Raw genomic sequence first — 115,343 nt, forward strand, 5'->3', positions numbered from 1 at the left:
AAGTGCTCTGATGACAGGCCAAACTCGCGCGCAAGATCCATCGCTGTCTCACCAGAAAGGTGGCGTTGGACAACTTCGGTCTTGATTTCGAACGAATACTGCTGCTTAGTCGGTTTTTCCACAAGACATAGTCTGCCATGCAGCTTAAACCGACGACAGAGCATACGGGCGGCGTATGTGGAGACACCAAGAGCAGTAGCAGCGGCACGATAGCCCACGCCTTGCTCAAATAGTTCAACCAACTGCTCCCGCTGATGCTCACTCACCAAACTTCGAGCTCTCAATGAAAACTACTCCCCACTAATCGGAAACTGATTTCTCAGTCCAACTAATGGGGAGCAGTTCACGGCGATGGGGGCGGGTTAGTTAGATATCGTCACCTAAGTCGCCCTCGCCCGAAGCAGAATCAGGGCCATTTTTCCCGTCATCGGACTGCGGGCCTTCCTCCTCGGCGGAATCTTCGCGGTCATCGATCTCGGTATTGATGATCTGCTGGCTTTCTTCTTCATCCAAGGAAGCCAAAAATGCCTGGAACTCCTCGCTGATTTCCTCACCGGTAGGCATGGGCTCCTCGCCAGGCATGATCGCCTGCGGATGCTCCTTGCGGTAGCGCTCCATATAAGCGTCATACTGCTGCTCGAGTTGTTGGACTACGCTTTCAATCTCATCCGAGCCACCAACTTGCTCCTCCAGCTGGTTTTCCACGCGAGAAATATCGGCCTCAATGCTGCCCAAAGGAATATTGAGGCGCGCCGCCCGCGCCACCGAATCCAGCAACTGGTACGTGGCCTGCGGATAGGGCGAAGCTGCCAGATAATGCGGCACGTGGACGGTATATCCAGCCACGGTGCGGTGCTTATCCGCCAGAGCCTTTTCCAGATACAGCGCGGCGGAGCCTGGCACCATCATGGTGGAATCCATCGAGAGCATGTGCTCAGTCAAGCGGGAGGAGGTGCCATGGGCCGTAACCACCGTGGGGCGGGTATGCGGCACCGGCATCGGCGCGGCATAGAGCATGATGGTGTCTTCAATATTGAATTTTTCCACCAGCTTCACTACGGCCGTGGTGAACGCCTCCCAGCGCATGTCTGGTTCAGGGCCAGACAGCAGTAGGAAGGTCTTGCCGGAATTATCGCGCAGGACCTTAATACCAAGATCCATGGACTCGATTTCCAGCGCCCGATCCTTATCGATCGTGATAGCCGGGCGGCGCGAGCGGTAATCAATCAGCTCATCAGAGTTAAACGACGCCAGCTGGCGGCCTTCCAAAGCGGCTTTCAGGTGGTCAGCACTCGCCTCAATGGCCTGGCCAGCGTCAGCATAACCGTGCATGGCAACAATCATGGTGGGGCCTTGTCCGTCACCGGAATCATCCCTAATCACCGGAGCCGGATATTCCAGCTCATACATGCGGCGATCTTCTTCGTGCATGTTGTGTTACCTCCTTGCTTTCTTACCTACCCCAACGCCGCGCGCGTGCTTACTATTCCCGCGCGCACTGCGAGGCTAAATAAACAATTGTGCCCCAAACCGCTGCGCATTGCCAGCGCAATCCCGGGCGGGGTGTGGAAAGCCGCTTGCCGACGCCCCCTTCACCCCACCTATCCACAGATCCTCACCACCTAGCCCCTGGTGGCCTATGCAGAGTTGCGCGCATGGTTGACGCTGGGGCCATGGACATCACAACACCAACTCAGCCCATCCGTACGCCCGGCGATATCCTCGCCAATGTCCCAGGAATCCTCGGATTCTTTCCCGCCGAATCAGTCATCCTCATCTCCATCCAACCCAGCCAACGCGGACACAGCATCGGACCAGTAGCCCGCCTCGATCTGCACGATGTGCCTGGTGCCCTGCACGAGGTGATGGATGCGTTTCACTGCGGAAACCCCGAAATCATCTTCTGCTTCGTGCTCTCCCAGCGCGAGGAAGGAGAGCTCTGGGACATTCTGCAGTCTCTTTACCATTTCCAAGACCGGACAGGTATGGGCATCGATGCCTGCTGGCTGGCCGAAGAACTATCCACCGATACCGCCTATGACCTCATCTTTGGCCACGCCACAGAAAGCGGCGAGGGCCCGCTGCAGAAATGGATGGAAGGAACCATACCCGCCATCTCGACGAGCCACACGATGCGCGCCTGCGTGAATAATGGCATGCTTCCGGAACTGAACCGTCATGACTTAGTCCAGCGCTTCAAGGACCCGAACCCATACTTTGGGGAAGAAGAGATTAGGGCCATGGAGCGATGCGCCGAAGAGATTGCCCGCCAGTTGCGCGCCGGGCACGGATACGGCACCACAAATCCAGTGCAGGTGGTCAAACACCTCATCGCCGATGTGCGCTATGTGCTCAGCGAGGTCGAATCGCTGGAGGAAACCCTAGAAAATGAAGAATTGTTGTGCGTGGCAGCCATGTGGATGTCTACCACCTGGACCCGTGACCTAGTCATTGCGGAGCTCGTCTCCGCGCCGCAGAAAGCAGGTGACCTGTTATTGGCGGTAGCCCGTACATTCCAGGGGTCAATTCGCTATAACGCCCTAGCTTTGTACGCTGCTAGCCAGGTGTCCCACGAATTCGGAATTTATGCCGGTCCGGCGCTTTCCGTAGTAGTAGAAGAGGCGCCCCATCACAATTTGGGGCGCCTCATAGCGCAGGGGTACCGCAGCGGCATGGGAAAGCGGTTGGTCTCCAGCCTATGCCATGGTTGCGAGCTAGCCCGCGAAGCAGCGGGGCTCCGCGTCGATAGCCCCGCCTAACACGCGCGGCGTCTAGGAACGCTTCGCCGAATGTGCCTTATCGCCGAGCTGTCGGGTGAAGTTCCACGCGTCGGTGACGATGGTTTCCAGGTCCGTACGGGTGGGATTCCACCCGAGTTCCCGCTGAATCTTCTCTGAGGAAGCGATGAGCGTAGCTGGGTCGCCCGCGCGGCGCGGGGCCACCTCAGCCGGAATATCGTGGCCGGTGACCTTGCGACACATCTCGATGACCTGCTTGACGGAGTACCCATCGCCAGAACCCAAGTTGTAAATGCGGTGGGTGCCAGGTTCATTGGACTCGAGGGCAAGCACGTGGGCGTCGGCTAGATCGCGGATATGGATGTAGTCACGCACTGGGGTGCCGTCTGCGGTATCCCAGTCATCGCCGAACATGAAGATCTTATCGCGGTGGCCCAAAGCAACCTGCAACACGATGGGGATGAGGTGGGTTTCTACCTCGCGGTTCTCGCCAATATTTCCGTAGGCGCCAGCCACATTGAAATAGCGCAGCGAGGTAGCGCCTAGGCCGTAGGCGTGGGCAAAGGACGTGATCATGTAGTCGATGGCCAGTTTGGTTGCACCATACGGATTGGTGGGCTGGGTTGGCATGTCTTCCGTAATCGGGACTTGGTCGGGCTCACCGTAGGTTGCAGCGGTGGAGGAAAAGACGAGGTTTTTGACGTCGTTATCCCGCATGGCATTAAGCAGTGTCAGGGTAGTAACGACGTTGTGCTGCCAGTACTCATCTGGCTTTTCCACGGATTCGCCCACCAAGGAGCGCGCAGCGAAGTGAATGACGCCTTCGAAGCCACCTTCGCCCAGGACATCGGCAGCCTTGTCCGCGACGTCGCCCTCGATGACGCGGGCGGCTTCCGGAACGGCCTCACGGTTGCCGGTGGAGAAATTATCGATGATGGTTACGTCATGGCCTTGTTCGACTAATACTGCGGCGCAGACGCTGCCCACGTAGCCGGCGCCACCGGTGACAAGAAGTTTCATGGCTATACCTCCACGCGCACAGCGTGCGCCAAATCGTCGGAAAGCACGACGCTGCCGCCCTCAGGGGTCGACAGTGTAATCGTGCCGCTGTTATTGACCACGGACACCTTCGCGCCCACTCGGATTCCAGCATCGGTGAGTTCTTGGAAGGTGCCATCATCAACCTGCAGGATTTCATTGACCTGGATGACGGTAGCGGAGACCTGCTCGCCATTGGGTAGGTCGACCGCGCGGGTGCCCTGGTCCGGCTGCGGAACATCGAAGCCAAGTGCAGACAGTGCCGGAATAGGATTGCCAAAGGGGGACCGCGTCGGGTCATCGAGAACGGCGACCATGCGCTTTTCCACCTCTTCACTCATGACGTGCTCCCACCGGCAGGCCTCGTCGTGGACCTTGGCAATGTCGAGCCCCAGGACGTCGGTAAGCAAACGCTCTGCCAACCGGTGCTTGCGCATGACTGCGGTTGCTAGGTCGCGGCCCTTGTCCGTGAGATCCAAACTGCGGTCGGTGCGCACGTGCAAAAGGCCATCGCGCTCCATGCGGGCCACAGTCTGAGAAACCGTTGGCCCGGACTGCTCCAAACGCTCCGCAATGCGGGCGCGCAGGGGAGTAATGCCTTCTTCCTCTAGCTCGTAGATGGTCCGCAGATACATCTCCGTTGTATCAACTAGGTCCCTCACGTGGGCATACCTTTCTGTGTGAATACAGTTACGCGGCTATAGTCCCGCCCAAGAACGGGAAAGCGCTTTCTAGACTCTGCAGTCCAGATTAGCCTACCTAAGGCTTGGCTCGCCGCTAGGAACCAAGCCGATGCCTTATCAACGCCAAACCCCGAGCCCATGGCGGTACGTTGCCAAATGGGCCCGGGGAGAGGGTGTGCTGCCGAATGCAGTAGGTGAGGATTACAAAGCGTACTCGCGCAGGCGATCGGCGCGGTTGCCATCGCGCAGCTTAGCCATGACTTCGCGCTCAATCTGGCGTACACGCTCGCGCGAGAGGCCGAAGCGGCGACCAATCTGATCCAAGGTGCGCGGAACACCATCATCGAGGCCGTAGCGCAGGCGGATGACGTCCTGCTCGCGCTTTTCCAAGGTGTCAATCACACCGCGGATATCGGAGTGGCGCATAGAAGCGACGACCGCAGTTTCAGCATCGGTAGCTTCCGCGTCTTCGATGAAATCACCCAAAGGAGCTTCTTCATCGGTACCTACCGGCATATCGAGAGAGACCGGATCGCGCGACTGGCGCAGCAGCATCTCAATCTTGTTCTCATCAATACCGGATTCTTCCGAAAGCTCCTCGTTGGTAGCTTCGCGACCCAAGGATTGATACATCTCGCGCTTAATGCGGGAAAGCTTGTTTACCTGCTCCACCAAGTGGACGGGGAGGCGAATGGTGCGGGACTGGTCAGCCATGCCGCGGGTAATTGCCTGGCGGATCCACCACGTGGCATAAGTGGAGAACTTAAATCCCTTGGCGTAATCGAACTTCTCCATTGCGCGGATAAGGCCCAAGTTGCCCTCCTGGATGAGATCCAGCAGTGGCATACCGCGGCCGGTGTAGCGCTTTGCCAGCGAGACAACGAGGCGCAGGTTGGCTTCGAGCAGGTGGGAGCGTGCCTTCTTGCCTTCGCGAGCGAGGATCTTAAGGTCGCGCTTTTCTGCGCGGGTGAGCTTTTCTGCGTTATTGAGCTTGTACTCCGCGTACAGACCAACCTCAATGGCCTGAGCGAGTTCTACCTCATCTTCCGCGCTGAGTAGTGCGGTCTTGCCGATGCCGTTGAGATAAACGCGGACGAGGTCGGCAGAAGGGTTATCGTTGGTTTGGTTGCGGCGAGATCCGCGGTCTACTTCCTGTTCTTCATCAGTAGTGGCACTTGAAGTGCCCTTGGCGGTGGTGGCAGATGTCTTCGTCATGGTGAAGCCTCCTGAATTTGTCGCCGGTTTCACAAAGTACAACGGAGTCTGTAGCGATTTAGTTCCCGGTGCGGAGAGAATCATTAAAAACAGTTGTTCCCCGTGGTACAACTCCACCTTTTCGGGGGAGAGGTACCACGGGGAACGGTTACGAGCTGCGAATAGCTAGGAATGTGGAACTACTATCCACGCACCTGGACGAGGTAGCGGTAGATAGTCGGCTCAGATACGCCGAGACGCTCTGCAGCTGCGGCAATTCCGCCTTTAAGAAGGAAGAATCCTGCATCCTCAAGGTCAGAGACCACTTCGAGTCGCTCCTCGCGCTGCATGCGAGGTACTGGCGTGCTCTGGTTAGAAATTGCGGAATTCAACATGGAATCGAGAAGGTGCTCCACGTTAGAACGCAAAGACTCGCTGACTTCTTCCTTCTCTGGCTCCTCTTCCGTAGCCTCGTCTTCTGGAACCGGGTCTGGTACCGCAACGGGCCGCTGCGGCTGCTCTTCTGTGCCGGGGTAGCCGCCGAAGGCCTTTGACTTATCAAATGCGGGATCATCGGCGTTGCCGATAAGTGCAGCGGCAGCATCGCGAATATGTACCAACTCGGAGACATCAACATTGATGCACAGCATGCCGCGCATATGGCCGGAGTCATCTCGGATGAAGTAGCTTGAAGAGCGGCAAATCTTGCCTTCCGCATTGACGGCGCGGTAGCCGGTCATCATGGGTATTGCTGCGGCATCGCCTTGTTTCATAAACCACAAAGCGAAATCGGTCACCGGGCCGCCTAGCTGCCGGCCGGAGATGTGGCCGTTGGCGATGGCCATGATGGATTTATCGGGGACGTCGAGATCGTGAAGTACGATTTCGGTGTTGGGGCCCATTGCCTTACCGAGGAATTCGACGAGGGGAATGTACTGCTCGAGGAAGTTTTCTTCGGAGGCACTGCCGCTAGGGAAGTTCATTAGCTGAAGCATGTCCTTTAATTCCTGTCAGGTTATAGAGAAGATATCACACGGAAGCGAATAGGCGAAAGGGGGAGTAGCGCCAAGAAAGCCGGATGAACACAAGCGGCTTAGCGCTGTGCTCACCCGGCTCATCGCTTCTTTATAGGGTGGTCTCTATCCGCACACCGGAACTGGTGGGTGAACTGCTAGGGCCAGGCCACCTTGTGAGGTTTCCCTGTACTTGGCGTTCATATCCTTACCAGTCTTATACATGGTCCAGATGACTTCGTCCAAAGAAACGCATGGCTTGCTCTCGCGCTCCAGCGCCATGCGGGCGCTAGTGATGGAGTCAACGGCGGCAACAGCGTTGCGCTCAATGCAGGGTACCTGAACCTGTCCAAGGACTGGGTCACAGGTCAGGCCTAGCTTGTGCTCCATGCCAATCTCGGCAGCGATGCAAACCTGCTCTGGGGTAGCGCCCATGAGCTGGGCGAGACCGCCAGCAGCCATGGAGCACGCAACACCAACTTCTCCCTGGCAGCCGACCTCAGCGCCAGAGATGGAAGCGTTCATCTTGTACAGGGAAGCAATCTGGTTGCAGGCGAAGATGTAATCAGCAAACATCTCGGTGGTAACAGGCTCAACGAACTTGTCGTAGTAGGCCAGCACTGCCGGAACAACGCCGCAGGCGCCGTTCGTAGGAGCGGTAACAACGCGGCCGCAGGATGCATTCTCTTCAGAGATAGCCAGAGCGAACATATTGACCCAGCTGAGGATGTTCAGACCATCATGCGGTTCGGACTGCTCAAGCCGGCGCCTGAGGGCAGCGGCGCGGCGGGGGACAAGCAGAGAGCCTGGGAGCGGGCCGTCGGTAGCGGAGCCGCGCTTGATGCCGGTGTACATGACATCGCGAACCTTGCGCAGGTGCTCGTTGACCTCATCTTCGGAGCGCAGTGCCAGCTCGTTGGCAAGTCCAAGCTCCGGGAGGGTCATGTTGTTCTTCTCGCACAGCTCGAGCATCTCTGTGGCGCTGGCGTATGGGAAGGGGATATCAACCTTGGCGTCGGTGCGCTTGGCAAAGTCTTCCTGCTTGACAATGAAACCGCCGCCGACTGAGTAGTAGGTCTTGTGCAGGATGTCTTCCTCGCCGGCGAAGGCGATAAGACACATGCCGTTCTCGTGCATTGGGAGATATTCATCGTGGAAGTAGAAGCCGCCGTCCTTGGGGAATTCTACCTCGTGGGAGCCGCCCAGCATGAGCTTCTCGCTGCTGCGGACGTTCTTCATGAATTCGGAGATGCCGTCGATATCAACCGTCTCTGGCTCTTCACCAGCGAGGCCGAGGAGGATGGCCTTGTCGGTGGAGTGGCCGATGCCCGTGAGGGAGAGGGAACCGTAGACATTTGCCTGAACTCGCGTGACCTTGTCAAAGAGGTCCTTTTCCTTGAGCTCGTCCACGAAAGCCTTGCCGGCTTTCATTGGCCCAAGAGTGTGTGAGCTTGAGGGGCCGATGCCAATCTTGAACATATCGAAGATGCTGATGAACATTGTTCTTTCCTTGAATCCTCTGCGATTTTCTCGTCTGCGGCGGTGCTTAGAAAGCCTGGACGATGGAGTAGATGATGGTTGCCAGGGCGACGAGGCCCATGAAGAAGACGAAGTAGTTGGAAGCCTTGCCCTTGTAGCGCTTCAGCGCAGGAACCTTGTGAATGGCGACCATTGGGATGATGAAGAGCATGATGGCAATCGTCGGGCCACACAGGGTTTCAATCATGCCCAGGATGGATGGGTCAGCCCAGGCGACGAGCCAAGCGGTGACCAGCATGAAGATGAGGGTGATGGTATCGAGCTTGTGGGCGGACTCTGCGTCGTCCTTGCTTGCGTTCTTGCTGCCCTTGATGACGAGGCCTTCGAAGCCTTCGGCTGCGCCGAGGTAGTGGCCGAGGAAGGACTTAGCAACTGCAATCATGGCGATGATTGGTGCAATCCACTGGATAAGTGGGGTATCGAAGTGATTGGCCAGGTAAGACAGGATGGTGATGTTTTGTGCCTTAGCTTCTGCCATGTCAGCCGGGGAGAGGCTCAGAGCGCAGGAGAAGACGAAGAACATAACCACGGCGACCATGAGGATTTCTGCGCGGAGCAAGGTCTTGCGGGACTTGGCCTCAGCGAACTTGCCGTAGGTCTGGCGGCGGTCAACGGCGAAGGAGGAAATCATCGGGGAGTGGTTGAAGGAGAAGACCATAACCGGAACCAGCAGCATCAGGGTAACGCCCATGCTGTGGCCAGAAGCCTCGCGAGCAACGTTGAGGTCGAAGGAATCGAAGAGTGCGGTATTCCACTTCGGGATGAGGTAGAGGGAAAGCAGAACCAGGATGCCGATGAATGGGTAGACCAGGTAGGACATGACGTGAACTACGACGTCCTTGCCCATGCGGACGACCAGGATGAGACCGCCTACTAGCAGGAGGGAGGTAAGCCAGCGCTCCGGCGGGGTGATTCCGAGCTGGTGCTCCAAGAAGGAGTTGACCGTGTTGGTGATGGTTACCGAGTAAACCAGCAGGATGGGGTAGACCGACAGGAAGTACAGGATGTTCATCAGAACGCCAGCCTTCTTGCCAAAGTGTTCCTCGACGACGTCCGTGAGGTCACCGTCTGGCTTGGAGCTGGAAAGCACCAAGCGGGTCAATCCGCGGTGGGCCCAGAAGGTCATTGGCAGTGCTACCACCGTCATGATGATCAGTGGGATGATGCCGCCGATACCGGCGTTGATGGGGAGGAAGAGGACGCCGGCGCCGATTGCGGTGCCGAACAGGGAGAGCATCCATACGGTGTCTTCCTTATTCCACTTCGGTGCACCCTTCTGGCCATCGAACGGGGTGTCAACGCCAGGGGCTGGTGCGGATTCCTTGGAGGAGGGAGCTGCCTTGGAGGTCTTGAGATCCTCGGGCATCTCAGCCTGGTTTTCTGGGTGCTGGGCTTTGTTGCGCCGCGTGATTGAGTGGGACATTTTCTTTCCTGCATCTAGTTGGTCGGCCGAAGCGTTTGGGCTTCTGCAACCATGATTGAGAAAAATTTTCTCACTCAATTTTGCGTTTGTAGGATTTTGAGAAATTATCTCGCATCCTGCATATCCAGCCCTTTTGCTTCGCTGTGCCTTCAGTATAGGACAAAATCTTGCAGGGTGATAATAAATTATTGCACTGCGAGTAGGGCATTTATCACCCTCTGAGAATTTGCATTCCGCAGTGCTTTATGGCTTGCTCTACACAAAATCCGGAAAAGTGGTTTGGGTCACGGAATCGTTTGTAAAAGGGCCTGCTTAACACGATTTTCAGATATCGTGGGGTGGAAATGAAGGGTGCGGGCTAGGTCTCTACCAAGACGGTGAACGGTCCTTCGTTCACAGAGGAAACGCGCATTTTAGCCCCGAATTGGCCTGTTTCTACTGACACGCCGCGGTCCCTGAGGTGCGCAATAATCGCCGCGATGACCGGTTCGGCCTCGGGTCCTGGAGCGGCATCCGCCCACGAAGGGCGCCGCCCTTTGGCAGTGCGGCCGTACAAAGTAAATTGGCTCACCACAAGCACGGGCGCTCCGGCGTCAATGACTGAGACTTCGCCATCAAGAATGCGCAGTTCTGCAATCTTGCGTGCCATTTTCTCAGCGCGGGGCTGCCAATCATCCATATCCTCGCGCGAGACACCAACTAGAGCGAGAAGACCACCGGTTTCGGGGCAATCGATGGCTCCTACGGTTTCTCCATCGACGGTCACTGTGGCCTCTGATACCCGAGTCAAAACTGCGCGCATGGTTTACTTCTCCTTATATAACGAGTGGGGGACAGTGTGGATTTAGCTAAGGTCCGGCGAATCCGTATCCAAGAGGAGATCAGCTGGGATAAGCAGGCCATGTCGGACCATATCGATCACGGCAGGTAGGGCAGCAGTAGTAAGTTCTGCTTCGTCGAATCCATGTGCCGCCGCATACAGGCCGATGGTTTCTTCCAGGTTCAAGCCCTGTGGGTTGAGCCCTGCGACGATTGCAGCAATGTGTTCATCTACTTCGTGGCTCCAGCGCGGACCGTCGGTGCGAGTAAGACGTAGAGCGGCCCGGGTAAAGCCCTGTCCCAATTCCGCATCTGGGGTGCTGATATCTTCGCGTGCCAGCCCCGGGCGTACCTGGAAGTGCTTTCCCTGTAGCTCACCGGGTACTAGGTCGCGCAACCACGCTACACGGGCAAAGTATTCTTCTACTTCAGGGCCAAGTGGGTCGCTAAAGGCCTGCGGCATTTCTTCGGCCAAGATATCGGCAGGTTCATCGTCGCCGATGCGTTGGATAGCCACAAAACCAAAGCCAATGCCATTGACCTCGTGCTGCTTGAAATGCTCCAGCCAGGCGCGAGAGCGCTCTTGGCCTTCAGGGGAGCGTACATCCAGGGATTCGTCCTCGAGCCAAGTGGACACATAGAGGGCGGGATCGGCTACGTCGCGTTGGATGATCCAGGCGGCAATTCCTTTGTCCGGCAGCCAGGAAGCAACGCGTTGCTGCCAGGTCTCGCCGCTGGTGTGTACCCAAGCTGCCAGAAGGTGAGCCGTGCCGCCAGGGGTTAGGTGTTCGGTGGCTCGAGAGACAACCAGCTCGCTGGCACCGTCCAGATTTAACCCGGAATCGCGGTAGACGTGGCCAACTTCGGGAAGGCCAACAACAAAAGGTGGGTTAGCTACGAGGCGGTCAAAGCGGCGGCCGGCTACGGGGTCGAACCACGAACCTTGCAGCAATTCCACTTTCTCGCTATCGCCAGTAGCGGCAATGGTAGCCTCGGCCAATTCCAACGCACGCTCATGCACGTCGGTGGCAGTAATCTTTTCAGCGCAATCGAGCTGCCCCAGCAATTGGACGCCCGAGCCAGTGCCTAGATCTAAGACGCTGCCCACTGGGCTTACTGGCGTGGATTGCAGCAGCGAAAGGCTTGCCGCACCAACGCCAAGCACATGGTCTGGGCCAGGTACGTGGTCGACCAAGGAGGCGTCGACGTCGGAGAAGATGAGACGGTTGGCGCCAACGATGGTGTGGGGGCGGATATCGAGGGCAATGTAGGCCTTGCCATGGGCGTCGGCAAGCGCAACATTGGCATCGAGCAACTGGGTAGCCAGGCGCGCGCCTACCGCCTCGCCCAAAAGCGTGGCCGGCAGGTGCTCATGAAGGAGGAAGAAGCGGATCAAAAGATCCAATTGAGATTCGCTATGCGCGGCGAGCGCAACTGGTGCGGGTTCGCCGCGGAAGAGGGCCTCGGTAACTTCCGGACCTAGGTGCCCGGCTACGCCATCGGTAGTAAAATCGGCGGCGGTAAAGACGTCGGAAAGCTCTGCGGCCAGCGTGGCTAGCGCGGTGGCATCAAAGTCGGGGCCAAAAGCGGTCGTCATATAAGCAGGAATCCTTTACTCTTCTTCGTGATCAATGATGTCGTGGTGTGCCTCAATAGGCCGGGCGGTGCCGCCGGATACCTGTGGGGCGTGGGCCTGGCTATAAAGCTGCCGGTTCATGGCTGGCTTGTACACGTTTTTCTCGCGCTTATCCTTCTTTTCTCCCCGGCCGTTGCCAATCACCACGGCTATCCAGGGGAGGGGAAATGTCACGCCCACAATGATGGCGGCTAAAAGCCACCAATGCATATAAAGGAAGAAGCCGGCGATGAGCAGGGAAGGAACGCGCAAGAACTGGAAGATTCCGTACCGGATTTCGCGGCGCTTGCGGTCCTGGCCAGGCGAGAGCTTGGCATCTGTGATGAGGTAGCGCTCTTTTTTGCCAAACAACCTAGACTCGGCTCCCCTCGTGCGTGTCGGCGTTCCCTCGATAAGGGGAGAGGGGCGCAGTGGCTGGCGTGCATGACGTGTACATGTTCTCCAAGGGTAGCCGCCTGACTCGCAAAGTTCGATGCCGATGCGGCAAAATGGAGTGCGTGACTACGACTACGAAGACAATTGAACGGCCAGATATTCGTGAAGACACTTCGACGACGGATAATGACACGCCGAAGTTCTTCCACTACGTCAAAAAGGATCACATCCTCGATTCCGCAGTGAACGGCAAGTACGTCGTTGCGCTGTGCGGCGAAACTTTCCCGGTGACCAAGCAGGCAAAGCCGGGTTCTCCGGTGTGCCCCGATTGTGAGCGTGTGTATAAGGGTCTGCGCCGCAAGTGAGGACTTTTAAAAAGACTAACCTTCGCGCCTGGCAGCAGTCCGCCCTCGATAAATTCCTCGCCACTAAGCCGCAGGACTTCATGGCGGTGGCGACCCCGGGCGCCGGAAAGACTACTTTCGCCCTGCGCATTGCCACCGAGCTCATGGAAGACCGTACGGTCGAGCGCGTAATCGTGGTGGTGCCTACCGAACACCTCAAGACCCAGTGGTCGAGCGCTGCCGCGCGCGTAGGTCTGGCTCTAGATCCGGCGTTTAGCAATTCCTCCGCCGTTAATCCCTCCATGGACGGCATTGTGGTGACTTATGCGCAGGTGGGTATGCACCCCTTTAAGCACCGCGCGGTGGCCTCTGCACGGCGCACTTTGGTGATCCTTGATGAGATTCACCATGCAGGCGACGCCAAGAGCTGGGGCGATGGCGTCAAGGAAGCCTACGACGATGTCAATCACCGCCTGGCCTTGACCGGTACGCCTTTCCGCTCCGATGACTCACCCATTCCATTCGTCCAGTACGTGGACGATGGGGAGGGGCACAAGGTATCCCGCTCGGACCATACCTATGGCTATGGCGATGCGCTTGCCGACGGCGTCGTGCGCCCCGTTGTCTTTCTTTCTTACTCTGGCGAAGCCCGCTGGCGCGACTCGGCCGGCGAGGAACATGCAGCCCGTTTGGGCGACATTATGAATGCGGAGCAAACCGCCCGAGCGTGGCGCACCGCCTTGGACCCCAAGGGTGAGTGGATCCCTGCTGTGCTGCAGGCGGCGCATACCCGCCTGATGCAAATGCGGCGCAATATGCCGGATGCCGGCGGCCTTGTGCTGGCTTCGGATACGACGACCGCGCGCGCGTATGCCAAGATCCTCAAACAGCTTTCTAATACGCCAGTGTCGGTGATTTTGTCTGATGATCCCGGTTCCTCGGACCGTATTCAGGAGTTTTCTGAGTCCACCGATGAGTGGATGGTGGCAGTCCGCATGGTGTCCGAGGGCGTCGACGTCCCGCGCCTTGCGGTGGGCGTTTATGCTACCTCGGCGTCGACTCCTCTCTTTTTCGCCCAGGCCATCGGCCGCTTCGTGCGCTCGCGCATGCCGGGCGAGACGGCATCGGTTTTCCTTCCATCGGTTCCTGTGCTGCTGGGCTTGGCGGAAAATATGGAAAAGTCCCGCGACCACGTCTTGGGTGAAGAAAAGCCCGACAAGGAAGGCTGGGACGACGAACTGCTAGAGCAGGCGAATCAGAAAAAGACCGAACCAGACATGCTGGAGAAGTCTTATGAGTCGCTTGGTGCCGAAGCAGAGTTTTCGGGACTGCTCTACAACGGTTCTCAGTTCAATACCGGGGATATGACCACGGATGAGGAAGCGGACTTCCTTGGCATTCCCGGGCTACTGGATGCGGACCAAGTAAAAGACTTGCTGCGCAAGAAGCAATTCGAAGAAATGGACCGCCGCGAAGCGGAGGAAAAGGCGCGACGCGCCGCTGAGGCGGAGGAGGCTCACCGGCGCAAGCTCTACGGCATGGATTATGCACCGGCCTCGCGGAAAAAGACTGTGGAGTCTGAGTCCAGCGACACCGGAGTCGTCGATGAGCTAGGCCAGTTGCGCAAGGAACTCAATACGGTTGTCTCCATCGCTGCCCAGCGCTCGGGCCGCCCGCACGGTGCTATCCATACCGAGGTGCGCAAGGCCTGTGGCGGCCCGCCCACCGCGCTCTGCAATGCCGAGCAGCTGCGCGAGCGCATCGAATACCTGCGCAAGTGGTAGAACGGCCATGGTGGCTAGAGAGTAGTTACACGAAAAGCCCGCACCGAAATTGGTGCGGGCTTTCTACGTTCCTGCAGCTGCAGCGACTAGTCGAGGTAGTCGCGCAGAACCTGCGAACGAGATGGGTGGCGCAGCTTCGACATCGTCTTGGACTCGATCTGGCGAATGCGCTCGCGGGTAACTCCGTAGACCTGGCCAATCTCGTCTAAAGTTCGCGGCATGCCGTCGGTCAAGCCAAAGCGGAGGCGAACCACGCCGGCTTCACGCTCGGACAGGGTAGTCAGCACGTCTTGCAGCTGATCCTGCAGCAAGGTGAAGGAGACTGCGTCGACCGCAATGACGGCCTCGGAGTCCTCGATGAAGTCACCCAACTGGGAATCGCCTTCGTCACCGATGGTCTGATCCAAGGAAATGGGCTCGCGGGCGTACTGCTGGATTTCGAGCACCTTTTCCTCGGTGATATCCATCTCCTTCGCCAGCTCCTGCGGGGTAGGCTCGCGGCCCAAGTCCTGCAAGAGCTCGCGCTGGATGCGGCCCAGCTTGTTGATGACCTCCACCATGTGAACCGGGATGCGGATGGTACGAGCCTGGTCAGCCATGGCGCGGGTAATGGCCTGGCGGATCCACCACGTGGCGTAGGTGGAGAACTTATAGCCCTTGGTGTAATCGAACTTCTCCACCGCGCGGATAAGACCCAAGTTGCCTTCCTGAATGAGGTCCAAGAAAGCCATGCCACGGCCGGTGTAGCGCTTCGCCAAGGAAACCACCAGACGCAGGTTGGCCTCCAGTAGGTGGTTCTTGGCCTTGCGGCCATCGCGGGCGATGCTGCGCAGGTCGCGCTTTTCCATGGGGGAGAGCTTGGCGGCCTTATCGCCTTCGGCGCGGGCCTTTTCCATCTCGTCCATGCGGTGCTGTGCGTACAGACCGGCCTCGATGCGCTTAGCTAGGGAAACCTCTTGCTCGGCGTTGAGCAGGGCAACCTTACCGATCTGCTTGAGGTAGGCGCGGACGGAGTCAGCAGAGGCGGTTAACTGCGCATCCTTGCGTGCCTGACGCAGCGCAGCGGACTCTTCCTCGTCCCAGACGGAAGAGGAGTCTTCCTCTTCTTCCTCATCGTCGTCGTCCAAATCCTCTTCGAGGTCATCGTCCTCGAGGTCTTCGCCGGCGTCGAAGTCATCATCGTCTTCGATGTCCGCATTGGTGGGATCGAAGTCGACGTCTTCGTCGTGCTCGTCCTCGTCGAGCTCCTCTTCTGCTTCCGGCTGTGCCTGCTTTTCGGACTCGGCTGGGGATTCCTGCTTCTTTGCCGCGGATTTGCGGACCGTCTTCTTAGTGGCCTTTTTGGCCGACTTCTTAGTGGTCTTCTTGGCCGACTTTTTGGCGGTCTTCTTCGCAGTCTTCTTGGCTGTTTTCTTAGCGGTCTTTTTGGCCGTCTTCTTAGCCGTCTTTTTCGCGGTTTTCTTTGCCGTCTTCTTGGCGGTCTTCTTTGCAGGAGTAGATGCCTCAGCGGCGTTTTCGCCCTCGCCGAGTGCCTGGTCTGAAGATTCAGTGGCTGCCACGTACGCCCTTTCGACTAACTTCTTGATTGAAACAGCTCAGTGCGCCCTAGTGGGGCGCTCGTGCATCAGTGTGATGTTAACGCGTTGTGGCCTTATGCAGGCCAGACACGCCCTAGAGCTATTTAACTTAGGATCGACCGCCCAGTATAGAGGATCTTTCCGATCTGCCGGTGGATAGGGTCACCTGTAGTGCGTAAATACTACGGTTTCAAACCGTCTACCGCCGCCATCGCAGCTCCGACAATTCCTGCGCGATTGCGCAGTTGTGCAGGCATTACGGGGGTTTCAATATCAAGGTGTGGGCCCCACTTTTCAAACTTGCGGGAAATCCCACCCCCGATGAGGAAGGCCTGCGGGTTAAAGAGCTTTTCGTATTCCGCGAGGACCTTGTTGAGTCGCTTAGTCCACTGCTTGTATTTGAGTTCCTCGCGGTCCTTTACGGCCGAGGACGCAATTTTCTCAGCCTCGTCATCGCCCACCGTGAGGTGCCCCAGTTCGGTATTAGGGAACAACTGGCCGTCCAGGAAGAAGGCTGAGCCGATACCGGTGCCGAGGGTTAGGAAGATAACGGAGCCCTGCTTGGCGATGTCCTCTCCGTAGGCCACCTCGGCTAGTCCCGCCGCGTCGGCGTCGTTAAGCACGGCAAAATCCGCATCCAGGTAGTCCGCAAAGAGTTCTGTGGCGTTGACCCCAATCCAGTCCTTGGAAATATTTGCCGCAGTCTCGACTTCTTGGTTGCGAACCACGGAAGGCAGGGTGATGCCAACGGGGCCGTCCCACTGCTTTTCCTGCACGATGTGGGCTACCACCTTGGCAACATCATGCGGCGTAGACGGCTGTGGGGTGGCGATCTTCATACGCTCGCCCACGAATTCGCCGGTGGCAAGGTCCACCTCAGCGCCTTTAATGCCGGAGCCGCCGATATCGATGCCAAAGGAATGGCCAGAAAGAGTAGTCATGCCCGACAGTCTAGAAGAAGGCACAATAGTTGGCATGACTGAGCAGATCGATTTTCTCCAATTGCGGGATTTTGCCGTTTCTACCGCCACTCGCGCTGCGGAATTAATTACTACGCGGCGTGCAGAACTAGTCGCAGGTGACGGCATCGCGGCGCATACCCACACCAAGTCCAGCGACGTAGATCCCGTAACGGAGGTCGATACCGCGACAGAGGAGTTCATTGCCACCACCATCCGCACCCAACGCCCTGGGGATGGAATCTTTGGCGAAGAAGGCGCCAATGTGGAATCGACTAGTGGCGTTACCTGGATTGTCGATCCTATTGATGGCACCGTGAACTTCTTGTACGGGGTGCCGGATTACGCCGTATCCATTGGCGCGGAATACCAAGGTCACCTCGTCGCTGGCGCGGTGGTCAACGTGGCGCGCGGGCGCACCTATGCGGCCTCAGCCGGGCAGGGCGCCACGGTCACCGGACCGGACGGAATTGAGCACGCACTGCGGTGTGGCCAGGCACAAGATCCTGCCTTGGCCTTGGTGGCTACCGGCTTTGGATACGGAGCCGACCGGCGTGCAGCCCAAGCCGAGCTTCTCACCAAGCTCCTGCCTAATGTGCGTGATATTCGCCGCATCGGCGCTGCCGCGCTCGACCTATGCAGGGTGGCAGAGGGAACCGTTGATGCCTACTTTGAGCACGGCATCAATGCCTGGGACTTTGCCGCTGGGGCAATCGTTGCTCGCGAAGCAGGTGCAGTAGTGCGCCATCCAGGCTTTGATAAGGGCTCTGCTGACGGTGAACTTACCTGGGCCGCGGGGGCAGATTTGGCCCCCGCATTCGAAAAGCTTTTAGCAGCGCACAGGGCCACGGACGCGCTGCGGGGGTAATAGTTTCCCACGCCGGCAAGCGGTGAGATGACATCTAGCCATTTGTGCTTTACTATGCGCGATCGATAAATACCCATTCCTTAAAGCAACTTGACCATTAGGGGCGTGCATTATGGCCACCGATTATGACGCACCGCGCCGGCGCGCGGAAGATGAACTCGAAACTGACTCCCTAGAAGGACTCAAAGCCGCTGAGAGCGATAACAACGGCATGGACGATGACGGAGAAATCGTCGAGGCCTTCCAGCCGCCATCAGTAGACCTTACGGGCGAGGAGCTAAATGTTGAGGTAGTTCCACGTCAGGAAAATGAGTTTACCTGCGGTTCGTGTTTCCTAGTGCAGTCCAATAAGCGTTACTCCCACGAAGAGGACGGCCAGCCAATCTGCAAGGATTGCGCCTAAAGGAATACGAAGCAGAAACGAAACCCCGCACTTGGCAACTTTCTACGAGCCGAGTGCGGGGTTTGCTTTTGCAGCCACCAAAATTTCGGTGGTGTGCAAAGACATTAAAGTTTAGTGCTGTTCCGGAACAAAGGCGTGGAGCAAAGCCTCCGGATCCTTCGAGGCGATGAGCCAATATGGAGTATCGTCCTCTGGATCGTTAAGCACCATCATGGCGTGCTCATCCACCCAAGCGTGGGAAACCAAAAACGCCGCGGGATCGAACTGCGGGCCCAGGGCATTGCGCCGCGCAGATTTGGGAACGGTGATAGACCGCGACACGACGTCGTTGGGCAACTGGGCATCTTTGACCGTGAGCCAACGCGTTCCATCCGGGTCACGCTCTACCTTGATGACTGTATTGGACCAGGTAATAAGTACCCACACGGCGATAGCGCCAAGGAGGATCGCGGGAATGATGGTCCACCACATGTTGCGGTTAAGGCCGGCAGTAGCGGAAGTAAGTGCCACGATGGCGGCGGCAAATAGCCAAAAGTACCAAGGGACCCACTGGCGTTCGCGGTAGAGCACTTGAGAGTCCACCGTGCCCTGTGCCGAAGCGGCGCTTGACGGTGCCGGAGTTGCGGAAGTAGCAGATGTATCAGACACGTCTAGTCAGTCTAGTCCACACGCGCCGCAGAATGAACCTCCCAAGGCAGGTAGGATTGGCCAGGTGACTGACTCGATTCCGCATTCTCAATCAGAAAGCCCCTTTGGGGACATTAAGGTCAAGCGCCTGGATAAGGAGCTTCCGTTGCCGCACCGTGCCCACCGTGGTGACGCCGGTGCGGACCTCTATGCAGCAGAATCTCTTACCCTGCAACCCGGCGAGCGCGCCCTCGTCGGCACCGGGATTGCCATTGCGCTGCCGCTAGGAACGGTTGGTTTAATTCACCCGCGCTCCGGACTAGCCGCCAAGCAAGGGCTTTCCGTTGTCAATACCCCGGGCACGGTGGATGCCGATTACCGCGGGGAGATCAAGGTCTGCCTCATCAACCATGACCGGCACGCTCCCATTGAGATCGAACGCGGAATGCGCATCGCTCAGCTCGTGGTCCAGCGCGTAGAGCTGGTGGGGTTTGCTGAGGTTGAAGAGTTGGATGACACCGTCCGCGGAGCCGGCGGCTATGGCTCTACCGGTGTGTAGTTAAAGCAGTAGAGACTCAACGAGACTTTTAGAAAGGACGTAGCACCCATGGGAATCTGGCCCTTTGGCAAGAAGAAAGACGAAGAAAAGAAGGCTCAGGAAAAGCCTGCAGCACAAAGCGAAAAGCCGGCGGACCCCACGTCCGCGGATGCAGAGGCGCAGGAGACCTATGCTCCAGTAGGCGACACCGCAGCAGATGCCGCGGCGGCTTCTGGCAATGAACCCCGCGAGTTTGCACATGATGCCATCAATGGCCAGACCGGCCCCTTTGATGGAGACTCTGTCGATATCGAGACCTTTGATTTCAGCGACTTTTCCATTGGCGTATTAGATCTGGGGTCCCTGCGCATCCCACTGCCAAAGGAATCCCAGGTACAGGTGGAAATGGGCGAACAAGGCCCACGAATGCTGCACATCGTGACCAAGGTAGGCCGAATTACTCCAGTAGCCTTTGCCGCCCCACGTAAGCCAGGCCAGTGGGCAGAATCCGTGGAGGAAATTAAGGAGGGCATGAGCCGCGACGGTCTTACCGTTACTACCGAGCCAGGCCCTTGGGGTGCTGAGGTCGTGGGCAAGAACGACAACGGTCAGGTCCGCGTTATCGGCGCAGATGGTCCGCGCTGGATGCTGCGCATGACCCTGGCCGCGCCGGCCGGCATGGAAGCAGACCTCGCAGACATGGCTCGCGAGGTGGCCGCCCGTACCTTCGTCTACCGCGGGGAAGACCCCATCCTGGCAGGAAATGCTTTGCCGGTCATCATGCCCGAGCAGCTCGTAGAGCAGGTCAAGCAGGCCATGGACCAGCGCCAGCAAGAACAGCAGGCAGCCGCTAATGCTCAAGACCACCCAGAAAACGGCGTGGGCGGCCCCGACCCTGCGGCAGAAACAGAGGCGGAGCAACACCTGCGCGATTTGGGCGGTACCCCACACCAGGGTGAGAATGGATCGTCCCCGCAGAATCCCGATGAGGGCTCTGCACCTAATTCCAAGAACTAGGCAAAGCAGTAAACCACGTGACACATTCTTCCTCGCCGCAACCTTCCCCGGACGCTAAGAACCAGGACTCTGAGGAGTCTGCTGCCGAGCCCACCCTGCTGGAGCAGATGGGTGGCTTATCAGGGCTCGTGTCGGCGACCTTGCCAGTCATTGTGCTGATTCCTGTCAATAACTTCTTTGGGCTGGGGCCAGCCCTGGCGGCGGCGCTCGGCGTGGCCGTTGTTATTGCACTCTGGAGGGTAATCCGTAAAGAGACCCTACAGCCGGCCATATCGGGTCTGCTGGGAGTCGCACTATGCGCTGCCATCGCCTGGTTTACCGGTGACGCCAAAGGATATTTCTTGTACGGCATCTGGATGTCGTTGGCACTGTGCATTGCCGCGGTACTATCAATCCTCTTCCGGTGGCCCGCTGTGGGTGTCATCTGGAAAGGGATTAACGGCGAGGAAATGCAGTGGCAAAAGGTTGCTCAGGCGCGCCGGGCTTATGCCATCGCTACCGGCGGGTGGGCGGTCATCTTCCTGGCCCGCTTTGTTATTCAGCGCGCCATTTATGATGCGGATGCCACTACCGCCTTAGGGGTGACCCGAATCCTGATGGGGTGGCCATTGACGCTTCTGGTTACGGCGCTGACCGTGTGGATGGTGCGCCGCGCGGATGCAGCCGTTGAGGCAGCAGCGGGCACAGGTGAGCACACTAACGCAGAACGAGAACAAAAGTCTGAGGCAGAAAATGACTGAATCAACCATGAGCCGCGGCGATAGTCTTGAGGTCACCATTGACCGCATGGCGCACGGCGGGGAAGGAATTGGCCAGGCGCCGGATGGGCGAGTGGTATTTGTTCCTCGCGCTTTTCCCGGCGACGTCGTCAAAGCTACGGCCGGCCGTGTAAAGAAGTCGTTCATTAAAGCGGAACTGGAAAGCATACTAAGCCCAGGGCCGCTGCGCGTGCCATCGTCTTGTCCTGCTGCCGCGCAGGGAGCAGGATGCTGCGATTTCGCCGAGCTGGATCCCGCGGCCGAAACCGGAATCAAGGCAGAGATCTTGTCGGAGCAGCTGCGCCGCACCGGCGTTGTCACCAGCGAGGAACTGAACATTGAGCAGCACACCCTAGAGCCGGTTCGGGGATGGCGCACGCGGGTGAGGTGGGGCGTCGACAAGCAAGGGCGCGCCGGAACCCGTCAGCGTCGGTCCAATGAGCTTATTACGGGCGCTGCCTGTACGCAGCTGGCTCCGGGATTGGCAGAGGGGCTCGTTGGAGAGGGCGCGCGCCGGTTTACCCCAGGTGCTGAGGTCATCGCCGTTCTCGATGGCGAGGGCAACCGCCACGTGGTAGAAACCCGCAAGGCCCCGCGCGGGCGCCGCGTGGAGACCATTCGTGAGGTGGTAGAAGGCAGCGGCAAGGTGCACGAGCATGTCGACGGGCGGACATTTAGCTTTCCTGCTACCGCCTTTTGGCAGGCCCACAGCCACGCACCGGCCGCGTATACCGATCTGATAGCGGAGTGGCTCGGGGGCCGCGAGTACCAAGAGCACACCGCCTGGGATCTCTACGGCGGCGTAGGCCTATTCGTTCCCTCACTGGCCCATGCCGTGCAGGGCAAGGTTATCTCCGTGGATTACTCACCGGCGGCTACGGCCGGGGAACAGGCCGCCCTTGCGGACTGCGAGGTGGAAGTAAAGTCCGCGAAGGTGGAGCAGGTCGCCGCCCAGCTTCCCAAGCCCGGCGCTGTAGTCCTTGATCCGCCGCGCACCGGAGCAGGGGAGGACGTGATTCGTTCCGTGGCGGCCGCTGCACCCCAGGCGGTCGTTCACGTGGGATGCGACCCCGCCACCTTCGCGCGCGACTTGGGATACTGGAACCAGCACGGATACGGAATAGAAAAGATGGCACTCATTAACGCGTTCCCCGGAACGCACCACTTTGAAACGATTGCGCTCATTACCCCTGCCTAATGAGCTTTTATGGCTCCGAGGCGGGGTGCGGCACGTTGCCGCGCCGTTCTCGGAACATTGACCGATATAATATTCACCGCCCGCCGCGGGTACGGTAGAAAAGAAGAACTAAGCACAGAAGGAGTTGAAGGCCGCTCCATGACTATCTTGGATACCATTAACTCGCCGCAGGACCTCAAGGTGCTGTCTGCAGACAAGCTTGAGGAGCTGGCGGCAGAGATTAGGCAGCGTCTCATTGACAAGGTCTCCGTCACGGGCGGACATCTGGGGCCTAACTTGGGCGTGGTGGAATTGACCATTGCGTTGCACCGTGTATTTGATTCTCCGCGTGAGCCCATTATTTTTGACACTTCGCACCAGTCCTATGTGCATAAGATGCTGACTGGGCGCACGGATCAGTTCGATACCTTGCGGCAAAAGGACGGCCTTTCGGGGTATACGGACCGCGGCGAGTCTGAACATGACTGGACCGAGTCCTCCCACGCTTCGGCGTCGCTGTCTACGGTTGATGGCTTGTCTAAGGCCTTCAAGATTCGCGGCGACGGCCACCGCAATGTCATCGGTGTTGTCGGTGATGGCGCCCTCACCGGCGGCATGTGCTGGGAGGCGTTAAATAATATCTCGGAGGACAAGGGCCGCAATGCGGTCATCGTGGTCAATGACAACGGCCGTAGCTATTCGCCCACCATCGGTGGCATTTCCGAAAACCTTGGCCGCATCCGTTCCCAGCACGGTTATGACGAGCTCATGGAACAGGGCAAGCGCCGCTTGAAGCAAATGGGATGGGTAGGCGAGCGCGCCTTTGATGCCTTGCATGCCATGAAAGAGGGCGTCAAGTCCACCGTCTTGCCTACCGAGATGTTCCCGGAACTGGGCATGAAGTACATCGGCCCCATCAATGGCCACGATATCGATAGCTTGGTGCATGCCCTGACTTATGCCCGCGATTATGACGGGCCCATCATCGTGCACGTGGTTACCGAAAAGGGCCACGGATTTGCCCCGGCCGTCAATGAACCGAAGGACCAGATGCACTCTACCGGTGCTATCGATCCGGTCACCGGTGTGGCTAAGGGCACCAAGCAGCCTGGCTGGACGGCCGCCTTCTCAGAGGAACTGGTAGCCGCTGCCGAGAAGCGCGATGACATCGTAGCCATTACCGCCGCAATGGCAGGTCCTACTGGGCTCGCTCCCTTCCAAGAGCGCTTCCCAGAGCGGTTCTTCGATGTGGGAATTGCCGAGCAACACGCAATGACCTCTGCCTCCGGTCTGGCGCTTGGCGGGATGCACCCCGTCGTGGCGGTATATTCCACCTTCTTAAACCGCGCCGTGGATCAGGTCATTATGGATATTGCGCTGCTAAAGCTGCCGGTAACCATCGTGCTTGACCGCTCCGGAGTTACCGGTTCCGATGGCGCTTCGCACAATGGCGTGTGGGATATGGCGCTCATGAGCATCGTGCCGGGAATGCATATTGCCGCCCCGCGCGATGGCGCGCGCCTGCGGGAACTCTTCCGTGAGTCGTTAGAGATTGAATCTGGCCCGTCCGTGGTCCGCTTCCCTAAGGGCAACCTGCTGCCGGATATGGAAGCGGTGGATACGTTGGGCGATGGCGTAGACATCCTGCACTATGGCGAAGCCGATGCGGGCGAGGACACCCCCGAGGTGCTCATCGTTTCCATCGGTGCTATGTCCGCGCGCAGCATCGAGGCTGCGAAGCTGCTGGGCGAACAGGGCGTGAACGTTACCGTTGTTGACCCGCGTTGGGTAGCGCCGGTGGCAAGCTCTGTGGTGGCTCTCGCCGCTGACCACGACTTGGTGGTTACGGCAGAAGACGGCCTTGTCCGCGGCGGTATTGGCTCCATGATTTCGGAGGCCCTCAGCGCAGCCGAGGTCGATACTCCTGTGCGCCGACTCGGCGTCCCAGGTTACTTCCCTAAGCACGGCTCCCGCGGCGAGGTTTTGGAAGAGTTCGGGTTGACGCCGGAGCTTATGGCGGCGTCGATAAGCGAGTGGCTAGAAAACCTCACCGCTGATGTTAATGCGCGAGGAGAAGAGGACTAAACCTAGCCTGCTAAATATTCCTAGAAAAGACCGTCCACGATAATCGGGGCGGTCATTTCTATTTGCCATTCGCGCGTGCCCTCCGCGCGGAGGAAGGCAGCGACGTCGCCTGGCTGCCGGATGGCGCCGGCGACAGAGTCAGGTCCGCGGTGGCGCTTATTGGCGCGCACACCTACCTTCGCCCATACCGCTGCACGCACAGCGGCAGGGCGGATAAGAAGTTCGGATGGCATCCCGAGTTCGGTCGCGACATCGGCGATGTCCGCGCGGATAGTTTGGTATATCTCCCATAGGTCCGGGTAGTCCTTGGCCCAGATGGTTTTGGAAGGAATCGGTTGTGGGGCGCGATGGACGCGAGGCCGTTGCTGCGGGGGAACGGTGCGCGCCTGGTGAAGCACAGCCATCCATTGGGCGGTCGCGCCCTTGCGCCGGCGAGGAAATCCCTTGACGCGGGTAAGTTCGCCGGCGGTGGTGGGAAGGGTGCGCGCGATTTCTACCAGCGTCTTATTCGCTAATACCCGGCCGGGCGCAGTGTCCGTGCGCCGAGCGATAGCATCGCGCTTGGCCCACAGCGCTCGAGCAGCAGCGAGCTGACGGCCGCTGCGCAAACTGGAGATGCCCTTCAGATCGCGCCACGTGTGCGGCTGGGGAGCGAAGTCTCCGGAATGTTCCTGGACTATGGCGGAAAATTCCTCTAAAGCCCAGTCCATTTTGTCTTGTTCGGCCAAAATATCGCGCAGGGCGTCGGCAAGTTCGAGGAGCAGTTCCACATCGAGCGCGGCGTAAGCCTTGAGTTCTTCGCTGAGCTGTGGGGTGGACCAGTCGGCGTCGCCGTAGCCCTTTTCCAATTCGACGTCAAAAAGCTCTGCGATCATAGTGCCCAGATTGGGCCGTTCAAATCCCGCGAGCCGTGCCGCCAGTTCCGTATCAAAGATGGAGCCGGGAAAGAGACCGAGCCACCCGAGACAAGGCAAATCCGAATGGGCGGCGTGAATAATCCATTCCGCGCCGTTGAGCACTGGGGCAAGGGCGGCCGTGAGCTCCTCGCGGTGGCCCTCAGGGGCAAAAAGCATCGTGCCCGCGCCGCGGCGGCGAATTTGCACTACGAAGGCGCGATCATCGTAGCGATAGCCGGAGGCGCGCTCGGTATCGATGGCAAAGGGGCCCGTACCCGCGGCGAGGCGGGCTGCGGCAGCGGTGAATTCCTCCGGGGTGGAAAGAACCGGCGGGATGCCCTCGAGCGGCCGGCTGCGCAATTCTGGCATATTAGCGGCCGAGCTCGGTGACGCCCTCAGGGGGTAGTCCGGCAACGTTGGCCAATACCTGGGCAAAGGCCTGCACGTGGGGTGCGAGATCGAGGCCTTCGGCAGTCCACGAAGCGCGCATTTCGATCTGGTAGGCGCGCGGTGGCCCGCCAATCTCGCCAAAACGCACGGACGCGGTGGAGGTGACGGTGCCGCCCAAATTGGTGTGGTCGGCTCCTTCCTTTTCCAGGCCTTCATTGAGCCATTGCCACGCCACATCAGGCAAGAGCGGGTCGCCTGCTACGGCATCGTCCATATCCGCCTGGATATAGGCCACAAGGCGCATGGCGCCCTCCCAAGCTTCCTCAGCGCCCGGATCGTGGAGCAGGATGAGGCGGCCAAAGGCGTCGCCCTCTGCATCGGTGGGCACGATATCTGGGTCGTCTTCGTTTCCCACTTCGAGGCCGATTGCGTGGCTAAACGGCGCAAGGCGTTGCGGTGGGCGAATGGAGCCTAGGGTGATCTCAGGGCGCAGGTCGGCCGCGTGCATGGACTCCACTGCTTGGGTGAAAGCGGCGGGGGTAGCTGGCTCGTGGCTTTCCGCCTGCCCGTGCAAAGGGGTGGGGGCGGAGGCCTCGGCGCTGCGTGGGGTGGTCGATTCGGAATTGCTCACGACGTTCAAGCTATAGTTTCGCGTCCTCTAGCTGGGGGAGGCGCGCCGATGCGGAGGCGTGTCGTCCTCCTTATGGTCGAGAAGTGACAAGGTTTCATATCCAACTTATGATGGATGTGTTCGTTAACCCAAAGGCTTCTGCAAAGGAGAACGCAATGGCGAAGCTTGATTACAAGGAACTCAACGCGGTTCAGCAATATTCCCAGCACGCAGTTTTTAAGGTGATTCCGGGCGCGCTCGGCACCGAGCGAGCGGAGATCATCGCCCAAGCGCAGGAGTTCTTTGCCGGCGTGGAAAAGGCCGGAAAGGTAACCGTGCGCGGCATTTACGACCTCACGGCTATGCGCGATTCCGCCGACTTCATGATCTGGTGGCACGCCGAGGAATTCTCTGACCTACAAAAGGTCTTCGGGGACTTCCGCCGCGAGACCACCCTGGGCCAAGTCAGCGAAGTGACCTGGGTGGGCAATTCCTTGCACCGTCCAGCAGAGTTCAATAAGTCCCACCTGCCCTCCTTCATCATGGGTGAGGAGCCGAAGGAGTGGATCTCGGTATACCCCTTCGTGCGCTCTTATGACTGGTACACCATGGATGATGAAAAGCGCCGCCGCATCCTCATGGAGCACGGTATGCAGGCCCGCGACTACCCCGATGTCCGCGCAAATACCGTCCCAGCCTTTGCCCTGGGTGACTACGAGTGGATTTTGGCCTTTGAGGCGGATGAGCTCCACCGCATCGTCGACCTGATGTACCTGATGCGCTACACCGAGGCCCGCCACCACGTGCGCGAGGAGATTCCTTTCCACACCGGCCGCCGCGTCAAGGACGTAGCAGAGCTCATCGCAGTACTGCCCTAAAAGAAACGTCGCCCAGCAGTAGCCCTGCTTGGCGACGTCCCCACTTAGCCGCGCCCCGTCACTAGCCTGCACGTTAGGCTGCTGACGGGGCGCCCTTTCTTCTGCATGCCTCCTTAGGCGGTGCCATCTTCTACCGGCTTTTCCTCCAAGTCCAGGCAGATGGAGTTGATGCAATAGCGCAAGTCGGTGGGGGTATCGTAGCCCTCACCCTCAAAGACGTGCCCCAGGTGAGATTCGCAGTTGGCACACAGAACCTCTACGCGGCGCATGCCTAGCGAATTGTCTTCGCGCTCAATGATTTTGTCCCCTGCGAGTGGGGAGAAAAAGGAAGGCCAGCCGCAGTGGGACTCAAACTTTTCGGTGGAGCGGAAAAGCTCCGTTCCACACGCGCGGCAAGAATAGACCCCTTCGGTGGTGGTATTGGTGTACTCGCCTACGTGGGGCGGCTCGGTGCCGGCTTCGCGCAGGACGTAGTATTCCTCGGGGCTTAAGCGCTGGCGCCATTCGGTATCGGCAATGAGCTTGAAATCGGTCATGGGCCGAGTCTAAACCGTGCTGCGCGCGGCACGCCACCAGCCGGCAACCGTAGCGAAAATTGCGACGATAAGCAGCGCCCATCCCGCCGTGGCCGTGAAAAAATTCATCCACCGACCAGCATCCGGGTGCGCTGTAGACACCCAGGAAACGGGAGCCAAATAGAGAAAGGCTGCAAACCACGCGCCCGCGGAATGGAAAACCGAACGCTTGAGCACCACGGTAAACATCAATGGGAATAGCCACATGGAGTAATACTGCTGGCCAAGGGAAGACAGGAAGAAGATACCCACCATGATCGCCCCGCTCGTCGTCAGTGCCCACAAGGTCGGGTCGGAGTTGCGCCAGCGCAAAAGGCCGAGAATCGCTGCGGCCGAAAGCGCGGCAAAAATCAACCACACGGTCCAATACAGTCCCGCGCCAAAGTCAACGTAGGCGTGGAAGCCTGCCCAGGAAGAATTGGCATAGTCACGGGTTTCTGAGAGGTAGGGCAGGAGCTTATCCACAAAGCCGCTAGCGCCTGGAACGAACGGCCACGCTAGAAGGTTGAGAACTACCGGTACGCCGATGCCGGTAGCAAGACTGCGCCATTGCAGCTCGACCAAGGGCAGGAAGAGCAATGGCGCAAATTGCGGCTTAATGACGATGGCCAAGCCAATGACTACGCCTGCCACCCAGCCCAGCCATGGGGTGCGCTCGGCGCGCACGAAAGCCCACAAGAACACGGCCATGCATAGCAAGAGAATGCCGTTGATATTGGTAAAAGCGAGCGTATTGGTCACCGATTCCGTGACAAAGGCCAAAGCGATAGATACTGGCCACACTGCCGAAGTAAGTTTACGGCCCACCGCAAGGGTGAGCACCGCTAGCGCTGCCACAATTGCAGCCGCGTTGGCGACGATGAATAGTCCTCGTGCCAGCGAAAAATCGATGTGCGCTAGCGGTGCGAGCAGCAGCGTGGCCCCCGGGGTATACAGGTACAGCGGGTCAACGTGGTTATAAGCCTGCTCATAGACCGGCTGGCCAGTGGACATGCGTGCCACAGCGTTATACACGGTGGTGAAATCATCCGTCGGCGTGCCATTGCGCGCGATGATGAAAACGCGATGCACAACAAGCAGGATGGCCACGGGCCAGGCGGCGGCATTGATTCGGGAATTCACGGCCCCTTAGTCTACGGCCTAGCGGGCGCGGGAATACCGCAGAAACACCGTGCCATCCTGATCGGCCGCGACATTTTCTAACTGCATGCGGCGATGGGAATGCTCGCCCTTAAAGGTCGCCATGGGAGTTTCCACGCCGGTAGATAGATGTGGGTCCAGGGTCAAATACATCTGGTCGATGGCATCGACATCTACCAACTGCCCGATCATTCCTGGCCCGCCCTCGCAGAGCACGCGCTTAAACCCGCGGTCCTTTAAGACGGAAATGTAGTCCTGCACGGTTCCTTCGCCAGCATCGCAGACTTCCGCGCCCGTGGATTCGATGGTCGCGATGCGCTTTGCGAGCTCTTGATTGTCCCGGCTGCTATGGGGGATCAGGATGATGGGCGGGGTAGTAAAATCCGTGAAGAAGTCCGAGGTGATATCGAAATCAAGGCCGCGGGAAGGCACGGCAATAGGAGCCGGCCGCGAACCATCCCCGTTAGGTTTTACTCCGGAGTAGTCCTCCGCGCGCACCGTTTGCGCACCCACCAACACGACGTCTGCCCAGTTACGTAGAGCAGTAAAAAGCTGCCCATCAGTGTCATTTCCCATGTCTTCGGATACATGGTTCATGGTCGCCGATCCTGTTAGTGTGCTGACCATATTCGTGCGGACGGTGAATACATCACCGGAATCGGGGCCCAATAGCGAAGAGATATCCATGCCTTCCCAGCCTAGTCAAGGCACCAGATACCCAGCACGGCAAAGTACCGGGCATAGCCACAGGAGAGGAGCTTACACCAGGCGGATGAGTATTACGCCAACCAAGATCACTGCAATGCCGGCTACCTGGCGCATGGCGACGCGGGCACCCCGCATCCGATCAATGAGCACGGAGCCCAACATGGAACCAAGAAGGGTTGCCACCACAGTAAGCCCAGTGCCAATCTGCGGTACTAAGGCCGCGTTGCCAAAGACAAACAAGGCTCCCAAGGCGCCGCCTGCCCACATCCACCACGGGTTAGCCTTTCCCTCGGGACGCTCAATGCGAGGGCGCCAGCGCAAAACAATATTGAGCATTACGAGCGCGGAAACGCCAATGCTAAAAGACACCAAAGCCGCACTAACGGGCGACCCGGTAATCTGGCCCAGGTGGCCGTTAATGGCGGATTGGCTTGCGGTAAAGCAACCAAAGACAAAGCCTGCGAGGCGCCACAGCCACAACGCCATAGCGCTGTCTTCTTGCTTCGTTGGCGCGCCGGGGCTGGCGACAATAGAAATCACTCCACCGAGAACAACTAGTGCCCCTAGAGTGCGAATCAGGGACAGTGGGGAAGTGGGGGAGTCAAACAGTCCAAAGTGGTCGATGACAAGGCCCATCATGATTTGGCCCGCGATGGGAAGGACTGCGGTCTGGACCGCGCCCAGATGAGGAAACAACAGGATATTTCCAGTAAGCGCAACCACGCCGAGCAGGCCACCGAACCAAACCCACAGCGGTTCCCCAAAGGCACGGGAAATGCCAAACTCGCCGCCGGTGACGGCTGTTGCAATGACAAGCAACGTCAACGTGCCCACGGCAAACGAGATGAGCGACGAGGAAAACGGCGTGCCAGTAGATGCGCGAAGGCGCGTATTAACCAGGGTCTGAACGGGCAGAACGAGTCCGGCGATAATACCTAAGAGAATCCACAACACGTTGGGACACTTTACAGGCATATAAAGAAACCCGCCCAAGCCCCTTTGGAGTGGAGCGGTGGGCGGGAAATTGTGGTCCTAACTGGGATTGAACCAGTGACCTTTCCGGTGTGAACGGAACGCTCTCCCACTGAGCTATAGGACCTTGCGGTGGCTAAATCTACACCGCACTAAATTCAAACACCTAATTGGCTGGGCAGGAGTGCGCATCAAGGGGAGGCGGCCTGCGGTCCACTATCTTGGGAGAATCACACCAGTGTGTTTTGAGATGGCCCGAATGTGAAAAATCGGTGCCAGAAAGAATGCCGCTGGGCTGGGGATTTGGAAACTGGCGCGGAGCACGATAATGTTTCTTCTCGCACCGCAACGGTACAAAGTTTGCGGGGCAATGCGGATGTAGCGCAGTTGGTAGCGCATCACCTTGCCAAGGTGAGGGTCGCGAGTTCGAGTCTCGTCATCCGCTCCACGCTTTTCTAGGGTTTCGCCCGTGAAGAGTGATTCTAAATGAATAGCGCGCGATTAGCTCAGTGGGAGAGCGCTTCCCTGACACGGAAGAGGTCACTGGTTCAATCCCAGTATCGCGCACAAGGACTTTGTCCTAGAAACCGGGCCTGGTTTCGCATGCGGATGTAGCGCAGTTGGTAGCGCATCACCTTGCCAAGGTGAGGGTCGCGAGTTCGAGTCTCGTCATCCGCTCCAGCACTGTATTGTGTGAGGCGGTATCGCCACGGTGGAATGGCCGAGTGGTGAGGCAACGGTCTGCAAAACCGTGCACACGGGTTCGATTCCCGTTTCCACCTCAACTTCTTAATGCCTTCGGGCATTAAGCGCGATTAGCTCAGTGGGAGAGCGCTTCCCTGACACGGAAGAGGTCACTGGTTCAATCCCAGTATCGCGCACGAGAGTCCTCTTTGGGACTCTGCAACAAACTCCGGTTTGTTATGCGGATGTAGCGCAGTTGGTAGCGCATCACCTTGCCAAGGTGAGGGTCGCGAGTTCGAGTCTCGTCATCCGCTCCACATAGCCGCTCCAGAAATGGAGCGGCTTTTTCTATGTCTGCATGTGGCTGTTTACCGGTTTGCTCTTCTGTGACCCCACTTCGAGGCATCTAGGGGTGCGAAAATTCACCATTGAATAACCTTGCCTTAAATAGTGATAAATACCTCTTTTTATTTCTGAAAAGGAACTCATTCCCAGTTCGCGCCGACAAATGACTCGACGCGCTGCTTATCGCGATTGCCGCTCCGGCAAACCGCGCGGCTAGTATGTCTGACAATTCAACTTGTGCATTTTCAACACAAAAGGAGCTATCTATGGGCTACCGCGTACCTTGGCTGCGCCGCACGGCGTCAGCAGTCGGCACTGCAGCACTGGTTTTGGGCGGGTCGATGCCGGCCGCCTTCGCGCACGATTCCGTTATTGGCGGTTCGGTCAAAGACGGTGACCAACTCGACGAGTTTCCTAAGGAAATCACCCTCGAGTTTTCTGGCATCCCCAAAGAAGACTTCAATACCTTTGCCGTGACTAACGCGGATACTGGTGAGAAACTCTTTAGCCAGGAACCAAAGCTTCATGAGCGGGATCTCACTATTGAAACTCCAGCGGACGTCCAACCTGGGCCGGGTAACTACCAGGTGGGCTTCCAGATCACGTCTTCGGATGGACACGCTACCCGCGGGGGAGTGGAATTCTCCGTCAAGGGTGACTCCACTGAGAGCACCGAGGCAGCTGCTGATGAATCGTCGTCCCAGGATGGAGATGAGGGCCTGCCGACCGCGCTGAAAATGATCTTGGGCGTAGGCGGCGTTTTGGCCATTGCCGCAGTGGTTGCCCTATTTATTGCCAAGTCTCGTCGCATTGATTCGGAAGGTGAAAAATAATGTCCAAGATTTCTAGCATCGCCCTTGTGGGCTTGACTGTGGCCGGCCTCGCCCTGGCGGGTTGCTCACCGCAAAACCAAAATGACTCCACCGAGTCGAAGACGGATGCTGTCACTAGCACAGGGGAAACAACCTCCGCTGCAGAATCTAGGGAACTGACGTTTGACGATGCCGTCGTGCGCGCTAATGAGGACAAGGACATGACCGCCATCTTTGGCACCCTGGTCAACCATTCCGAAAAGGACATCACCATCACTGGATTTTCCACCAGCCTCAATGCCAAGGTGAACCAGATGCATGAGACTGTCGATGGCAAAATGCAGGAAATGTCGAGCCCATTGGTAGTCAAGGCCGGCGAATCCCATGAGCTAGCACCTGGTGGTGACCACTTCATGCTCATGGAGATGGAAAACCACATCGCTCCCGGCGAATCCCTTGACCTCAAAGTGGAGCTAGAGGGCGGCGAAGAGCTCGATCTGGGCGAGATTCAAACGCGCAGCATGCCTGCCGGCGATGAGGACTACGGCGATATGGCAGGCCACGATATGGCAGGCCACGGTATGGAAGGCCACAACCACTAGCTATGTCTGGATTCAGCAGAAGGGGATTTCTCACCGGCGCTGCGGTATCGACCAGCGCCTTCGCGTTGGCTGGTTGCGCTGATCAGGGCTCTTCCCCGGATGCTCAGGCGCAGGATAGGCCCGCGCTTGCCGACGCCCTCGTGGCCTTCGACGGCGACCATCAAGCGGGTATCGCTACCGCAGCGCAGGCCCACCTGAATTTGGTGGGGTTTGACCTTAAAAGGGGCGTCGACAAGCGGGGGTTCGCCAGCCTCATGAAGCTGTGGACCGAGGACGCCCGCGCGCTGTGTACGGGGGAGGCGCCGCTGGGCACGCTAGAGCCGGAAATGGTGCAACAGCCTGCCAACCTGACTATCACCTGCGGCCTAGGCGAGAAGGTTTTTAACCTGCTCGGAGTGGACAAGCCCCAGTGGCTGGGAGATGTGCGTTCCTTTCAACGCGATGCGCTGGAGCCCAAGTGGGGACAAAGCGATATCGTCTTGCAGATCTGCTGCGATGACCCACTGATGAATACCTACGCCCTGCGGCACATGGTGCGCGCAGGCAAGCACTATGCCAGCGTGAAGTGGTTGCAGCAGGGCTTTATTAACGCCTACGGCAGCCAGGACAAGGGCGCCACCGCGCGCAATATGTTCGGACAAAAGGACGGCACTGTTAACCCGCGCAGCGAGGAAGACTTCGCAGACCAGGTATGGATCGATAAGGGACCGCAGTGGGCCAATGGGGGAACGGCGATGGTGGTACGCCGCATCCGCATGAACGTGGATACATGGGAAAAGCTGGATCGCTCTTCCCGCGAGAACGCTATCGGCCGCAAGCTCGATACCGGCGCCCCACTTACCGGCAAGGACGAATTCGACGCTGCGGATTTCGATGCGGTAGATGACTATGGACTGCCGGTTATCGATAAAAACTCGCACATGGCCGTGGCCGCCCCGCCCGCTGACCACCCGGAGCAGCGCATCCTACGCCGCCCGTATAACTATGAGTTAGCTCCCGATGGCAAGGACGGGCAGCTATCCAATATTGGGCAGGTTTTTATCTGCTACCAGCAGGATCCCACCCAGCAATTTGAGCCTATCCAGGCCCGATTGGATGAATCCGACCTAATGAATGAATGGCTAACCCATATCGGCTCCGCTATGTATTTCTGTCCGCCGGGCACCCGCGATGCCGATGGGCGCGAGTCTTGGTGGGCAAAATCGCTCTGCGAGCATGCGGGGTTGTAGAATGGCTATCCGTAAATTTAAATAGCGGACGCGGCCAGGTATGCCGCCGACGCACGAGCGCATAAAGGAGCGCGATTATGGCGGAACTCATCCCCGCAGTACCGGTCAATTACGATTCCTTCACCGTGCCCGCCGGCCAGGCCGTGGGCGCAGCAATGCGAGAGCTCAACCTTCCCAATAAGGGCCCTGAGGCTGTCGTAGTCGTTCGCGGTGAGGACGGCACTCTCTTTGATTTGTCGCACACCCCAGACACGGAGTCCACCTTCACCCCGGTTGCCGCCAGCGAGGAAGACGGCCGCGCCGTCATCCGCCACTCCTGCGGTCACGTTATGGCCCAGGCCGTGCAGGCCGAATTCCCCGGCACCAAGCTCGGCATCGGCCCGGCCATTGAGAATGGCTTCTACTTCGATTTCCAAACCGCCGAGCCTTTCACGCCGGAAGATCTCAAGGCGATTGAAAAGCGCATGAAGAAGATCATCAAGGGAGGCCAGCGCTTTGAGCGCCACGTCTATGAATCCGCGGAGGAAGCGGAAAAGGCCCTCGCCGAGGAGCCTTTCAAGCTCGAGCTGGTCCAGGACAAGGGCAATGTTGACCCTGACTCCGACGAGGCCGCAGAGGTCGGGTCCGGCGATCTCACCCACTATGACAACATCAACCCGCGCACCGGGGAGGTAGAGTGGTTCGACCTCTGCCGCGGCCCGCACGTGCCAACCACCAAGTACATCCCGGCCTTCACGCTGACCCGTTCTTCTGCTGCCTACTGGCGCGGCGACCAGTCCAAGGCTGGCCTGCAGCGCATTTACGGCACCGCTTTTGAGTCCAAGGAGGCGCTGGAGGCCTACCAGACCATGGTCGAAGAGGCTGAAAAGCGCGACCACCGCCGCCTGGGTCAGGAACTAGATCTCTTCTCCTTCCCGGATGAGATTGGCTCCGGCTTCCCGGTATTCCACCCGAATGGCGCGACCGTGCGCATGGAGATGGAAAACCACTCCCGCAACCGCCACGTACAGGCTGGGTACTCCTTTGTTAATACCCCGCATATCACCAAGGGTGACCTATTCAAGAAGTCTGGCCACCTGGACTTCTACGCCGACGGTATGTTCCCGCCGATGCAGCTCGATGGCGAGTATGACGAAGAGGGCAATACCGTCAAGGAGCCGCAGGACTACTACGCCAAGCCTATGAACTGCCCGATGCACAACCTGATTTTTGCATCCCGTGGTCGTTCCTACCGCGAGCTTCCGCTGCGTCTATTTGAGTTCGGTACCGTCTACCGTTACGAAAAGTCTGGCGTGGTCCACGGTCTGACCCGTGCCCGCGGCTTTACCCAGGACGATGCCCACATCTACTGCACCGAAGAGCAGCTGGAAGAAGAGCTAACCAAGGTCCTCGACTTCATCATTTCCTTGCTGAAGGACTACGGACTGTCTGACTTCTACCTGGAGCTTTCCACCAAGGACCCGAATAAGTTCGTCGGTTCTGATGAGATCTGGGAGCGCTCTACGTCTATCCTGCAGTCGGTCGCAGAAAAGTCCGGCTTGGAGCTGGTTCCGGATCCCGCAGGTGCAGCCTTCTACGGCCCGAAGATTTCTGTGCAGGCGCGCGACGCCATCGGCCGTACCTGGCAGATGTCTACCGTGCAGTTGGACTTCAACCTGCCGGAGCGCTTCGAGCTGGAATACACCGCGTCGGACGGCACTAAGAAGCGCCCAATCATGATTCACCGTGCGCTCTTCGGCTCCATCGAGCGATTCTTCGGCGTCCTGCTGGAGCACTACGCCGGTGCGTTCCCAGCATGGCTGGCACCGCACCAAGTGGTGGGCATTCCGGTGGCTGATGAATTCTCCCCGCACCTCGAAGAGGTTGCCGCCCAGCTGCGTCAGAAGGGTATCCGCGCCGATGTGGACACCTCTGATGACCGCATGCAGAAGAAGATTCGCAACCACACCACCGGTAAGGTTCCCTTCATGCTGGTGGCTGGCGCGCGCGACGTAGAAGCTGATGCCGTGTCCTTCCGCTTCCTCGATGGCACCCAGGTCAATGGTGTGCCGGTAAAGGAAGCCGTGGAGCTCATCGCCGCATGGGTGGCAGAGCGCAACAACGAGCAGCCGACCGAAGAGCTCATCAGTGCCCGACGCTAAAGAGACCCACGAAACTGACAGCTCCGCCGTCGCTGAAAACCAAGCGGTGGCGGAGACCTTCGTTGACTCAGGTGCTGGCGAGCCGGACCGTCTTGAGCGGTTATGGGCGCCTTATCGCATGGCCTATATTGCCAAGCGCTCTAAAGACCCCTTCGTGGAGGCCCCGAAGAGTAGCGACGAAGATGGGCTCATCATTGCTCGCGGCAAAACCGTGTATGCCTTGTTGAACCTGTTTCCGTATAACGCCGGGCACCTCATGGTGGTGCCGTATCGCAAGGAATCGCAGCTGGAGAACCTCACGCAAGAGGAATCGCACGAGTTGATGGCCTTCGCGCAAAAGGCGGTTCGAGTACTCAAACGGGTCTCACGCCCAGAAGCCATCAACGTAGGGCTCAACCTGGGTCGCGCTTCGGGCGGCTCGGTAGGGGATCACCTGCACCTGCATGTGGTGCCAAGGTGGCCCGGGGATAGTAACTTTATGACTGTCCTCGATGGGACTAAGGTATTACCGCAGCTTCTGCAGGATACGCGCCGCGTGCTGGCAGAAGGATGGCGCGAGATGGAAGAGGAGGATTCGCGTGCTTAGCGTGCATGGGCGAAAGCCCGCCGCCGTGGTGGTGGAACCTATAGCCAAGGCCTTTTTGAAGCTCGGCCTGACCCCGAATGTGGTCACGGTTGTGGGTACCATAGTCACCATTGCGATTTCGGTGATCCTCATTCCTACCGGCCACCTCTTTTCCGCTGCCGTTTTGTCCGGCCTCTTCGCCGCTTTCGACATGCTCGACGGCACCATGGCGCGCCTGAGCGGCAAGGCTACTGCCTTTGGTGCGACCTTGGATGCGTCCTGTGATCGCATCACCGATGGCGCATTGTTCAGTGCTATTGCATGGTGGCTGATTTATTCTGCGGATTCTTCCCGCATCACGGTTATTGCCTGCTTTGTCACCTTGGTATGTTCCCAGGTCATTTCCTATATCAAGGCTAGGGGAGAAGCGTCCGGATTCAAGATGGTCGGCGGCCTTATCGAGCGTCCCGAGCGGCTTATTTTGGCCCTGGGCGGCATCGGCCTCGAAGGCCTAGGAGTACCGCATGCCATTGAGGTTGCGCTGTGGATCTTGGCCGTGGGCTCCGTCTTTACCGTGTGCCAACGTATGGTTATCGCCGCCCGCCAGGAGCAGCAGTAGCTCATACTGCACCACCTAAAACCAGGAGGTTGTAACACCATGTGGGACAAAGAAGACCTCTCCGCGGCGGGTTACCTCGCGGGGTGGAAGGTGGTGCGCCGTCTGCCCGAGCCCATCGCGCGCACGCTTTTTCGCTGGGGTGCGGACTACGCAAGCGGCAACGGTCGCGGAATGGAGGGCTTGCGCCGCAACCTGGCGCGCGTGGTAGGCCCAGAAAACGTTACCCGCGCGTTGGTGCGCGATTCCGTGCGCTCCTATATGCGCTATTGGATGGAGGCTTTCCGCCTGCCAGCCATCCACGGTGATGCCGGGCTGCATGAGCGCTTGCTCAGTGGCTTGGAAGGCCTCGAGCATTTTGATGCTTCGGCTCAATCCGGGCGCGGCACCATTTTGGCGTTGCCGCATTCCGGGAATTGGGATATGGCGGGCGTCTTCCTCGTTGGCCATTATGGGCAGTTCACCACCGTTGCGGAGCGCCTTAAGCCCGCAGTGCTTTTCGACGCCTTTGTGGATTACCGCGAAACCCTTGGCTTTGAGGTTCTTCCCCTCACCGGCGGCGAATCCTCGCCTTTTGCCCGCCTCAAAGAGGTGCTGGAAGCCGGTGGCGTGGTCTGCCTGCTGGCTGAGCGCGACCTGACCCGAAGCGGCGTTACCGTGGATTTCATGGGGGAAAAGGCCAATATGGCCGCCGGTCCCGCACAGCTTGCTATAGAGACCGGCGCCGCCCTGCACGTGGTGCACTCGTGGTTTGAGGGCGAGGGTTGGGGGCTCTCTGTGTCTCCTGAGCTCGAGGTAACGGACCTGCAGGAGACAACTCAGCGCATGGCCAATGGCTTCGCCGCCAATATCCGCCGCCACCCGGAGGATTGGCATATGCTGCAGCCGCAGTGGAATGTGGACATAGAGAGGCGTCGGCAAGCGCGGGCAGCCAAAAATGCCCGCCACACCGGGCCATCGCAGGAAGGGGAGAGCTAGTGCGCATAGGAATCGTATGCCCCTACTCCTTCGATGAACCAGGCGGAGTTCAAGCCCATATCCTTGATCTAGCCACGGTTTTCATTGAGCAAGGGCACCATGTTCAGGTCATTGGCCCCGCTGCGGAATCCACCCAGCTGCCGGATTTCGTAGTCAAGGGAGGGCCGGCTTTCCCCATCGCGTATAACGGTTCGGTGGCGCGCCTGTCCGTGGGACCCCACGTCACGCGCAAGGTAAAGCAATTCATCATGGAGGGCGACTTCGATGTCTTGCACATCCATGAGCCTAACTCCCCGAGCTTTTCCATGACCGCGTTGGCCGTGGCCCAAGGCCCGCTGGTGGCGACCTATCACGCCTCTGCATCGAGCTCCCTGGTGCTGACTCTGGCCAAACCATTCCTCGTTCCCTTCTTGGAAAAGATCCGCGGTGGCATCGCGGTATCCGATATGGCGCGGCGGTGGCAGGTGGAGCAATTGGGCGGCGACCCGGTGCTCATTCCCAACGGCGTGGATACGTCGGTCTACGCGCAGGCTCGGCGCCGCAGCCCGGCCAAAGCCCCCGGCGATCCCTTGGAAGTTGTCTTCTTGGGACGGTTGGATGAACCGCGCAAGGGCCTCGATATCTTGCTGAGTGCGCTCCGCCAAGTACACCACGATATCCGCGTGACCATCATGGGCGGCGGCCGCGCCCGCGAGGTTGAGGGCGTGGATTTTGTGGGCCGGGTCAGCGACGCCGAAAAGGCGGAAATCCTGGGCCGTGCCGATGTCTACGTGGCCCCAAATACCGGTGGCGAAAGCTTCGGTATCGTGCTCGTAGAGGCTATGGCGGCCGGCGCGGCTGTTGTTGCTTCTGACCTCGAGGCTTTCCGTGCGGTGTGCAATGCCGATTCCGACGAGGTTGCCGGCGCGCTGTTCCGCAACGAAGACAGCGAGGATCTGGCTCGCGTCCTCAACGAGGTGCTTGATGACGCCGAGTATCGGGCCCAGTTGGTGCGCAATGGCGTCCAACGCGCCAGCACCTATGATTGGGACCATGTAGCGGCGGCCGTGATGCAGGTCTACGAGACTGTCCAAGACGGCACCAAGGTGAGGGTAAAGCGTTGATGGCCATTGAAATTGCCCTAGCCCTCTTCCTACTTATCATCGTAGGTTTGTGGGCGCTTTTTACCGCCCAGCGGCTCAACTCGCTGCACATCCGCACTGATGCCTCGCTTGCCCAGCTGCAGGCGGCACTAGACCGCAGGGCAGCGGTGACAGCGGCCGTTGCACCAGAGCTCGCGGCGCTAGCTCAACGGGCGGAATCTACAGAGCTCTATCAAGGACACTTCGAACCGCGCACGATGGCCGAGCGGGAACTTTCTGCCGCCATTGTGAGGGAGTTTCCTGCGGACCGTCGCCCTGCCGCGCTTGCCGACGCCGAGGGCCGCATCCAACTTGCCCACCGCTTCTACAACGAGGCGGTCAGCGACACTCGCGCGCTGCGCCTGCGCCCTGCGGTACGGCTCTTTCATCTGGGCGGCACCGCAAAATTACCGGAATATTTTGACTATATGTTGGCCGAGTAGCCAGCAGATCTACCTCAAGATTTAGGACGCAAGTGCGTGTCGGCCGCGTCGGCGGCGGAATACCGGCTTCGCCTCGGCGCTAGCGGCCGGGTCTTCCTCCGGGGCGTTAGGCGCTTGCTGCTGCGCCTGCGCCCGCTCGATCTTCGAAGCCAGAGCCACCTCGATTGCGAACCAGACAAGTGCGATGATGGCCATGACAACGATGAGGATATTGCGGGCCACCAATAGGTAGACGGCGAACATGTTCTCGCCCACGTGGTTCCAGATGTAGTCATAGTTGAATGGGTAGACCAAGGTGCCCAGCACAGCGGCGATGATGGTACAGCCTGCTAACAAGGCTTGGAATATCCGCACGGAGGCGAATCCTTGCGGCAGGCGCTGGCGGATCACCACGGCAAGTAAGGGGCCCAGCCAGACGATGTATTGCGGGGAGAAAACCTTATTGGTCGCAATGAGCAGTAGGACTATGACGGTAAAAAACGCCATGGTTGTGCGGGTGGTCCACCCGCCGGCACACAGCCGGTACAGCGCCCAGCCCACTGCGAAAACGAGCATGGCAATGGTGGCAATCGTGCTCCACGTCATTGCGGTATCTACGCCAGGCCCGGAAATCTCAAAGCTCTTGGACGGCGCGTAGCCCAGGTGCCAGCGCCCTGGAGAGTGATGTGCTTGCAGCAGCAGGAACGTCGCCGGGATGGACTCCAACTGGAGACCGCGCACGCCCTGATAACTCAGCGGTGAAAGCAGGCGGTCGGTACCGGAGGCGGCAATCGTGACGGTGCAGACCCCGACGATGGTGCAGAAGAAGGCAAGGAGGCGCTGCCAGGTTGCGGATCTGTTGAAGCGGCCCACTAAGCCGGCAGCGAGGACTCCCGGCCAAAGCTTCATCGTGGTGGCAAAGCCCAGTACCGCCGAGGCGATGAGCGGGCGGGTAGCTAGAAGGGCAGCTGCCCCGGCCACGGCTAGGGCGGGGAATATATCGAGACGCCACACAAAGGTGTGGCCAGCTGCGGTGCCAAAGAGGACCCAGAACCAGGCGGCCTGGAAACTGCGCGGTTGAGTCGCGTGGTGACGCAGAAGGAGGGCTAAAAAGGCGGCGTCCACTAGCAGGGTCATGATGGTGAAGCCGATATAGAATGCAGTGATATTCTCACCGGTGAGCCACCCCAAAAGCACCGTGGGCCACGTGCCCGCGTGAGGGTATTCGGTCATCTTTGTCGGGTCATCGCCAAAGCGTCCAGCAAAATAATATGCGATATCGCCCCTGGGATTGTGGTTAATCTTGAGTAGGTAAATAAGGACAAGGCGGGCGATGACCCACCCAACCCATACTGCTGGAACAGAAGCGATGCGTTTCACCCGAAAGACTTTATTCAATGCGCGCCTACTTCGGTAGCGGACATAGTTTCTTCTAGAAAATTCCTCCACTTTTGCGCCCAGAAGTGGGGACGAATTGGAAAAACAAACTGTCGGCTTGTCCGGTGAGTAGTGTGGACAGCAAACGCTGGAAGAAGTGACGTAGAGCATAGGGAGCGTGCAGATGGCATCCATTCGCGAGGTCTTGGCCGTCGAGGAAACGAAAATGGCCGATGTCTTTAAAGGCCCTGCTGTGGAGTCGCGGATTGAGCGTACCTTCGGCGGGCAGATTGCTGCGCAAGCAGTGGCCGCAGCCCGGCGCACTGTGTCCGGCAAAGACATCCACTCCCTGCATGGTTACTTTGTAGGCCCTGGCGATGTGAGCCGGCCGATTGAGATCCGGGTCGAACGCATTCGGGAGGGGAGATCCTTTGCCAACCGGCAGGTGCGTGTCTACCAGGGTGACGTGCTCCTTTTTACTCTCATGGCTAGTTTTCACCGCGACGGCGACTATGGTCCGCAGCATCAGGACGCCGCGCCGAAGGTGCCAGGGCCGGAGGAAGTAGCTCGGATGGGCGGTGGTGCCCCGTATTCCACCCGGATCATCCTCAAAGAGTGGGAGGAGTGGGATATTCGCCTCGTGCCGGAAGAAGGCCGCGATCCGGTGGCTGCAGAGCGCACCGGTGCAGGCTATCGGCATATCTGGTTCCGCAACACAGGTCATCTCCCGGCGGATTCTGCCTTTCACCGCGCTGCGCTGACCTATATGTCTGATATGACGCTGATTCGCTCCGCGCTTATTCAGCATCAGGGAGAGAAAGTGCAATTGGCCAGCCTTGACCATGCGATATGGTTCCTGCGCCCCTTCCGCGTGGATGAGTGGTTGCTGTATGAGCAGGTATCACCCACGGCGTCGAATGCAACGGCGGTTGCGCGTGGCAAGATTTTTACCGAGCAGGGTGAATTGGTGGCGTTGGTGAATCAAGAGGGGCTTACACGTTACTTAGATGAAAATTTGGGCAGCGGCTCTGCCCATGGCAATTGGCACAACGTATAAGAACGTCCCGCTTATAAGGGGGTCGCTTTCACGCATTCGTGCAGCACACGTATAATTGCCACCAGTTTCAGCACCCGATTAGAAAGGGACTACATGTCAGGCCACTCGAAATGGGCAACTACCAAGCATAAGAAGGCTGCCAACGATGCCAAGCGTGGCAAGGAATTTGCCAAGCTGATCAAGAACATCGAAGTGGCGGCTCGTACCGGCGGTGGTGACCCAGCGGCTAACCCAACCCTTGATGACATGATCAAGAAGGCCAAGAAGGCCTCCGTCCCCAATGACAACATTGAGCGTGCTCGCAAGCGCGGTTCCGGTGAAGAGGCCGGCGGCGCCGATTGGGAAACCATCATGTACGAGGGCTACGGCCCCAACGGCGTAGCCATGCTCATTGAGTGCCTTACGGATAACCGCAACCGTGCGGCGACCGACGTGCGCACTGCGATGTCCAAGAACGGCGGCAACCTGGGTGAGTCCGGCTCTGTTGCCTACATGTTCACCCGTACCGGCTACGTCTTGGTAGAAAAGGGCGAGCTAACGGAGGATGACGTCTTGATGGCCGTGCTGGAAGCAGGCGCGGAAGAGGTCAAGGACCAGGGCGAGAAGTTTGAGATTGTTTGCGCGCCGACGGACGTGCAGGCAGTCAAGGACGCGCTCAAGGACGCCGATATTCAGGTCGATGACTCCGACAATGACTTCCGTGCGTCTGTCGAGGTACCGCTGGAGGCCAATGACGCCAAGAAGATTTTCCGCCTCATCGACGCCTTGGAAGACTCCGACGATGTGCAAAACGTCTACACCAATATGGATCTCTCCGATGAGGTTCTAGCCGAGCTGAACGAGGACTAACCACCTCGCCGCAAGGACGGCTCTTAGCGCCGGTAGCGCTCCGTGGGTATAGCCCAGGAGACGTTGCCGGCGCTTCGTTATGCGAAAGCTGGATGCTACGCTTGTAGAACACCTGTGTGTAGTCCATAATGGGGCAGTAGGCGGTGCTCAGTGGTGCCAACATGACAATGGGGGAGAGATGAACCTAGAAGGAATGCGCGTGATGGGAATTGACCCAGGCTTGACGCGCTGCGGACTTTCCGTGGTTCAGGCTGGTCGTGGCCGAGCAATCCTTCCCGTTTCTGTCGGCGTGGTGCGCACCCCTAGCGATAAGGACTTGACGGAGCGCCTCCTGCGCCTTTCGGTGGCGGCGAAAGAGTGGATGGATGACTATTCGCCAGATGTGGTTGCGATCGAGCGCGTCTTCGAACGCGGCCAGGTGTCCACAGTCATGCAAACGGCCCATGTAGTTGGTGTGCTGGTGTTAGCTGCCGCCGAACGCAATATTCCGGTCTACATGTACACCCCGTCCGAGGTGAAAAAGGCCATCTCTGGAAACGGGCGCGCGGATAAGAAGCAGATGACCACCATGATCACCCGTATTCTGGGATTGACTGAACCGCCCAAGCCTGCCGACGCCGCCGACGCTCTTGCGTTGGCAGTGTGCCACTGTTGGCGTGCCCCTGCCATTGTGCGGATGGACCATACCGGTCTCGGGCTTGGTGCTAAGACCAGCGGCGTACGCGGGCAAGGAAAGAAGCGCTAGGGAATTTTACTGAGAGTGGAAGGATAAGAAGCCAATGATTGCTGCACTGCGTGGAGAAGTTATCCATATTGGGCTCGACCATGGGGTTATCGACTGTGCAGGCGTGGGGTACAAGTTTTTAGCCACCCCAAAAACGCTGGGCACCTTGCGCCGCGGGGAACAGGCCAGGGTTCTGACCAACTTGGTGGTCAAGGAAGATTCTCTGACTCTCTATGGCTTTAGCGCTGATGAAGACCGCGAGATGTTCCACGTGCTGCAATCCGTGTCCGGCCTAGGTCCCAAGCTGGCCCTGGCGGCGCTGTCGGTTATGGGTGCAGGGGAGCTCGCTGCGGCAATTGGTGGGGAAGATGTAAAGGCGCTGCAGTCTATCCCGGGCGTCGGCAAGCGTATGGCCCAACGCTTGGCGCTGGAGCTGAAAGATAAGGTAGCGGCCTTTGCGCCAAGCGAGCCCGCCGCCGCAGGCTCCGTTGATACCGCCGTCGCGCCGAACGGTGGTGCCGTGGTGGAAAGCGTGACTGAGGCACTCATTGGTCTTGGGTTTACCGATAAGGGAGCGCGCCCCGTGGTGGAATCCGCCTACGCGGAAAATCCCGATGCCGATACGTCCTCTCTCTTGCGTGCAGCGCTGGCGCAGCTGGGCAAGAAGAAATAACCGGCAGGAAGGCTGAAAAATCATGTCCGATATTGAGCGCACCGAGTTCAATCTCCCTGAGGGGGTCGACGCGGCGCACGCCACCCAGCGCAATAGCGATGTGGATGCCACCGCACACTCCGAGGAGCATGATATTGAACGCTCCTTGCGTCCCAAGTCGCTCGAGGAGTTCATCGGCCAACCCAAGGTGCGCGAGCAGCTCTCCCTTGTGCTCAAAGGCGCTAAGAACCGTGGTGTGACGCCCGACCACGTTTTGCTTTCGGGGCCGCCCGGTTTGGGCAAGACCACTATGGCGATGATTATTTCCCAGGAGCTGGGCACCTCGCTGCGTATGACTTCTGGGCCCGCTTTGGAGCGCGCCGGTGATTTGGCCGCAATGCTTTCCAACCTGATGGAAGGCGATGTCCTATTCATCGATGAGATCCACCGCATTGCCCGGCCAGCAGAAGAAATGCTGTACATGGCAATGGAGGACTTCCGCATTGACGTCATCGTGGGCAAGGGACCTGGTGCTACTTCTATTCCGCTAGAGATTCCGCCATTTACCCTAGTTGGCGCGACTACGCGCGCCGGCATGCTCACCGGCCCATTGCGCGACCGCTTCGGTTTCACTGCGCAGATGGAGTACTACGACACGGCCGATCTCACCCAGGTGATCAAGCGCGCCGCCCACATCTTGGACGTGGAAATTGACCACGATGCGGCTGTAGAAATTGGCTCTCGTTCGCGCGGAACCCCGCGTATTGCTAACCGTTTGCTGCGCCGCGTTCGTGACTATGCCGAGGTCAATGGCACCGGGCTGATTGATCTCAGCGCAGCCCAGGGAGCGCTCGAAGTATTCGACGTGGATGACATGGGACTTGACCGCCTCGACCGGGCGGTGCTCAATGCCTTGATTAAGGGGCACGGCGGCGGACCGGTTGGCGTGAGCACGCTGGCCATTGCAGTGGGCGAGGAACCCTCGACTGTCGAGGAGGTGTGTGAGCCTTACCTGGTGCGTGCCGGGATGGTTGCGCGCACTGGACGCGGCCGCGTAGCTACCGCTGCAGCATGGCGGCACCTAGGGCTTACCCCGCCGGAGGGTGCAGCCGGTCTGTTTTAATTCAGGGGCTAGCCTGCTTGGCGATGCCCCCTTGGGGTTTCTGTGCACACCGCCGTCTGGCACACTAGGGTGCTATGGAAATCATCATTCTCATCATTATTGGCATCCTCTTCGTCGTTCCCTCGTTTATGGCCATGCGAAAGCAGCGCCAGCGCCAAAATGAGATGCAGGCCCTCCAGAATTCCCTGCAGCCGGGCGACGCCATCGTTACGGCGGGCGGCGTGCACGGCGTGGTGCGCAGCACTGGCGACAAGGATGTGGATCTAGAAATCGCCCCTGGTGTGGTGGTTACTTTTGACAAGATGGCCGTGATTCGCACCGAACAAGAGGCCAATGACCTGGCGCGTCCCGCTGCTGGGGAAGACAAGAATGATGCGGCAGATAACCTGCCAGATGAGAAATACCCTCCGTTTGACGGCCAGGAGAAGAAATAGTCCGCTATTTCCTAAGAGTTGCCTTAACGTTTGCTAGAGAGGCGGGGCCTTCGCGGAGCGTAGACCCCGTCACACTTTGAGTCTTTTCCGGACCTCGTTAAGGAAAACTCCGCCTGATGACGTACGATTGTGCGTTGTTGACGTGCCTGCGCCGTATGGCGGGGCCGTATTTAATGTTTAAACACCCTGTTATAAGCAGCACAGGAGATTATCGTTGTCCGCAAAAACCCGTGGCGCTATGAAAAATAGCAAACGCCAGTGGCCGAAGCGCGCGCTCGCGCTCTTCGTGCTCATTGTGGTTGTTATCTATGCGCTTATCTTTTTAACTGGTAGCCGTCAAAGCACCCCAAAGCTTGGCATCGACTTGCAGGGCGGTACCCGCGTAACGCTGGCGCCGCAAGGCGAGGAACCCACCCAAGACCAACTCAAGCAAGCACGCAACATTTTGGAACAGCGTGTTAACGGCATGGGTGTTTCTGGTTCTGAGGTTGTCATCAACGGCAATACCCTGGTCATTACCGTGCCAGGTGAGGACGCCTCCCAGGCACAGGCCGTGGGCCAGACCTCGCAGCTGTTCTTCCGTCCGGTGGCAAAGCCCTCCATGCCGGACATGGAAAAGCTCAATAAGGAGCTGGAAGATATGGCCAATCGCTGGGTGAAGTACGACGTACTCAGCGCAGACGAGGCCAATAAGCAGATGGAACAGATGACCCAGTCCATCGCTCAGCAAGAAGCACAGATGACTGGCAAGGAGCCAAAGAAACAGAAGGCTCCTAAGGTCAGCGCCAAGCCGCTTGAGGAGCCAAGCAACTCCATTGAGCAGACTAAGCGCCGTGATGAAGTCACGGAGATGCTCCTGAAGGACCGTCAGTCCGAGGACCCGACCACCCAGGCAGCAGCCACCGCGCTGATGACCTGCCAGGGCAGCAGCGACCCACTGGCCGGCGCCGATGATCCTGCAAAGCCATTTGTTACCTGTGACTACTCCAACGGCAACCCGTACGTTCTGGAGCCCGCACCGCTTCTCAATGGCATCAAGGACGAAAACGGCACCCGCCTCACCGGTAACGAGATTGACACCAATTCTCCGATCGAAGGCGGCCTGAACGGTCAATCCGGTCAGATGGAGATCAACTTCTCCTTCAAGACCGGTGATGGCCCGAACGGTTCTCAGACCTGGGCGGACCTGACCCAGGAACACTTAAAGGACCAGGTAGCCATCACCCTTGACTCTGGGGTTATTTCCGCACCGTTCATTCAGGGCGCAACCCCAGTTGGTTCTGCTACCTCCATTACTGGTGACTTTAGCCAGGAAGAGGCACAAAACCTGGCTAATAACCTGAAGTATGGCGCACTGCCGTTGTCCTTCGCCGGTGAAAATGGCGAGCCAGGCGGCACCGTAGAGTCCATTCCGCCAACACTGGGTAAGGCCGCTCTGCAGGCCGGCCTCATTGCAGGCCTCGTTGGCCTGGTACTCGTGATGGCCTATTCGCTGTACTACTTCCGCGCGCTTGCCGGCGTATCCCTCATCTTCCTCATTGCCTCTGGCCTCCTGACCTATGGCTCCCTGGTTCTGCTGGGTCGCTGGATCGGTTATTCGCTGGACCTTTCCGGCATCGCCGGTCTGGTCATCGGTGTGGGCGCAACCGCTGACTCCTTCGTGGTCTACTACGAGCGCATCAAGGACGAGCTCCTCGAGGGACGCACCTTCCGCTCCGCTACGCAAAAGGCGTGGGAGCGCGCTCGTGCCACCATTGTGACCGGTAACGCGGTGACCCTGATTGGCTCTGTTGTGGTCTACTTCCTCGCCATCGGTGAGGTGAAGGGCTTCGCCTTTACCATGGGCCTGACCACCGTCTTCGACCTGATCGTATCCTTCTTGGTCATGGCGCCGCTGATGCAGATGGTGGGCCGACGTCCGGCTGCCGCTAAACCTTCGATGAATGGCCTCGGCGGTATCTACGCACTGGTGGAAGAGCGCCGTGAGCGCGGCTACTTTGGCTCGGGACGTCGTCAAGCGAACGCTGCTGAATCCGCGAGTGCAAAGGAGCCAGCCACCAAGGAAACGGCAGGCCATTCTGCCGCAGGAACCGCACGTCCCGTAGATGCTGCGGAAGATGAGGAGAAATAAGCATGGCTGTTTCGACTAAGCACAAGATTTCCCGGATGGACCGCCTCTACGAGGACGAGCGCGGTTATGACTTCATTGGCCGCACCAAGCTGTGGTACGGCATCACTGCAGCACTAATCGTGGCAGCAGTGGCCGCGATCCTCATTCGTGGTTTCTCGCTCTCGATTGACTTCGAAGGTGGCACCACGTTGTCGATGCCGGCAGGCGACCTCAAGGAAGATGAGGTAAGCCAAGTCTTCGAAGACTCCACCGGTGTAGAACCCGAGCAGGTTCACATTGTGGGCGCTGGCGATTCCGAGACCTTGGAAATCGTTTCTGAGCGCTTGAGCCAAGAGGACGTGAATGCGGCCCGCGCGGCTATCTATGACAACTTCCAGCCGAAGGATGAAAACGGCAAGGCCACCCCGGATGCCATTGGCTCGTCCACGGTTTCCGAATCTTGGGGTTCTTCTATTACCCAGCGCATGCTCATTGCCATGCTGGTCTTCCTGGTAGCCGCGACCGTCTACGTGGCCATTCGCTTGCAGAAGACCATGGCTTTTGCCGCAATTATCGCGCTGATTGCAGACGGCGTGATCATCGCCGGTATTTACGCCCTGTTTGGCTTCGAAGTTTCCCCGGCCGTCATCATTGGTCTGCTTACCGTCCTGACCTTCTCCATGTATGACTCGGTCATCGTCTTTGACAAGATCAACGAGAACACGGAAGGCCTCGAGGGCCAGCGCAAGAAGACATTTGCTGAGCTGACAAACTTGGCTATTAACCAGACGGTCATGCGCTCGATTTCTACCTCGGTGATTTCTGCGCTGCCTATCATCGCGCTCTTCGTGGTGGCCGTGTGGCTCATGGGTATCGGTACCCTCCGCGATCTGGCGCTCATTCAGCTCATCGGCGTGGTCGAGGGTATTTTCTCCTCCATCTTCTTCGCTACGCCGCTGGTCGTGACCCTCGCCAACATGTCCAAGAGGATCAAGCGTCACAACAAGCGGGTCGCGGACTACCGTGCCGGCAAGGACCAGGATGCGGCAGCAGAATCCGGCGCAGCATCCTCCGGTCGCACCGTAGTCTCACCAGTGAGTGCACAGTCCACCCCGGCCGAGATCGACGATGATCCGTCCGAGTCCACTGGGCACCCTGGCGCAACCTGGCGCCCGGGCCGGTAGTCTCCGGTAGTAAGATTTTGGCGGAATTGTAGCTGAAGTGAGGGCAAATAACGGTGCTTAAATCAAAGAGCAGTTCTAGCGAACGTCAGTGGGGAAGGAAGGCCATTGCCTCGTGCGTTTCAGCTCTAGCTCTAGCTGCTTCTGCCTGTAGTGGGCAGGGCGGCGAAGAGGACTCGTCTAGTGCTCCCCAGGAGCCAGAATCCTATGGATACTTTGGCTACCAGGTAAATTCCCGCTTGGCCACCACTAATGCTGGCACCTCCTTTGGTGATGCTACCTCCGCCGGTTTGTTGTCTACGCGGCTTTATCCAGGCCTTTTTGTGCCCGGCCCTTCTGGCGAATTAATTCCCAACGCGGATCTAGTTGAGACCGAGGAGCTTCCGCCCGTTGCCGGCAGCGACCAGCGCAGTGTTCAGCTCACTTTGGAGGAGGATGCCGTCTTTTCCGATGGCACCCCCGTTACCTGTGACGACTACTTTTTGGCGTATGTGGCCGGTACTCATCCAGCTGAATTCGCCTCCCATATGCCGTTGATGAATGACATCGCAGATTTTAGCTGTGAGCCCCAAAGTAAATCGTTCACCTTGACCTTTAACAAGGATCAGGGACAGCGCTGGCGCCACATGTTTGGTGCCGGCACGGTCATGCCGGCCCATGCGCTGGCCAAAAAGTCCGGGTTGAGCATAGCCGAACTCAACACTGCACTGACAGTAGAAGACATGCAGGCGCTTGCGCCGGTTGCTAAGGAATGGCGCTATGGCTTTTCCGTGGCCAAGGATCAACTAGATCCCGAGCTGCAGGTCTCCTTTGGGCCCTATGTCATTGACAAGGTAGGCGACGAAGGGGAGATCATTCTCAAAGCAAACGAAAAGTACTTCGGAGACGCCCCGGTCGAGGATCATGTTGTGGTCTGGCCTTCGGATGCTGACGCACAGAAGCTTGCAGATAAAGGTGCGTTGCACGTAGTGGATGCCGCAAGTGAAAACCCTGACTGGCTGAACAGCACGAAGGACGAGGCAGGAGAGTCCTCCTACGAAGCCACTCCAATGGTTGGCGAGCTAACCGATACGCTCACGCTATCTGATGCCGGAGTATTCGCGGAGCCGTGGGCGCGCGAGAGCTTCGCTGCCTGCGTCGACCAGCAGGCGGTTGCGCAAGCAAGCTCTGCGGCCTCCGGCGTGGAGGTGCCACCGGCTTACCTGCGTACCGTTTCCGCGACCAACCCGGTCGCCGGCGGTCTAGACAAGGTGGGCAAGGAACACCAAGGCACCGATTTGGCCAAGGCCGGCGATCTCAACGGTACGACCATCAAGGTCGGTTATTTGGGGCCAGACAAACGCTACGCCGCCATGGTGGAACAACTTCGTGCATCCTGTGAGCCGGCCGGTATCACCATCGAAGACGCGTCTGCGGAGTTCATGTCCCAGCACTACTTGGAAATGGATCCGGAAACCTGGGCACCTACCGTCGATGCCTTCCTCGGGCCGGTCGATCCCCAGACGGAGTATTCCACGGTGGAGTCGAGCATGAAGAACTCTGCGGAGCTGAAGAAGACAGAAGAGGCTCTGTGGAAGGATGTGCCATCCATTCCTCTCTCAGCGCAGCCGCGGGTCTTCCTCGTCCGCCGCGACGTGGAAGGTGTCCTGCCGTACACTGGCGTCTCGGGCATCGGTTGGAATATGGATCGCTGGCACAGCACCGCCCCAACGGACAAGGAATAGGCCCCGAATATCGGGCGTTCAAAACCTCTCGCAATTATTTCTCAAGGAAGATTATGAGTTCGCACTACGAATCAGCAGCACAGGCACTCAAGGATAAGGTTCGCCTCGTTCAAGACTTCCCGGAGGAGGGCATCCTCTTCGAGGACCTCACCCCAGTCTTGGCGGACCCAGAGGCATTTCGCACCGTAGTGGACGGCTTGGCGGCCGCCTGCGAGGAATTGGGCGCAGATATGATTGGCGGCCTCGACGCCCGTGGATTCCTCCTCGGCTCGGCCGTCGCCTACAAGATGGGCCTAGGCATCTTGGCCATCCGCAAGAAGGGCAAGCTTCCCCCACCGGTATATACCGAAGAATATGAGCTGGAGTATGGCTCCGCGGCGCTGGAGATTCCAGCCAGCGGCGTTGACATCAAGGGCAAGCGCGTGGTGCTTGTCGACGACGTCTTAGCCACCGGTGGCACCCTCCACGGTGCCAAGCTTTTGCTTGAGTCCGCAGGTGCCGAAGTCGCTGGCAATGTGGTGGTGCTGGAAGTCAAGGGTCTCAATGGGCGTGAGCGTTTATCCGGCCCACCGCTCATTGTGTTGAATGCCACAGACTAAGATGGGATGCCTAAGCTAGATCGCACGATTTAGTTGGACATGAGGCCACAAGGCCCGTGGCACTGTGAAGGGCGGTAGATTTGGCCATGGACAAACCCGTAAAGCGCCAGTCCGGCGGCGGAATGCGCAGCATGTCGGCTCGCCTAGCTCGTTCGCTTACCGGCGGCCGAGTGAAGGTAAATCCGGTGCTGGACCCGTTGATGTCCATCCACCGCAAGTTTCACCCCAAGGCCGATGCTGATCTACTCAATCGCGCCTATGACACCGCGGAGAGGCTTCATGAGGGTGTCTTTCGCAAATCCGGAGAACCGTATATCACCCACCCGCTCGCCGTGGCGACGATCGCGGCGGAGATCGGTATGGACACCACCACCATCGTCGCAGCACTGTTGCACGACACCGTGGAGGATACGGACTACTCCCTAGAGGACCTCACCCGAGACTTCGGTCCGGAGGTGGCTCGCTTGGTCGATGGCGTGACCAAGCTGGACAAGGTGGCGCTGGGTTCGGCCGCAGAGGCCGAGACCATTCGTAAAATGATTGTCGCCATGGCCACCGACCCCCGGGTCCTAGTCATCAAGGTCAGCGACCGCCTGCACAATATGCGTACCATGCGGTTCCTCCCGCCCGAAAAGCAGGCTAAGAAGGCGCGGCAGACCCTAGAGGTTATCGCGCCGCTAGCTCACCGACTAGGCATGGCCAGCGTGAAGTGGGAGCTGGAAGACCTGTCCTTTGCCATCTTGTATCCGAAGAAGTACGACGAGATCGTACGGATGGTGGCAGATCGTGCCCCCTCGCGCGATCGCGCGCTGAAAGAGATCATTAGCCAGGTCAGCGGGGCGCTGAAGGAAAACGGCATTGAAGCCGAGGTTATGGGCCGACCAAAGCATTACTGGTCCATTTACCAAAAGATGATTGTGCGCGGCCGCGACTTCGCGGAGATCTTCGACCTCGTAGGAATCCGCATCTTGGTCGAGGACATCAATAACTGTTATGCCGCGATCGGCGTGGTCCACTCGATCTACCAGGCATTGCCGGGGCGCTTCAAGGACTATATTTCCTCGCCGCGATTCGGCGTGTATCAGTCGCTGCACACCACGGTGCTGGCAAATGGCGGCGCTACCTTGGAAGTCCAGGTACGTACCCACGAGATGCACTACAACGCCGAATTCGGTGTGGCTGCTCACTGGCGCTACAAAGAAACCAAGGGCAAGAACTCGGGCCACCAAGAAGAAGTGGACCAGATGGCTTGGATGCGCCAACTTCTGGACTGGCAGAAGGAAGCCGCCGATCCCAATGAGTTCCTCGACTCGCTGCGCTACGACCTGACCGCCAAGCAAATCTTCGCCTTTACCCCGAAGGGCGATGTGGTAAACCTGCCTGCCGGTTCTACACCGGTGGATTTTGCCTACGCAGTACATACTGAGGTGGGGCATAGGTGTATTGGTGCCAAGGTCAATGGCAAGCTCGTCGCGCTCGAATCGAAGCTAAAGTCCGGCGACAAGGTGGAAATCTTTACCTCAAAGGATCCCAACGCCGGTCCGTCCCGCGATTGGCAAGACTTCCTCGTGTCTGCTCGAGCCAAGACAAAGGTGCGGCAGTGGTTTGCTAAGGAACGCCGCGAAGAACACTTGGAAGCCGGCCGCGATGCCCTGGCGACCGAAGTCCAGCGCGGCGGCCTTCCTATGCACCGCTTGTTTACTGCCAGCTCCATGAAGCAGGTAGCGGAGCAGCTGCACTATACCGACGTCGATTCGCTGTATACCGCCATCGGCGCGGGCCACGTATCTCCTCAACACGTGGCCAACCAATTGGTTGCCATGTTCGGCGACCAAGACGATGCCATCGACACCCTGGCCTCACGCACGCCACTGTCTGAGATTGAGCACTCCCGCGCCCAACACACCGAAGACTCGGCATCGGGCACGGGCATCTTGGTGGAAGGCAGCCCCGATGTGATGGCAAAGCTCGCCAAGTGCTGCCAGCCCGTGCCGGGCGATGCCATTTTCGGCTTCGTTACCCGCGGCGGGGGAGTCTCCGTGCACCGAGCCGATTGCACAAACGCGGAAAAGCTCAAGGCAGAACCAGAGCGCATGCTGGAGGTGGCCTGGTCTTCTGGTACCTCTGCGACGGGCGCTTTCTCTGCGACGCTGCAATTGGAAGCCCTTGACCGTCAGGGCCTCCTTTCGGAGCTCACCCGGGTAATGAGCGATCAAAACATCAACGTCTTGACCATGAACTCTAACCGCGGCGATGACCACATCGCGACGGTACGGTTCACCTTCTCCGTTTCGGACACCAAGCAATTGGGTACCCTGATGACCACACTGCGCAATACCGAGGGCGTCTTCGACGTTTACCGAGTAACCGCCTGAGGCGTTGTGCCCCTACCCTCAAGGAGGGGCGGGGCAAGCAACGCAAAGGCATCGGGCAGGTTACCGGTGTGTGAATTCTTGACTGCTGCGAGGTAAAGCTCCAGCACGCAACCTTATTTTCTCCTGCCAAGTAGTTAGCAAAGCGATATAAATTATCCTGTCGCTTTCTACTATTTAGGAGTACTTCAATGCAGTTCCGTCGCATCGGCCAGCTTGTGGCCGCCACTACTGTTTCCGCCGTTGCTCTCTCCGGCGCGCAGGCGGTAGCACAGGAAAACAAAACCACCATCTCCGTCACCAATATCACCGATATTCACGGTCACTTGGAGGACAAGATTGGTGACCCAGCAAAGGCTGGCGATGAAATCGGCGTAGCTCGCCTGCAGACCCTCATCAAACAGGTAAACGAAGGTCAGGAATTCAACCTGACCTCCTCAGGCGATAACGTGGGTGGCTCCGCCTTCGTATCTGCAATTTCTGATGACAAGTACACCCTCGAGGCCCTCAACCAGATGGGCATGAAGGTTTCTGCAGTGGGCAACCACGAGTTCGATAAGGGCACCGAGGATCTCACCGAGCGTATTCAGCCGAACTCCACGTACCCCATCCTGGGTGCAAACGTGCTTAAGGACGGCCAACCCTTGCTCAAGCCTTCTCACGTTGAAGATGTGGACGGCGTCAAGGTGGGCTATGTCGGAACCGTAACGGAGAACACCAAGTACAAGGTATCCGCAGCAAAGATCCCAGGTGTTACCTTCACGGATCCAGTAAAGGCCACCAACGATGAGGCCACCCGCCTGAAGGAATCCGGCGAGGCGGACGTCGTCGTCGCGCTGTTCCATGAGGACGCCCAGGAGTTTGCCCAGGGATTCAACAAGGACGTAGACGTGCTCTTCGGCGGCGATACCCACCAGCGCACCAAGGGCGAGATCCCCCGCGAAGGTGCCCTTCCATTGCAGTGGGCGCAGGGTCATGAGTATGGCAAGCTGCTTAACGACGTCGACATCACCTTTGACAAGTCCGCCAAGAAGGTAACCGACATCAAGCTCAGCCAGTACGACGCTACGGATGCTGCCACTGTTGATCCGGACGCCGAGATTGCGTCCATCGTTGAGAAGGCGCAGAAGGAAGCCGAGGTGGAAGGCTCTAAGACCGCCGGCAAGGTGCAGCAAGACCTGTTCCGTGGCTCTGATGAAGGCGCAGAACCTGGCTCCAACCGCGGCGTGGAATCCACCCTCAACAATTTCATTGCGGATGGCCAGCGCTATGCCATGAGCAAGCAGGTGGGCGAAGACATTGAGATCGGTGTTATGAACGCCGGCGGCGTGCGCGCTGACCTGAAGGGCGGAGACGTAACCTACAAGGACATCTTTGAAGTACAGCCTTTTGGCAACTCCGTGATTACCGCCAAGATTTCCGGTGAAGAGTTCATCCAGGCTTTGGAAAACCAGTGGCAGGAGGGAAGCCGACCACGCCTGGCCATGGGGCTTTCCAATAACGTCCAAGTAGTCTACGACCAGAAGGCCGACAAGGGCGAGCGCGTACAGTCTGTGACCATCAACGGCGAGCAAATCGATCCGAAGAAGGATTACTCCATTGCGCTGTCTTCCTTCCTTGCTTCCAGTGATGAAGAAGCAGGCGGCGACGGCTACTTCAACGCTGGTTCCATCAAGGACAAGAACGATGTGGGCTACATGGACACTCAGGCCATGATCGACTACATCAAGTCGGGTGAATCGGAGGTCCGCATGGGCCAGGGCCAGATTGGCGCCAACATCGAGGGGGACGTGAAGCCGGGCGAGGAAATCACGGTGAACCTGTCCAGCCTCAATTACTCCACCGACGGTGAGCCGATGGCCAAGAAGGCAACCGTCAAGTTAGGCGACGCTGAGCAGACCGTCGATATCGACAACGCTGCGCAAGAAGGCGATGCGCAATTTGGTGAGCGCGGTCGCGCAACGGTAAAGCTCACCGTTCCGGAGAACCTGAGCGGTACCCAGAACCTGGAAATCACCACCGACGCCGGCACTAAGGCAACTTTGCCACTCGAGGTAAGCGGCGAGGGCTCCGAAGAGCCGGGAGCTAAGCCTGCGCCAAAGGGCTCTTCCTTGTCCTCCAACGGCTCTTCCGTGGGCGGCGCAGTATTCGCCATCGTTGCAGCGCTGGTAGCTGGCGTTGCGGTTGTGGGCATGAACCCGCAGATTCTTCCTGCCCCAGCTCGCAAGATGATTGAGGACCTGCGCAAGCAGTTCCACATCTAAGACAGCACAGCACTAGGCGGAGCGGCTCTTCCTGAACGGGGGAGTGACGCTCCGCCTTTTCTGTATGTCTCGTGGCTGCCAGGTAACCTAAGCAGTCGTGGATACTCTAGAACTCTTTCTGCGCGAGATTACCTATCAACTGGGTATTGAATGGCACCGTATCCCCGTTGTCGTGCTGGCGACTTTGGGTATCTACCTATCCTTCATGGTGCTGGTGAAGCTATTTGGCTCTCGTGTGCTTACGTCCATGACGGCCTCAGATGCCATCATCATTATCATGTTTGGCGCGGTCGCAGGCCGCGTCATCGTGGGCAATCCACCGACCCTTGCCGCCGGCGTCATCGGCCTGACCACGCTGATGGCGCTCGAAGCAGCCTTCGGTACCATTCGCAAGGTAGTGAAGTGGACGCGCTTTCTAGACCGTCGTCCCATCCTCTTAGTCTTTAGTGGCGAGATGGTTGAAGATAACTTGGCGCTCGCACACATTACGGAGTCGGATATCTACTCGGCGGCCCGTAGAGCCGGCATTAGCCGCATGGAAGACGTACAGATAATGATCCTTGAGCCTACAGGCCATGTCTCCGTCATCAAGGTCGGTCAAGCCATCGACCCGGAGCTTTTCAAAGACCTCGTGGGGTCCGAGTACATCGAAGACGCTAAAGACGCTTAGGGCACACGCCAGAGCTTGGCAAGGAACGCAAAGACCATCCCTGCGCTCCCTTTGCCCCAAAGCACGCGAAAAAGCCGCTGCTTTCCACTAAGGGAAGCAGCGGCTTAAGAATCGCTATGAAGCGGTGACCTTACTTGTTGCCGAAAGGCAGGTCGAAGTACTTGTCAGCGAAAGCGAACAGGGTGCCCAGAGCGCCGATAACGGCGGTGAAGACGCCGATCCAAGCCTTGATCTCCTGAGGGTCAGCATCCTTGAGGGAGGAGCCCTGCTCAGCCGGCTCAGCTGGCTTGGTGGTGGTCGGCTTAGCAGTGGTGGACTGGGTGGTCGACTCAGCAGCGGTAGCCACGGTGGTGCCAGCGAAGGTCATGGACAGAGCGGTTGCGCCAGCAACGAGTGCCTTGCGGGAGAAAAGCTTCATTTTTTGATTCCTAACAAGCTTGGTGTGTTCAAAGACGTTTCAAATACTAGACAGGCTGACAGGCTTCCGCAACAGTATTGGCAGGTTTTTGTTCATTGGATGAACTACCTGAAAGCCCGCTGTGTGCTGCGAGTTCACTACTGTGATTCTTGTGATCTGGGGGAATTTCGGTGTTCTCGTGTTTCTGCAGCTTAACCCTCATAATCGGGCTCAGCTTAATTTAAGGAAAGGATAAGCCCCGGCGCATTCGTCCACGGAATGTGTGGTGAATGGCCGGGGCTTTGCGCCCGCCCCCGTTAGGGGGTGTGGTGCGGTGGGGTTAAAGGGAGGCGTCGCCAAGCAGGGCTTTTTCTGTCGCCTAAGCCTTGACGGTTGCCTTCTTAATCTTGACTTCCTTAGCGGGCTTGCCGTCTGGCTGGCCGCCTTCGACGCCGTTCTTGGCAATCTTATCCATCGTCTTCATGCCCTTGTCGGTGATGGTGGCGAAGTAGGTGTAGCTCGGGGCTAGCTCGGAATCGTCGTAGTTGAGGAAGAACTGGGAACCATTGGTGTCCGGGCCGCTGTTGGCCATGGCGACGGAGCCGCGCGGGTAGACAACGGGGTTCTGTGCGTCCTTCTCATCCACCTCGTCGGTGGGGTACTCATCAGCGAAGCTGAAGCCAGGTCCGCCGGAACCGGAACCGGTTGGGTCGCCGCACTGCAGTACGTTGATCCCGCTTGAGGTCATACGGTGGCAAACGGTGTCGTCGTAGTAGCCCGACTTGGCCAGTTCAGAAATAGCATTGGTGGTACACGGCGCCTTGGCGCGGTCCATTTCCATCTCAATGGTGCCCTGGTTGGTTTCAAAGGAAACGGTGACGGTGCCCTTGGTGGAAATATCCTTGCCCTTTGGCTTCTTAGCGCCATTGGACTCTTGACCGTTGTCCTCATACTTACAGGTCACGGTATCCGGCAGGGCCTTGGCCCGCTTGTCAGCGATGGGCTGCGCCTGTGGCGTTTCTTGCGAGGTCTCAGCTGCGGAAGATTCCTCAGCCTGTACGTTTTCATCGTCGCCTTCGCGGGTGGACAAGAAGTAGATGCCGCCGACGAGGGCGAGAATTACTACCAGGGAGGCGGCAACAACGCCTAGCGGGCGTGCCTTCTGCTTGCGTTCGCGGGATTTCAGCTCGCGTTCGAGCTTGCTCAGCGCCTCTTCGCCGCGCTTTTGATTATTTGGCACCGGGAGTCAACCTTTCTAGCGATTATCGGTGGCATGATTCAACCTGACTGAGTCTAGCGGTTCCCGACAGCTGAGAAAGCGTTGGCATGGAAAATTGAGCAAGTTAATAGCTCTAAAGCCCAATCATAAGTAAGCTGGTTTCTATGGTTGAACCAGATTTTACCGATCCGCCAACGCCCACCGTTGGTGAACTTCCCGCAGTGGGAGACCCGCTGCCCGAGTTTGAACTCATCGGTACCGACCTGCGTCAGATTACCAATGAGACTTTTGCGGGCACGCGCCTTATTATTTCCATCTTGCCCTCTATTGAAACCCCTGCTTGCCAGGATCAGCTGCGCCGCTTTCATGAGCAGGTGGCGCAACTAGACAACACTAAGCTTCTTTCCGTTTCTCTCGATTTGCCCTTTACTCTCAAGCGCTTTTGCGCGGCTGACGGCATTGATGATGTCATCGCCGCCTCCGCATTTCGCTCTGACTTTGGTGAGAAGTTCGGCGTGACTGTGCGCGATTCCGTCCTGGAAGGTTTGCTTGCCCGCTCCGTGGTGGTGGCTGATGAAAACCACAAGGTCATCCACACTCAAATGGTTCCTGGCGTGGTCACCCAGCTTGATTATGACAAGGTCTGGGATATTTTGCGTTAAGCCGTTCGGTGCTGCCGGCCTCTACTCATCCTGAAAATGGGGGAGGCCGGCTCTTTTTGTTTCGGGCAGCTAGGGTAATGGGTATGGAAATCTACGGTTTTACTGCCGGTCCGTTTCAGACCAATACCTACGTGATTGCGGAAGGCCGCCGCGCCTTCATAGTGGACCCGGGCATGAATGCGATGGAAAAGGTCCTCGAGCATGACTTGGACTATGAGGCTATCGTGCTCACACACGGCCATATTGACCACACTCGGGATGCCGGGTCTTTGGCAGAAAAGCTCGACATCCCTGTTTATATCCACCCTGCTGACAGGTTTATGCTTGACAGCGGCGAAGGAGTCTCGCCCCAGGCCCAAGAGCTTTTCGACGCCGCCCATATGACCCCCATCTCCGACCTCCGCGAGCTCCAAGATGGCGAAACCCTGGAGCTTATCGGTCATACCTTTGCTCTCAAACACGCGCCCGGGCATTCGCCGGGATGCGTGATGATTGTTTCCGAGGACTTTGCCCTCACCGGTGACGTGCTCTTCGCCGGGGCCATTGGGCGTACCGACTTACCCCACTCGGATCCCAATGCCATGCAGAAGTCGCTTGCTGGCCCAGTGTGGAGTCTGCCCGATAACCTTGACATTCTACCCGGCCACGGGCCCACCACCACGATGCGTAAGGAGAGGGCGACCAATCCCTTCTTCGCAACATTGAGGGAGGTACTGTAATACCCGTGAGTAAAAAGAAGCAGTTCCAAGCCCTGTCCGCCCCCAAAGGTGTCCCAGACTATTTCCCACCGCAGTCGGCCGCATTTTATAAGGTGCGCCAGACCATGGTGGAGCAGGCACATCTCTCCGGCTTCCAGCACATTGAGCTGCCCATTTTCGAAGACACCGCGCTTTTCGCCCGTGGCGTGGGCGAGTCCACCGACGTGGTGTCTAAGGAGATGTACACCTTTGCTGATCGCGGCGACCGTTCCGTTACTTTGCGCCCAGAGGGTACCGCTGGCGTAATGCGCTCGGTCATCGAGCACAACCTGGACCGCGGCCAGCTGCCCGTGAAGCTCAACTATTTTGGTCCGTTCTTCCGCTATGAGCGCCCCCAGGCTGGGCGCTACCGCCAGCTACAGCAGGTCGGTGTAGAGGCTATTGGCGTGGACGACCCTGCGCTAGACGCCGAGGTTATCGCCTTGGCGGATCGTTCCTTCCGCGCGCTGGGGCTTAGCGGCTTCCGCCTCGAGCTCACCAGCTTGGGCGATCGCAATTGCCGCCCGGCTTACCGCGAGAAGCTGCAGGAATTCCTCTTTAAGCTCGACTTGGATGAAGAGACCCGTCACCGTGCAGAGATCAACCCTTTGCGCGTGCTGGATGACAAGCGCCCGGAAGTCCAGGAGCAGCTTGCCGACGCCCCCTTGATGCTCGACCACCTCAATGACGAATGCCGTGAGCACTTCGAAACTGTCACCGGCATGCTGGACGATATGGGCGTAGCCTACGAGATTAATCCGCGCATGGTCCGCGGCTTGGACTACTACACCAAGACCTGCTTCGAGTTTGTCCATGACGGACTCGGCGCGCAGTCCGGCATCGGCGGCGGTGGCCGCTACGATGGGCTGATGGCCCAGCTAGGCGGTCAAGACCTATCTGGTATCGGCTACGGTCTGGGTGTCGACCGCGCCCTGCTGGCGCTGGAGGCTGAGGGCATCACCCTCGAAGGCGTGGAGTCCCGCGTGGACGTCTTTGGCGTTGCACTGGGTAGCGCCGCCAAGCGCACCATGACTACCCTGATCAATGACCTCCGCAAGGCTGGAATCTCTGCTGATATGTCCTTTGGAGATCGTGGCCTGAAGGGCGCGATGAAGGGTGCCGACCGCGCCGGTGCACGCTTCGCGCTGGTCTTGGGCGAGCAGGAGCTAGAAAATGGCACGGTTGCGCTCAAGGACCTTGCTGCTCATGAGCAGCACGACGTAAAGGTTTCTGACCTAGTGTCCGTACTTGCTCGGGAAATGAACGACGAGGCCTAAAATTCTGCGGCCGGTGGGCATCGCGCTTAGGCGCGGTGCCCACTTTTTATGCCCGCCAGAAAGAGATCAATGATCTTTTCCTGAATATCCGGCTGGTAGGCCTCAATATCAACCTCGCGGGGTCGTGCCAGGCTCAGCAGTCCCACAATGAATTCGAGGTGGGTGACGCCGGGGCCAATCTCGCCTTGCTCTTGGCCCAGCTCAATAAACCGTCGCCCGTTGCGCTCCAGAAGGTCGCGCTGGGCGGTTAACTCAGGGCTAAGGGAATCCAAATCCTGCGGGACGAACGCAGGGATGAGCGTGTTTAATCCCATGGTCAGGATATGGGTGGCGTAGGTCCGGACGTAGTCTTCCCCAGAATGTGTAGAGTTCTCGAAGTCCGAGATAAGGCGCTGTTGAAACTTGGCAAAGGCGTCACCCATATATTCCGCGCACGCGCGGATAAGGCTCGCGCGGTTGGGGAAGTTGCGATAGACCGTAGCCACACTTACGCCAGCCTGCGTAGCCACCTTTTCCAAAGCGACATCATTGCCGTGGGTACGAAAGAGCTGGCAGGCCGCGGCAATAATGGCGGTGCGGCGGTGAAGGGCATCTGCGCGCATGGAGTCCTTTTTAACACTCCACCTGCGAAACGCTAAAGCCCATGGTCTTGGCCAATCCGCCCAGGGAGGTCTCCTTGTACTTGGAGAGCATATCGCGGCCGGTTTCAGCCATGGTTTGTACCGCATTATCCAAGGTCACGTGGTGAGTGCCTTCTCCCATTTTGGCCATGCGCGCGGCGTTGATGGACTTTACCGCGCCGATGGCATTGCGCTCGATGCACGGAATCTGCACCAATCCGCCCACTGGGTCGCAGGTAAGGCCCAAATTATGCTCCAAAGCAATCTCAGCGGCGTTTTCCACCTGCGCCGGGGCTGCTCCCAGCAGCTCCGCCATGCCTGCGGCGGCCATAGCGGAGGCGGAACCCACTTCGCCTTGGCAGCCAACCTCGGCTCCGGAGATGGACGCGTTTTCCTTGATAATCATGCCGATGGCACCGGCGGTCAATAGGTACCGACGGGCAGTCGAACGGGTGAAGTCTGCGCGGAAATCGCGCGCATAATGCAGTACTGCTGGAATGATGCCGCAAGCGCCGTTGGTAGGTGCAGTAATGACGCGGCCACCGGCAGCGTTTTGCTCATTAACCGCTAGGGCGTACAGGTTAACCCACTCCATGGCGGAGAAACCGCAGCTGGTATCGTCCTGGTTTTCTAGCAACTGGGCATACATCTTCGGGGCACGGCGTGCCACACGCAGGCCACCTGGAAGAAGGCCCTTGGTGGAAATACCCTCGGTTACGCACTCACGCATGATGTCCCAGACCAAATCAAGGTGGCGCAAAACGTATTCCGCTCCGCCTTCATCGCGGTGCAAGGCCTCCTCGTTAGCAAGGACGAGCTCCCAAATTGCTTTGTCATGCGCCTCGCACAGGTTGAGCAATTCTTCGCCCGTGGTGAACTTATAGGGAACGGAATCATCTACCTGGGCGGCGGCTACGCCGGCGGGAACCTCATGGCTTTCGGCGACTTCCGCATCGAGCTCGGCGCGGGAGAGGATAAAGCCGCCGCCCACAGAGAAGTACTCTTCCTTTTCTGCGAGGAGGTTGCCGCTGTCATCCCAGGCGCTAAAAATCATGCCATTCGGGTGCTGGGGAAGCGGTTCATTATCAAAGACAATCTCATAGTCCACCGTGCCCCGGGGGCCAGAAATAGTTCCCTCGCTGGGGATAAAGCCGCCCGCGTGAGGTTCGGCGTCGATAGGCACGCTTAGCGGATCCCAGCCGGCGAGCCCAAGGATAACGGCGCGATCGGAAGCGTGGCCACGGCCAGTGGCGGAAAGCGAGCCGCGCAACTCCGTATATACCTTAGCTGGGTGCTTCTCTAGGGAATCGAGGAATTGCTTAGCCGCGCGCATGGGCCCGACGGTGTGCGAAGAAGAAGGGCCAATGCCGATGGAGAAGATGTCCGTGACGCTAATTGTCATAGTTAAGCTGTGCCGAACCTTTCTGAAGGGATAGCTATCGGGTGCTTGCTGTGCCGCTATTTCGGTCAGAGCGGGCCCCAAAGGGTAGAGGCAGATTTTATGTGACCAGGGTAGCGAAAGTCACACCTTCTATCAATCGCCGTCTATGCGTAGCACGGCTAGCGTTGTGGCTTATTTGCCGTACCCATTCAGGAGCTTGTCAAGAGGGATGAAGTTCTCCTTTGCTAACCGGACGGTAGAGCGGCCGCCCAGCCCGGTGAGATCACCGGCAATTCCTGGCACCCGGTCCCGCGGGGCAACGATCTGGTCAGCCAGCTGGATGGCAGAGCGCTCAATCCGGGAAGCGATGCGCTCTCCCTCCGGAGTGCCTAAGTCTTCTGCGGCCTGGAATACGCCCGTTGGCACGATGTTGGCGTGGAGTTGGTTAAATAGCGGGCGGAGCGCGTAGTCCAAAATGAGGGCATGGCGCGAAGACCCTGCCGTCGCTGCGATGATGGTGGGAAGGTTGTCGAGGGCATGGGGCTCCAAGGTGTCAAAGAACATCTTGAAAAGGCCCGAATAGCTGCCTTGGAATACAGGGGTGACGGCGATGAGTCCATCGGCATCGGCAATTTGCTGCTTGGCTCGGGCCAAAAGGGGCGTTTGCGCAGTCTGATCGGTCATGGCGGTAGCAAGTTCGAAAGCGAGATCGCGGACCTCAATGACGTCGATTTCGGCCCCTTCACCGCGCGCGGAGATTTTGGCGCGGGTGGCTTCAGCGAGCATGTCCGCCAACCTGCGAGAGGAAGACGGCTGCGAAAGGCCAGCTGAAATAACGAGGAGGGAGCGCATAACTAGTTTTCCTTTCCTGGGCTGACCTGAAGGTGCGAAGGATGAGGCGCAGAGAGCAAGCTTGCGTGCGTCGGCGGGTCAGAAGGCACGTGGCTCGGGCGGCGCTGCTCAAAGCGGCGTCGCAGCTCGGGGACTACTTGTGTGCCTAGGATTTCTATCTGCTGGAGAACTACTTCTTGTGGAAGTCCCGCGTGATCGATGAGGAATAGCTGGCGTTGGTAGTCACCGGCCCAGTCAGCGAAGCTGAGGGTCCTTTCAACTACCTGTTCCACGGTGCCGACGGTCAGTGGAGTCTGCGCCGTGAAATCCTCGAGGCTTGGCCCGTGGCCATAGACTGGGGCGTTGTCGAAGTAGGGGCGGAAGAAGTCTTTAGCTTCTTGTTCGGTTTCGCCAATGAAGACTTGACCGCCAAGTCCGACGATTGCTTGGTCCGCTTGACCATGGCCATAGCTTTCAAAGCGACGGCGGTAGAGGTCCACCAACTGAGCGGTGTGTTCCTTATTCCAGAAAATATTGTTGTGGAAGAAGCCATCGCCGTAGTAAGCAGCTTGTTCAGCGATTTGCGGCGAACGAATGGAGCCGTGCCAGACAAAGGGCGGAATTCCATCCAGCGGTGCCGGAGTAGCGGTAAATCCTTCCAAACCCGCGCGGAACTTTCCTTGCCAGTTAACGACTGGCTCGCGCCACAGCCTGCGCAGCAGGTGATAGTTCTCGATAGCCAAAGGAACGCCCTGCTGGATGTCTTTGCCAAACCAGGGATAGACCGGGCCGGTATTTCCGCGGCCGAGCATAAGGTCTACGCGGCCGTCAGCAAGGTGCTGCAGAAAGGCATAGTCCTCGGCGATCTTTACCGGGTCATTGGTAGTAATCAGCGTGGTCGCAGTAGATAGCTGCAAGCGTTTCGTTTGCGCCGCGATATAGGCCAAGTGCGTTGTAGGAGAGGATGGCACGAAAGGTGGGTTGTGGTGTTCGCCGGTTGCAAAGACGTCAAGGCCAACCTCTTCGGCTTTCAACGCAATCTCCGTCAAGTTGCGGATGCGCTCAGCCTCAGTGGGTGTCTTTCCTGAGATGGGGTCAGTAGTCAGATCCCCGATAGTGAAGATGCCGAATTGCATGGTTGCCTTTCTATGCGGTGCATAGGAGTAAAGATAGACGCAGTGTCGACTGCGGGAAGCCGACTGCGGGAGAATTATTCCCATTCTAGGGCATCAAAAAGTGCCGGTAGATCGGCCGGTGCAACGAGGCGCAGGGGCCTCTCAGTGACCTTGCCGTGTTCCGTGATGACCGCTGCGCATGGGCGATGTCCTTGGCCATCGGTTTCTGAAAGGGCGTCCACCGTTTCCTGCACGCTTACTGTGCGGGCAAGAAAGATAGCGCGATCACTGGGTTCTTGATATTCCACAATGTCCGCGATGTCCGCAGCATCGAGCACGTGATTATCGCTGAGGTCCCCGGCTACCCATCGCGCAATGGTGTTGGTGGTTAGCAAAGCGGTGAAGCGGCCCTCATCGTAGATGGGGATCTGAGAGAAGTCCTTATCCTTTATGACGCTAAGTGCCTCCATAATGGAGGTAGCAGAGGTCAAGGTAAATACCTTCTGCGGCTGCAAAACGTGGAGGGCGTCGGGCGGGGAAACCACGATGTCTCGGAGAGCTGAGATCTGCTTGACCACTGCTTCGTGCGGTTCAGCGATGGGCTCTGATTTGTAGTAACGCCCGTGGGCAATGGCATTGCGAAGGTTAGAAAAATCTTTCAGCGCCTCGGCTTGCTTGCCAGAAAGCATGTGTTTGTCTCGTGCCTTGTCTACTATCCACCAAAAGGAATCTGAGTTCTCAGCGTTGAGAGCCGAGCGCAAGTGTTGTTCTATGTCGTTGAATGCGGCCAGGAATGCAGTAGCTCGATGCGCGGTCATATGGGCCAGTGTAGAGAAGGGGGCGTCGCCAAGCAGGGCGTTAGTCCAAGCCAACCATTGGAAAATCCGCTAGCCCCGGCTCGATGGCCGGTGCGGCTAGCGGATGCAATGGGGAGTGTCGAGGATATGCGACGCTGAGCTATCCCTAGAAGACTACGCGCAGCACAGACACAGTAATAGCAGCGATGACTGCCGCGGCGGGCAGGGTGATGACCCACGCCAAAGCGATAGGCTTCATCAGGTTCCAATTAGCTGCCTTGTTGACAATGCCCACGCCCAACACGGCGCCGATGAGGATGTGGGTGGAAGAAACCGGAAGGCCCAAGATCGATGAACCCATCACCACAGCGGCGGCGGCAAGCTCAGCAGCGAAGCCGGAGGAGGGGTGCATTTGGGTTAGGCCCGAGCCCACAGTCTGAATCACGAAGCGGCCGATGAACCACAAGCCAGAAATCAGGGCAACGCCCATGGCAATCATGACGGCAACCGGCACGGCAGCCTCATCGCTGACTTGGTCGGTCTTGAGGACGTCAATAACCGCAGCGAAGGGGCCAATGGCATTGGCGATGTCGTTGGAACCGTGGGAGAAGGCGAAGGCGGAAGCGGTAAATACCTGCATCCACGAAAAGAGAAGGAAGGTGGACTTAGCCAGCGACTTCTTCTTCAGGGAGCGCGCGAAAATGAAGACGGCCATCCATACCACTGCGCCGACCATGCCCATTACCAAGAGGTTCTGAAGGACGCTGAAATCGAGTCCGGTGTGCTTCAGGCCCTTGAACATCACCATGGCCGAAATGATGATGGCACCGATGGCGGCTAGTACCGGTACCCAGCTTTCCAGGGCGCGGTGAGCCTTGACATCATCCATGTCCTTGTTGAGGTTATACAGATCGCGGTAATACTCAGATTCCAGCTGATCCGGATCAAAGTCTTCTTCTGCCACCAAGGCGGCGTCCCGGGCCATGGCGTTGGTGTAGCTGATCTGCTGGATTTCATTGAGGCGAGCAAAGCGAGACTTGTGCTCTTGGCGCAGCTCCGCGCGGCGGGTCTTGATTTCGCGCAGCTTCTGGTCTGCTTCCTCGTTATAGACCAAGATGGAGGTCTTAATCCACTTAAACAGGATGAAAGCGGCGAGACCGCCAAGGACAGGGGAGAGCACCCACGAGATGGCAATGGTGCCGATCCCGCCCCACTGCACCATGTCCAAGCCGCCCTTGCCGGTGACAAAGCCAACGGTGAGCGCGGCGCCGACGATGCCGCCAACGATGGAGTGGGTGGTAGACACCGGCCAGCCCATACGGGTGGCAACGAGGAGCCAGATGGCCGCACCCAAAAGGGACGACATCATGATGTAGACGAACTCCATGGGGTCGAGCCCATCAATGGCGTCAAGGTCGACAATGCCAGAACGCACGGTATCGGTGACCTCGCCGCCAGCGAGGATGGCGCCAGAGACCTCGAAGATGGCGGCGACGACGAGGGCCTGCTTCATGGACAGCGTCCCGGCGCCTACGGAGGTGCCGAAGGAGTTGGCAACGTCATTGCCGCCAATATTAAAGGCCATGAAAAGGGCGAAGATAATGGCGGTGCCAAGGAGAATGGGCTTAGAGCCATCGACATAGTCGTGGCCCCAGATCATAAAACCGATGAGGGTAACGGCTGTGAGGCCGCCAAAGATGGCGTGCCAAATCCAGTCGTTGCCCTTGCCGTTGACGGTCTCAATGTCCGTCATGTGGGTGGTAGGGGTAGACACAGGAGGAACCTTTCAGGAAAGCGTGCACGAGAGGGATGACCGCGCTTCTCAGCGTGGCGAAAAGGATTCTCAAAGGAAATTCTTATGTAGAGAATGCACGCTCAGACTAAAGGCCCTAGGTGTCGGGAAAGTGAACTCAAGGTGTGGAGTTCGTGAAAGCAATGTGGCTATTTGTGAACATAATGGCCGCCGCTCTCGGCGACGGCCACGTTGAGAGTTTTAGCCGCGGTAGGCGCCGCGCTCCAGGGTGTCGCACTGGGACATCTTGCCAGAGTTATATCCGGCGAGGAATGCCTTCTCACGCTGTTCGGAGGAACCGTGCGTCCAGGAATCAGGCTGGACCTGGCCGCCGGAGCGTCGCTGGATATTGTCGTCGCCCACCGCTTGGGCAGCCGCGACAGCGTCTGAGACCTGTTCCTTAGTAATCGGCTCGAGCAAGGGGTTATCGCCCTTGTCGGCGTAGGAAGCCCACAGGCCTGCGTAGCAGTCAGCCTGGAGCTCGATCTTCACCGCGTTGGAATCGGCGCCTGGGTTGTTATAGTCCGACAGGCCGAGGGTGCCCTCAAGGTTTTGAATGTGGTGGCCGAACTCGTGCGCCACGATGTACATGCGGGCCAAAGGAGCATTTTCCGCGCCGAAGTTGCGCAGGGAATCAAAGAACGCGGTGTCGAAATAGGCGGACTCATCGCGTGGGCAGTAGAAGGGGCCGGTAGAAGAAGAGGCCGCGCCGCAACCGGTATTAACGCCGCCGTGGAAGACCACGCGCTCCGGCTCGGTGTATTGGATATCGGCCTGTTCCGGCAAGACCTTGGACCAGACGTTATCCACGCTGCGCCCGGTGAACTCTACGAGGCATTCATCCTTGGTGTTGCCATCTTCTGCAGTTTCGCATTCGGGGCTTTCGCCCTGTGCAGCACCGTCGGATTGGGTCTGCTCGCTGCCCAAAATTGAGCCCAAGTCTGAGGGATTGCCGCCCAAGAGGAGGAAAAGGCCTACGAGAACAATCGAGCCGACGCCACCGCCGATGGCGATGCCACCGCCGCCACCGCCCGAACGCGCTTCTTTGCCGCCGAAATCGGCACCTGATCTAAAAGTCATGCCTAAATAGTGCCACATGGTCCCCTCATACACTGGATGGAGATTGTTGCAAAGAGGCCGAAGGAGGGAAACGGTGGCTCTTCTGCGGCCTTCGGGGTTAGCTTGCGTCCACCTAACTGCGCTCCGCGTACCGGTAGGGATGTAGAATTGTGCGCGTTCCTAGTCTTGTGCTTGGTTTGGCGCGCGCTGTTTACGCGTGGCGGGACCCGCAAGTGACACAATTTTCAGAAGGGATTGAACAACAGTGCTGCGTACCCACTTAGCAGGTGAGCTCCGCAAAGAACTCGCAGGAGAGACCGTCACCCTAACCGGTTGGGTTTCCCGCCGCCGCGATCACGGTGGTGTGATCTTCATTGACCTGCGCGATCGCTCCGGCATCGCCCAGGTTGTCTTCCGTGAATCTGACGTGGCGGAGCGCGCCCACGACCTGCGTTCCGAATACTGCGTTAAGGTCACCGGTACCGTGGAGCCTCGCCCAGAAGGCTCGGAAAACCCCAACCTGCCGTCCGGTGAGATTGAGGTCAATGTCGCGGATCTTGAGGTTTTGAATAAGTCCGCAGCGCTGCCATTCCAAATTGATGATCCTTCCACCTCGGGTGAGGTAGGCGAGGAGACTCGCCTGAAATACCGCTACCTGGACCTGCGCCGCGAGCGCCAGGCACAGGCACTGCGCCTGCGTTCTGCAGCCAACCGCGCGGCCCGCAAGGTGCTGGATTCGCATGACTTTGCTGAGATCGAGACTCCAACCCTGACCCGGTCCACCCCGGAGGGTGCGCGCGACTTCCTGGTTCCAGCACGCTTGAAGCCAGGCACCTGGTATGCACTGCCGCAGTCCCCGCAGCTTTTCAAGCAGCTGCTCATGGTCTCCGGCATGGAGCGCTACTACCAGATCGCGCGTTGCTACCGCGATGAAGACTTCCGCGCTGACCGCCAGCCGGAGTTTACCCAGCTGGACGTGGAAATGTCCTTTGTAGACCAGGACGATGTCATCGCCTTGGCGGAAGAGATCGTCACCGAGCTGTGGAAGCTCATCGGCTACGAGATCAAGACTCCGATCCCGCGCATGACCTATGCGGATGCGATGAAGTACTACGGTTCCGATAAGCCGGACCTGCGCTTTGACATCAAGATTGTAGAGTGCACCGAGTTCTTCAAGGACACCACTTTCCGCGTCTTCCAGAACGAATACGTCGGCGCCGTGGTCATGGAAGGCGGCGCCTCTCAGCCACGCCGTCAGTTCGATGCTTGGCAGGAGTGGGCAAAGCAGCGTGGAGCCAAGGGCCTGGCCTACATCACCGTGGGCGAGGACGGCACCCTGGGCGGTCCGGTAGCTAAGAACATTACCGACGCCGAGCGCGAGGGCATTGCAGATCACGTCGGCGCCAAGCCGGGCGACGCCATCTTCTTTGCCGCTGGTGACACCAAGTCTTCCCGTGCCCTCCTGGGCGCTGCACGTGGCGAGATTGCCAAGAAGCTGGACCTTATCAAGGAAGGCGACTGGGCCTTCACCTGGGTTGTAGACGCTCCACTCTTTGAGCCCTCTGCTGATGCGACCGCTTCTGGCGACGTCGCACTGGGTCACTCCAAGTGGACCGCGGTTCACCACGCCTTTACCTCCCCGAAGCCGGAGTACCTGGACAACTTTGACCAGAACCCGGGCGAGGCACTGGCATACGCCTATGACATTGTCTGCAACGGCAACGAGATCGGCGGCGGCTCCATCCGTATCCACCAGCAGGACGTGCAGAAGCGCGTCTTCGACGTCATGGGAATCGGTGACGAAGAGGCTCAGGAGAAGTTCGGCTTCCTGCTCGATGCTTTCCAGTACGGCGCCCCACCACACGGCGGCATCGCCTTCGGCTGGGACCGCATCGTCTCCCTGTTGGGCGGCTTCGACTCCATCCGCGACGTCATTGCGTTCCCGAAGTCCGGCGGCGGCGTGGATCCGCTTACCGACGCCCCTGCGGCAATCCCTGCTGCACAGCGCAAGGAGACCGGCGTAGACTACAAGCCGGAAAAGATGAAGGAACAGGACAATGCCGGTTCCACTACGTCAGAAACCGTTGAGGAGAAGTAAGCGGGTAGCTTAATCCTCAGCCTTTAAGGCGCACCGTGCGGGGCACATCGTAGTCCGCGGCAATTTCGCTGCGGGCGAACTTGTGACCCCGCTTTGGTGTGAGGGGGCATACTGGATAGAACTATGGTTGATAACGAAGCTGTGCTATCACCCGAGGACGTCATCAAGGCCGCCTCGGAGATGCTGTCGCGCCGTTTTGGTGGGACCCCGGAGATGTCGAGCGTGGAGCGCTTGGACGGTTCCGGCAATGCAATGGTCCTGCGCGCCAGGATTGCCCCTGGAGCCTTCCTGCCGCACCGCTCGGTAGTTATTAAGTACAACCCGGTCACCGGCTATGGCGTCGATGATGCCGCGATGCTGCGCGAGGTGGTGGCTTATCAGTTCACCACCGCGCTATCTGAGGACGTGCGTCCGGGGCCGGTGCTTCTTGCCCACGATCTGGAGCAGCGCATTATTGTGTTGACGGACTTGGGCGAGGGCGAAACGCTTGCCGACGTCCTCGTACAGTCCACCGATGATGACCGCGTGCGGGTGCTGCGCTCGCTGGGCAGTGCGTTGGGGCACATGCACGCTGGAACCGCAGGCCATGAGCAAGATTATGAAACCTTGCTCAATAGGATGCTGCGCAAGAATCCGGATTTGGCCCCGCACCAGTCCGTGCGCGATGAGGCGCTGGAGCGCTCCATTGGCATCGGCCTCGACTTGCTGGATAAAGCCGGGCTTGAAGCACCGGCGAGCTTCCGAGAGCTAGCGGGTCAAGCCGCACGCTCCCTGGCATCCGGCAAGGACCGGGCCTTTACTCCCTTCGACCTTTCACCGGATAACATCATTGTGTCCCAGCGCCTGCACTTCTTGGACTATGAATGGGCAGGATTCCGCAATGTTGGCTTCGACGTAGCCTGCGTTATCGCCGGCTTCCCGCAGTTCCTCTTCTCCAAGCCGATTACGGACGAAGAGGCAGATATTTTCATCTCTGCTTGGTCTCGTGCCGTATCTGAGGTGTGGCCGCTCTTTTCTAATGCGGAGGAAATCCACGGCCTTATCGTGGCGTCGCTTATTGGCTGGGCGCTATCGAGCGTGACCACGATGCACGCCGGCGGCATCGAAGGGCTGGTTGCCCTAGCCAGGGGTGAAGCCGAAGTGGTCCACGATCCGCAGCGCTCCATCTTGCGCCCTGCTAACCACGGTCCGTTCACGGAAGATGAATTGCTCGTGCGCCGCGACCTCTATGAAACCTTTGAGGCGCTATCTCGATATGCCGCGCGCTGCGATGGCCCCGCCTGCGCGCCCATCGCGGAATTCGGCAGCGCCATTGCGCGCCGCTTGGATGACGAATAGACAATCACGATGTGCCCGCACCCTTATAGGAGGTAGCTTTCCAGTGTCTCAAGACTCATTATTTGGCGGGCCCACTCCGGACCGCAGCGCGTCGCCGCTGCCGGGGAAGAACCTTTTCGCCACCCACGCTGGGTCCCCACTGGCGGCGCGGATGCGTCCCCAAAACCTGGATGAGGTAGTAGGGCAAGACCACCTTCTGGCCCCCGGCAAGCCACTGCGCCGCCTCGTGGAAGGATCAGGAGAGGCCTCCGTCATTTTGTACGGGCCACCGGGTACCGGAAAGACCACCATTGCCTCGCTCATCGCCAGCCAGATGGGGCAGAACTTCGTGGGCCTCTCCGCCCTCGATTCGGGCGTCAAGCAGGTTCGCGAGGTCATCACCCACGCCCGGCAAGAGCTCATTCACGGCCGGCGGACCGTGCTCTTTATTGATGAGGTGCACCGGTTTTCCAAAACCCAGCAGGATGCACTCCTCGCAGCCGTGGAAAATCGTACGGTATTGCTCGTTGCGGCAACGACGGAAAACCCTTCCTTCTCCGTCGTCGCGCCGCTTTTGTCTCGTTCGCTGTTGTTGCAGTTGCATTCGCTAAGCGATAATGACTTAAGGGGCGTCGCCAAGCGCGCGCTCGAAAGCGACCGTGGCTTGGGCGAGCGCAAGATTCGGATTACCGATGAAGCCTTGGATCAGTTGGTACTCCTCGCCGGTGGCGATGCGCGGCGCACGCTGACCTATCTCGAGGCCGCGGCCGAGGCGGTTGACGATGGCGGGGAGATTACCCCACAAACGGTCACCGACAACGTCAATAAGGCAGTGGTGCGCTATGACCGCGATGGCGACCAACACTATGACGTGGTTTCCGCGTTTATTAAGTCCATTCGTGGCTCCGATGTCGACGCTGCGCTGCATTATCTCGCCCGCATGGTAGAAGCCGGGGAGGATCCGCGCTTTATTGCCCGGCGGCTCATTGTGCACGCCTCCGAGGACATCGGTATGGCCGATCCCACCGCGCTCCAGGTGGCCGTGGCGGCGGCCGAGGCCGCTCAGCTCATTGGCATGCCAGAAGCCCGAATTCCGCTGGCGCAGGCCACCATTCACCTGGCCACCGCGCCCAAGTCTCCCTCGGTCATTTCTGCCATCACGCAGGCGCAAGCCGATGTAGCGGCCGGCAAGGTGGGCCACGTGCCACCGCACCTGCGCGATGGGCACTATGAGGGCGCCAAGCGGATGGGAAATGCCGTGGGCTATGTCTACCCCCACGATGATCCCCGCGGCGTAGTAGAGCAGCAGTACCTGCCCGATGAGCTGGAGGGCTCTGTGTACTATGAGCCGACCGATCATGGGGCTGAGAAGCGTGTTTATGACTATATAGGCCGCTTGCGCAGCATTATTCGTGGCAAGCGCGGCCCAGGCAAAAACGCTCGCCGGCCTCGCTGATCACCACCGATGGGAAATTGCTGTGCAGCGAAGGGTAGAGTTGGGCGGGTTAGAAACTTCTTGATAGAAGATGAAAGCTCAGACAGTTAGGATTGTTGCTCGTGAAGACTCATGAGATCCGGGAACGGTTTACCCAGCACTTCGTCAATTCTGGTCACGAGGCAGTACCAAGCGCCTCGCTGATCCTGGATGACCCTAACCTGCTTTTCGTTAATGCCGGCATGGTTCCGTTTAAGCCCTACTTCCTAGGCCAGCAGAACCCGCCCTTTGCCAAGGGCCTTGCCACTTCCATCCAAAAGTGCGTGCGCACCTTGGACATTGATGAGGTGGGCATTACCACCCGCCACAACACCTTCTTCCAGATGGCCGGCAACTTCTCCTTTGGCCAGTACTTCAAGGAAGGCGCCATCACCAATGCGTGGACCTTGCTTACCGGCTCCGTTGATGAGGGCGGCTTTGGCCTAGACCCAGAGCGTTTGTGGGTCACCGTTTACCTGGATGATGATGAGGCCGCCGAAATTTGGCGCGACAAGATCGGAGTTCCAGAAGAGCGCATTCAGCGCCTCGGCATGGAAGACAACTACTGGTCCATGGGTATCCCTGGACCCTGTGGCCCGTGCTCCGAGATTTATTATGACCGCGGTCCTGAGTACGGCAAGGACGGCGGCCCGATTGCCGATGACAACCGCTACATGGAGATTTGGAACCTGGTCTTCATGCAAAATGAGCGTGGCGAGGGCATTGGCAAGGGCAACTTTGAGATCGTCGGCGAGCTGCCCAAGAAGAATATCGATACCGGCCTGGGCATCGAGCGCGTGGCCTGCATTTTGCAGGACGTAGACAACGTCTATGAAACGGACCTGCTGCGCCCAGTCATTGACGTAGCCGAGGAGCTTACCGGCGCCACCTATGGTGACAAGGCCTCCCACGAGGACAATATCCGCTTCCGCGTGGTAGCTGACCACTCCCGTACCGGCATGATGCTCATCCTGGATGGCGTGACCCCGGGCAACGAGGGCCGCGGGTACATCCTGCGCCGTCTGCTGCGTCGCATTATCCGTTCCGCCAAGCTGCTGGGCGCTAAGGGCGCGACTATGGAGCGCTTCATGAATACGGTCATGGACACCATGACCCCATCCTACCCGGAGATTGCAGACAACCGTGAGCGCATCCTGCGCGTTGCCGTGAATGAGGAAAAGGCCTTCCTGAAGACCCTCGAGTCCGGCACCCGCCTCTTCGATGATGCCGTCCAGGAGCTCAAGTCCACTTCCCGCGCGAAGACCGCAAAGGTCCTGCCGGGCGAGAAGGCCTTTGAGCTGCACGATACCTACGGTTTCCCCATCGACTTGACCTTGGAGATGGCCCAGGAGGCCGGCCTTGAGGTTGACATGGATGGCTTTAACGACGCCATGGGCGAGCAGCGCCGCCGCGCAAAGGCCGATAATCAGGCCAAAAAGCACGGCCACACTGACCTTTCCCTCTACCGCGACTGGGTGGACAATAACCCCACCGTCTTCACTGGCTTTGAGGAGCTTACTTCCGACGCCCGCGTGATCGGCCTCGTCCGCGGCGGCGAGAAAGTCGACCAGGTACGCGAGGGCGAGCAGGTTGAGGTCATCTTGGACCACACCCCGCTGTACGCCGAAGCTGGCGGCCAGATGGCAGACCGCGGCCGCATCATGGCCGGCGAATCCCTCCTTGAGGTTAATGACGTCCAGAAGATTGGCAAGAAGCTGTGGGTACACAAGGCTACGGTTACCGCCGGCGGCCTTGACTTGGGCATGTCCGTTGAGGCGGCCGTCGACGAGCAGTGGCGCCACGGTGCCACCCAGGCGCACTCCGCAACCCACCTCATTCACGCCGCACTGCGTCAGGTGCTTGGCCCCACCGCCGTCCAGGCCGGCTCCATGAACCGCCCGGGCTACCTGCGCTTTGACTTCAACTACACCGAGCAGCTCAGCCAGGCACAGCTGGAGGAGATTGCTTTGATTACCAACCAGGCAATCGACTCCAACTTTGCGGTCAACACCATTGAGACCTCCCTGGAGGAGGCCAAGGCCATGGGCGCTATGGCGCTATTCGGTGAGAACTACGGCAAGGAGGTCCGCGTAGTAGAAATCGGCGGACCGTTCTCCATCGAGCTCTGTGGCGGTACCCACGTTGGTTCCTCCTCCGAAATCGGCCCCGTGTCCGTTCTGGGTGAATCTTCTGTCGGCTCTGGTGCTCGCCGCATCGAGGCTTACTCCGGTTTGGATGCATTCCGTTACTACTCCAAGGAAACCGCCTTGGTAGAAGGCGTCTCCCGCGAGCTCAAGGTACAGACCGAGGATTTGCCAGACCGCATTGCTCAGCTGTCTGAGAAGCTCAAGGCAGCGGAGAAGGAAATTGAAACCCTTCGCAAGCAGCAGCTGGCTGCACGTGCCTCCGAGTTCGTCAGCGCGGCCAAGGACATCAATGGATTCAAGGTCATTGCGCTGACCTTGCCGGAAGGCACCACCGGTGGCGACCTGCGCACCGTTGCTACGGACCTGCGCAACCGCCTGCGCGAGGAAGAAGCTGTTATCGTCCTGGGTGCCGAGGACAAGGGCAAGTTCCCGTTCATTGCGGCGGCCACGGACAAGGCTGTTGGCCGCGGCGTAAAGTCCGGCGACATCGTCAAGGAGTTTGGACAGTACGTCGACGGCCGTGGCGGCGGTAAGCCGGATATGGCTCAGGGCTCTGGTTCTACTGCAGCCGGCGCTGAGCGCGGCTTTGCAGCCGTCAAGGACATGCTTGAGTCCCTGTAGGAGTTCGACCGTGGCAAAAGTGGAACCAGATTCCCCCGGAGTTGATGATCCGGGGCAGGGCCGCCGGCTCGCACTCGATGTCGGTACGGTGCGCATTGGCGTGGCAGTGTCCAATAGGGAAGCCACGCTTGCCACCCCAGTGGAGACCGTGCACCGGGAAACCGGGTTCAAGGACCGCGATAAGGGCGATATTGACCGCATCCTGGAACTCATTGATTCCTACGACGCAGTTGAGGTCATCGTAGGTCTGCCACGGGACCTGCAGGGAAATGGCTCAAAAAGCGTAAAACATGCTAAGGAAATTGCGTTTCGGATCCGCCGTCGGTTGAATCGAGATGCAAGTATAGATAAAGTTCCACCACCAGTACGTTTGGCTGATGAGCGTCTGACCACCGTGGCAGCAACCACCGCGCTGCGCGCGTCCGGCGTGTCCGAGAAGAAGGGCCGTAAAGTCATCGACCAAGCAGCAGCGGTGGAGATATTGCAGACTTGGTTGGATGGGCGCGCGAGCGCGCTACGATCCCATGATGCAATAGACCAGCCTTCAGACTCAGGAGACTAAAACACGTGAGCCGTAACCAAGAACGCCTCGGCCGATCGATGGAGCCGAAATACGTCAAGCGCCGCCAGCGCGGCATTGCCGTTGTCATTGCGTCGATCATCGTCATCCTTGGCGCCCTTATCTACATCGGATTCCGCCTCGGCAATACCTCCGCCGATTATGAAGGAACCGGCAACGGTACCACCCAGCTGGTGGAAGTGCCGGAAGGCTCGTCCATGTCCGAGCTCGGACCTGCATTGGTAGAGAAGAATGTGGTGAAGACGCAAGACGCTTTCGATTCTGCTGCGTCGATGAACCACAGCGCAAGCCAAATCCAGCCGGGCTTCTATCGACTGCAGGAAGAAATGAGCGCGGATGCAGCAGTCGAGGCACTGCTGGATGAGAATAACCGCGTGGACATGCTCGAGGTCCAAGGTGGCGCCACCTTGGAGGACGTCAAGGTTGTGGGCGGAGACGTTCGCTACGGCATTTACTCCCTGATTTCTGAGGTCAGCTGCAACGATGGCAACTGCCTGAAGAAGGAGGACCTGGAAAAGGTTGCGGCGGAAACCGACCCATCCGAGCTGGGCGCACCGGAGTGGGCCTTGGACGCTATCAACAAGCGCGGCAATGACCCCAAGCGCATTGAGGGCCTTATCGCCCCAGGCCAGTACGTCTTGGACCCTAATATGGAGGCCAAGGATATCCTGAAGGATCTCATCACCCGCTCCACCAAGCGCTACAACGAGACCAATATTGAGGAACGCGCCCAGGCTATCGGCTTGAGCCCTTATGAGCTGCTCACCTCCGCTTCCTTGGTGGAGCGCGAGGCGCCGGCAGGCGAGTTCGACAAGGTTGCCCGCGTTATCCTCAACCGCTTGGACGAGCCAATGCGCCTGGAGTTTGACTCCACCGTGAACTACGGCTTGGAAGACGTTGAACTGGCCACCACCGATGAGGCCCGTGAGGAGAAGACCCCGTGGAATACCTATGCCAAGGAGGGCCTACCGGATACCCCGATTGCTTCTCCTTCGGACGATGCAATCAAGGCCATGGAAGAACCGGCCGAGGGCAACTGGAAGTTCTTCGTCACCGTGGACCAGGAGGGCACTACCGTCTTCTCCGATAGCTACGATGAGCACTTGGGCCGCGTCGATGACGCCATCCGCTCCGGCGTGCTTGACTCCAAGCGCGAAGGCGAAGGCGCTGGTTCCGGCAACGGCGACGCCGCTGCCGAGCAGCCCGCCCAGTAGAGTCGTGACAACCACAAAGAGGTAGAAACACCATGCCACGTGCGGCGGTCCTTGGTAGCCCCATCAAGCACTCCTTGTCTCCGGTGCTCCACAATGCTGGCTATGAGGCCGCCGGACTGGCCAGTTGGGACTACACCCGCTTTGAAACATCGGCGGAGGGGCTGCCGGAATTGGTGGCGGCAAGCGACTCAGAGTTTGTTGGTTTCTCCGTGACCATGCCCGGCAAGTTTGCCGCCCTCCGCTTTGCGGATACCGTAAGCGACCGGGCCCAACTGATTGGCTCAGCAAATACCTTGGTGCGCAGGGCTGATGGTTGGTATGCGGACAATACCGATACAGAGGGCGTACGCGGTGCGCTCGCCGAACTTCTGGGGGATGATCCAGCAGCTCATGCGCTGCTCATTGGTGCTGGGGGCACCGCTCGTCCCGCGTTGTGGGCGCTCGCTGAGCGCGGGGTGAAAAAGGTTACGGTCCTCAACCGTTCCGACCGCAGCGCCGAACTGTTGCCGCTCGCGCAGAACCTAGGGCTGGAACTTTCCTTTGTCAGTTTCGACGGGGACTTATCCGCGCTGGCTCGCGCCGTCGATGTCATTGTGTCCACGGTTCCAGCCGCGGCGGTGAAAGACTATGTCTTTGACCTCGCCCACGCACCGGTGCTGGACGTCATCTATGATCCCTGGCCTACACCGCTGACCACGTGCGCGGCGGCCAATGGGTACAAGACCGTCGGCGGGCATGTCATGCTCGCGCACCAAGCATTTAGCCAGTTCGAGCAGTTTACCGGGGTGGCTGCGCCGCGGGAAGAGATGCTCAAAGCATTGCACCAAGAGCTGCAGCGGCGGTCGCAGACGACTAAGTAAAGGGGGGGCGTCGGCAAGCGCGGGCTGTAACCCCGTGCAGCAGGAGCTGCAGACTTCGCCATGTAGGCATAGGCGCTCAGCGCTTCCTCACGGTGTGCCTTAGAGTGATCCCCGTGTTGATACTCGGGGGAATTATCTATTGTTTATGGGCAGCAGCCTTGTCTTGGTGGGATATTCGGCAGCGCCGATTGCCAGACTGGCTGACGCTTCCAGCTGCGGTGCTGTCGTTCGCCGTTGTCAATTGGAGTGGGCTCTGGTGGCCGGGGATGTACCTGGCGTTAGGGCTAGCTCGTGCAGGAGTCGGTGGAGGCGACATTAAACTCGCCTGGCCCTTGGGAATGCTGGTGGGGCATGTGGCCGGGTTTATGGGCGTGGTAGCGGCAAGCGGCTGCGCCTCCGTTTTGACACTGATCTGGTCTGCGTGCAGTGGGCAGAAGGAGAGCCCGCACGGCCCTGCTATGTTGCTAGCGGCAACGGTCGTTATCGCATGTGCGCACCCTCTTTGAGGGGGTGGAAGAATATATTGCGGGGCCAAGTTGGTACTGGATTGGCCAGGCCGTGCGATAATACCCGCATGCTTCGTTGGACTACTGCAGGTGAATCCCACGGCCAAGCTCTTATTTCGATGCTGGAGCACATGCCCGCTGGGGTCCCCATTACCCGCGCCGATATTTCCCATCAGCTTTCCCGGCGCCGCCTAGGCTATGGCCGCGGTGCCCGTATGAAGTTTGAGGCCGATGAGGTGACCGTGCTGGGTGGAGTCCGCCATGGGCTTACCTTGGGTAGTCCCATCGCCATCATGATTGGCAATACGGAGTGGCCCAAGTGGACCACCATCATGTCGGCCGATCCGCTGGATATGGAGGATGAAGACACCATCAAGGCGATGAATTCCGGCCGCGGTGCCGCCTTGACTAGGCCGCGCCCCGGGCACGCTGACTTTGCCGGCATGGTGAAATATCGCCACAGGGAAGCACGCCCCATCCTCGAGCGATCCTCTGCGCGTGAGACGGCGGCGCGAGTGGCCGCAGCTACCGTTGCGCGTAACTTCCTGCGCGAGACCCTCGGCGTCGAGGTTCTTTCCCACGTGATTTCCATTGGCGCTTCCGAGCCTTATGAGGGGCCTGCGCCAGCGTTCGCGGACATCGAGGCTATCGATGCCTCGCCGGTCCGCGCCTGCGATAAGGCGGCGGAAGCCTCCATGATTGCGGAAATTGAGGCCGCGAAGAAGCAAGGCGATACCTTGGGCGGCATCGTTGAAGTTGTGGTCGATGGTCTGCCCATTGGGCTGGGCTCGCATATTTCCGGCGATGACCGCTTGGACGCCCAATTGGCCAGTGCCTTGATGGGTATTCAGGCTATCAAGGGCGTGGAAATTGGCGATGGCTTTGCTGAAGCCCGTCGTCGCGGTTCCGCTGCCCACGATGAGATGGTGCGAACCGAAGAAGGCGTATCCCGCCTTAGCAACCGTGCAGGCGGACTCGAAGGCGGCATGACCAACGGGCAGCAGCTGCGCGTACGGGCGGCAATGAAGCCGATTTCTACCGTGCCGCGTGCCTTGCGCACCATCGATATGGAGTCCGGCGCTGCAGCTACTGCCATCCACCAGCGCTCCGATGTGTGCGCGGTTCCGGCGGCGGGCGTCGTTGCAGAAGCCATGGTTGCCCTCGTCCTTGCGCGCGCCGTGCTAGAAAAATTCGGTGGCGATAGCCTCGAAGAAACCTCCGCGGCCATCGCCGCGTATGATAAATACGTTTCGGACCGCCTTGCTTTTGACCAGGAGTAAGTTATGACCACCCCAACCGCCGTTACGGGCCTGCCCCGTCCACGCGTTGTTTTGGTTGGCCCGCCAGGTGCGGGTAAATCCACCATCGGCCGCCGCCTTTCCCACGCCTTGAGCTGCGAACTGGTGGATTCAGATCACCTAATTGAGCAGGCTAAGGATAAGCCGTGCGGGGAAGTTTTTAGCGAGCTGGGTGAACCAGACTTTCGTGTGCTTGAAGCCGAGCACGTTGCTGCGGCACTGCGCACTGGTGGAGTCGTCAGCCTCGGCGGCGGGGCAGTGCTGACGGACTCGACCCGTGGGCTGCTGGAGCGCCATACCGTCATCTTTTTGGATATCTCCCCTGAAGAAGGTGCACGGCGGACGTCTGGGGATAGCAATCGGCCGGTTCTCGCGGCCGCAGATCCCCTCGAGCACTACCGCAACCTCGTGGAGGCGCGTCGCCCGTATTACCAGGAGGTGGCCGATTATCGGGTACGCACCGATGCCCGGACCCCACAGCAGGTGGTGGGCGATATCCTCGGCTTTCTCGATACCCTGTAGATTCCCCGCCGCGCTAGCACTAGTCTCTCGCCCCACTGGCTCGGCGTCGAACGGAAAGGACCACCATGCCCAGCATTGCCGTTAATGGACCACAGCCCTATGAAGTTCGCATTGGCACCGATCTCAACCGGGACATCGCGCAGCGCTGTGCGCAGATTGGTGCAGGCCAGGCTGGCATTATCTACCAGCCGCCGCTGCGTGCCGCAGCCGAGCGCTTAGCGGAACTCGTCGCCGCTGAGGGGGTGGAGCCTACACTTATCGATATCCCCGATGCCGAGGCCGCCAAGCAGCTCAGCGTCATTGGTGGCGTATGGGATCAGCTGGGGGAGAAGGGCTTTAACCGCCGTGACGTCATCATCGGCCTCGGCGGTGGCGCCACCACCGATCTGGCTGGGTTCGCCGCGGCCGGGTGGATGCGCGGCATCAAGGTTATTCAGGTGCCCACCACGCTATTGGCCATGGTTGACGCGGCCGTCGGCGGCAAAACCGGCATCAATACCGCAGCCGGCAAGAACCTCGTTGGCGCCTTTCATGAGCCAGATTCTGTGTTTGTGGATCTCGAGCGCCTGGATACCTTACCCGCGGCAGAGATCATTGCTGGCTCGGCAGAAATCATCAAAACCGGATTCATCCATGACCCGGAGATCCTTGAACGCTATGACAGTGACCCCGGCGCATGCGTGGACCCGCAGGGCTACCTTCCAGAATTGATTGAGCGCTCCATCGCGGTAAAAGCCGCGGTGGTGGGCGAGGACCTCAAAGAATCGGGCCTGCGGGAAACGCTCAACTACGGCCATACCTTTGGCCATGCGGTGGAGCGCCATGAACAGTATCAGTGGCGCCATGGCAACGCGGTGGCCGTGGGTATGATGTTTATCGCCCACCTAGCGCATGCGCGCGGCCTCATTGACGCGGAACTGGTGGAAAAGCACCGCCGTATCCTGCACAGCATTGGGCTACCGACCACGTATAGGCCGGGCCAGTTCACGGACCTGTATGAGGCAATGACCCACGATAAGAAGAACCGCGACGGAAAGATCCGGTTTGTAGCCTTGACCGGGGTGGGCGAGACCACCCGTCTCGAAGGCCCCGGTATGGAAGAGCTAGAGGCGGCCTACGCCGCGATTTCGGAGTAGAAATGAAGATTATTGTCCTCAACGGCCCGAACTTGAACCGCTTGGGAAAGCGGCAACCGGATGTCTACGGGTCCACCACCTTGGCAGATGTAGAAGAGATGATCTCCTCGCGCGCCGCCGCGCACGGCGCAGAAGTAGAGTGCTTTCAGTCCAACCATGAGGGGGAGCTCATTGAGAAGGTGCATGCCGCCGCGGATGCGGGGCACCCAGTGATTATCAACCCCGGCGGTTTTACCCATACCTCAGTGGCCCTGCGGGATGCCCTGGCAGAGGTAGCCGATGGCGCCGGATTCGTAGAGGTGCATATTTCTAATGTGCATGCGCGCGAGCCTTTCCGTCATCACTCCTATCTCAGCCCTATCGCCCGCGGCGTCATCGCGGGGTTGGGTGTCTTCGGCTACGTGGTGGCAGTGGATTACCTCTGCCAATAGGCACCCCACGAACGGGCTGGGCGGCAGCCGGCAAAGAAAGAAATCCGCCCAACTGCGGTGGCGGGGCCGATATACTGGGTGGATACTTTCTACACCGCAGTCGACCCTAAAAGGATGAAATCATGGCTTTGGCAGATACCCGTTTTAGTGACCGGCGCCGCAAGCTTGCCGCGGAACTAGCCGGCCAGCGCATCGATGCCGTTCTGGTCACCCACCTCACGCACGTGCGCTACCTTTCGGGATTCTCCGGCTCGAATGGCGGGCTATTGCTGCGAAAGGACCTTACCGCGCAGGTTGCTACCGACGGCCGGTACACCACGCAGATCGCCCGCGAGGTTCCCGATCTGGAGGCTATCCAGGGCCGCGCGGTAGGGAAGGTGCTCCTGCAGCAATTTGCCGATGTCGAGGGTCCAGTCCGCGTCGGTTTTGAAGCCGACTACCTCTCGGTCTCTGAACTGAAGGACCTCGAAAAGTCCGCCCCGGAGTCGGTTACCTTAGTTCCCATCGCCGGGGTCATTGAAAAAATTCGCTTGGTCAAGGATTCGCTCGAGCTAGAAAAGCTGGAAGAGATTGCCGCCCTGGCTAATCAGGCGCTGGAGGATCTGCTCGCCGCTGGTGAGCTGCGTGCCGGACGCACCGAGCGCCAGGTGGCTGCCGATTTGGAATATCGGATGCGCATGCTCGGTTCGGAGCGAGTGAGCTTCGATACCATCGTGGCTTCTGGCCCGAACTCGGCGATGCCGCACCATGGTGCCGATGATCGAGTAATCGAGGACGGCGACCTCGTGACCATCGATTTCGGTGCGCACCTGCGCGGTTTCAACTCCGACTGCACCCGCACCTACGTGGTGGGCACGGCGAATGACTTTGCCACGGAAATCTATGATGTGGTGCTCCGCGCCCAAAAGGCAGGCGTGGCAGCGTCGGTGCCGGGCGCTACGCTTGCCGACGTCGACGCCGCCTGCCGCGATGTCATCTCCGCCGCCGGCTATGGCGACTACTTTGTACACTCGACGGGCCACGGCGTGGGCCTAGACGTCCACGAAGCCCCGTCCGCGGCACAGACCGGTAAGGGCGAACTCGCCGCCGGCATGACCCTGACCATCGAGCCGGGCATCTATGTTCCTGGCAAGGGCGGCGTGCGCATCGAAGATACCCTCATCATCACCGATGGTGCGCCGAAGATCATTACCGCCGCGACGAAGGAATTTACTGAACTGCCCGCTTAGTGAGCCAACACCTTGGAATTGAGCAGCTGGGCAACGTTGCGGTTGCCCAGGTGCGTGAGGTGATTAAAGAGGTTGTGCGGTACGGAATACTCCCACTTGCCGGAAATCCAGCGGGAGCTGTCCGGCGCGCACATGCTGTGATCAATGGAATCGGCGCGTAGGTCGTAGTACTGCACACCGTTCGCGCGTGCTGCCTTGTACATTGCGCTATTGACCTGGTCCTCACCGGTGCGAATCAGGCCTGCATAGTCCATGTTGAATCCGGCTTCAGAGGAGCCCGGGGCGGAGGTGCGCAGCGGGCATACTGCGCCATTGCGGGCGGAGATGGCGGGATAGCCTACGACGGTGATGCGGGCATTCGGGGCGGCGTGGCGGACCCGCTGGATCGAATTCTTCATGCCGTCGTAGTAGGGGTTGGAAGAAGAAAGAGATGGGCGCACGATTTCCTGGAGATCGTTGGCACCAAACTGAATCAAAACGTTCTTCGTCTCGTCATTGAGATCATTATTGGCAATGGCTCCGTTGATCTGCTCATCGAAGTCCTTACGGTGCGATTGGCCGGCGGCCTTTGCCGCAGAGCAGGCGTAGTTGGCTACGTGCTGACCAGAAACCCGCCCCAATTCGCGGCCAACATTACTCTGACCCTGCGGGCAACCCTGTGGGGACGGCACGCCCGGGGCGTCTTCGATGCCGTGGGTGGCAGACGATAGCGTAGTGCCCGCCGAAGGGGACAGGCTCGAGGTCGTGCCAACTTGGCCATAGGTTGGGTTGGCAAAGACAGAATCGCCGAACATCACGGTCTGGGCGTCTGCTGCCATGGCCTGCGGGGCGGAGAGTGCTGCTACGGCTGCGCCAGTAGCGGTAGCCGCGGCGTAGAGCTGCTTGAGAGGCATCGCAAAAATCCTTGGTAGGTATGTGAAAAATCAATTAAGCAAAGCCTTATCGTACAGCGAGTTATTGCTGGATAAAAACCTTTGATTGCTCGCGTGTCTGACGGTTTAGGGCAGGCGATGGGCCCCGAAAGGCACCCCGCTGTCAACTGTGGGGAAGAAATGGGGGACCGGTAATACCCCAAGGGGCAGTTGTCCGGTAGGCTTAAACATTGTTTTCAACCTTTAGTCCACAATTTTCGGGAGTTTAACCGCAATGGCTGATACTACTGATTTCAAGAACGGCCTCGTTCTGAAGATCGACAACAAACTGATGCAGATCGTTGAGTTCCAGCACGTGAAGCCGGGCAAGGGCCCAGCCTTCGTGCGTACCAAGCTCAAGGATGTTGTCTCCGGTAAGACCGTGGACAAGACCTGGAATGCTGGCGTTAAGGTAGAGACCGCTACCGTGGACCGCCGCGATATGACCTACCTGTACAACGATGGCACCAGCTACGTTGTTATGGATGAAAAGACCTTCGAGCAGTACGAGCTCCCGCCGGAGAAGTTCGGCGATGCCGCTCGCTTCCTGCTGGAGAACATGCGCGTTCAGGTTTCCTTCTACGAGGATGAGGCACTCTTTGCCGAACTTCCTATCTCCGTAGACCTTAAGGTAGAGCACACCGAGCCTGGCCTGCAGGGTGACCGTTCTTCCGGCGGCACCAAGCCCGCCACCCTGGAAACCGGTGCTGAAATCCAGGTTCCGCTGTTCATCGAGATCGGCAACGTTCTCAAGATCGATACCCGTACCGGCGAGTACCTCTCCCGCGTTAACAACTAGGGCATCTGACTGTGTCTGATAACACCCCTAAGCGCGATATCAACTACAAGCGGCACACCGCGCGGTACCGTGCACGTCGTCGTGCCGCCGATATCCTCTACGAAGCAGAAAACAGGGACGTTGACCCCGTTGCCATCGTGGAGGATCGCATCGCCTTGGCACGTGAGGATCGCAACGCGGTAGCACCTGTGGCCGAATACACGCAGGTGATTGTCAAGGGCGTCGCTGAAGAGCTGGATGCCATCGATGACACCATTTCTCGGTTCCTTGCCGAGGACTGGGAACTGCACCGCATCCCGGCCGTTGACCGCGCTATCCTGCGCCTATCGGTATGGGAGCTGCTGTTCAACCCGGATATTCCCACCGCTACTGCAGTCGTGGAAGGCGTGGAGATTGCTTCCCAGTATTCCAACGATCAAGCAGCGCCATATATCCACGCTGTGTTGGATGACGTGGCGCAATCCCGTTCTGCGGAAAACCCGATGTCCGCAGAACACCAGGGCAGCGATGCGAATGCGGACGAGGACGGCGAGGATACAACCGACGAGGAGTCGGTAGACTCCGTGAACGCGGATGATGCGGCCAAGGATACCTCCGCATCCACCGCTTCTGACTCCGCTGCCGCGGCCGACGGCTCGTCTGCAGCAGACGGTTCTGCGCAGCAGGACCCCACTGCGGAATAGTCAGGTTTAAACCGGCCCGCATACTTAAACCGCCCGCCCAGCTCGATGGTGAAGAGCTGGGGCGGGCGGTATTTTCATGCCCAAGACAGTGCCTATCGACGCCCATCCGCGTGTCTCCATGTGCCCAGAACGGCCGAGAGTAAAAAGAACTCTCCCCGTCACCCTTGCGCCGTTGTTAAGGCGGAAGGAGAGGGGGAGAGCGGCGGATGTTAGTGCGGCTTAGCTCTGCGGGGCGTCGCTTGCGGCGGCGTCGCCAGATCCGGCATTGGCTGCGGTCTCGGAGCCAAGCTTGGCCATCTCTTCGGCGGCAGAAACCATGGCATCCTGGCCGCGTATGACGCCATCTACGGCGGTCTTCAGGGCAGCCTGCAGCTGCTCGTCGGTCATGCCGGCGGCGGCAGGGATATCGCGCTCGGTGCGCACCACGAGCATGTCATCGTGCTCCGAGATAACAGCGCGCGCGCCGAAGGCTACGGAGTTGATCTGGTTAGCCGCGAGGAAGAGGCCGGCGTCGGCCTTGGAATAGGCGGCGTCGGTAGGCACATCGCAGCGGACAATAACCACGGAATCGAGAACCGCGAACATGGTGGGCAGGCCGTTGAGGTTGGCGGTAGCTGCCTCAATATCGCTGTCCATCTTGGTCAATTCAATGTCGAAGGTACGCATGGCCTCGACAACGCGGTCAAGGGTGATCTCCGGCAGGTTGTTTTCGGTAGAGGCATTAGTCATGCTTGTGCTCCTCCCAAGTCACGAGCTGTGGGTAGTGTTCTTCCACGAAGGCGAAGGACTGCAGCATAGAATCCAGCGTGGACATCACGAAAGCGCCAATCTGATTGCGGGACAAACCGTGGGCAATGTTGATCTCGCGCACGCCAGAGACGGCGAGGTTATTCTCGGCTGACTCAAAGAAGCGCAGGGTTGGCGCGAAGTGCTGCTGGTTCCACTGGTTGAGCACCGTCAACAGGGTTGGGCCCTCAGAAGAAGGCACGTTGCCGCGCCAGACGGAATCCGCCACGAGCACATCATCGCGCACCTGCATGGCGATGGCGACGTTGGAGAAACCTGTGCGCAGGATCTGTACGGTTTCCTCCTCGCTCACTGGCTGCTCTTCGAGGCGGTATTCTAGGTTCTCAGATGCAAAGATTTCGCCGATGCGCTCGAGAGTTACGGGCTCTACCGGCGTATCGGGATACAGGGTTGGTTCTTCAGACACTTAAGTAGTCTCAATCCATGTACTAATCGGGGATAAAGGTCAACCTTTACTAGTTTACCTAAGTTCTTATCTAGTTACTGGGACTCCATAGGCGCTCGCCGCCAAGTTCGTGGGCGAGAGCAGTATCGATCGTGGGGTAGCGGAACGTATGCCCGATTTTGTGTAGAACCGTGGGGCTTACGCGTTGTTGCGCCAAGGCCAACTCTTGGGCGCCTTCCTTGCCCAGCAGGATTGTGGGACCGAAGGGCGGAACGGGGAGCAATGCCGGACGGTGTAGTTCGGCACCAAGGGCTTTGACGAAGTCCTTATTGAGCACCGGGTTAGGCGAGGCCGCATTGACCGGGCCTTCCAGCGAATCGTCCACGATGGCGCGGAAGTAGGCATCCGTCAGGTCATCGAGGGCGACCCAGCTGAACCAGAACTCACCGTCGCCGAAGGGGCCGCCCAATCCGGTAGAGAAGAGGGCGCGCAGCAGTGGCAGGAGGCCGGAACCGCCCGACATGGCGATGCCGGTACGAATATTGACCACGCGGGTGCCCGCGGCGCGGGCGGGCTCGCAGGCGCGCTCCCAGTCGACTACGACGTCTGCGAGGAAGCCCTCGCCAGGTGCGGAGTCTTCGGTGAGAATCTCATCGCCGCGGTCGGAGCCGTAGTAGCCCACGGCAGAGGCGCAAACCATGGTGCGGACGGAATCCGTGGACCCCGCTAGACGGGCTAGGCGCTCGGTAGGGCCAACGCGGGAATCGCGGATGGCGGCCTTGTGCTCGTCATTAAAGCGGCCGAAGATGGGCTCGCCTGCCAGGTGGACGAGGACGTCGACGCCGCGCAGGAGGTCGGGATCGGGGTGCTCCGGCCGCCAGGTGCGCTGGCCCTTGGGAGCCGTGCCGCGCACGAGCTGGATTACCGTGTGCCCGGCGGTGCGCAGTTGGGCGGTAAGCGCTGCGCCCACGCTGCCGCGGGAGCCGGTTACGGCGATGGTTAGTGGTTGGGTGTTTAAGGAGGCGTCGGCAAGCCGCTGGAGAAAGGAAAAATCCTCAATGAGCTGGTGCTGCCGATAAGCAAAGACCGATTCCAGCGCCGCCGAAGGAATGCGGGTAGTAACTTCATCGCGAACGAGCGTGCCGTCCGGGTGGTCCGCAAAGGTGTGGTGGTGTTGCCATTTGGCAAATTTGCGAATGGGGGAGTTTACGCACACATCGGTGAACTCATAGCCCTCGCGGTACTGGGAAAGCTTATGCTGAGCGGTCCAGCGCAGGCCGCCCGGAAGGCCCAGGATGGAGGCGCCATCGCCGAGGCTCTCTGCCTGCTGGATGGGCTTCATGAAGGCAAAGGGGGCGTTCAGACGGGTTAAAGCGCCTTGGCGGGTATGCCATTGCCAGACCTGCTCGCGCGGGGCGGGGACTATGTGTTCGGCGGAAAAACTCACTGTGTGGAGTGCCTCCTTCTTTTCGCCCTCACCCAAATGGTGGGGAAGGTGCTAGAGTATCTTGTGTCTAACAGCATAGACATTTTTGAGACCATCAACCGGCATCCTTTAAAGACCGCACCGTGAGGCGGGGAAGGAGGTCACGATGAGTGGAACTGACGCTACCGCGAACAAGCTAGAGCTTTTAAGCTCCGATGATGTTTCGCGTACCGTTGCACGCATCGCGCACCAGATCATTGAAAAAACGGCGCTCGATTCCGCGGACGCACCGCGGGTCATTCTGCTTGGCATTCCCTCTGGTGGCGTGCCACTTGCACAGCGCCTAGCGCACAAGATTGAAGAATTTTCCGGGGTTGCAGTCCCATGGGGCTCCCTCGATATCACCCTCTACCGCGATGACCTGCTTGGTAAGCCGCATCGCGCGCTCCAACCGACGACCATTCCCGCCGGTGGCATTGATAACTCCACCGTTATTTTGGTCGACGATGTGCTGTATTCCGGCCGCACTATCCGCGCCGCCTTGGACGCGTTGAGTGACGTGGGCCGTCCGGACATTATTCAGCTGGCCGTCTTGGTAGATCGCGGCCACCGCGAGGTTCCTATCCGCGCCGATTATGTGGGTAAGAATTTGCCCACCGCGCGAGAAGAAGATGTCACCGTATACAACAGCGAGATTGACGGCCGGGATGCGGTCGTATTGACCCGAGCCGCCGCAACTACGAACGGAACCGGCTCCGAAACGGGGGAGGCATAACCATGAAGCACCTCATCGATATGGCAGAGCTGGACCGAAGCGAAATTATCGGTCTGATGGATGAAGCGGATCGCTTCCGCGAGGCGCTCGAAGGCCGCGAGGTAAAGAAGCTGCCGACCCTGCGGGGCCGGACCATCTATACCCTCTTTTATGAAAACTCCACCCGCACCCGCTCGTCCTTTGAAACGGCCGGCAAGTGGATGTCCGCGGACGTCATCAACCTGTCTGCCTCCACCTCCTCGGTAAAGAAGGGCGAGTCCCTGAAGGATACGGGCCTTACCTTGGCCGCCATCGGCGCCGATGCGATCATCATGCGCCACCCTTCCTCTGGTGCGCCGCAGCAGCTGGCCCAGTGGGTTGCGCCTAACGGCAAGGGGCCTTCTGTGATCAACGCGGGCGACGGCGCGCACCAGCACCCAACGCAGGCGCTTCTCGACGCCGTCACGATGCGCCAGCGCTTAGGACTGCACAGCGACGAAGGCTTTGCCGGCCTGAAGGTAAAGATTGTGGGCGATTGCCTGCACTCGCGCGTCGTGCGCTCCAACGTAGATCTGCTCACCACTCTTGGTGCTGAGGTAACCCTCGTAGGCCCAGCCACCCTCATGCCCTTTGGGGTAGAGAATTGGCCGGTGCGGGTGTCCTATGACTTTGATGCGGAAATCGCAGACGCCGACGTCATCATGATGCTGCGCGTACAGCAAGAACGCATGAACGGCGGCTTCTTCCCCTCCCACCGCGAATACGCCAACCTCTTTGGTCTGTCCAAGGATCGCGCGGCGGCCATGCACAAGGACGCCATCGTCATGCACCCAGGCCCGATGCTGCGCGGCATGGAGATTAACTACGGCGTCGCAGATTTGGACAAAACTGCGGTCCTCCAGCAGGTGCACAACGGTGTACACGCCCGCATGGCGGTGCTGTTTACCCTGCTGACCAATGGCGAAAACGTCGGCATTTAAAACCGCGACCCACACTCAACTTTAGGGAGAGACAATGACTACTTACCCGGAAACCGGTCGCCTTTCCGCGCCGGCGGAATCCCCACTTGTGATTAAGAATGTGCGCCTGTACGGCGAAGGCGAGCCCACCGATGTCGTGGTCAAGGACGGCATCATCGCTGCCATCGGCGCCACGGCAGAAGCCGAGGATGCACAGGTCATCGACGGCCAGGGCAACGTGCTCTTGCCAGGCCTGGTGGATATGCACGTGCACCTGCGCGAGCCCGGCCGCGAGGACACCGAGACCATCGAGACCGGCTCCAAGGCTGCCGCCAAGGGCGGTTTCACCGCCGTGTTCACCATGGCTAATACCAACCCGGTGACCGACCAGCCGATCATCGCTGAGTCCGTATGGGCCAAGTCCCAGGCACTGGCGCTGTGCGACGTCCACCCGGTGGGCTCCATCACCAAGGGCCTGGAAGGCAAGACGCTGACTGAATTCGGCATGATGGCCCGCTCGGACGCCAAGGTGCGCATGTTCTCCGATGACGGCAAGTGCGTCCAGGATCCGCAGCTCATGCGTCGCGCTTTGGAATATGCCAAGGGCATGGACGTGCTGCTGGCGCAGCACGCCGAGGATGACCGTATGACCGGTGGTGCTTCCGCCCATGAAGGCGAGACCGCGGCCAAGCTAGGCCTGCGCGGGTGGCCGCGCGTGGCGGAGGAATCCATCGTGGCCCGCGACGCACTGTTGGCGCGCGACTACGGCAACCGCGTGCACATCTGCCACGCCTCGACCCAGGGCACCGTGGAGCTGCTGAAGTGGGCAAAGGAGCAGGATATTCCTCTCACCGCCGAGGTAACCCCGCACCACCTGTTGATGACCGACGACAAGCTGCGCACCTACGATGGCCTCTTCCGCGTCAACCCGCCGCTGCGCGAACAGCGCGATACCGCGGCACTGCGCGAGGCGCTGCTTAACGGCACCATTGACTGCGTCGCCACCGACCACGCCCCGCACGGCTCCGAAGACAAGTGCGTGGAGTTTGAAAATGCCCGCCCTGGCATGTTGGGACTGGAATCTTCCTTGGCCGTCATCGCCAAGATCTTCGTCGAGACCGGCTTGGCCGATTGGCGCTTTGTTGCCCGCGTCATGTCCGAGCGCCCCGCAGAAATTACCCGCCTGCCAGGCCATGGCCGCCCCATCGCAGAGGGTGAGCCTGCCAACTTGACCATTGTGGACCCGGACCACCATTGGGTTTCTGATTCCGCCAAGCTGGCCTCCAAGTCCGAAAACAACCCGTACGCTGGCGAAGAATTTGGCGCCCGCGTTACCCACACCATTTTGCGAGGTGCCGTCACTTTTGACTTGGCAGCCTCCGAAGAAGACTAACCTTGCACACTGAGACCACCTATATGGCAGAGAAAGGCCACGACGTGACTGATAGAACCCCAGCAATCCTCGTTCTCGCGGACGGGCGTACCTTCCGCGGTTATGGCTTTGGCGCCACCGGCACCACCTTGGGCGAGGCCGTATTCACCACGGCGATGACCGGCTACCAGGAGACCATGACGGACCCGTCTTACCACCGCCAGATTGTGGTTTCCGCAGCGCCGCACATTGGCAATACCGGTTGGAACGACGAGGACAATGAGTCCCACGGCAACCACATCTGGGTTGCGGGCCTCGTCATCCGCGACCTCGCGCAGCGCGTATCCAACTGGCGTGCAGAGCGCAGCCTGAGCGAAGAGATGGAAAAGCAGGGTGTCATTGGCATCCGCGGCATCGATACCCGCACCTTGGTACGCCACCTGCGCAACTACGGCTCCATTGCCGCCGGCCTGTTCTCCGGCGAAGATGCAAAGCGCCCGGTCGAGGAGTTGCTCAAGGAAGTTAAGTCCCAGGACTCCATGGAAGGCGCCGACCTAGCCGCAGAGGTATCTACCGACGAGCCGTACACGGTCGAGGCCGTAGGGGAGAAGAAGTACACCGTCGTTGCCTTCGATATGGGTGTGAAGACCGCAACCCCGCGCCACTTTTCTCAGCGCGGCATCGAAACCGTCGTCGTGCCCGCGAATACCTCCTTTGACAAGGTGAAGTCTTATAACCCGGATGGCGTCTTCGTCTCCAACGGCCCGGGCGACCCGGCTACCGCCGATGAAATGGTGGGCATCATCAAGCAGGTGCTCGAAGCCAAGATCCCGTTCTTCGGCATCTGCTTTGGCAACCAGCTCCTGGGCCGCGCGCTGGGCCTGGACACCTACAAGATGAAGTTTGGCCACCGTGGCATCAACGTGCCGGTGCGCAATAACGTGACCGGCAAGATTGATATCACCTCCCAGAACCACGGCTTCGCGCTGAAGGCGCCGGAAGGCTATGACCTCAACAGCAACGATGCCGAGTTCGCCACCGATTTCGGCCCCGCGCAGGTCACCCACATCTGCCTGAATGACGACACCGTTGAGGGCGTGGCATTGCGCAACGGCATGGCCTACTCCGTGCAGTACCACCCAGAATCCGCGGCGGGCCCGCACGATGCCAACCCGCTATTTGATCAGTTTGAAGAACTGATGGCTAACCACACCCCAAATAAGTAGACAACCAGGAAAAGGAAGAACAACTATGCCAAAGCGCAACGACATCAACCACGTCCTGGTCATCGGCTCCGGCCCAATCGTCATCGGCCAGGCTTGCGAGTTCGACTACTCCGGCACCCAGGCCTGCCGCGTGCTCAAGGAGGAGGGCCTGCGCGTAACGCTGGTCAACTCCAACCCGGCTACCATCATGACCGACCCTGAGTTTGCGGATCACACCTACGTGGAGCCTATCGAGCCGGAATACATCGAAAAGATCCTGGTCAAGGAGCGCGAAGAGGGCAACCCCATCGACGCCGTGCTGGCTACCCTGGGCGGCCAGACCGCATTGAACGCTGCAGTTCAGCTTGACCGCCAGGGCATTTTGGACAAGTACGGCATCGAGCTTATCGGCGCCGATATTGACGCCATCGAGCGCGGCGAGGACCGCCAGAAGTTCAAGGACATCGTCGCCTCCATCGGCGGTGAGTCCGCCCGCTCCGCTGTGTGCCATAACATGGATGAGGTCCACGAGACCGTCGACAAGCTCGGCCTGCCCGTCGTAGTCCGCCCCTCCTTCACCATGGGTGGCTTGGGCTCCGGTCTGGCCTTCAATAATGAGGACCTGGACCGCATCGCCGGCGGCGGCTTGGCCGCATCCCCTGAGGCCAACGTGCTCATTGAGGAATCCATCCTGGGCTGGAAGGAATACGAGCTCGAGCTCATGCGCGATGGCGATGACAACGTCGTGGTCGTTGCCTCCATCGAAAACGTCGATGCCCTAGGCGTGCACACCGGCGATTCCGTCACCGTCGCCCCGGCGCTGACGCTTACTGACCGTGAGTTCCAGAAGATGCGTGACTTGGGCATTGCCATCATCCGCGAGGTCGGCGTCGATACCGGCGGCTGTAATATCCAGTTCGCGGTTAACCCGGAAGACGGCCGCATCATCGTCATCGAGATGAACCCGCGCGTGTCCCGTTCCTCCGCGCTGGCATCCAAGGCCACCGGTTTCCCGATTGCCAAGCTGGCGGCCAAGCTCGCCATTGGCTACACCTTGGACGAGGTGCAAAACGACATCACCGGCGAGACCAAGGCGGCCTTCGAGCCGACCTTGGACTACGTCATTGTCAAGGCCCCACGCTTTGCCTTTGAGAAGTTCCCGGGTGCCGATGACACCTTGACTACCACCATGAAGTCTGTGGGCGAGGCCATGGGCATCGGCCGTAACTACATCGCGGGCCTGAACAAGGTCATGCGTTCTTTGGAAAACAAGCCCAATGGCTTCTGGACCAAGCCGGATGAGTACTTCGCCGGCGAGCGCGCCACTGACCTGCAGGCCGTGCTCAAGGATCTGGAGCGCCCGACCGAGGGCCGCATGTACGACATCGAGCTGGCCCTTCGCCTCGGCGCTTCTATCGACGAGGTCCACGAAGCTTCCGGCGTTGACCCATGGTTCATCGCTGAGCTGGCCACGTTAGTGGCCTTCCGCCAGGAGCTTATCGACGCCCCAGTGCTCACCGAGGAACTGCTGCGCGAGGCCAAGGTCTTTGGGCTTTCCGACGCCCAGATTGCCGCCCTTCGCCCCGAATTCAACGGCGAGGATGGCGTACGCAGCCTGCGCTGGCGCATGGGCATCCGCCCCGTGTACAAGACCGTAGATACCTGTGCCGGCGAGTTCGAGGCCCAGACCCCGTACCACTACAGCTCCTATGAGCTCGACCCGGATGCCGAGACCGAGGTTCGCCCGGCACCGGAAGGCTCCAAGGGCAAGGTCATCATCTTGGGCTCCGGCCCTAACCGCATCGGTCAAGGCATCGAGTTTGACTACTCCTGCGTTCACGCGGCCCTTGAGCTTTCGGAGCAGGGCTACGAGACCGTCATGGTCAACTGCAACCCGGAGACCGTCTCCACTGACTACGACACCGCAGATCGCCTCTACTTCGAGCCGCTGACCTTCGAGGACGTCATGGAGGTCTACCACGCGGAGGCCACTTCCGGTGACGTTGCCGGTGTGATTGTCCAGCTGGGTGGCCAGACTCCGCTGGGCCTCGCTGCCCGCCTGGAGGAGGCAGGCGTTCCGGTTGTGGGCACCAGCCCTGCAGCAATCGATTCCGCCGAGGACCGCGGCGAATTCGGCAAGGTCCTCGATGAGGCAGAATTGGCAGCACCGGAGTACGGCACCGCCACCTCCTTCGCGGAGGCCCGCGAGGTTGCTTCCTCCATCGGCTACCCAGTACTGGTTCGTCCGTCCTACGTGCTGGGCGGCCGCGGCATGGAAATCGTCTACGACGAAAAGGCGCTGGAAGACTATATCGAGCGTGCCACCGAGCTGTCTCCGGACCACCCGGTTCTGGTGGACCGCTTCCTGGATTCCGCCATCGAGATTGACGTTGATGCCCTGTGCGACGGCAACGAGGTCTACCTGGGCGGCGTCATGGAGCACATCGAGGAGGCCGGTATTCACTCCGGTGACTCCTCCTGTGCGCTGCCACCGATGACCCTAGGACCAGAGGACATTGAAAAGGTCCGCACGTCCACCCGCTTGCTCGCCGAGGGCATTGGCGTCAAGGGCTTGATGAACGTCCAGTTTGCCTTGAAGGATGACATCCTCTACGTCATTGAGGCCAACCCACGTGCTTCCCGTACCGTGCCGTTCGTCTCCAAGGCCACCGGAGTACCACTGGCTAAGGCAGCCTCTCGCGTCATGATGGGCTCGACCATCGCGGATCTACGTGCCGAAGGCATGATTCCTTCCGAATATGACGGTGGCTCTTTGCCGCTGGAGCACCCGATTGCCGTCAAGGAAGCAGTCTTGCCATTCAACCGCTTCCGCCGCCCCGATGGCAGCCTGCTCGATACGCTGCTCTCGCCAGAGATGAAATCCACCGGTGAGGTCATGGGCTTGGCTACCAACTTTGGCGCGGCCTATGCCAAGGGCGAAATTGCAGCCTTCGCCGTGCCGCCCACGGAGGGCACCGTCTTCGTTTCTGTTGCCAACCGCGACAAGCGCACCCTGATCTTCCCGATTCAGCGCCTGGCCCACATGGGCTACAACATCGTCGCCACCGCCGGCACCGCGCAGATGCTGCGCCGCAACGGTATCGAGTGCGAGGTTGCTGCCAAGGTCTCTGAGGCCAAGGAGGGCGAAGAATCTATCGTGGATAAGATCTTCAACGGCGAGATCGACTGGATTCTTAATACTCCAGCCGGCTCCGCCGGTGCCCGCCACGATGGCTACGATATCCGCGCCGCCGCCGTACACATGGAGATCCCACTGGTGACCACCGTGCAGGGTGTAACCGCAGCTGTTCAGGGCATCGAAGCTATGCGCATTGGCAACCTGCAGGTACGCGCACTCCAGGAGCTTGAGCATGGCCCACAGCACTAAAGGATTTGGCGAGCGGCTAGAAAAAGCCGGTCAGGAACGTGGGCGCCTGTGCGTTGGCATCGACCCACACCCATATCTCTTGGACAAGTGGGGACTGGAGCCTACCGCTGAAGGTCTGCGGACCTTTAGCATGCGCTGCGTTGAAGCCTTTAGCGATACCGCCGCCTTGGTAAAGCCACAGGTTGCCTTCTTTGAGCGCTTTGGTTCTCAGGGCTTCGCGGTCCTGGAAGAAGTCTTGGCTTCCCTGCGGGAAGCGGGGTGCCTTACTGTTGCCGATGCCAAGCGCGGCGATATTGGCTCCACCATGGCCGGCTATGCAGATGCGTGGCTCGGCGCTAGCTCGCCGCTGCGCGCAGACTCTGTGACCGTGTCGCCCTATCTAGGCGTTGGCGCACTGGGGCCGGTATTCACCAAGGCCGAAGAAACTGGCCGCGGTGTATTCGTCCTCGCCGCTACCTCCAATCCGGAGGCGCGTGACATCCAGTCGGTCCCGGTGGGCGAGGAGAGCACTATCGCTCAGGGCGTCGTCGATGAATGCGCCGCGTTCAATGTCGAGGCGAACAAGGCCGACAAGCCTGGCGATGTCGGCGTAGTCGTCGGCGCTACGTTGGACAATCCGCCGCGCCTCGATGCGCTCAATGGTCCAGTTCTTCTGCCCGGTGTCGGCGCCCAGGGCGCTGGCCCAAAGCAGGTGCACGGCATTGTTTCTGCTCATCCATCGCTGGGATTCGCCAATGTGTCTCGAGCAGTGCTGGAGCAAGGTCCTGACGTCGCTGACCTGCGCAAAGCAGTTGCTCAGGTGGCAGCGGAGTTCCGGGACTAGAAGGGGCGGCGTGGCTGATTAACAGCCGCGCCGTTTACCTGGTACTTTGTTTAAGGTATGTGCGGTGACGTGCTAAAATAGGCGTGCTTTTGGACCCGCTAATCGTCACCGTTCAATGAGCAGTGCTAGGATTACCAGAAGTCGGTTTGCTCGAAGGTTATTAATAACTTTCCGCGGTGTATTAACTGCGTTAGGCAACCGTAATCTGGTACCAAGTACTAGACGTAACAGAATCAATCTAATGAATCGGAGGAAACCCGTGGCCCTTCCAAAGTTGACTGATGAGCAGCGCAAGGAAGCTCTCGCAAAGGCCGCTGAGGCCCGCAAGGCTCGCGCCGAGCTCAAGGCTGCGCTCAAGCGCGGCGAGACCGACCTGAAGGACGTGCTCGAAAAGGCTGAGACCGATGAGATCATCGGCAAGACCAAGGTTTCTGCGCTCCTCGAGGCTCTGCCGAAGGTTGGCAAGGTCAAGGCTAAGGAAATCATGGAGGACCTGGAGATTGCTCAGACCCGTCGTCTGCGCGGCCTGGGTGAGCGTCAGCGTCGTGCTCTCCTCGAGCGTTTCGGTTACGGCGAATAGTCACAACCATGGCTGACGCAACTGCACGCGGGCGCCTCGTCGTTCTGGCGGGGCCTTCCGCAGTGGGAAAATCCACCGTAGTTTCGCGTCTGCGCAGTGACGTCGAGGGGCTGTACTTCAGCGTGTCTATGACCACGCGCCAGCCCCGCCCCGGGGAGCAGGACGGTGTCGATTACTTCTTCGTCACCCCAGAAACCTTCCAGGAGCGAATCGATGCCGGGGAGATGCTCGAATGGGCTGATATCCACGGCGGATTGCAGCGCTCTGGAACGCCCGCCCAGCCGGTAGAGGAAGCTTTGGCCGCTGGCCGCCCGGTACTCGTTGAGGTGGATCTCGCGGGTGCCCGGAGTGTTAAGAAAGCGCTGCCGGAGGCAGACCTGGTCTTTTTGGCGCCCCCGTCATGGGAGGTACTTGTGGAGCGGCTCACCGGCCGCGGTACCGAGCCGCAAGACGTCATTGACCGTAGGTTGCAAACTGCGCATGAGGAACTAGCCGCACAGGACGAGTTCGATCACGTCGTTGTGAACGAGGATCTGGACGAGGCAGTATCTGCCATTAGTGATATCCTGCGGGCATAGACCTCCTTTTTGACCATCTTCAATCAATGTAAAGGTGCATGTGACTAACGTGACCACCCCTTCTAACACTGAAGCCGCAAAGGCGGAACCAGTATTTGATGATCCGATCGGCATTACTGATCCCCCGATCGATGAGCTTTTGGACAAGGTTTCCTCTAAGTACGCTTTGGTCATCTTTGCCGCTAAGCGCGCACGTCAGATCAATAGCTACTACCAAGAGCAGGATGAAGGTGTCTTCGAGTTCGTAGGCCCGCTGGTTACCCCAGAGCCAGGCGAAAAGCCTTTGTCCATCGCATTGCGCGAGATTGATGCTGGCCTGCTTGACCACGAGGAAGGCAAGTAACTAGCACTAAGCGTGTAATAGCTTTAAGGCTCCACGCGCCGCCACGGATGTGCATCCCCGAATTGGGGTGCACCTCTTGGTCGCGGCGGGTGGGGCCTTTCTCTATGTCGGCAGGTACCATCGTGCGGTGTGACTGATAAAGATACCTCTCGCAATATTGTTCTGGGCGTCGCTGGCGGCATCGCCGCCTACAAGGCGTGCCACCTCGTGCGCAATCTCAAGGAAGCGGGCGATGACGTCCGCGTTGTCCCGACGGAAAGTGCACTGAACTTCGTGGGCGCGGCTACGTTTGAGGCCCTATCCGGCCATCCCGTCTCCACGAGCGTGTTTGAGGCCGTGGATGAGGTGCAGCACGTCAACGTAGGACAGCATGCGGATGCCGTGGTCATTGCGCCCGCCACCGCGGATCTTATCGCGCGCTTGGCTGCAGGCCGAGCAGACGATTTGCTCACGGCCACCGTATTGGTCGCGACGTGCCCGGTTATTGTGGCCCCAGCCATGCACACTGAAATGTGGCATAACCGCGCAACGCAGGACAACGTGGCTACTTTGCGACGTCGCGGTATCACCGTCATCGAGCCCGCCCACGGCCGCCTAACCGGCAAGGATTCTGGCCCGGGTCGTTTGCCGGAGCCGGAACAGATTGCGGAGATTGTCCGTACTGAACTGGCAGGCTACCGAGTCCAGCACACCTGGCAGGGCAAGAAGGTCGTCATATCAGCCGGCGGCACCCAGGAAGAGCTGGATCCGGTCCGCTACTTGGGTAATCGTTCTTCCGGCAGGCAGGGATTTGCACTCGCGGAATGGGCCGCCCAGATGGGGGCCAAGGTCACCGTCGTTGCGGGTAATACCGCCCAACTTCCTGTGCCAAGCGGCGCGAAATTGCGCCACATTGTCTCCACCCGTGAGCTAGAGGACGCCATGCGCGAGGAGTCCCGCGATGCGGACGTAGTGATCATGGCCGCCGCGGTTTCTGACTTCCGTCCCGCGGAGGTTGCCGAATCAAAGATGAAGAAGGGGCAGGCAGACGATGCACTCTCGACGCTCCATCTGGTGGAAAACCCGGATGTACTCAAAGGGCTCGTTGCCGCGCGCGAGCGCTCGGAAATCTCTGCCGAATGCGTGATTGTAGGGTTCGCCGCCGAAACCGGCGATGCCCAGAAGTCCGCCTTGGACTATGCCCAGGAAAAGTTTGCGCGTAAGGGCTGCGACGTGCTCATGGCCAATGAGGTCGGGCGCGGAAAAACCTTTGGCCAAAAGTCCAATGAGGGGTGGATTTTACGTCCGGATTGCGCGCCACAACGCGTGGAGCATGGCTCGAAGCAGGTTGTTGCCGCTCAGATTCTTTCGGCCGTGAATGAAATGTTTCAGGTGTAGACAACTAAAATTGCATTTATAGACCGCTTGGTCTAGGATTGCGAGGTATTAGGCTTGGGCGTAGAAACCCACAGCATCGAATCAACAGTGAGAACAAAGGAAGTTTTTGTGACTGATAACGCTGCAGTGGCAACTCGTCTTTTTACCAGCGAGTCCGTTACGGAAGGCCATCCCGATAAGATTTGTGACGCCATTTCTGACGCCATCCTTGATGCCCTGCTGGAAAAGGATCCAGCATCCCGCGTCGCCGTTGAGACGTTGGTAACCACCGGCCAAGTCCACGTGGTGGGCGAGGTTCGCACCGAGGCATACGTAGAAATCCCGGCGCTGGTGCGCGACACCCTTAAGTCCATCGGCTTTACTTCTTCGGAAGTCGGCTTTGATGGCAACACCTGTGGCGTGAATATCGCCATTGGCGAGCAGTCCCAGGAAATTGGCGCCGGAGTAGACAACTCCACTGAGGCCCGCGCCCATGACGAGGACTACGACGCCGAAAACGATACCGCCGGCGCAGGCGACCAGGGTTTGATGTTCGGCTATGCCTCTAATGAGACCGCTGAGTACATGCCACTGCCCATCGCTTTGGCGCACCGCCTGTCCCGCCGCCTGACGCAGGTACGTAAGGAAGGAATCGTCGATCACCTGCGCCCGGATGGCAAGACCCAGGTGACCTTTGCCTACACCGACGACAATGAGCCGTCCCACCTGGATACCGTGGTGATTTCCACGCAGCACGATGCCGAGGTCGATAGCGCTTGGTTGGAAGGTCCCTTGCGCAGTGAGGTCCTTGAATGGGTTATCAAGGACGCCGGCTTGGAGAAGTACTACACCGAAGACACGACCTTGTTGGTCAACCCTTCCGGTTCCTTCATCCTTGGTGGTCCGATGGGAGATGCCGGTCTTACCGGCCGCAAGATCATCGTCGATACTTACGGCGGCATGGCTCGCCACGGCGGCGGCGCGTTCTCTGGCAAGGACCCGAGCAAGGTGGACCGTTCCGCTGCTTATGCCATGCGCTGGGTGGCTAAGAATATCGTCGCCGCGGGCTTGGCAGATCGCGCTGAAGTCCAGGTGGCTTATGCAATCGGCCGCGCCAAGCCGGTGGGTCTGTACGTGGAGACCTTCGGTACCGCCAAGGAAGGCCTGAGCGATGCGAATATCCAGGCTGCGGTGAATCAGGTATTTGACCTGCGCCCGGCCGCTATCATTCGCGAGCTCGACCTATTGCGCCCCATCTATGCGCAAACTGCGGCCTACGGTCACTTTGGCCGCACCGACGTTGAGCTGCCATGGGAGCAGTTGAACCGAGTGGAAGCATTGCGTGCTGCCGCTGGTCTGTAGAATCGAGGCCTATGCCTAAGAAAACACCCGCCACCCGGAAGCCGGTTGCGCGGGTGTTGCCTCTTTTAGGTGTCGCGCACCTAGACCGCGGATTTGATTACCTCGTAGAAGAGGCAGACTCGGAAGAAGTCCAACCGGGGATTAAGGTGCGCATCCGCTTCAACGGGCGCTTGGTGGACGCGATTGTCTTAGAACGCTGGCATGATTCTGAATTTGGCGGCAACCTGCGCTTTATCGAGCGCATTATCTCACCCTTCCAGGTTTATCCGCCGCAGCTGGCCCGGCTTGTCGACGCCCTGGCAGACCGCTACGGCGGCGTGCGCTCAGACATTATCCGCTCCGCTATCCCGCCGCGGCACGCCAAGGCGGAGGAATCCGACCTGGAAACCCCGTGGGAGGAGCTCGGCACCACGAGCGAGCCCGACCTATCAGGATGGTCGGCCTATCAACATGGCGAGGCTTTCGTTGACTCGATTCTGGCCGGCAAGCTCGCCCGTGCCGCTTGGCAAATCGCCCCGGGCGATGATTGGGCACATGCGCTGGCTGCCCTCGCTGCCAAAGTGGCGCTTGGCGGTGGCGGAGTTCTCCTCGTCGCCCCGGACCAGAAGAGCGTTGATGCCTTGGAAACCGCGCTGCGACAGGTGCTTGGCGCAAAGCAGATAACGGTGCTGACTAATAGCATGGGCCCGCAGGCGCGCTACCGCCGTTATCTCTCCGCGCTAGTGGGCCAAGCGCGCGTGGTCATTGGCACCAGGTCCGCCGCCTTTGCCCCGGTCAAAGACCTGCAACTGGCGGTGATCCTCGATGATGGCAATGATAATTTGGTCGACAACCTCAAGCCCTATGTTCACGCGAGGGAAGTGCTCACCACCCGCTCAGCCTTCGAAGGCTGCAGCATGGTTTTGGCGAACCATTCACGGACGGCGGAGACACAGCTCCTCGTGGAATCAGGATGGGCGCACGACGTGGTGGCCAAAGACCAAACCATAACGGCGCGTTGCCCGGCTATCGAGGCGGTGGGGTCGTTCGGTCTGTCTATCGCTCGCGATCTCCAGGGCGGCACCACAAAAGTACAGGCGCAGGCCTTCCAAGCTGCCCACCAGGCGCTGGATAGGGGAGAGCCGGTGCTGGTGCAGGTACCGCGCAAGGGCTATGCGCCCATTTTGGCCTGCGGCCAGTGCCGAGCGCCGGCTCGCTGCCGGCATTGCAATGGGCCGTTGGGGCTGCCGCCCAAGGGGGCGTCGGCAAGCGCAGGCTCGGAAGAAGCAGTAATGCCTACGTGCCGCTGGTGTGGTCGCATTGAGGCACGGCATCGGTGCACCGAATGCGGGTCCCCGCGCCTGCGAGCCATCGTGTTGGGCTCGGAGCGCACTGCGGAAGAAATGGGCCGGGCGTTTCCCAATACGCGGGTGGTGGTCTCGGGCGGAAACAAGGTGCTCGATGCGGTGGACAATGCGCCGGCGCTGGTCATTGCCACCCCTGGCGCCGAACCGACAGTAAAAGATGGTGCCTATGGCACGGCGTTGCTCTTGGACGCCGGAGCATTGCTCAACCGGCAAGACCTGCGCGCCACGGAGGACACCCTAGCGAAGTGGGCGCAGGCGGCTACCTTGGTGCAGCCGCATTTCAAGGGTGGTCGAGTAATCCTGGCGGCCGATGACTCGCTCACCGTAGTCCAGCATTTCCTACGCTGGGATATGGTGGGCGCGGCCGCGGCAGAGCTTGCTGCCCGGCGCGAAGTGCGCTTCCCACCCGCGGTGCATTTTGCTGCCATCGACGGTGCGGATGCATCCCTGGATGGCTTTGCCGAGCTTGTGGATCTTCCAGACCACGCGGAGGTATTAGGACCAGTTCCCCTTCCGCCGGGGCAGAGCCTGCCTGGTGACTACGATAGCCAGCGCTTTGGCCCACCCCAGCGGTTGGTCGTGCGCACCCCGCTGGGGCCGCGTTCCCAATTGGGGCGGGCTTTACGCAGCGCCAATGCGTCGCGCAGCGCCCGCAAGGATGATCTGCCTTTGCGCATTGTGGTTGACCCTATCCACGTGGGTTAGCCATATCGGGGCCATAGGCGCTCATGCGCTAATCTCGACGGAGGAAGCCGCCACCGCCGGCCGGCTTGGTCTCGGTGCCATGAGAAAGGTGTGATTGCCATGTCCCTTCGAGAGCTGCGTATCTACGGCGACCTAGTCTTGGGCAGCCGCGCGGAGGAAATTAGTAAATTTGATGCCGGTCTGCGCGCTCTGGCGAGCGATATGCTCGAGACCATGGATAAAGCCGGGGGAGTAGGGCTAGCGGCTAATCAGGTGGGGATTTTGCAGCGAATCTTTGTCTATGACTGCTCGCACACCCAATCTGGGCTGCGCGGGGCGATTGTTAACCCGGTCTGGACTCCGGTGGGAGAGCAGCAGCAAACAGGCCCGGAAGGATGCCTATCCATTCCGGGAATTAGCGCAGAAACCACGCGGTTTAACCAGGTTTTTGTGTCTGGCCAGGATATTGAGGGGCGCCCTGTGTCCATGGTGGCCTCTGGACTGATGGCTCGGTGCATCCAGCATGAGACCGATCACCTCGATGGGGTGCTCTTCTTACAACGCTTGGAGGCGCCAGTGCGCAAGGAGGCCATGCGCGCCATCCGTGAATCCGAGTGGTTCAACGCCTCGTAGCCCACTCGCTGTGGCGGCAGCGTTGCGGCGTTGTAGCCTAGTATTTTGAACGATATTAAGAGGAGAGTTTCCCCGCATGCGGATCATTTTTGCCGGTACCCCTGAGCCAGCTGTTGTGGCCTTGGAAAAGCTGCTTGCCTCGTCGCACGAGGTAGTGGCGGTAATTACTCGCCCAGACGCGAAGAAGGGCCGCGGCCGCACTCTTCACCCGAGCCCAGTGAAGGCGCTCGCCCAAGAACATGGCATCGAAGTATTGACCCCGACCACCCTGCGCCCTGACTCGGAGGATGGGCAGGCGCTGCGCGCCCGCTTAAAGGAATTGCAGCCTGAGGCGATTCCGGTGGTGGCCTACGGCAATCTGGTGACTAAGGACCTGCTGGAACTACCACAGCATGGCTGGGTAAACCTGCACTTTTCCTTGCTTCCGGCATGGCGCGGTGCTGCACCAGTGCAGGCTGCCATTGCCGCAGGCGATGACGTTACCGGCGCATCAACCTTCCGCATCGAAGAGGGCCTGGATACGGGCCCGGTGCTCGGCACCGTGACGGAGGAGATTAAAGGCACCGATACTGCCGATGACCTGTTGACGCGCCTTGCCTATTCCGGCGGCGATCTGCTCGTGGCCACCATGGATGGCCTAGCGGCGGGACAGCTGGAGGCACAGCCGCAGCAGGGCGAGGCTACCTATGCGCCGAAAATCTCTACCGCGCAGGCCCGCGTGGAGTGGTCACAGCCTGCCTTTGCTATCGATCGGCACATTCGCGCACACACGCCTGGGCCGGGTGCATGGACCATGTGGGACGAGGCCCGCGTGAAGATTGGACCGGTCAGCCTCATAGAAGAGGTGGCGGTTCCACAGGAATTAGAACCAGGGCAGCTGCACATTGCCAAGAACGCCGTATTCATCGGTACCGGTACGCAGCCAGTCCAGCTGGGTAAAATCCAGCCTCCGGGAAAGAAGATGATGAATGCGGCCGATTGGGCCCGCGGACTAGGCAAGGATGCCGAGGTGAAGTTTCAATGAGTGGTGGTTTCCGTTCCCGCAGCAAGTCCGGGGATAAGTCGCCGGCGGGCAAGCCGCAGGACTCCCACAAATCCACTGGTGCGAAGGGCCGAGATGGCCGCCCGCAACGGCAGCAGCGTGGCAGCCGCGGTGGGCAGCATAGGGGCCGGCAGGCTGCTAAGGGCCAGCGTCCCGGCAAGCGCCAGGAAGGCGGTCTGATTCAGGCCGCGCTGGCCGCGGGCGTGGATGCGCCGCGTTCGGTCGCCTTCGACGTGGTGCGCAGGGTAAGCGATGATGATGCCTTCGCTAACCTCATTCTGCCCAAGGCACTGCGCAAGCAAAAGCTCAAGGGGCGCGACGCCGCCTTTGCCACCGAAATCACCTATGGCACGCTGCGCACCCTTGGCGTAGTTGATGCCGTCATCGCGGAATGCTCTTCGCGCGGCCTCGAGGCCATTTCCCCGGCCGTGGTTGATGCCTTGCGCCTGGGCACCTATCAAGTTCTTTATACCCGCGTGGAGCCACACGCAGCGGTTGATACCACCGTTCGATTGGTAGAAGCCGCCGGTGAAGTCAAGGCCAAGGGCTTTGCCAATGGCATCATGCGCACCATTACGCGGACGCCGGCCAAGACCTGGCTGGACAAGCTCGCTCCACAGGGGGAAATCGCCGGCATCGCCTTTAAGCATGCCCACCCCACCTGGATTGCGGAATCGTTTAGTCGCGTGTTGGGTCTAGGGGAGTTGGAGACTGCCCTGGCAGCGGACTCTGAGCGACCTTCGGTGCACCTAGTGGCTCGCCCAGGGGAAATCTCGGCCGAGGAATTGGCCCTGATGACCGGCAATGAGGAGGGGCGTTATTCCCCTTATGCGGTGTACATGGACTCCGGTGACCCCGGCCAATTGGAACCCGTGCGCCAGGGATTGGCGGCCGTGCAGGACGAGGGCTCGCAGCTGATTGCCCGCGCGGTATGCGAGGCGCCCCTCGAAGGCGAGGACAGCGGCCGGTGGCTGGATCTCTGCGCCGGTCCCGGCGGTAAGGCGGCCTTGATGGGCGCGCTTGCCCGCATCGACTCCGCGCATGTTGATGCAGTGGAGGTATCTCCGCACCGAGCGGCGCTGATTGAAAAGACGGTCAGCGATTTACCCGTGGACGTTCATGTGGCAGATGGCCGCAATCCCGGCGTGGGAGAGGGCTTTGACCGCGTGCTTGTCGACGCCCCTTGTTCCGGCCTTGGCGCGCTCCGTCGCCGCCCCGAGGCGCGGTGGCGCAAGTCGGAGGCCGATATTGCCGAGCTCAACCAGCTGCAATTCGAGCTCTTGTCTTCCGCATTAAACCTGGTGCGTCCAGGTGGCGTGGTTATCTACTCCACGTGTTCGCCAGATCTGCGCGAGACGAGGGGCATCGTTGACCGCGCCGTGCGCGAACTCGGCGCCGAAGAACTCGATGCGCACGCCCTTATTCCGGATATGGGCGATGTGGGCCATGAGAAGTCCGTGCAGATGTGGCCGCATCGGCACGGTACCGACGCCATGTTCTTTGCGGCCCTTCGCCGCGCAGCCGACTAATCGCGATAGACTGGTGGGCATGTCCGCACCGATTATTTCCCCTTCCATTCTGGCCGCCGATTTTTCTCGCTTGGGCGAGGAACTAGCGGCGATTGATACCGCAGACTGGGTCCATGTGGACATTATGGATGGGCACTTTGTGCCCAACCTGTCCTTCGGCCCAGATATCACGGCCACGGTCCATCGCAGCACCGATAAGCCACTAGATGTCCACCTCATGATCGAGGAACCCGAAAAGTGGGTGGAGACCTACGCCAAGGCGGGCGCACATACGATTATCTTCCACGTGGAGGCCGTCGCCGATGACCAGGCGGCAGTGGACTTGGCCCAGCGCATCCGCGATTTGGGCGTGCGTGCGGCCTTTTCCATCAAGCCAGGCACCGCCATCGCGCCGTGGTTGGATAAGCTGCACCATTTCGATGAGGTGCTCGTGATGTCTGTGGAGCCTGGCTTCGGCGGGCAAAAGTTCATGCCGGAAATGCTGGAGAAGGTCCGTATGCTGCGCCGCAGCATTGATGATCAGGGCCTTGATACCGTCATCGAGATCGATGGCGGTATTTCACCCGAGACCATCGGGGCAGCCGCCGAGGCGGGCTGCGATGCTTTCGTGGCAGGCTCAGCCGTATTCAAGTCGGACGATCCCGCCGGCGTCGTGAAGCAGCTGCGTGATCTGGCGGCTGGTGCCTAATGGGCGCGGGGCTACAAGACAGCAACATCTCCGCAGCGCTATTGCGCGCAATGGCCGCGGGTGCTGAGGTACGTGGAACCACGAGCCCTAACCCACCGGTAGGCGCGGTCATCGTGTCGCCAGCTGGGGAAATTGTGGGCGTCGGCGCCACCCAGCCCGTAGGAGGTGCGCATGCCGAGGTCATGGCGTTGCGTGAGGCCGGCGATAAGGCACGCGGGGCCACGGCCGTGGTCACCTTGGAACCCTGTGCGCATACCGGCCGCACGGGCCCATGCGCGCAGGCGCTTATCGATGCCGGCGTGGCTCGCGTGTACTACCTCCACGCCGATCCCACCCCGCAGGCTGCGGGTGGAGCAGAAGTGTTGGCGGAGGCTGGAGTGGACGTCGCCAAGCTAGAAAAGCCCCCGCACGCCGAGGATGCTTTGGTGCCATGGCTATTCGCCGTGCGCACCCAACGGCCCCACGTCACCTTGAAGTTCGCGCAAACGCTGGACGGTTTTACGGCCGCGGCCGATGGAACCAGCCAATGGATTACGGGCGAGGAAGCGCGCGATTGGGTGCATGCCGATAGGGCGCACCGCGATGCCATCGTGGTAGGTACCGGCACTGCGCTGGCTGATAATCCCTCGCTCACCGCACGCTTTAACGACGGGAGCCTGCGCGCACACCAGCCACGCCGGGTGGTTATTGGCAAGCGTGATTTGGAATCGGCGGGCGATGCAGCAAGCCACCTGCGCGAGTTGGGGTACGAGCAGTACGAGAGCATCGAAGAGGCGCTCTTCGAGCTCTACGCTACCGGTGCCCGCGACGTCCTCGTGGAAGGAGGCGCAGGCCTAGCCAGTAGCTTCCTGAAGGCCGATTTGGTGGATGCCATCTCTGCCTATATTGCGCCACTTTTGCTGGGCGAAGGCCGCGGCGTGCTCGCACACCCCGTGACCCAGACGCTGGCAGAAGCCACCCGTTTCCGCCGGGTGGGAATGAAGGCGCTGGGTGATGACGTTCTTATTGAATACGTGCGCTAGGCGCTGGACAAAGCAGTGAGCGAGAAAGGTTGGACGTGTTTACTGGGCTAGTACAAGAGTTGGGCACCGTGGAGGCAATGGAACCGCATGCAGACGCGCTGCGTTTGAGCATTCGTGCCCCGCGTACCGTTGCGGAGGCCGCACTGGGTGATTCCATTGCCATTAACGGCGTATGCCTTACCGTGGCGGATCTGTCGGCCGATACTTTTTGTGCGGATGTGATGCAGGAGTCCCTTGACCGCACCGCCCTGGGGCGCCTTGCCGAGGGTGATCCGGTCAATGTCGAACCGGCGCTGCTTCCCACCACCCGGCTGGGCGGGCACATTATGCAAGGACACGTGGACGGCACCGCTACGCTCCAGAGCCGAACTAGCTCCGAGAACTGGGATGTGCTGCGGTTTAGCTTGCCATCCGAGCTTGCCCGGTACGTCGTGGAAAAGGGCTCCATTGCCGTAAGCGGCACCTCGTTGACCGTGAGCGCCGTGGGCCCAGACTGGTTTGAGGTATCCCTTATCCCCACCACTTTGCGCGATACCATTCACGGCGCCTTGCCGGTGGGAGGAGAGGTAAACCTCGAGGTGGATGTGCTGGCCAAGTACGTAGAAAAGATGTTTCACCCCGAAGCTTAACCCCTTGAGGCTAAGGACTAGACTGCTACCTTATGAGCGCGAGTGATAATTCCATCCGTCTAGATTCCATCGACCAGGCCATCGCGGATATCGCCGCTGGTAAGCCGGTTGTTGTCATCGATGATGAGGATCGCGAAAATGAAGGCGATCTGATTTTCGCCGCGGAGCTAGCCACTCCGGAACTCGTGGCCTTCATGGTGCGCTATTCCTCTGGATATATCTGCGCACCCTTGCTGCCAGACGATTGCAACCGCCTGAACCTACCGCCGATGCTGGCGGTCAACCAGGATGTGCGCGGTACCGCCTATACGGTGACCGTGGATGCAGCAACGGGCAGTACCGGTATTTCTGCGACCTCGCGCGCAGAAACCATCCGCCGCCTGGCAGACCCCGCGACCACTCCAGGAGAGTTCACCCGCCCGGGCCACGTAGTGCCGTTGTGTGCCCGCCCAGGCGGCGTTCTGGAGCGGGACGGTCATACTGAGGCTTCCATTGATCTGGCCCGTTTGGCGGGCCTGCGCCCGGCCGGTGTGCTGTGCGAGATCGTCTCTGAGGATGACCCCACGGATATGGCGCGCTCGCCAGAGTTGCGTCGCTTTGCCGATAAGCATGGGCTCTCCATGATCTCTATCGCGCAGCTCATCGAGTGGCGCCGCCATAATGAAACGCAGGTCACCCGCCAGGTAACCACCGAGCTGCCCACCGAATACGGTCACTTCACCGCCATTGGTTACCGCCATGAGGTAGACGGGCAGGAACACGTTGCGTTGGTCGCAGGGGAACCTTCCGAACTGCGCGGCGCACGCGACGTCATGGTGCGCGTCCATTCCGAATGCCTAACCGGTGATGCCTTTGGTTCACGGCGCTGCGATTGCGGGCCCCAACTGCATGAATCCATGCGCCTTATCAGCCAGGAAGGCCGCGGCGTGGTCATCTACCTGCGCGGTCAGGAAGGACGCGGCATCGGGCTTTTGCATAAGTTGGAGGCGTACCGCCTGCAGGATTCGGGCATGGATACCGTCGATGCCAACCTGGAGCAGGGCCTGCCCGAGGACGCCCGCGAATATTCCGTTGCCGGCCAGATCCTTCGCGATCTCGGCATAGAATCCGCGAACCTTTTAACCAATAATCCGCATAAGGGCGAAGGGCTGAGCGGATTTGGCGTGGATGCCAGCCACCACACGCCGCTGGCCACCCCAGCCCACGCGGATAATATTGACTACCTGCGTACTAAGCGCGACCGCATGGGCCACGACCTCCCGCAGGTTGCCCAGTGGGATGCCGAACATAAGTAAAGCTTTGACGTCCAATCGAAAGGATAGCGATGAGTAAAGAAGGCCTGCCTGATATTGCCCAGGTAGATGGCAGTGGACTGCGAGTTGCTGTGGTTACTGCTACGTGGAACGCAGAAATCTGCGACCAGCTCCATGCCCAGGCAGTGCAGACCGCTACCGATAATGGTGCCGAGGTTGCCGAATACCGAGTGGTAGGTGCCCTGGAACTTGGCGTTGTGGTCCAAGCCGCAGCCCGCTCCTACGATGCCGTGGTGGCCCTAGGTTGCGTTATCCGTGGCGGCACCCCGCACTTTGACTACGTATGCGATTCCGTCACCCAGGCGCTGACCCGAATCTCACTCGATGAATCCACCCCGGTAGCTAACGGCGTGCTGACCGTCAACGACCAGCAGCAAGCCATCGACCGCGCCGGTTTTGCAGATTCGGTAGAAAACAAGGGTGCCGAAGCTATGATTGCGGCTTTAGATACCGCGCTGCAGTTGCGTACACTAAACGCAGCACAGAAGTAACCTCTAGCAATGCGTCAGCGCGCGATGCTTGACCACTAAGGTGGCCGGCGGGTCGCGCCCCAAAGGAGTATGCACATGAACGAGGCGCAGGCCCCAAAGAACCCGCAGCACAGCCGCCAGCTTAGCGACGCCGAAGTATTGGCCTATACCAGTGCCGATCCCTTCGCCCAGACCACGTCTAAGCCATGGGAGTTTACGGCCACCTCGCCTTTCTTGCGCAAGGTCGCTATCGCCTGGGTGATCCTCGTTATGGCCATCCATATCTTCATGGGAATCACCTTGGATGTGTCTTTTACCGGTGCGCACGTGACTACCATCGACAAATTCGCCTTCCCTGGCGTAGGTGTTCTCATTTCCGTTCTGTCCTGGATCGCTCTAAACCGACCACGCCTGCGCGCCAATGAGGATGGGGTAGAGGTCCGCAATATCGTGGGCACGCGCTTTTATCCGTGGCAGGTGGTCTACGGGCTTTCCTTCCCCGTAGGCCAACGTATGGCACGCCTTGAGCTGCCCGAGTTCGAGTTCGTCCCAGTCTGGGCGTTGCAGTCCGGCGATAAGGACACCGTCATCGACAACGTCCGCCGCTTCCGTGACGTGGAAGCTAAGTACATGCCCCAGGATTAACAATTGGCTGACCCCACTACCTACCGCCCGGCTCCGGGAACCATTCCCACCGACCCGGGCGTCTATAAGTTCCGCGATGAAAACCGCCGCGTTATCTACGTAGGTAAAGCCAAGAACCTGCGCGCTCGGCTGTCCAACTATTTTCAGGACATCACGCAACTGCACCCACGCACGCGCCAAATGGTGCTTACCGCCAACTCGGTGGAGTGGACGGTAGTTGCCAGCGAGGTGGAAGCCCTGCAGTTGGAGTACACGTGGATCAAGCGCTTTGATCCACACTTCAACGTCATGTACCGCGACGATAAAACCTATCCTATGCTCGCGGTTTCGGTCGGGGAGACGGTCCCTCGCGCCTTCTTCTACCGCGGCCCGCGGCGCAAAGGCGTGCGCTATTTCGGCCCCTATTCCCATGCCTGGGCCGTTCGCGAAAGCTTGGACCTGCTTACCCGCGTCTTTCCCATGCGCACCTGCTCGAAGGGCGTTTATAACCGGCATGAGCGGCTCGGGCGTCCGTGCCTATTGGGCTATATCGGCAAATGCGATGCACCCTGCATTGGCCGAGTAAGCAAAGAAGACCACCGCGAGACGGTCAACGATCTCGTGTCCTTCATGAATGGCAACACCGGTTCAGTGCGCCGTAAACTCACCCAGGACATGGAACATGCCGCGGAGAACCTAGAGTTCGAACGCGCGGCGCGCCTGCGCGATGACTTGGGCGCTATTGACAAGATCATGGAACAGCAAGCCGTGGTCTTTACAGACGGCACGGATGCTGATCTCATTGCTTTTAACTCCGATGAACTTGAGGCAGCGGTGCAGATTTTCCACGTTCGCGATGGGCGCATTCGCGGTCAGCGCGGTTGGGTAGTCGAACGCGCCGGCGATCAGGCGAGTTCAGAGCCCTTGGAAGAGGGGCAGCCTGATCCCGCGCTGCCCGCGTTGGTACAAAACTTCCTCATCCAGTTCTATTCCGATGCGGTAGAGCGCGAGAAACAAGAGGCGCGGGAAGATGCTGCGCTCGCCGCGGACGTGAAGCGGCGCGGGGTGGACCAAGAATCGCACATGAAATCCCGCCGCGTGCAGGTTATTCCACGCCAGATTTTGGTTCAGGCCCTGCCGGATGAACCGGAGCAGGTCGTCGCGCTGCTGGAGGAGCTGCGCGGCGCCCAAGTAGACCTGCGCGTTCCTCAGCGCGGCGATAAAAAACAGCTTATGGCCACGGTGGAGAAAAACGCCAAGGAGCAATTGCGCCAACATAAGCTCAAGCGGGTAGGAGACCTCACCGCACGCTCGGCGGCCTTGCAGGATATTCAAGAAGCCCTGGGCATGGAGCAAGCCCCATTACGCATTGAATGTACCGATATCTCGCACATTCAAGGCACAGATGTGGTTGCTTCTCTAGTGGTCTTTGAAGATGGTTTGCCCAAGAAGTCGGACTATAGGCGCTACCGCATTAAGGAGGCGGCTGGCGATGGCCGCTCGGATGACGTCGGTTCTATCGCAGAGATCACGCGCCGTCGGTTTAAGCGCCACAAGCAAGATAAGCTGGCCCATCCGGATGAGGAAGTAGAAGAGTCTTCCTTTGCAGAGGAGAAGGTGGCGGAAGAATCTGCCGAAGCGGGTCGCCGCTTTGCGTATCCACCGCAGCTTTTTATCGTAGATGGCGGTGCGCCCCAGGTGGCCGCGGCTCAAGAGGTATTTGATGAGTTAGGCATTGTGGATGTAACCTTGGTGGGCCTGGCCAAGCGCCTCGAGGAAATTTGGGTTCCAGGCGATGATGAGCCGGTGATTTTGCCGCGTAACTCGCAAGCGCTCTTCCTCCTGCAGCAAATTCGTGATGAAGCCCACCGCTTCGCTATTACTTACCATCGGCAGCAGCGCTCAAAGCGGATGCGTTCCTCGGTACTCGATTCCGTGCCGGGATTAGGACCGCAACGGCGCACCGATCTGGTCAAGCATTTCGGTTCGGTGAAAAAGCTCAAGGCCGCCACTGTGGATGAGATCTGTGAGGTCAACGGTTTTGGTCCAAAACTGGCCCAGACCGTGTACGAGAGTTTGCATGATTCTGCGGGCAATTAAGTGGCATTCTCCTAGAGGCAGCGAATCTTGAAGCGCTAGACTGAAGAGCATGACGCATTTCGAAACTCCACCCATTTTGATAACCGGCATGTCCGGCGGCGGGTTGAGTTCCGCTGCCAAAGTGTTTGAGGACAAGGGCTACTACGTGGCCCACAATATTCCGCCTCGCGCCATTGTGGACCTGCTCAAGCTGTGCAACCAAGAGGAAACTCCGGTGGGCAAGGTAGCAGCCGTAACGGATGTGCGCTCGCGCATGTTCCCAGGGTCTCTGTTGGAGATTATGGATGAGCTTACGGAACTAAATATGAAGCCCACCGTGCTCTTCTTGGATGCCCGCGATGATGTACTCATCCGCCGATTCGATTCGGTGCGGCGCACCCACCCCTTGCAGGAGGGGGACACGCTTAAAGTAGGAATCCAACGCGAGCGCCGGGCAGTGGCAGATGTGCGTTCCCATGCGGATATCATTATCGATACGACGAGCCTATCCATTCATGATCTTCGCCGTGCCATTGAGGCCGCCTTTGGTGAGATGCAAAATGAAAAGCAGCATGTCACCGTCGAATCCTTTGGATTTAAGAATGGCTCGCCCCGCGATGCCGACTTAGTAGTAGACGTGCGGTTCCTGCCCAACCCCTATTGGGTTCCGGAACTGCGCGGATACCGCGGTACGGATGAACCGGTTGCCCACTATGTGCTCTCGCAGCCAGCGGCGCAGGAATTCGTGGACAATTTCTTGCAGATGTTTTCCACCATGCTGGATGGATACCGCCATGAGGGCAAGAACTTCATCACGC

The 115,343-nt window shown here is 59.3% G+C and carries 107 protein-coding genes and 7 tRNA genes (1 of these 114 running past the window's edge); 80 read left to right on the forward strand and 34 right to left on the reverse strand.

The window, feature by feature from the left end; all coding sequences use genetic code 11:
* Positions 1–366 precede the first annotated feature (366 nt).
* Entirely contained in the window at positions 367–1,431 is a 1,065-nt protein-coding gene (locus QP884_RS07205; protein WP_284821518.1) for a PAC2 family protein, read from the reverse strand.
* A 224-nt stretch (positions 1,432–1,655) separates the two neighbouring features.
* Between QP884_RS07205 and QP884_RS07210 the strand changes: the two genes are divergently transcribed.
* A complete protein-coding gene (locus QP884_RS07210) occupies positions 1,656–2,759 on the forward strand; it encodes a DUF4192 domain-containing protein (protein WP_284821519.1) in 1,104 nt (367 codons plus the stop codon).
* A 12-nt stretch (positions 2,760–2,771) separates the two neighbouring features.
* Here QP884_RS07210 and galE read toward each other — a convergent pair whose 3' ends face one another.
* From galE to QP884_RS07255, 9 genes are all read right to left on the reverse strand, one after another.
* Entirely contained in the window at positions 2,772–3,758 is a 987-nt protein-coding gene (gene galE, locus QP884_RS07215; RefSeq protein WP_284821520.1) for a UDP-glucose 4-epimerase GalE, read from the reverse strand.
* Between the two features lie 2 nt (positions 3,759–3,760).
* A complete protein-coding gene (locus QP884_RS07220; RefSeq protein ID WP_005328577.1) occupies positions 3,761–4,438 on the reverse strand; it encodes a metal-dependent transcriptional regulator in 678 nt (225 codons plus the stop codon).
* 222 nt (positions 4,439–4,660) lie between these two features.
* The gene (locus QP884_RS07225) at positions 4,661–5,674 is read right to left on the reverse strand and encodes a sigma-70 family RNA polymerase sigma factor (RefSeq protein ID WP_005325073.1); all 1,014 of its coding nucleotides are present in this window, start codon (positions 5,672–5,674) and stop codon (positions 4,661–4,663) included.
* 182 nt (positions 5,675–5,856) lie between these two features.
* On the reverse strand, positions 5,857–6,648 hold the full coding sequence (locus tag QP884_RS07230; RefSeq protein ID WP_434736456.1) for a helix-turn-helix transcriptional regulator: 792 nt from the start codon (positions 6,646–6,648) through the stop codon (positions 5,857–5,859).
* A 144-nt stretch (positions 6,649–6,792) separates the two neighbouring features.
* A complete protein-coding gene (locus tag QP884_RS07235; RefSeq protein ID WP_284821522.1) occupies positions 6,793–8,166 on the reverse strand; it encodes an L-serine ammonia-lyase in 1,374 nt (457 codons plus the stop codon).
* A gap of 46 nt (positions 8,167–8,212) precedes the next feature.
* Positions 8,213–9,628 (reverse strand): HAAAP family serine/threonine permease, encoded by a 1,416-nt coding sequence (locus QP884_RS07240; protein WP_284821523.1) that lies wholly within the window; start codon positions 9,626–9,628, stop codon positions 8,213–8,215.
* A gap of 358 nt (positions 9,629–9,986) precedes the next feature.
* Positions 9,987–10,430: a D-aminoacyl-tRNA deacylase gene (dtd, locus tag QP884_RS07245; protein WP_284821524.1), complete on the reverse strand. Its 444-nt coding sequence runs from the start codon at positions 10,428–10,430 to the stop codon at positions 9,987–9,989.
* 42 nt (positions 10,431–10,472) lie between these two features.
* A complete protein-coding gene (locus QP884_RS07250) occupies positions 10,473–12,044 on the reverse strand; it encodes a class I SAM-dependent methyltransferase (protein WP_284821525.1) in 1,572 nt (523 codons plus the stop codon).
* Between the two features lie 15 nt (positions 12,045–12,059).
* Positions 12,060–12,434: a DUF3099 domain-containing protein gene (locus QP884_RS07255; protein WP_005325064.1), complete on the reverse strand. Its 375-nt coding sequence runs from the start codon at positions 12,432–12,434 to the stop codon at positions 12,060–12,062.
* 137 nt (positions 12,435–12,571) lie between these two features.
* On the opposite strand from QP884_RS07255, the gene QP884_RS07260 reads away from it, so the two are divergent.
* Entirely contained in the window at positions 12,572–12,823 is a 252-nt protein-coding gene (locus QP884_RS07260; RefSeq protein WP_005325062.1) for a DUF3039 domain-containing protein, read from the forward strand.
* Positions 12,820–14,586 (forward strand): DEAD/DEAH box helicase, encoded by a 1,767-nt coding sequence (locus QP884_RS07265; RefSeq protein WP_284821526.1) that lies wholly within the window; start codon positions 12,820–12,822, stop codon positions 14,584–14,586. Before QP884_RS07260 ends, QP884_RS07265 begins: the two co-directional genes overlap by 4 nt.
* An 86-nt stretch (positions 14,587–14,672) precedes the next feature.
* Here QP884_RS07265 and QP884_RS07270 read toward each other — a convergent pair whose 3' ends face one another.
* Complete coding sequence (locus QP884_RS07270; protein WP_284821527.1) at positions 14,673–16,145, reverse strand: RNA polymerase sigma factor; 1,473 nt, start codon at positions 16,143–16,145, stop codon at positions 14,673–14,675.
* A gap of 200 nt (positions 16,146–16,345) precedes the next feature.
* On the reverse strand, positions 16,346–17,104 hold the full coding sequence (gene ppgK, locus QP884_RS07275; RefSeq protein WP_225746859.1) for a polyphosphate--glucose phosphotransferase: 759 nt from the start codon (positions 17,102–17,104) through the stop codon (positions 16,346–16,348).
* Here ppgK and QP884_RS07280 point away from each other — a divergent pair.
* Both QP884_RS07280 and QP884_RS07285 read left to right on the forward strand, forming a co-directional pair.
* Positions 17,103–17,990: an inositol monophosphatase family protein gene (locus tag QP884_RS07280; RefSeq protein WP_284821528.1), complete on the forward strand. Its 888-nt coding sequence runs from the start codon at positions 17,103–17,105 to the stop codon at positions 17,988–17,990. The two genes, ppgK and QP884_RS07280, sit on opposite strands and share 2 nt — an antisense overlap.
* Before the next feature lie 112 nt (positions 17,991–18,102).
* Positions 18,103–18,393 (forward strand): DUF4193 domain-containing protein, encoded by a 291-nt coding sequence (locus QP884_RS07285; RefSeq protein WP_005325023.1) that lies wholly within the window; start codon positions 18,103–18,105, stop codon positions 18,391–18,393.
* Positions 18,394–18,504: 111 nt separating this feature from the next.
* On the opposite strand, the gene QP884_RS07290 is transcribed toward QP884_RS07285, so the two are convergent.
* The gene (locus QP884_RS07290; protein ID WP_434736457.1) at positions 18,505–19,041 is read right to left on the reverse strand and encodes a DUF3093 domain-containing protein; all 537 of its coding nucleotides are present in this window, start codon (positions 19,039–19,041) and stop codon (positions 18,505–18,507) included.
* Between the two features lie 64 nt (positions 19,042–19,105).
* Here QP884_RS07290 and dut point away from each other — a divergent pair, with 64 nt between their 5' ends.
* The 5 genes from dut (at position 19,106) to dxs (ending at position 24,595) form a co-directional block, all read left to right on the forward strand.
* Positions 19,106–19,579 carry a dUTP diphosphatase gene (gene dut, locus QP884_RS07295; RefSeq protein WP_204608775.1) on the forward strand — a complete coding sequence of 158 codons (474 nt, stop codon included), beginning with the start codon at positions 19,106–19,108 and terminating at the stop codon, positions 19,577–19,579.
* Between the two features lie 48 nt (positions 19,580–19,627).
* Positions 19,628–20,575, forward strand: coding sequence for a DUF3710 domain-containing protein (locus QP884_RS07300; protein ID WP_284821529.1), 948 nt, complete (start codon positions 19,628–19,630; stop codon positions 20,573–20,575).
* Positions 20,576–20,592: 17 nt separating this feature from the next.
* On the forward strand, positions 20,593–21,315 hold the full coding sequence (locus QP884_RS07305) for a DUF3159 domain-containing protein (RefSeq protein ID WP_434736458.1): 723 nt from the start codon (positions 20,593–20,595) through the stop codon (positions 21,313–21,315).
* On the forward strand, positions 21,308–22,531 hold the full coding sequence (locus QP884_RS07310; RefSeq protein ID WP_284821530.1) for a class I SAM-dependent RNA methyltransferase: 1,224 nt from the start codon (positions 21,308–21,310) through the stop codon (positions 22,529–22,531). Before QP884_RS07305 ends, QP884_RS07310 begins: the two co-directional genes overlap by 8 nt.
* Positions 22,532–22,669: 138 nt before the next feature.
* Complete coding sequence (gene dxs / locus QP884_RS07315) at positions 22,670–24,595, forward strand: 1-deoxy-D-xylulose-5-phosphate synthase (protein ID WP_284821531.1); 1,926 nt, start codon at positions 22,670–22,672, stop codon at positions 24,593–24,595.
* Positions 24,596–24,615: 20 nt separating this feature from the next.
* Here the strand turns inward: dxs and QP884_RS07320 are convergent, their stop codons facing one another.
* Both QP884_RS07320 and QP884_RS07325 read right to left on the reverse strand, forming a co-directional pair.
* On the reverse strand, positions 24,616–25,860 hold the full coding sequence (locus QP884_RS07320; protein WP_284821532.1) for an HRDC domain-containing protein: 1,245 nt from the start codon (positions 25,858–25,860) through the stop codon (positions 24,616–24,618).
* Between the two features lies 1 nt (position 25,861).
* Positions 25,862–26,521, reverse strand: coding sequence for a DUF3000 domain-containing protein (locus QP884_RS07325; protein WP_370658398.1), 660 nt, complete (start codon positions 26,519–26,521; stop codon positions 25,862–25,864).
* Between the two features lie 146 nt (positions 26,522–26,667).
* Here QP884_RS07325 and hemQ point away from each other — a divergent pair, with 146 nt between their 5' ends.
* Complete coding sequence (gene hemQ / locus QP884_RS07330) at positions 26,668–27,369, forward strand: hydrogen peroxide-dependent heme synthase (protein WP_239235202.1); 702 nt, start codon at positions 26,668–26,670, stop codon at positions 27,367–27,369.
* A 113-nt stretch (positions 27,370–27,482) separates the two neighbouring features.
* Here the strand turns inward: hemQ and msrB are convergent, their stop codons facing one another.
* The 5 genes from msrB to QP884_RS07355 form a co-directional block, all read right to left on the reverse strand.
* On the reverse strand, positions 27,483–27,905 hold the full coding sequence (gene msrB / locus QP884_RS07335) for a peptide-methionine (R)-S-oxide reductase MsrB (RefSeq protein WP_005325013.1): 423 nt from the start codon (positions 27,903–27,905) through the stop codon (positions 27,483–27,485).
* A 9-nt stretch (positions 27,906–27,914) separates the two neighbouring features.
* Complete coding sequence (locus QP884_RS07340; protein ID WP_284821533.1) at positions 27,915–29,066, reverse strand: glycosyltransferase family 87 protein; 1,152 nt, start codon at positions 29,064–29,066, stop codon at positions 27,915–27,917.
* A gap of 18 nt (positions 29,067–29,084) precedes the next feature.
* Positions 29,085–29,771 (reverse strand): pyrimidine reductase family protein, encoded by a 687-nt coding sequence (locus QP884_RS07345; protein ID WP_284821534.1) that lies wholly within the window; start codon positions 29,769–29,771, stop codon positions 29,085–29,087.
* Between the two features lie 72 nt (positions 29,772–29,843).
* A complete protein-coding gene (locus QP884_RS07350) occupies positions 29,844–30,746 on the reverse strand; it encodes a DMT family transporter (RefSeq protein WP_284821535.1) in 903 nt (300 codons plus the stop codon).
* Between the two features lie 73 nt (positions 30,747–30,819).
* Positions 30,820–30,891: transfer RNA gene (locus tag QP884_RS07355), tRNA-Val, on the reverse strand.
* A gap of 245 nt (positions 30,892–31,136) precedes the next feature.
* On the opposite strand from QP884_RS07355, the gene QP884_RS07360 reads away from it, so the two are divergent.
* From QP884_RS07360 to QP884_RS07430, 15 genes are all read left to right on the forward strand, one after another.
* Positions 31,137–31,212, forward strand: a tRNA-Gly gene (locus tag QP884_RS07360).
* A 47-nt stretch (positions 31,213–31,259) separates the two neighbouring features.
* Positions 31,260–31,331: transfer RNA gene (locus tag QP884_RS07365), tRNA-Val, on the forward strand.
* A 38-nt stretch (positions 31,332–31,369) separates the two neighbouring features.
* A tRNA-Gly gene (locus tag QP884_RS07370) sits at positions 31,370–31,445 on the forward strand.
* Between the two features lie 30 nt (positions 31,446–31,475).
* Positions 31,476–31,546: transfer RNA gene (locus QP884_RS07375), tRNA-Cys, on the forward strand.
* A gap of 27 nt (positions 31,547–31,573) precedes the next feature.
* A tRNA-Val gene (locus QP884_RS07380) sits at positions 31,574–31,645 on the forward strand.
* Positions 31,646–31,689: 44 nt separating this feature from the next.
* Positions 31,690–31,765: transfer RNA gene (locus QP884_RS07385), tRNA-Gly, on the forward strand.
* Between the two features lie 294 nt (positions 31,766–32,059).
* The gene (locus tag QP884_RS07390; RefSeq protein WP_284821536.1) at positions 32,060–32,626 is read left to right on the forward strand and encodes a copper resistance CopC family protein; all 567 of its coding nucleotides are present in this window, start codon (positions 32,060–32,062) and stop codon (positions 32,624–32,626) included.
* A complete protein-coding gene (locus tag QP884_RS07395; protein WP_284821537.1) occupies positions 32,626–33,207 on the forward strand; it encodes a copper chaperone PCu(A)C in 582 nt (193 codons plus the stop codon). Before QP884_RS07390 ends, QP884_RS07395 begins: the two co-directional genes overlap by 1 nt.
* Positions 33,208–33,209: 2 nt before the next feature.
* A complete protein-coding gene (locus tag QP884_RS07400; protein ID WP_284821538.1) occupies positions 33,210–34,436 on the forward strand; it encodes a Dyp-type peroxidase in 1,227 nt (408 codons plus the stop codon).
* A gap of 77 nt (positions 34,437–34,513) precedes the next feature.
* A complete protein-coding gene (thrS, locus tag QP884_RS07405) occupies positions 34,514–36,577 on the forward strand; it encodes a threonine--tRNA ligase (protein WP_005325005.1) in 2,064 nt (687 codons plus the stop codon).
* Between the two features lie 46 nt (positions 36,578–36,623).
* A complete protein-coding gene (locus QP884_RS07410; protein ID WP_284821594.1) occupies positions 36,624–37,163 on the forward strand; it encodes an HIT family protein in 540 nt (179 codons plus the stop codon).
* Positions 37,156–37,761 carry a phosphatidylinositol phosphate synthase gene (gene pgsA, locus QP884_RS07415; RefSeq protein ID WP_284821539.1) on the forward strand — a complete coding sequence of 202 codons (606 nt, stop codon included), beginning with the start codon at positions 37,156–37,158 and terminating at the stop codon, positions 37,759–37,761. Before QP884_RS07410 ends, pgsA begins: the two co-directional genes overlap by 8 nt.
* 39 nt (positions 37,762–37,800) lie before the next feature.
* Positions 37,801–38,736 (forward strand): phosphatidylinositol mannoside acyltransferase, encoded by a 936-nt coding sequence (locus QP884_RS07420; RefSeq protein ID WP_284821540.1) that lies wholly within the window; start codon positions 37,801–37,803, stop codon positions 38,734–38,736.
* Complete coding sequence (locus tag QP884_RS07425) at positions 38,736–39,839, forward strand: glycosyltransferase family 4 protein (protein WP_284821541.1); 1,104 nt, start codon at positions 38,736–38,738, stop codon at positions 39,837–39,839. The genes QP884_RS07420 and QP884_RS07425 overlap by 1 nt, the downstream gene beginning before the upstream one ends.
* Positions 39,839–40,300: a hypothetical protein gene (locus QP884_RS07430; RefSeq protein ID WP_284821595.1), complete on the forward strand. Its 462-nt coding sequence runs from the start codon at positions 39,839–39,841 to the stop codon at positions 40,298–40,300. The genes QP884_RS07425 and QP884_RS07430 overlap by 1 nt, the downstream gene beginning before the upstream one ends.
* Before the next feature lie 21 nt (positions 40,301–40,321).
* Here QP884_RS07430 and QP884_RS07435 read toward each other — a convergent pair whose 3' ends face one another.
* A complete protein-coding gene (locus tag QP884_RS07435; protein WP_284821542.1) occupies positions 40,322–41,659 on the reverse strand; it encodes a DUF2029 domain-containing protein in 1,338 nt (445 codons plus the stop codon).
* Positions 41,660–41,840: 181 nt separating this feature from the next.
* Here QP884_RS07435 and QP884_RS07440 point away from each other — a divergent pair, with 181 nt between their 5' ends.
* The 13 genes from QP884_RS07440 (at position 41,841) to QP884_RS07500 (ending at position 57,415) form a co-directional block, all read left to right on the forward strand.
* Positions 41,841–42,713, forward strand: coding sequence for an acyl-CoA thioesterase (locus tag QP884_RS07440; RefSeq protein ID WP_284821543.1), 873 nt, complete (start codon positions 41,841–41,843; stop codon positions 42,711–42,713).
* A gap of 93 nt (positions 42,714–42,806) precedes the next feature.
* A complete protein-coding gene (locus QP884_RS07445) occupies positions 42,807–43,562 on the forward strand; it encodes a YebC/PmpR family DNA-binding transcriptional regulator (RefSeq protein ID WP_150851185.1) in 756 nt (251 codons plus the stop codon).
* 178 nt (positions 43,563–43,740) lie between these two features.
* Positions 43,741–44,307, forward strand: coding sequence for a crossover junction endodeoxyribonuclease RuvC (ruvC, locus tag QP884_RS07450; protein ID WP_284821544.1), 567 nt, complete (start codon positions 43,741–43,743; stop codon positions 44,305–44,307).
* Positions 44,308–44,341: 34 nt separating this feature from the next.
* On the forward strand, positions 44,342–44,959 hold the full coding sequence (gene ruvA, locus QP884_RS07455; protein ID WP_284821545.1) for a Holliday junction branch migration protein RuvA: 618 nt from the start codon (positions 44,342–44,344) through the stop codon (positions 44,957–44,959).
* Positions 44,960–44,981: 22 nt separating this feature from the next.
* Complete coding sequence (gene ruvB / locus QP884_RS07460; protein ID WP_179386579.1) at positions 44,982–46,061, forward strand: Holliday junction branch migration DNA helicase RuvB; 1,080 nt, start codon at positions 44,982–44,984, stop codon at positions 46,059–46,061.
* Positions 46,062–46,135: 74 nt separating this feature from the next.
* On the forward strand, positions 46,136–46,495 hold the full coding sequence (gene yajC, locus QP884_RS07465; protein ID WP_284821546.1) for a preprotein translocase subunit YajC: 360 nt from the start codon (positions 46,136–46,138) through the stop codon (positions 46,493–46,495).
* A 238-nt stretch (positions 46,496–46,733) separates the two neighbouring features.
* Positions 46,734–48,626: a protein translocase subunit SecD gene (secD, locus tag QP884_RS07470; protein WP_284821547.1), complete on the forward strand. Its 1,893-nt coding sequence runs from the start codon at positions 46,734–46,736 to the stop codon at positions 48,624–48,626.
* A gap of 2 nt (positions 48,627–48,628) precedes the next feature.
* The gene (secF, locus tag QP884_RS07475; protein ID WP_284821548.1) at positions 48,629–49,789 is read left to right on the forward strand and encodes a protein translocase subunit SecF; all 1,161 of its coding nucleotides are present in this window, start codon (positions 48,629–48,631) and stop codon (positions 49,787–49,789) included.
* Positions 49,790–50,025: 236 nt separating this feature from the next.
* Positions 50,026–51,510 carry an ABC transporter substrate-binding protein gene (locus QP884_RS07480; RefSeq protein ID WP_284821549.1) on the forward strand — a complete coding sequence of 495 codons (1,485 nt, stop codon included), beginning with the start codon at positions 50,026–50,028 and terminating at the stop codon, positions 51,508–51,510.
* A gap of 53 nt (positions 51,511–51,563) precedes the next feature.
* Positions 51,564–52,109: an adenine phosphoribosyltransferase gene (locus QP884_RS07485; RefSeq protein ID WP_005324978.1), complete on the forward strand. Its 546-nt coding sequence runs from the start codon at positions 51,564–51,566 to the stop codon at positions 52,107–52,109.
* A gap of 86 nt (positions 52,110–52,195) precedes the next feature.
* Positions 52,196–54,484: a RelA/SpoT family protein gene (locus QP884_RS07490; RefSeq protein WP_284821550.1), complete on the forward strand. Its 2,289-nt coding sequence runs from the start codon at positions 52,196–52,198 to the stop codon at positions 54,482–54,484.
* Between the two features lie 188 nt (positions 54,485–54,672).
* Positions 54,673–56,745, forward strand: a complete 2,073-nt coding sequence (locus QP884_RS07495; protein WP_284821551.1) for a bifunctional metallophosphatase/5'-nucleotidase — start codon at positions 54,673–54,675, stop codon at positions 56,743–56,745.
* A 97-nt stretch (positions 56,746–56,842) separates the two neighbouring features.
* Positions 56,843–57,415 carry a DUF421 domain-containing protein gene (locus QP884_RS07500; RefSeq protein WP_005328507.1) on the forward strand — a complete coding sequence of 191 codons (573 nt, stop codon included), beginning with the start codon at positions 56,843–56,845 and terminating at the stop codon, positions 57,413–57,415.
* 130 nt (positions 57,416–57,545) lie between these two features.
* Here the strand turns inward: QP884_RS07500 and QP884_RS07505 are convergent, their stop codons facing one another.
* Together QP884_RS07505 and QP884_RS07510 are read right to left on the reverse strand one after the other, a co-directional pair.
* Positions 57,546–57,833, reverse strand: coding sequence for a hypothetical protein (locus QP884_RS07505; protein WP_005328506.1), 288 nt, complete (start codon positions 57,831–57,833; stop codon positions 57,546–57,548).
* A 358-nt stretch (positions 57,834–58,191) separates the two neighbouring features.
* Positions 58,192–59,052 carry a peptidylprolyl isomerase gene (locus QP884_RS07510; RefSeq protein ID WP_284821552.1) on the reverse strand — a complete coding sequence of 287 codons (861 nt, stop codon included), beginning with the start codon at positions 59,050–59,052 and terminating at the stop codon, positions 58,192–58,194.
* Positions 59,053–59,195: 143 nt separating this feature from the next.
* Between QP884_RS07510 and tpx the strand changes: the two genes are divergently transcribed.
* The 3 genes from tpx to hisS all read left to right on the forward strand — a co-directional run bounded on the left by tpx (position 59,196) and on the right by hisS (position 61,707).
* The gene (tpx, locus tag QP884_RS07515) at positions 59,196–59,693 is read left to right on the forward strand and encodes a thiol peroxidase (RefSeq protein WP_284821553.1); all 498 of its coding nucleotides are present in this window, start codon (positions 59,196–59,198) and stop codon (positions 59,691–59,693) included.
* Positions 59,694–59,776: 83 nt separating this feature from the next.
* Positions 59,777–60,412 (forward strand): MBL fold metallo-hydrolase, encoded by a 636-nt coding sequence (locus QP884_RS07520; RefSeq protein ID WP_284821554.1) that lies wholly within the window; start codon positions 59,777–59,779, stop codon positions 60,410–60,412.
* Positions 60,413–60,417: 5 nt separating this feature from the next.
* A complete protein-coding gene (hisS, locus tag QP884_RS07525; protein WP_284821555.1) occupies positions 60,418–61,707 on the forward strand; it encodes a histidine--tRNA ligase in 1,290 nt (429 codons plus the stop codon).
* Between the two features lie 26 nt (positions 61,708–61,733).
* Here hisS and QP884_RS07530 read toward each other — a convergent pair whose 3' ends face one another.
* The 7 genes from QP884_RS07530 to ypfJ form a co-directional block, all read right to left on the reverse strand.
* The gene (locus QP884_RS07530; RefSeq protein ID WP_284821556.1) at positions 61,734–62,309 is read right to left on the reverse strand and encodes a TetR/AcrR family transcriptional regulator; all 576 of its coding nucleotides are present in this window, start codon (positions 62,307–62,309) and stop codon (positions 61,734–61,736) included.
* A 10-nt stretch (positions 62,310–62,319) separates the two neighbouring features.
* Entirely contained in the window at positions 62,320–63,729 is a 1,410-nt protein-coding gene (locus QP884_RS07535) for an L-serine ammonia-lyase (protein ID WP_284821557.1), read from the reverse strand.
* A 171-nt stretch (positions 63,730–63,900) separates the two neighbouring features.
* Positions 63,901–64,560 (reverse strand): FMN reductase, encoded by a 660-nt coding sequence (locus QP884_RS07540; protein WP_284821558.1) that lies wholly within the window; start codon positions 64,558–64,560, stop codon positions 63,901–63,903.
* A gap of 2 nt (positions 64,561–64,562) precedes the next feature.
* Entirely contained in the window at positions 64,563–65,675 is a 1,113-nt protein-coding gene (locus QP884_RS07545) for an LLM class flavin-dependent oxidoreductase (RefSeq protein WP_284821559.1), read from the reverse strand.
* A gap of 74 nt (positions 65,676–65,749) precedes the next feature.
* Positions 65,750–66,472, reverse strand: coding sequence for a CBS domain-containing protein (locus tag QP884_RS07550; RefSeq protein WP_284821560.1), 723 nt, complete (start codon positions 66,470–66,472; stop codon positions 65,750–65,752).
* A 145-nt stretch (positions 66,473–66,617) separates the two neighbouring features.
* Positions 66,618–68,204, reverse strand: coding sequence for an inorganic phosphate transporter (locus QP884_RS07555; protein WP_284821596.1), 1,587 nt, complete (start codon positions 68,202–68,204; stop codon positions 66,618–66,620).
* 240 nt (positions 68,205–68,444) lie between these two features.
* Positions 68,445–69,323: a KPN_02809 family neutral zinc metallopeptidase gene (gene ypfJ, locus QP884_RS07560; protein WP_284821561.1), complete on the reverse strand. Its 879-nt coding sequence runs from the start codon at positions 69,321–69,323 to the stop codon at positions 68,445–68,447.
* A gap of 244 nt (positions 69,324–69,567) precedes the next feature.
* Here ypfJ and aspS point away from each other — a divergent pair, with 244 nt between their 5' ends.
* From aspS to QP884_RS07625, 13 genes are all read left to right on the forward strand, one after another.
* Positions 69,568–71,400 carry an aspartate--tRNA ligase gene (gene aspS / locus QP884_RS07565; protein ID WP_284821562.1) on the forward strand — a complete coding sequence of 611 codons (1,833 nt, stop codon included), beginning with the start codon at positions 69,568–69,570 and terminating at the stop codon, positions 71,398–71,400.
* Positions 71,401–71,523: 123 nt separating this feature from the next.
* Positions 71,524–72,738, forward strand: coding sequence for a phosphotransferase (locus QP884_RS07570; protein ID WP_239282287.1), 1,215 nt, complete (start codon positions 71,524–71,526; stop codon positions 72,736–72,738).
* 43 nt (positions 72,739–72,781) lie between these two features.
* Entirely contained in the window at positions 72,782–74,173 is a 1,392-nt protein-coding gene (locus QP884_RS07575) for a replication-associated recombination protein A (protein WP_284821563.1), read from the forward strand.
* A gap of 101 nt (positions 74,174–74,274) precedes the next feature.
* Positions 74,275–76,959, forward strand: a complete 2,685-nt coding sequence (gene alaS, locus QP884_RS07580) for an alanine--tRNA ligase (protein ID WP_284821564.1) — start codon at positions 74,275–74,277, stop codon at positions 76,957–76,959.
* A 10-nt stretch (positions 76,960–76,969) separates the two neighbouring features.
* Positions 76,970–77,521, forward strand: coding sequence for a Holliday junction resolvase RuvX (gene ruvX / locus QP884_RS07585; RefSeq protein ID WP_284821565.1), 552 nt, complete (start codon positions 76,970–76,972; stop codon positions 77,519–77,521).
* 38 nt (positions 77,522–77,559) lie between these two features.
* On the forward strand, positions 77,560–78,753 hold the full coding sequence (mltG, locus tag QP884_RS07590) for an endolytic transglycosylase MltG (RefSeq protein WP_284821597.1): 1,194 nt from the start codon (positions 77,560–77,562) through the stop codon (positions 78,751–78,753).
* 32 nt (positions 78,754–78,785) lie between these two features.
* Entirely contained in the window at positions 78,786–79,613 is an 828-nt protein-coding gene (locus QP884_RS07595) for a shikimate dehydrogenase (protein WP_284821566.1), read from the forward strand.
* 113 nt (positions 79,614–79,726) lie between these two features.
* Positions 79,727–80,119 carry an A24 family peptidase gene (locus QP884_RS07600; protein ID WP_284821567.1) on the forward strand — a complete coding sequence of 131 codons (393 nt, stop codon included), beginning with the start codon at positions 79,727–79,729 and terminating at the stop codon, positions 80,117–80,119.
* Between the two features lie 68 nt (positions 80,120–80,187).
* Positions 80,188–81,399: a chorismate synthase gene (gene aroC, locus QP884_RS07605; RefSeq protein WP_284821568.1), complete on the forward strand. Its 1,212-nt coding sequence runs from the start codon at positions 80,188–80,190 to the stop codon at positions 81,397–81,399.
* 3 nt (positions 81,400–81,402) lie between these two features.
* Positions 81,403–81,939, forward strand: a complete 537-nt coding sequence (locus QP884_RS07610; protein ID WP_284821569.1) for a shikimate kinase — start codon at positions 81,403–81,405, stop codon at positions 81,937–81,939.
* 65 nt (positions 81,940–82,004) lie between these two features.
* A complete protein-coding gene (gene aroB / locus QP884_RS07615) occupies positions 82,005–83,075 on the forward strand; it encodes a 3-dehydroquinate synthase (protein WP_284821570.1) in 1,071 nt (356 codons plus the stop codon).
* A 2-nt stretch (positions 83,076–83,077) separates the two neighbouring features.
* Complete coding sequence (aroQ, locus tag QP884_RS07620; RefSeq protein ID WP_284821571.1) at positions 83,078–83,506, forward strand: type II 3-dehydroquinate dehydratase; 429 nt, start codon at positions 83,078–83,080, stop codon at positions 83,504–83,506.
* Positions 83,507–83,628: 122 nt separating this feature from the next.
* Positions 83,629–84,735, forward strand: coding sequence for an aminopeptidase P family protein (locus QP884_RS07625; RefSeq protein ID WP_284821572.1), 1,107 nt, complete (start codon positions 83,629–83,631; stop codon positions 84,733–84,735).
* Here QP884_RS07625 and QP884_RS07630 read toward each other — a convergent pair.
* A complete protein-coding gene (locus QP884_RS07630) occupies positions 84,732–85,628 on the reverse strand; it encodes a GDSL-type esterase/lipase family protein (protein ID WP_284821573.1) in 897 nt (298 codons plus the stop codon). The two genes, QP884_RS07625 and QP884_RS07630, sit on opposite strands and share 4 nt — an antisense overlap.
* A gap of 253 nt (positions 85,629–85,881) precedes the next feature.
* On the opposite strand from QP884_RS07630, the gene efp reads away from it, so the two are divergent.
* On the forward strand, positions 85,882–86,445 hold the full coding sequence (gene efp, locus QP884_RS07635; protein WP_005324919.1) for an elongation factor P: 564 nt from the start codon (positions 85,882–85,884) through the stop codon (positions 86,443–86,445).
* An 11-nt stretch (positions 86,446–86,456) separates the two neighbouring features.
* Complete coding sequence (gene nusB / locus QP884_RS07640) at positions 86,457–87,128, forward strand: transcription antitermination factor NusB (RefSeq protein ID WP_284821574.1); 672 nt, start codon at positions 86,457–86,459, stop codon at positions 87,126–87,128.
* Between the two features lie 219 nt (positions 87,129–87,347).
* On the opposite strand, the gene QP884_RS07645 is transcribed toward nusB, so the two are convergent.
* The 3 genes from QP884_RS07645 to QP884_RS07655 all read right to left on the reverse strand — a co-directional run bounded on the left by QP884_RS07645 (position 87,348) and on the right by QP884_RS07655 (position 89,767).
* The gene (locus QP884_RS07645) at positions 87,348–87,857 is read right to left on the reverse strand and encodes a YbjN domain-containing protein (protein ID WP_284821575.1); all 510 of its coding nucleotides are present in this window, start codon (positions 87,855–87,857) and stop codon (positions 87,348–87,350) included.
* The gene (locus tag QP884_RS07650; RefSeq protein ID WP_204608924.1) at positions 87,850–88,341 is read right to left on the reverse strand and encodes a YbjN domain-containing protein; all 492 of its coding nucleotides are present in this window, start codon (positions 88,339–88,341) and stop codon (positions 87,850–87,852) included. The genes QP884_RS07645 and QP884_RS07650 overlap by 8 nt, the downstream gene beginning before the upstream one ends.
* A gap of 70 nt (positions 88,342–88,411) precedes the next feature.
* A complete protein-coding gene (locus QP884_RS07655) occupies positions 88,412–89,767 on the reverse strand; it encodes a TIGR01777 family oxidoreductase (RefSeq protein ID WP_284821576.1) in 1,356 nt (451 codons plus the stop codon).
* 145 nt (positions 89,768–89,912) lie between these two features.
* Here QP884_RS07655 and pyrR point away from each other — a divergent pair, with 145 nt between their 5' ends.
* From pyrR to rapZ, 23 genes are all read left to right on the forward strand, one after another.
* On the forward strand, positions 89,913–90,521 hold the full coding sequence (gene pyrR / locus QP884_RS07660) for a bifunctional pyr operon transcriptional regulator/uracil phosphoribosyltransferase PyrR (RefSeq protein ID WP_284821577.1): 609 nt from the start codon (positions 89,913–89,915) through the stop codon (positions 90,519–90,521).
* A 2-nt stretch (positions 90,522–90,523) separates the two neighbouring features.
* A complete protein-coding gene (locus tag QP884_RS07665; RefSeq protein WP_284821578.1) occupies positions 90,524–91,480 on the forward strand; it encodes an aspartate carbamoyltransferase catalytic subunit in 957 nt (318 codons plus the stop codon).
* Between the two features lie 34 nt (positions 91,481–91,514).
* Complete coding sequence (locus tag QP884_RS07670; RefSeq protein ID WP_284821579.1) at positions 91,515–92,852, forward strand: dihydroorotase; 1,338 nt, start codon at positions 91,515–91,517, stop codon at positions 92,850–92,852.
* A gap of 23 nt (positions 92,853–92,875) precedes the next feature.
* On the forward strand, positions 92,876–94,057 hold the full coding sequence (carA, locus tag QP884_RS07675; protein ID WP_239192195.1) for a glutamine-hydrolyzing carbamoyl-phosphate synthase small subunit: 1,182 nt from the start codon (positions 92,876–92,878) through the stop codon (positions 94,055–94,057).
* 25 nt (positions 94,058–94,082) lie between these two features.
* Positions 94,083–97,424, forward strand: a complete 3,342-nt coding sequence (gene carB / locus QP884_RS07680) for a carbamoyl-phosphate synthase large subunit (RefSeq protein ID WP_284821580.1) — start codon at positions 94,083–94,085, stop codon at positions 97,422–97,424.
* Positions 97,408–98,247: an orotidine-5'-phosphate decarboxylase gene (gene pyrF, locus QP884_RS07685; protein ID WP_284821581.1), complete on the forward strand. Its 840-nt coding sequence runs from the start codon at positions 97,408–97,410 to the stop codon at positions 98,245–98,247. The genes carB and pyrF overlap by 17 nt, the downstream gene beginning before the upstream one ends.
* A gap of 259 nt (positions 98,248–98,506) precedes the next feature.
* Positions 98,507–98,827 (forward strand): integration host factor, actinobacterial type, encoded by a 321-nt coding sequence (gene mihF / locus QP884_RS07690; protein WP_005328460.1) that lies wholly within the window; start codon positions 98,507–98,509, stop codon positions 98,825–98,827.
* Between the two features lie 8 nt (positions 98,828–98,835).
* Entirely contained in the window at positions 98,836–99,405 is a 570-nt protein-coding gene (gene gmk, locus QP884_RS07695) for a guanylate kinase (RefSeq protein ID WP_005324892.1), read from the forward strand.
* A gap of 40 nt (positions 99,406–99,445) precedes the next feature.
* A complete protein-coding gene (gene rpoZ / locus QP884_RS07700) occupies positions 99,446–99,748 on the forward strand; it encodes a DNA-directed RNA polymerase subunit omega (protein ID WP_005324891.1) in 303 nt (100 codons plus the stop codon).
* Positions 99,749–99,877: 129 nt separating this feature from the next.
* Positions 99,878–101,125, forward strand: coding sequence for a bifunctional phosphopantothenoylcysteine decarboxylase/phosphopantothenate--cysteine ligase CoaBC (gene coaBC, locus QP884_RS07705; protein WP_284821582.1), 1,248 nt, complete (start codon positions 99,878–99,880; stop codon positions 101,123–101,125).
* Positions 101,126–101,233: 108 nt separating this feature from the next.
* On the forward strand, positions 101,234–102,466 hold the full coding sequence (gene metK / locus QP884_RS07710) for a methionine adenosyltransferase (protein ID WP_040425247.1): 1,233 nt from the start codon (positions 101,234–101,236) through the stop codon (positions 102,464–102,466).
* Positions 102,467–102,477: 11 nt separating this feature from the next.
* Complete coding sequence (locus QP884_RS07715) at positions 102,478–104,517, forward strand: primosomal protein N' (RefSeq protein ID WP_284821583.1); 2,040 nt, start codon at positions 102,478–102,480, stop codon at positions 104,515–104,517.
* A 99-nt stretch (positions 104,518–104,616) separates the two neighbouring features.
* Positions 104,617–105,129, forward strand: coding sequence for a peptide deformylase (gene def, locus QP884_RS07720; RefSeq protein ID WP_284821584.1), 513 nt, complete (start codon positions 104,617–104,619; stop codon positions 105,127–105,129).
* Positions 105,130–105,205: 76 nt separating this feature from the next.
* Positions 105,206–106,153 carry a methionyl-tRNA formyltransferase gene (gene fmt / locus QP884_RS07725; protein ID WP_284821585.1) on the forward strand — a complete coding sequence of 316 codons (948 nt, stop codon included), beginning with the start codon at positions 105,206–105,208 and terminating at the stop codon, positions 106,151–106,153.
* Complete coding sequence (locus tag QP884_RS07730; protein ID WP_284821586.1) at positions 106,150–107,700, forward strand: RsmB/NOP family class I SAM-dependent RNA methyltransferase; 1,551 nt, start codon at positions 106,150–106,152, stop codon at positions 107,698–107,700. Before fmt ends, QP884_RS07730 begins: the two co-directional genes overlap by 4 nt.
* A gap of 19 nt (positions 107,701–107,719) precedes the next feature.
* The gene (rpe, locus tag QP884_RS07735) at positions 107,720–108,388 is read left to right on the forward strand and encodes a ribulose-phosphate 3-epimerase (RefSeq protein ID WP_204608957.1); all 669 of its coding nucleotides are present in this window, start codon (positions 107,720–107,722) and stop codon (positions 108,386–108,388) included.
* Entirely contained in the window at positions 108,388–109,410 is a 1,023-nt protein-coding gene (gene ribD / locus QP884_RS07740; protein WP_284821587.1) for a bifunctional diaminohydroxyphosphoribosylaminopyrimidine deaminase/5-amino-6-(5-phosphoribosylamino)uracil reductase RibD, read from the forward strand. Before rpe ends, ribD begins: the two co-directional genes overlap by 1 nt.
* A gap of 35 nt (positions 109,411–109,445) precedes the next feature.
* A complete protein-coding gene (locus QP884_RS07745) occupies positions 109,446–110,039 on the forward strand; it encodes a riboflavin synthase (protein WP_284821588.1) in 594 nt (197 codons plus the stop codon).
* Between the two features lie 32 nt (positions 110,040–110,071).
* The gene (locus tag QP884_RS07750; protein ID WP_284821589.1) at positions 110,072–111,334 is read left to right on the forward strand and encodes a bifunctional 3,4-dihydroxy-2-butanone-4-phosphate synthase/GTP cyclohydrolase II; all 1,263 of its coding nucleotides are present in this window, start codon (positions 110,072–110,074) and stop codon (positions 111,332–111,334) included.
* 29 nt (positions 111,335–111,363) lie between these two features.
* A complete protein-coding gene (ribH, locus tag QP884_RS07755) occupies positions 111,364–111,843 on the forward strand; it encodes a 6,7-dimethyl-8-ribityllumazine synthase (protein WP_049378203.1) in 480 nt (159 codons plus the stop codon).
* A gap of 75 nt (positions 111,844–111,918) precedes the next feature.
* The gene (locus tag QP884_RS07760) at positions 111,919–112,467 is read left to right on the forward strand and encodes a PH domain-containing protein (protein ID WP_005328429.1); all 549 of its coding nucleotides are present in this window, start codon (positions 111,919–111,921) and stop codon (positions 112,465–112,467) included.
* A gap of 3 nt (positions 112,468–112,470) precedes the next feature.
* A complete protein-coding gene (uvrC, locus tag QP884_RS07765; RefSeq protein WP_284821590.1) occupies positions 112,471–114,546 on the forward strand; it encodes an excinuclease ABC subunit UvrC in 2,076 nt (691 codons plus the stop codon).
* Between the two features lie 40 nt (positions 114,547–114,586).
* Positions 114,587–115,343 carry the 5' portion of an RNase adapter RapZ gene (rapZ, locus tag QP884_RS07770; protein ID WP_179387568.1) on the forward strand. 125 nt of this gene lie beyond the right edge of the window, so only the first 757 of its 882 coding nucleotides appear in the window; its start codon is at positions 114,587–114,589; its stop codon lies beyond the right edge, outside the window.

Origin of the sequence: Corynebacterium tuberculostearicum (genome assembly GCF_030229345.1) — a bacterium.
GTDB classification, from domain to species: Bacteria; Actinomycetota; Actinomycetes; order Mycobacteriales; family Mycobacteriaceae; genus Corynebacterium; species Corynebacterium tuberculostearicum_G.

Coding starts and splice junctions, on each gene's coding strand:
- QP884_RS07670 (WP_284821579.1), top strand. CDS start 91,515: ATGACTACTTACCCGGAAACCGGTCGCCTTTCCGCGCCGGCGGAATCC.
- QP884_RS07400 (WP_284821538.1), top strand. CDS start 33,210: ATGTCTGGATTCAGCAGAAGGGGATTTCTCACCGGCGCTGCGGTATCG.
- QP884_RS07445 (WP_150851185.1), top strand. CDS start 42,807: ATGTCAGGCCACTCGAAATGGGCAACTACCAAGCATAAGAAGGCTGCC.
- QP884_RS07345 (WP_284821534.1), bottom strand. CDS start 29,771: ATGGATATCTCTTCGCTATTGGGCCCCGATTCCGGTGATGTATTCACC.
- tpx (WP_284821553.1), top strand. CDS start 59,196: ATGGTTGAACCAGATTTTACCGATCCGCCAACGCCCACCGTTGGTGAA.
- carA (WP_239192195.1), top strand. CDS start 92,876: ATGGCAGAGAAAGGCCACGACGTGACTGATAGAACCCCAGCAATCCTC.
- def (WP_284821584.1), top strand. CDS start 104,617: ATGTCCCTTCGAGAGCTGCGTATCTACGGCGACCTAGTCTTGGGCAGC.
- QP884_RS07230 (WP_434736456.1), bottom strand. CDS start 6,648: ATGCTTCAGCTAATGAACTTCCCTAGCGGCAGTGCCTCCGAAGAAAAC.
- QP884_RS07280 (WP_284821528.1), top strand. CDS start 17,103: ATGCCCGACAGTCTAGAAGAAGGCACAATAGTTGGCATGACTGAGCAG.
- aroC (WP_284821568.1), top strand. CDS start 80,188: ATGCTTCGTTGGACTACTGCAGGTGAATCCCACGGCCAAGCTCTTATT.
- secD (WP_284821547.1), top strand. CDS start 46,734: ATGAAAAATAGCAAACGCCAGTGGCCGAAGCGCGCGCTCGCGCTCTTC.
- ppgK (WP_225746859.1), bottom strand. CDS start 17,104: ATGACTACTCTTTCTGGCCATTCCTTTGGCATCGATATCGGCGGCTCC.
- QP884_RS07505 (WP_005328506.1), bottom strand. CDS start 57,833: ATGAAGCTTTTCTCCCGCAAGGCACTCGTTGCTGGCGCAACCGCTCTG.
- QP884_RS07430 (WP_284821595.1), top strand. CDS start 39,839: ATGGCCATTGAAATTGCCCTAGCCCTCTTCCTACTTATCATCGTAGGT.
- dtd (WP_284821524.1), bottom strand. CDS start 10,430: ATGCGCGCAGTTTTGACTCGGGTATCAGAGGCCACAGTGACCGTCGAT.
- QP884_RS07485 (WP_005324978.1), top strand. CDS start 51,564: ATGAGTTCGCACTACGAATCAGCAGCACAGGCACTCAAGGATAAGGTT.
- ruvB (WP_179386579.1), top strand. CDS start 44,982: ATGTCCGATATTGAGCGCACCGAGTTCAATCTCCCTGAGGGGGTCGAC.
- QP884_RS07225 (WP_005325073.1), bottom strand. CDS start 5,674: ATGACGAAGACATCTGCCACCACCGCCAAGGGCACTTCAAGTGCCACT.
- QP884_RS07250 (WP_284821525.1), bottom strand. CDS start 12,044: ATGACGACCGCTTTTGGCCCCGACTTTGATGCCACCGCGCTAGCCACG.
- ribD (WP_284821587.1), top strand. CDS start 108,388: ATGGGCGCGGGGCTACAAGACAGCAACATCTCCGCAGCGCTATTGCGC.
- QP884_RS07665 (WP_284821578.1), top strand. CDS start 90,524: ATGAAGCACCTCATCGATATGGCAGAGCTGGACCGAAGCGAAATTATC.
- dxs (WP_284821531.1), top strand. CDS start 22,670: ATGACTATCTTGGATACCATTAACTCGCCGCAGGACCTCAAGGTGCTG.
- gmk (WP_005324892.1), top strand. CDS start 98,836: ATGGCTGACGCAACTGCACGCGGGCGCCTCGTCGTTCTGGCGGGGCCT.
- yajC (WP_284821546.1), top strand. CDS start 46,136: ATGGAAATCATCATTCTCATCATTATTGGCATCCTCTTCGTCGTTCCC.
- efp (WP_005324919.1), top strand. CDS start 85,882: ATGGCTGATACTACTGATTTCAAGAACGGCCTCGTTCTGAAGATCGAC.
- QP884_RS07300 (WP_284821529.1), top strand. CDS start 19,628: ATGGGAATCTGGCCCTTTGGCAAGAAGAAAGACGAAGAAAAGAAGGCT.
- pyrF (WP_284821581.1), top strand. CDS start 97,408: ATGGCCCACAGCACTAAAGGATTTGGCGAGCGGCTAGAAAAAGCCGGT.
- ruvA (WP_284821545.1), top strand. CDS start 44,342: ATGATTGCTGCACTGCGTGGAGAAGTTATCCATATTGGGCTCGACCAT.
- QP884_RS07530 (WP_284821556.1), bottom strand. CDS start 62,309: ATGCGCGCAGATGCCCTTCACCGCCGCACCGCCATTATTGCCGCGGCC.
- ruvC (WP_284821544.1), top strand. CDS start 43,741: ATGAACCTAGAAGGAATGCGCGTGATGGGAATTGACCCAGGCTTGACG.
- QP884_RS07570 (WP_239282287.1), top strand. CDS start 71,524: ATGGTTGATAACGAAGCTGTGCTATCACCCGAGGACGTCATCAAGGCC.
- QP884_RS07310 (WP_284821530.1), top strand. CDS start 21,308: ATGACTGAATCAACCATGAGCCGCGGCGATAGTCTTGAGGTCACCATT.
- ypfJ (WP_284821561.1), bottom strand. CDS start 69,323: ATGACTTTTAGATCAGGTGCCGATTTCGGCGGCAAAGAAGCGCGTTCG.
- msrB (WP_005325013.1), bottom strand. CDS start 27,905: ATGACCGATTTCAAGCTCATTGCCGATACCGAATGGCGCCAGCGCTTA.
- fmt (WP_284821585.1), top strand. CDS start 105,206: ATGCGGATCATTTTTGCCGGTACCCCTGAGCCAGCTGTTGTGGCCTTG.
- ribH (WP_049378203.1), top strand. CDS start 111,364: ATGAGTAAAGAAGGCCTGCCTGATATTGCCCAGGTAGATGGCAGTGGA.
- QP884_RS07715 (WP_284821583.1), top strand. CDS start 102,478: ATGCCTAAGAAAACACCCGCCACCCGGAAGCCGGTTGCGCGGGTGTTG.
- mltG (WP_284821597.1), top strand. CDS start 77,560: ATGGAGCCGAAATACGTCAAGCGCCGCCAGCGCGGCATTGCCGTTGTC.
- QP884_RS07320 (WP_284821532.1), bottom strand. CDS start 25,860: ATGCCAGAATTGCGCAGCCGGCCGCTCGAGGGCATCCCGCCGGTTCTT.
- QP884_RS07610 (WP_284821569.1), top strand. CDS start 81,403: ATGACCACCCCAACCGCCGTTACGGGCCTGCCCCGTCCACGCGTTGTT.
- QP884_RS07540 (WP_284821558.1), bottom strand. CDS start 64,560: ATGCGCTCCCTCCTCGTTATTTCAGCTGGCCTTTCGCAGCCGTCTTCC.
- QP884_RS07395 (WP_284821537.1), top strand. CDS start 32,626: ATGTCCAAGATTTCTAGCATCGCCCTTGTGGGCTTGACTGTGGCCGGC.
- QP884_RS07520 (WP_284821554.1), top strand. CDS start 59,777: ATGGAAATCTACGGTTTTACTGCCGGTCCGTTTCAGACCAATACCTAC.
- hemQ (WP_239235202.1), top strand. CDS start 26,668: ATGGCGAAGCTTGATTACAAGGAACTCAACGCGGTTCAGCAATATTCC.
- aroB (WP_284821570.1), top strand. CDS start 82,005: ATGCCCAGCATTGCCGTTAATGGACCACAGCCCTATGAAGTTCGCATT.
- rpe (WP_204608957.1), top strand. CDS start 107,720: ATGTCCGCACCGATTATTTCCCCTTCCATTCTGGCCGCCGATTTTTCT.
- QP884_RS07260 (WP_005325062.1), top strand. CDS start 12,572: ATGGAGTGCGTGACTACGACTACGAAGACAATTGAACGGCCAGATATT.
- thrS (WP_005325005.1), top strand. CDS start 34,514: ATGGCGGAACTCATCCCCGCAGTACCGGTCAATTACGATTCCTTCACC.
- QP884_RS07750 (WP_284821589.1), top strand. CDS start 110,072: ATGAGCGCGAGTGATAATTCCATCCGTCTAGATTCCATCGACCAGGCC.
- QP884_RS07495 (WP_284821551.1), top strand. CDS start 54,673: ATGCAGTTCCGTCGCATCGGCCAGCTTGTGGCCGCCACTACTGTTTCC.
- QP884_RS07420 (WP_284821540.1), top strand. CDS start 37,801: ATGTGGGACAAAGAAGACCTCTCCGCGGCGGGTTACCTCGCGGGGTGG.
- QP884_RS07535 (WP_284821557.1), bottom strand. CDS start 63,729: ATGACAATTAGCGTCACGGACATCTTCTCCATCGGCATTGGCCCTTCT.
- carB (WP_284821580.1), top strand. CDS start 94,083: ATGCCAAAGCGCAACGACATCAACCACGTCCTGGTCATCGGCTCCGGC.
- secF (WP_284821548.1), top strand. CDS start 48,629: ATGGCTGTTTCGACTAAGCACAAGATTTCCCGGATGGACCGCCTCTAC.
- QP884_RS07760 (WP_005328429.1), top strand. CDS start 111,919: ATGAACGAGGCGCAGGCCCCAAAGAACCCGCAGCACAGCCGCCAGCTT.
- galE (WP_284821520.1), bottom strand. CDS start 3,758: ATGAAACTTCTTGTCACCGGTGGCGCCGGCTACGTGGGCAGCGTCTGC.
- QP884_RS07625 (WP_284821572.1), top strand. CDS start 83,629: ATGGCTTTGGCAGATACCCGTTTTAGTGACCGGCGCCGCAAGCTTGCC.
- QP884_RS07490 (WP_284821550.1), top strand. CDS start 52,196: ATGGACAAACCCGTAAAGCGCCAGTCCGGCGGCGGAATGCGCAGCATG.
- QP884_RS07595 (WP_284821566.1), top strand. CDS start 78,786: ATGCCACGTGCGGCGGTCCTTGGTAGCCCCATCAAGCACTCCTTGTCT.
- QP884_RS07545 (WP_284821559.1), bottom strand. CDS start 65,675: ATGCAATTCGGCATCTTCACTATCGGGGATCTGACTACTGACCCCATC.
- aroQ (WP_284821571.1), top strand. CDS start 83,078: ATGAAGATTATTGTCCTCAACGGCCCGAACTTGAACCGCTTGGGAAAG.
- QP884_RS07390 (WP_284821536.1), top strand. CDS start 32,060: ATGGGCTACCGCGTACCTTGGCTGCGCCGCACGGCGTCAGCAGTCGGC.
- QP884_RS07550 (WP_284821560.1), bottom strand. CDS start 66,472: ATGACCGCGCATCGAGCTACTGCATTCCTGGCCGCATTCAACGACATA.
- QP884_RS07645 (WP_284821575.1), bottom strand. CDS start 87,857: ATGACTAATGCCTCTACCGAAAACAACCTGCCGGAGATCACCCTTGAC.
- pyrR (WP_284821577.1), top strand. CDS start 89,913: ATGAGTGGAACTGACGCTACCGCGAACAAGCTAGAGCTTTTAAGCTCC.
- QP884_RS07210 (WP_284821519.1), top strand. CDS start 1,656: ATGGTTGACGCTGGGGCCATGGACATCACAACACCAACTCAGCCCATC.
- QP884_RS07440 (WP_284821543.1), top strand. CDS start 41,841: ATGGCATCCATTCGCGAGGTCTTGGCCGTCGAGGAAACGAAAATGGCC.
- QP884_RS07205 (WP_284821518.1), bottom strand. CDS start 1,431: ATGCACGAAGAAGATCGCCGCATGTATGAGCTGGAATATCCGGCTCCG.
- QP884_RS07630 (WP_284821573.1), bottom strand. CDS start 85,628: ATGCCTCTCAAGCAGCTCTACGCCGCGGCTACCGCTACTGGCGCAGCC.
- QP884_RS07730 (WP_284821586.1), top strand. CDS start 106,150: ATGAGTGGTGGTTTCCGTTCCCGCAGCAAGTCCGGGGATAAGTCGCCG.
- QP884_RS07285 (WP_005325023.1), top strand. CDS start 18,103: ATGGCCACCGATTATGACGCACCGCGCCGGCGCGCGGAAGATGAACTC.
- QP884_RS07235 (WP_284821522.1), bottom strand. CDS start 8,166: ATGTTCATCAGCATCTTCGATATGTTCAAGATTGGCATCGGCCCCTCA.
- QP884_RS07555 (WP_284821596.1), bottom strand. CDS start 68,204: ATGACGGACATTGAGACCGTCAACGGCAAGGGCAACGACTGGATTTGG.
- QP884_RS07240 (WP_284821523.1), bottom strand. CDS start 9,628: ATGTCCCACTCAATCACGCGGCGCAACAAAGCCCAGCACCCAGAAAAC.